The sequence below is a fragment of the Pseudomonas sp. RIT-PI-r genome (assembly GCF_001297015.1).
Taxonomy (GTDB): domain Bacteria; phylum Pseudomonadota; class Gammaproteobacteria; order Pseudomonadales; family Pseudomonadaceae; genus Aquipseudomonas.
The window spans coordinates 1-115,343 of the sequence record NZ_LIGE01000029.1; the positions used below are offsets into that span (position 1 = coordinate 1).

The 115,343-nt window shown below is 60.0% G+C and carries 108 protein-coding genes and 1 pseudogene (1 of these 109 running past the window's edge); 82 read left to right on the forward strand and 27 right to left on the reverse strand.

Annotated features, from left to right (window positions below):
- The 4 genes and pseudogenes from AK821_RS17265 to AK821_RS17280 form a co-directional block, all read right to left on the reverse strand.
- Window positions 1-1,450 (reverse strand): annotated as a pseudogene (locus AK821_RS17265) (hypothetical protein); the annotation flags it as partial.
- 310 nt (window positions 1,451-1,760) lie between these two features.
- A complete protein-coding gene (locus AK821_RS17270) occupies window positions 1,761-3,776 on the reverse strand; it encodes a hypothetical protein (RefSeq protein WP_150647062.1) in 2,016 nt (671 codons plus the stop codon).
- A 217-nt stretch (window positions 3,777-3,993) separates the two neighbouring features.
- Complete coding sequence (locus tag AK821_RS17275; RefSeq protein ID WP_064390799.1) at window positions 3,994-4,389, reverse strand: YbaN family protein; 396 nt, start codon at window positions 4,387-4,389, stop codon at window positions 3,994-3,996.
- A gap of 10 nt (window positions 4,390-4,399) precedes the next feature.
- Window positions 4,400-4,987, reverse strand: a complete 588-nt coding sequence (locus AK821_RS17280; RefSeq protein WP_064390800.1) for a UPF0149 family protein — start codon at window positions 4,985-4,987, stop codon at window positions 4,400-4,402.
- A 375-nt stretch (window positions 4,988-5,362) separates the two neighbouring features.
- Between AK821_RS17280 and recQ the strand changes: the two genes are divergently transcribed.
- From recQ to AK821_RS17295, 3 genes are all read left to right on the forward strand, one after another.
- On the forward strand, window positions 5,363-7,492 hold the full coding sequence (gene recQ, locus AK821_RS17285) for a DNA helicase RecQ (RefSeq protein WP_064390801.1): 2,130 nt from the start codon (window positions 5,363-5,365) through the stop codon (window positions 7,490-7,492).
- A gap of 299 nt (window positions 7,493-7,791) precedes the next feature.
- Complete coding sequence (locus tag AK821_RS17290; RefSeq protein WP_016984207.1) at window positions 7,792-8,226, forward strand: MarR family transcriptional regulator; 435 nt, start codon at window positions 7,792-7,794, stop codon at window positions 8,224-8,226.
- 127 nt (window positions 8,227-8,353) lie between these two features.
- The gene (locus tag AK821_RS17295) at window positions 8,354-10,114 is read left to right on the forward strand and encodes a FimV/HubP family polar landmark protein (protein WP_064390802.1); all 1,761 of its coding nucleotides are present in this window, start codon (window positions 8,354-8,356) and stop codon (window positions 10,112-10,114) included.
- A gap of 123 nt (window positions 10,115-10,237) precedes the next feature.
- Here the strand turns inward: AK821_RS17295 and AK821_RS17300 are convergent, their stop codons facing one another.
- A complete protein-coding gene (locus AK821_RS17300; protein ID WP_064390803.1) occupies window positions 10,238-12,439 on the reverse strand; it encodes a patatin-like phospholipase family protein in 2,202 nt (733 codons plus the stop codon).
- A gap of 71 nt (window positions 12,440-12,510) precedes the next feature.
- Here AK821_RS17300 and AK821_RS17305 point away from each other — a divergent pair, with 71 nt between their 5' ends.
- Window positions 12,511-12,798 carry a SelT/SelW/SelH family protein gene (locus AK821_RS17305; protein WP_064390804.1) on the forward strand — a complete coding sequence of 96 codons (288 nt, stop codon included), beginning with the start codon at window positions 12,511-12,513 and terminating at the stop codon, window positions 12,796-12,798.
- Here AK821_RS17305 and AK821_RS17310 read toward each other — a convergent pair.
- Both AK821_RS17310 and AK821_RS17315 read right to left on the reverse strand, forming a co-directional pair.
- Entirely contained in the window at window positions 12,792-13,685 is an 894-nt protein-coding gene (locus tag AK821_RS17310) for a DMT family transporter (RefSeq protein WP_064390805.1), read from the reverse strand. The two genes, AK821_RS17305 and AK821_RS17310, sit on opposite strands and share 7 nt — an antisense overlap.
- A gap of 282 nt (window positions 13,686-13,967) precedes the next feature.
- Window positions 13,968-14,732 carry an AraC family transcriptional regulator gene (locus AK821_RS17315; protein WP_064390806.1) on the reverse strand — a complete coding sequence of 255 codons (765 nt, stop codon included), beginning with the start codon at window positions 14,730-14,732 and terminating at the stop codon, window positions 13,968-13,970.
- A gap of 133 nt (window positions 14,733-14,865) precedes the next feature.
- Here AK821_RS17315 and AK821_RS17320 point away from each other — a divergent pair, with 133 nt between their 5' ends.
- Window positions 14,866-15,681 (forward strand): UDP-2,3-diacylglucosamine diphosphatase, encoded by an 816-nt coding sequence (locus AK821_RS17320; protein ID WP_064390807.1) that lies wholly within the window; start codon window positions 14,866-14,868, stop codon window positions 15,679-15,681.
- A gap of 116 nt (window positions 15,682-15,797) precedes the next feature.
- On the opposite strand, the gene AK821_RS17325 is transcribed toward AK821_RS17320, so the two are convergent.
- Both AK821_RS17325 and AK821_RS17330 read right to left on the reverse strand, forming a co-directional pair.
- Entirely contained in the window at window positions 15,798-16,388 is a 591-nt protein-coding gene (locus tag AK821_RS17325) for an HD domain-containing protein (RefSeq protein ID WP_064390808.1), read from the reverse strand.
- Window positions 16,389-16,402: 14 nt separating this feature from the next.
- The gene (locus tag AK821_RS17330; RefSeq protein ID WP_064390809.1) at window positions 16,403-16,714 is read right to left on the reverse strand and encodes a DUF962 domain-containing protein; all 312 of its coding nucleotides are present in this window, start codon (window positions 16,712-16,714) and stop codon (window positions 16,403-16,405) included.
- Window positions 16,715-16,878: 164 nt separating this feature from the next.
- Here AK821_RS17330 and AK821_RS17335 point away from each other — a divergent pair, with 164 nt between their 5' ends.
- On the forward strand, window positions 16,879-17,940 hold the full coding sequence (locus AK821_RS17335; protein WP_201783041.1) for an AraC family transcriptional regulator: 1,062 nt from the start codon (window positions 16,879-16,881) through the stop codon (window positions 17,938-17,940).
- Here AK821_RS17335 and AK821_RS17340 read toward each other — a convergent pair.
- On the reverse strand, window positions 17,897-19,351 hold the full coding sequence (locus AK821_RS17340; protein ID WP_064390811.1) for a TrkH family potassium uptake protein: 1,455 nt from the start codon (window positions 19,349-19,351) through the stop codon (window positions 17,897-17,899). The two genes, AK821_RS17335 and AK821_RS17340, sit on opposite strands and share 44 nt — an antisense overlap.
- A gap of 121 nt (window positions 19,352-19,472) precedes the next feature.
- On the opposite strand from AK821_RS17340, the gene AK821_RS17345 reads away from it, so the two are divergent.
- Complete coding sequence (locus AK821_RS17345) at window positions 19,473-20,039, forward strand: nitroreductase family protein (RefSeq protein WP_064390812.1); 567 nt, start codon at window positions 19,473-19,475, stop codon at window positions 20,037-20,039.
- Window positions 20,040-20,281: 242 nt separating this feature from the next.
- On the opposite strand, the gene AK821_RS17350 is transcribed toward AK821_RS17345, so the two are convergent.
- The 6 genes from AK821_RS17350 to AK821_RS17375 all read right to left on the reverse strand — a co-directional run bounded on the left by AK821_RS17350 (window position 20,282) and on the right by AK821_RS17375 (window position 24,588).
- Window positions 20,282-21,622 (reverse strand): sensor histidine kinase, encoded by a 1,341-nt coding sequence (locus AK821_RS17350; RefSeq protein WP_064390813.1) that lies wholly within the window; start codon window positions 21,620-21,622, stop codon window positions 20,282-20,284.
- A 168-nt stretch (window positions 21,623-21,790) separates the two neighbouring features.
- A complete protein-coding gene (locus tag AK821_RS17355; RefSeq protein ID WP_064390814.1) occupies window positions 21,791-22,240 on the reverse strand; it encodes a Spy/CpxP family protein refolding chaperone in 450 nt (149 codons plus the stop codon).
- Between the two features lie 229 nt (window positions 22,241-22,469).
- A complete protein-coding gene (locus AK821_RS17360; RefSeq protein WP_064390815.1) occupies window positions 22,470-23,147 on the reverse strand; it encodes a response regulator transcription factor in 678 nt (225 codons plus the stop codon).
- Window positions 23,148-23,154: 7 nt separating this feature from the next.
- Window positions 23,155-23,565 carry a translation initiation factor 2 gene (locus AK821_RS17365; RefSeq protein ID WP_064390816.1) on the reverse strand — a complete coding sequence of 137 codons (411 nt, stop codon included), beginning with the start codon at window positions 23,563-23,565 and terminating at the stop codon, window positions 23,155-23,157.
- A 122-nt stretch (window positions 23,566-23,687) separates the two neighbouring features.
- Window positions 23,688-23,987, reverse strand: coding sequence for a YciI family protein (locus tag AK821_RS17370; protein WP_007919677.1), 300 nt, complete (start codon window positions 23,985-23,987; stop codon window positions 23,688-23,690).
- Window position 23,988: 1 nt separating this feature from the next.
- The gene (locus AK821_RS17375) at window positions 23,989-24,588 is read right to left on the reverse strand and encodes a septation protein A (protein ID WP_007919675.1); all 600 of its coding nucleotides are present in this window, start codon (window positions 24,586-24,588) and stop codon (window positions 23,989-23,991) included.
- A gap of 87 nt (window positions 24,589-24,675) precedes the next feature.
- On the opposite strand from AK821_RS17375, the gene AK821_RS17380 reads away from it, so the two are divergent.
- The 6 genes from AK821_RS17380 (at window position 24,676) to rluB (ending at window position 29,723) form a co-directional block, all read left to right on the forward strand.
- Window positions 24,676-25,539: a PHP domain-containing protein gene (locus AK821_RS17380; protein WP_064390817.1), complete on the forward strand. Its 864-nt coding sequence runs from the start codon at window positions 24,676-24,678 to the stop codon at window positions 25,537-25,539.
- Between the two features lie 13 nt (window positions 25,540-25,552).
- Window positions 25,553-26,182 carry an L-threonylcarbamoyladenylate synthase gene (locus AK821_RS17385; protein WP_105709141.1) on the forward strand — a complete coding sequence of 210 codons (630 nt, stop codon included), beginning with the start codon at window positions 25,553-25,555 and terminating at the stop codon, window positions 26,180-26,182.
- A gap of 123 nt (window positions 26,183-26,305) precedes the next feature.
- The gene (locus AK821_RS17390; protein WP_172828192.1) at window positions 26,306-27,004 is read left to right on the forward strand and encodes a segregation and condensation protein A; all 699 of its coding nucleotides are present in this window, start codon (window positions 26,306-26,308) and stop codon (window positions 27,002-27,004) included.
- 11 nt (window positions 27,005-27,015) lie between these two features.
- Window positions 27,016-28,011, forward strand: coding sequence for an SMC-Scp complex subunit ScpB (scpB, locus tag AK821_RS17395; protein ID WP_064390819.1), 996 nt, complete (start codon window positions 27,016-27,018; stop codon window positions 28,009-28,011).
- Between the two features lie 145 nt (window positions 28,012-28,156).
- Window positions 28,157-28,348 (forward strand): DUF1289 domain-containing protein, encoded by a 192-nt coding sequence (locus tag AK821_RS17400; RefSeq protein ID WP_064390820.1) that lies wholly within the window; start codon window positions 28,157-28,159, stop codon window positions 28,346-28,348.
- Between the two features lie 154 nt (window positions 28,349-28,502).
- Window positions 28,503-29,723 carry a 23S rRNA pseudouridine(2605) synthase RluB gene (rluB, locus tag AK821_RS17405; protein ID WP_064390821.1) on the forward strand — a complete coding sequence of 407 codons (1,221 nt, stop codon included), beginning with the start codon at window positions 28,503-28,505 and terminating at the stop codon, window positions 29,721-29,723.
- A 193-nt stretch (window positions 29,724-29,916) separates the two neighbouring features.
- Here rluB and AK821_RS17410 read toward each other — a convergent pair whose 3' ends face one another.
- Together AK821_RS17410 and AK821_RS31150 are read right to left on the reverse strand one after the other, a co-directional pair.
- On the reverse strand, window positions 29,917-30,882 hold the full coding sequence (locus AK821_RS17410) for a hypothetical protein (RefSeq protein ID WP_064390822.1): 966 nt from the start codon (window positions 30,880-30,882) through the stop codon (window positions 29,917-29,919).
- Between the two features lie 70 nt (window positions 30,883-30,952).
- Complete coding sequence (locus tag AK821_RS31150; RefSeq protein WP_064390823.1) at window positions 30,953-31,087, reverse strand: hypothetical protein; 135 nt, start codon at window positions 31,085-31,087, stop codon at window positions 30,953-30,955.
- Window positions 31,088-31,979: 892 nt separating this feature from the next.
- Here AK821_RS31150 and AK821_RS17420 point away from each other — a divergent pair.
- Complete coding sequence (locus AK821_RS17420; RefSeq protein ID WP_064390824.1) at window positions 31,980-33,392, forward strand: amino acid permease; 1,413 nt, start codon at window positions 31,980-31,982, stop codon at window positions 33,390-33,392.
- Between the two features lie 227 nt (window positions 33,393-33,619).
- A complete protein-coding gene (gene arfB / locus AK821_RS17425) occupies window positions 33,620-34,033 on the forward strand; it encodes an alternative ribosome rescue aminoacyl-tRNA hydrolase ArfB (RefSeq protein WP_007920134.1) in 414 nt (137 codons plus the stop codon).
- Here the strand turns inward: arfB and AK821_RS17430 are convergent.
- The 6 genes from AK821_RS17430 to phhA all read right to left on the reverse strand — a co-directional run bounded on the left by AK821_RS17430 (window position 34,030) and on the right by phhA (window position 38,429).
- Window positions 34,030-35,217: an MFS transporter gene (locus AK821_RS17430; RefSeq protein ID WP_177330960.1), complete on the reverse strand. Its 1,188-nt coding sequence runs from the start codon at window positions 35,215-35,217 to the stop codon at window positions 34,030-34,032. The genes arfB and AK821_RS17430 overlap by 4 nt on opposite strands.
- Window positions 35,218-35,331: 114 nt before the next feature.
- The gene (locus AK821_RS17435; RefSeq protein ID WP_038364048.1) at window positions 35,332-35,514 is read right to left on the reverse strand and encodes a hypothetical protein; all 183 of its coding nucleotides are present in this window, start codon (window positions 35,512-35,514) and stop codon (window positions 35,332-35,334) included.
- A 71-nt stretch (window positions 35,515-35,585) separates the two neighbouring features.
- Entirely contained in the window at window positions 35,586-35,717 is a 132-nt protein-coding gene (locus tag AK821_RS31155; protein WP_016987951.1) for a hypothetical protein, read from the reverse strand.
- A 301-nt stretch (window positions 35,718-36,018) separates the two neighbouring features.
- A complete protein-coding gene (locus tag AK821_RS17440) occupies window positions 36,019-37,212 on the reverse strand; it encodes an amino acid aminotransferase (protein WP_064390826.1) in 1,194 nt (397 codons plus the stop codon).
- Window positions 37,212-37,568: a 4a-hydroxytetrahydrobiopterin dehydratase gene (locus AK821_RS17445; RefSeq protein WP_003222798.1), complete on the reverse strand. Its 357-nt coding sequence runs from the start codon at window positions 37,566-37,568 to the stop codon at window positions 37,212-37,214. Before AK821_RS17445 ends, AK821_RS17440 begins: the two co-directional genes overlap by 1 nt.
- Before the next feature lie 69 nt (window positions 37,569-37,637).
- Complete coding sequence (gene phhA / locus AK821_RS17450) at window positions 37,638-38,429, reverse strand: phenylalanine 4-monooxygenase (protein WP_064390827.1); 792 nt, start codon at window positions 38,427-38,429, stop codon at window positions 37,638-37,640.
- Between the two features lie 375 nt (window positions 38,430-38,804).
- On the opposite strand from phhA, the gene AK821_RS17455 reads away from it, so the two are divergent.
- The 52 genes from AK821_RS17455 (at window position 38,805) to flhB (ending at window position 97,409) form a co-directional block, all read left to right on the forward strand.
- A complete protein-coding gene (locus AK821_RS17455) occupies window positions 38,805-40,370 on the forward strand; it encodes a sigma-54-dependent transcriptional regulator (RefSeq protein ID WP_064390828.1) in 1,566 nt (521 codons plus the stop codon).
- A gap of 300 nt (window positions 40,371-40,670) precedes the next feature.
- Entirely contained in the window at window positions 40,671-41,411 is a 741-nt protein-coding gene (locus AK821_RS17460; protein ID WP_064390829.1) for a flagellar basal body rod protein FlgF, read from the forward strand.
- Window positions 41,412-41,456: 45 nt separating this feature from the next.
- The gene (gene flgG / locus AK821_RS17465; protein ID WP_003222804.1) at window positions 41,457-42,242 is read left to right on the forward strand and encodes a flagellar basal-body rod protein FlgG; all 786 of its coding nucleotides are present in this window, start codon (window positions 41,457-41,459) and stop codon (window positions 42,240-42,242) included.
- A gap of 52 nt (window positions 42,243-42,294) precedes the next feature.
- Window positions 42,295-42,990, forward strand: coding sequence for a flagellar basal body L-ring protein FlgH (flgH, locus tag AK821_RS17470; protein ID WP_064390830.1), 696 nt, complete (start codon window positions 42,295-42,297; stop codon window positions 42,988-42,990).
- Window positions 42,991-43,017: 27 nt separating this feature from the next.
- Entirely contained in the window at window positions 43,018-44,106 is a 1,089-nt protein-coding gene (locus tag AK821_RS17475) for a flagellar basal body P-ring protein FlgI (RefSeq protein WP_161806659.1), read from the forward strand.
- Between the two features lie 11 nt (window positions 44,107-44,117).
- Window positions 44,118-45,422 (forward strand): flagellar assembly peptidoglycan hydrolase FlgJ, encoded by a 1,305-nt coding sequence (gene flgJ / locus AK821_RS17480; protein ID WP_064390832.1) that lies wholly within the window; start codon window positions 44,118-44,120, stop codon window positions 45,420-45,422.
- A 24-nt stretch (window positions 45,423-45,446) separates the two neighbouring features.
- Window positions 45,447-47,492 (forward strand): flagellar hook-associated protein FlgK, encoded by a 2,046-nt coding sequence (gene flgK / locus AK821_RS17485; RefSeq protein ID WP_064390833.1) that lies wholly within the window; start codon window positions 45,447-45,449, stop codon window positions 47,490-47,492.
- Between the two features lie 13 nt (window positions 47,493-47,505).
- Window positions 47,506-49,074 carry a flagellar hook-associated protein 3 gene (locus AK821_RS17490; RefSeq protein ID WP_064390834.1) on the forward strand — a complete coding sequence of 523 codons (1,569 nt, stop codon included), beginning with the start codon at window positions 47,506-47,508 and terminating at the stop codon, window positions 49,072-49,074.
- Window positions 49,075-49,188: 114 nt separating this feature from the next.
- Window positions 49,189-52,791 carry a glycosyltransferase gene (locus tag AK821_RS17495; RefSeq protein WP_064390835.1) on the forward strand — a complete coding sequence of 1,201 codons (3,603 nt, stop codon included), beginning with the start codon at window positions 49,189-49,191 and terminating at the stop codon, window positions 52,789-52,791.
- Between the two features lie 224 nt (window positions 52,792-53,015).
- Entirely contained in the window at window positions 53,016-56,108 is a 3,093-nt protein-coding gene (locus tag AK821_RS17500) for a beta strand repeat-containing protein (protein ID WP_064390836.1), read from the forward strand.
- A 282-nt stretch (window positions 56,109-56,390) separates the two neighbouring features.
- Window positions 56,391-57,164 (forward strand): glucose-1-phosphate cytidylyltransferase, encoded by a 774-nt coding sequence (gene rfbF / locus AK821_RS17505; protein ID WP_034153269.1) that lies wholly within the window; start codon window positions 56,391-56,393, stop codon window positions 57,162-57,164.
- Window positions 57,146-58,228 (forward strand): CDP-glucose 4,6-dehydratase, encoded by a 1,083-nt coding sequence (gene rfbG / locus AK821_RS17510; protein ID WP_064390837.1) that lies wholly within the window; start codon window positions 57,146-57,148, stop codon window positions 58,226-58,228. Before rfbF ends, rfbG begins: the two co-directional genes overlap by 19 nt.
- Window positions 58,225-58,785: a dTDP-4-dehydrorhamnose 3,5-epimerase family protein gene (locus AK821_RS17515; protein WP_064390838.1), complete on the forward strand. Its 561-nt coding sequence runs from the start codon at window positions 58,225-58,227 to the stop codon at window positions 58,783-58,785. Before rfbG ends, AK821_RS17515 begins: the two co-directional genes overlap by 4 nt.
- Window positions 58,782-60,008 (forward strand): class I SAM-dependent methyltransferase, encoded by a 1,227-nt coding sequence (locus AK821_RS17520; RefSeq protein WP_064390839.1) that lies wholly within the window; start codon window positions 58,782-58,784, stop codon window positions 60,006-60,008. The genes AK821_RS17515 and AK821_RS17520 overlap by 4 nt, the downstream gene beginning before the upstream one ends.
- Window positions 60,005-60,862 carry an NAD-dependent epimerase/dehydratase family protein gene (locus AK821_RS17525; protein ID WP_064390840.1) on the forward strand — a complete coding sequence of 286 codons (858 nt, stop codon included), beginning with the start codon at window positions 60,005-60,007 and terminating at the stop codon, window positions 60,860-60,862. The genes AK821_RS17520 and AK821_RS17525 overlap by 4 nt, the downstream gene beginning before the upstream one ends.
- 64 nt (window positions 60,863-60,926) lie before the next feature.
- On the forward strand, window positions 60,927-61,661 hold the full coding sequence (locus AK821_RS17530; RefSeq protein ID WP_064390841.1) for a cephalosporin hydroxylase family protein: 735 nt from the start codon (window positions 60,927-60,929) through the stop codon (window positions 61,659-61,661).
- A 55-nt stretch (window positions 61,662-61,716) separates the two neighbouring features.
- Entirely contained in the window at window positions 61,717-64,632 is a 2,916-nt protein-coding gene (locus AK821_RS17535; protein ID WP_064390842.1) for a glycosyltransferase family 2 protein, read from the forward strand.
- Between the two features lie 23 nt (window positions 64,633-64,655).
- Window positions 64,656-65,657 carry a UDP-N-acetylglucosamine 4,6-dehydratase (inverting) gene (gene pseB / locus AK821_RS17540; protein WP_064390843.1) on the forward strand — a complete coding sequence of 334 codons (1,002 nt, stop codon included), beginning with the start codon at window positions 64,656-64,658 and terminating at the stop codon, window positions 65,655-65,657.
- Window positions 65,654-66,811: a UDP-4-amino-4,6-dideoxy-N-acetyl-beta-L-altrosamine transaminase gene (gene pseC / locus AK821_RS17545; protein WP_064390844.1), complete on the forward strand. Its 1,158-nt coding sequence runs from the start codon at window positions 65,654-65,656 to the stop codon at window positions 66,809-66,811. Before pseB ends, pseC begins: the two co-directional genes overlap by 4 nt.
- Window positions 66,812-66,842: 31 nt before the next feature.
- Window positions 66,843-67,463, forward strand: a complete 621-nt coding sequence (locus AK821_RS17550) for a pseudaminic acid biosynthesis-associated methylase (RefSeq protein ID WP_064390906.1) — start codon at window positions 66,843-66,845, stop codon at window positions 67,461-67,463.
- The gene (gene pseF, locus AK821_RS17555) at window positions 67,460-68,155 is read left to right on the forward strand and encodes a pseudaminic acid cytidylyltransferase (RefSeq protein ID WP_064390845.1); all 696 of its coding nucleotides are present in this window, start codon (window positions 67,460-67,462) and stop codon (window positions 68,153-68,155) included. The genes AK821_RS17550 and pseF overlap by 4 nt, the downstream gene beginning before the upstream one ends.
- The gene (gene pseG, locus AK821_RS17560; protein ID WP_064390846.1) at window positions 68,152-69,657 is read left to right on the forward strand and encodes a UDP-2,4-diacetamido-2,4,6-trideoxy-beta-L-altropyranose hydrolase; all 1,506 of its coding nucleotides are present in this window, start codon (window positions 68,152-68,154) and stop codon (window positions 69,655-69,657) included. Before pseF ends, pseG begins: the two co-directional genes overlap by 4 nt.
- A complete protein-coding gene (gene pseI, locus AK821_RS17565) occupies window positions 69,650-70,702 on the forward strand; it encodes a pseudaminic acid synthase (RefSeq protein WP_064390847.1) in 1,053 nt (350 codons plus the stop codon). The genes pseG and pseI overlap by 8 nt, the downstream gene beginning before the upstream one ends.
- Window positions 70,703-70,929: 227 nt before the next feature.
- Window positions 70,930-71,856, forward strand: a complete 927-nt coding sequence (locus AK821_RS17570; protein WP_064390848.1) for a ketoacyl-ACP synthase III — start codon at window positions 70,930-70,932, stop codon at window positions 71,854-71,856.
- An 88-nt stretch (window positions 71,857-71,944) separates the two neighbouring features.
- Window positions 71,945-73,234: a motility associated factor glycosyltransferase family protein gene (locus AK821_RS17575; protein ID WP_064390849.1), complete on the forward strand. Its 1,290-nt coding sequence runs from the start codon at window positions 71,945-71,947 to the stop codon at window positions 73,232-73,234.
- Window positions 73,231-73,497, forward strand: a complete 267-nt coding sequence (locus tag AK821_RS17580) for a hypothetical protein (protein WP_064390850.1) — start codon at window positions 73,231-73,233, stop codon at window positions 73,495-73,497. The genes AK821_RS17575 and AK821_RS17580 overlap by 4 nt, the downstream gene beginning before the upstream one ends.
- A 242-nt stretch (window positions 73,498-73,739) precedes the next feature.
- The gene (locus tag AK821_RS17585; protein ID WP_064390851.1) at window positions 73,740-74,591 is read left to right on the forward strand and encodes a flagellin domain-containing protein; all 852 of its coding nucleotides are present in this window, start codon (window positions 73,740-73,742) and stop codon (window positions 74,589-74,591) included.
- 73 nt (window positions 74,592-74,664) lie between these two features.
- Window positions 74,665-75,021 (forward strand): flagellar protein FlaG, encoded by a 357-nt coding sequence (locus tag AK821_RS17590; RefSeq protein WP_064390852.1) that lies wholly within the window; start codon window positions 74,665-74,667, stop codon window positions 75,019-75,021.
- 82 nt (window positions 75,022-75,103) lie between these two features.
- Window positions 75,104-76,561: a flagellar filament capping protein FliD gene (gene fliD, locus AK821_RS17595; protein ID WP_064390853.1), complete on the forward strand. Its 1,458-nt coding sequence runs from the start codon at window positions 75,104-75,106 to the stop codon at window positions 76,559-76,561.
- Between the two features lie 129 nt (window positions 76,562-76,690).
- Window positions 76,691-77,086 (forward strand): flagellar export chaperone FliS, encoded by a 396-nt coding sequence (gene fliS / locus AK821_RS17600; protein ID WP_064390854.1) that lies wholly within the window; start codon window positions 76,691-76,693, stop codon window positions 77,084-77,086.
- 10 nt (window positions 77,087-77,096) lie between these two features.
- A complete protein-coding gene (locus AK821_RS17605) occupies window positions 77,097-77,393 on the forward strand; it encodes a hypothetical protein (RefSeq protein WP_016984299.1) in 297 nt (98 codons plus the stop codon).
- A 172-nt stretch (window positions 77,394-77,565) separates the two neighbouring features.
- Window positions 77,566-79,041: a sigma-54 dependent transcriptional regulator gene (locus AK821_RS17610; protein WP_064390855.1), complete on the forward strand. Its 1,476-nt coding sequence runs from the start codon at window positions 77,566-77,568 to the stop codon at window positions 79,039-79,041.
- A 127-nt stretch (window positions 79,042-79,168) separates the two neighbouring features.
- Window positions 79,169-80,362: a sensor histidine kinase gene (locus AK821_RS17615; RefSeq protein ID WP_161806660.1), complete on the forward strand. Its 1,194-nt coding sequence runs from the start codon at window positions 79,169-79,171 to the stop codon at window positions 80,360-80,362.
- A gap of 5 nt (window positions 80,363-80,367) precedes the next feature.
- Window positions 80,368-81,759, forward strand: a complete 1,392-nt coding sequence (locus tag AK821_RS17620; protein WP_064390857.1) for a sigma-54-dependent transcriptional regulator — start codon at window positions 80,368-80,370, stop codon at window positions 81,757-81,759.
- A gap of 127 nt (window positions 81,760-81,886) precedes the next feature.
- On the forward strand, window positions 81,887-82,216 hold the full coding sequence (gene fliE, locus AK821_RS17625; RefSeq protein ID WP_064390858.1) for a flagellar hook-basal body complex protein FliE: 330 nt from the start codon (window positions 81,887-81,889) through the stop codon (window positions 82,214-82,216).
- 15 nt (window positions 82,217-82,231) lie between these two features.
- Window positions 82,232-84,019: a flagellar basal-body MS-ring/collar protein FliF gene (gene fliF / locus AK821_RS17630; protein WP_064390859.1), complete on the forward strand. Its 1,788-nt coding sequence runs from the start codon at window positions 82,232-82,234 to the stop codon at window positions 84,017-84,019.
- Window positions 84,012-85,031 (forward strand): flagellar motor switch protein FliG, encoded by a 1,020-nt coding sequence (gene fliG / locus AK821_RS17635; RefSeq protein WP_039761172.1) that lies wholly within the window; start codon window positions 84,012-84,014, stop codon window positions 85,029-85,031. The genes fliF and fliG overlap by 8 nt, the downstream gene beginning before the upstream one ends.
- 4 nt (window positions 85,032-85,035) lie before the next feature.
- Window positions 85,036-85,842, forward strand: coding sequence for a flagellar assembly protein FliH (fliH, locus tag AK821_RS17640; RefSeq protein ID WP_064390860.1), 807 nt, complete (start codon window positions 85,036-85,038; stop codon window positions 85,840-85,842).
- The gene (gene fliI / locus AK821_RS17645) at window positions 85,832-87,190 is read left to right on the forward strand and encodes a flagellar protein export ATPase FliI (RefSeq protein ID WP_064390861.1); all 1,359 of its coding nucleotides are present in this window, start codon (window positions 85,832-85,834) and stop codon (window positions 87,188-87,190) included. The genes fliH and fliI overlap by 11 nt, the downstream gene beginning before the upstream one ends.
- A 6-nt stretch (window positions 87,191-87,196) precedes the next feature.
- On the forward strand, window positions 87,197-87,649 hold the full coding sequence (gene fliJ / locus AK821_RS17650) for a flagellar export protein FliJ (RefSeq protein ID WP_064390862.1): 453 nt from the start codon (window positions 87,197-87,199) through the stop codon (window positions 87,647-87,649).
- Between the two features lie 151 nt (window positions 87,650-87,800).
- Window positions 87,801-88,106: an STAS domain-containing protein gene (locus tag AK821_RS17655; protein WP_064390863.1), complete on the forward strand. Its 306-nt coding sequence runs from the start codon at window positions 87,801-87,803 to the stop codon at window positions 88,104-88,106.
- Between the two features lie 5 nt (window positions 88,107-88,111).
- Window positions 88,112-89,815 carry an ATP-binding SpoIIE family protein phosphatase gene (locus AK821_RS17660; protein WP_064390864.1) on the forward strand — a complete coding sequence of 568 codons (1,704 nt, stop codon included), beginning with the start codon at window positions 88,112-88,114 and terminating at the stop codon, window positions 89,813-89,815.
- Between the two features lie 31 nt (window positions 89,816-89,846).
- Entirely contained in the window at window positions 89,847-90,194 is a 348-nt protein-coding gene (locus tag AK821_RS17665) for an Hpt domain-containing protein (protein ID WP_064390865.1), read from the forward strand.
- Between the two features lie 104 nt (window positions 90,195-90,298).
- Complete coding sequence (locus AK821_RS17670; protein ID WP_064390866.1) at window positions 90,299-91,663, forward strand: flagellar hook-length control protein FliK; 1,365 nt, start codon at window positions 90,299-90,301, stop codon at window positions 91,661-91,663.
- Window positions 91,664-92,012: 349 nt separating this feature from the next.
- Complete coding sequence (fliL, locus tag AK821_RS17675) at window positions 92,013-92,516, forward strand: flagellar basal body-associated protein FliL (RefSeq protein WP_064390867.1); 504 nt, start codon at window positions 92,013-92,015, stop codon at window positions 92,514-92,516.
- 9 nt (window positions 92,517-92,525) lie between these two features.
- Window positions 92,526-93,494: a flagellar motor switch protein FliM gene (gene fliM / locus AK821_RS17680; protein WP_007920032.1), complete on the forward strand. Its 969-nt coding sequence runs from the start codon at window positions 92,526-92,528 to the stop codon at window positions 93,492-93,494.
- Between the two features lie 56 nt (window positions 93,495-93,550).
- Window positions 93,551-94,000, forward strand: a complete 450-nt coding sequence (gene fliN / locus AK821_RS17685; protein WP_007920031.1) for a flagellar motor switch protein FliN — start codon at window positions 93,551-93,553, stop codon at window positions 93,998-94,000.
- Window positions 94,001-94,453 carry a flagellar biosynthetic protein FliO gene (fliO, locus tag AK821_RS17690; protein ID WP_064390868.1) on the forward strand — a complete coding sequence of 151 codons (453 nt, stop codon included), beginning with the start codon at window positions 94,001-94,003 and terminating at the stop codon, window positions 94,451-94,453. It abuts the gene before it with no gap.
- A complete protein-coding gene (fliP, locus tag AK821_RS17695) occupies window positions 94,453-95,211 on the forward strand; it encodes a flagellar type III secretion system pore protein FliP (protein WP_007920027.1) in 759 nt (252 codons plus the stop codon). The genes fliO and fliP overlap by 1 nt, the downstream gene beginning before the upstream one ends.
- On the forward strand, window positions 95,208-95,477 hold the full coding sequence (fliQ, locus tag AK821_RS17700) for a flagellar biosynthesis protein FliQ (protein WP_007920026.1): 270 nt from the start codon (window positions 95,208-95,210) through the stop codon (window positions 95,475-95,477). Before fliP ends, fliQ begins: the two co-directional genes overlap by 4 nt.
- A 3-nt stretch (window positions 95,478-95,480) precedes the next feature.
- Window positions 95,481-96,266 (forward strand): flagellar biosynthetic protein FliR, encoded by a 786-nt coding sequence (fliR, locus tag AK821_RS17705; RefSeq protein WP_064390869.1) that lies wholly within the window; start codon window positions 95,481-95,483, stop codon window positions 96,264-96,266.
- 3 nt (window positions 96,267-96,269) lie between these two features.
- Complete coding sequence (flhB, locus tag AK821_RS17710) at window positions 96,270-97,409, forward strand: flagellar biosynthesis protein FlhB (protein ID WP_064390870.1); 1,140 nt, start codon at window positions 96,270-96,272, stop codon at window positions 97,407-97,409.
- Window positions 97,410-97,558: 149 nt separating this feature from the next.
- Here flhB and AK821_RS17715 read toward each other — a convergent pair whose 3' ends face one another.
- Window positions 97,559-97,918: a DUF6124 family protein gene (locus AK821_RS17715; RefSeq protein WP_064390871.1), complete on the reverse strand. Its 360-nt coding sequence runs from the start codon at window positions 97,916-97,918 to the stop codon at window positions 97,559-97,561.
- 639 nt (window positions 97,919-98,557) lie between these two features.
- Here AK821_RS17715 and flhA point away from each other — a divergent pair.
- From flhA to AK821_RS17785, 14 genes are all read left to right on the forward strand, one after another.
- Window positions 98,558-100,687, forward strand: coding sequence for a flagellar biosynthesis protein FlhA (gene flhA / locus AK821_RS17720; RefSeq protein ID WP_064390872.1), 2,130 nt, complete (start codon window positions 98,558-98,560; stop codon window positions 100,685-100,687).
- A gap of 11 nt (window positions 100,688-100,698) precedes the next feature.
- Window positions 100,699-102,039: a flagellar biosynthesis protein FlhF gene (gene flhF, locus AK821_RS17725; protein ID WP_008077677.1), complete on the forward strand. Its 1,341-nt coding sequence runs from the start codon at window positions 100,699-100,701 to the stop codon at window positions 102,037-102,039.
- 116 nt (window positions 102,040-102,155) lie between these two features.
- Window positions 102,156-102,986 (forward strand): flagellar synthesis regulator FleN, encoded by an 831-nt coding sequence (gene fleN, locus AK821_RS17730; RefSeq protein ID WP_003222917.1) that lies wholly within the window; start codon window positions 102,156-102,158, stop codon window positions 102,984-102,986.
- Window positions 102,983-103,723, forward strand: coding sequence for an RNA polymerase sigma factor FliA (gene fliA, locus AK821_RS17735; RefSeq protein WP_007920004.1), 741 nt, complete (start codon window positions 102,983-102,985; stop codon window positions 103,721-103,723). Before fleN ends, fliA begins: the two co-directional genes overlap by 4 nt.
- 166 nt (window positions 103,724-103,889) lie before the next feature.
- Window positions 103,890-104,261 carry a chemotaxis response regulator CheY gene (locus AK821_RS17740; RefSeq protein WP_024012118.1) on the forward strand — a complete coding sequence of 124 codons (372 nt, stop codon included), beginning with the start codon at window positions 103,890-103,892 and terminating at the stop codon, window positions 104,259-104,261.
- 18 nt (window positions 104,262-104,279) lie between these two features.
- Window positions 104,280-105,068, forward strand: coding sequence for a protein phosphatase CheZ (locus tag AK821_RS17745; RefSeq protein WP_007920000.1), 789 nt, complete (start codon window positions 104,280-104,282; stop codon window positions 105,066-105,068).
- Between the two features lie 53 nt (window positions 105,069-105,121).
- Window positions 105,122-107,392, forward strand: coding sequence for a chemotaxis protein CheA (locus AK821_RS17750; protein ID WP_064390873.1), 2,271 nt, complete (start codon window positions 105,122-105,124; stop codon window positions 107,390-107,392).
- 49 nt (window positions 107,393-107,441) lie between these two features.
- Window positions 107,442-108,590, forward strand: a complete 1,149-nt coding sequence (locus AK821_RS17755; RefSeq protein WP_064390874.1) for a protein-glutamate methylesterase/protein-glutamine glutaminase — start codon at window positions 107,442-107,444, stop codon at window positions 108,588-108,590.
- Window positions 108,590-109,330: a flagellar motor protein gene (locus tag AK821_RS17760; RefSeq protein WP_008077689.1), complete on the forward strand. Its 741-nt coding sequence runs from the start codon at window positions 108,590-108,592 to the stop codon at window positions 109,328-109,330. Before AK821_RS17755 ends, AK821_RS17760 begins: the two co-directional genes overlap by 1 nt.
- Before the next feature lie 12 nt (window positions 109,331-109,342).
- A complete protein-coding gene (gene motD / locus AK821_RS17765; RefSeq protein WP_064390875.1) occupies window positions 109,343-110,233 on the forward strand; it encodes a flagellar motor protein MotD in 891 nt (296 codons plus the stop codon).
- Window positions 110,234-110,276: 43 nt separating this feature from the next.
- Window positions 110,277-111,065 carry a ParA family protein gene (locus tag AK821_RS17770; RefSeq protein ID WP_007919990.1) on the forward strand — a complete coding sequence of 263 codons (789 nt, stop codon included), beginning with the start codon at window positions 110,277-110,279 and terminating at the stop codon, window positions 111,063-111,065.
- A 116-nt stretch (window positions 111,066-111,181) separates the two neighbouring features.
- Window positions 111,182-112,141, forward strand: coding sequence for a CheW domain-containing protein (locus AK821_RS17775; RefSeq protein ID WP_064390876.1), 960 nt, complete (start codon window positions 111,182-111,184; stop codon window positions 112,139-112,141).
- A 90-nt stretch (window positions 112,142-112,231) separates the two neighbouring features.
- Window positions 112,232-112,717, forward strand: a complete 486-nt coding sequence (locus tag AK821_RS17780; protein ID WP_007919980.1) for a chemotaxis protein CheW — start codon at window positions 112,232-112,234, stop codon at window positions 112,715-112,717.
- Complete coding sequence (locus AK821_RS17785) at window positions 112,718-113,110, forward strand: DUF2802 domain-containing protein (RefSeq protein WP_008083419.1); 393 nt, start codon at window positions 112,718-112,720, stop codon at window positions 113,108-113,110.
- A 97-nt stretch (window positions 113,111-113,207) separates the two neighbouring features.
- Here AK821_RS17785 and AK821_RS17790 read toward each other — a convergent pair whose 3' ends face one another.
- Both AK821_RS17790 and fliK read right to left on the reverse strand, forming a co-directional pair.
- Window positions 113,208-113,537, reverse strand: coding sequence for an EscU/YscU/HrcU family type III secretion system export apparatus switch protein (locus AK821_RS17790; RefSeq protein WP_064390877.1), 330 nt, complete (start codon window positions 113,535-113,537; stop codon window positions 113,208-113,210).
- A complete protein-coding gene (fliK, locus tag AK821_RS17795) occupies window positions 113,534-115,108 on the reverse strand; it encodes a flagellar hook-length control protein FliK (protein WP_064390878.1) in 1,575 nt (524 codons plus the stop codon). Before fliK ends, AK821_RS17790 begins: the two co-directional genes overlap by 4 nt.
- Window positions 115,109-115,305: 197 nt before the next feature.
- On the opposite strand from fliK, the gene ccmA reads away from it, so the two are divergent.
- A protein-coding gene (ccmA, locus tag AK821_RS17800; protein ID WP_064390879.1) for a cytochrome c biogenesis heme-transporting ATPase CcmA crosses the window boundary here: on the forward strand, window positions 115,306-115,343 show its 5' portion. The gene runs 598 nt beyond the window's last position; only the first 38 of its 636 coding nucleotides appear in the window; it begins with the start codon at window positions 115,306-115,308; the stop codon falls past the right edge of the window.

Genomic DNA, 115,343 nt, shown 5'->3' on the forward strand with positions numbered 1-115,343 from the left:
CCCACAAACCTGTCGTCAGATTAACCGTCGCCTCACCTTTGACGGTGGCGCCATCCTTGATCTGGACTTTCTGACCTTTAGCCCCGGCCCCTGAAAGTTTGACTGTGGTGTCGACGGTCGTACCGCCTTGAGGAATCACCACGCCTTTGGAGTCCAGGGCCTGGGTGATGGTCGGTGCGACCAGTGCCACGGCTCTGATGGTGTAAGTGCGATCCGGAAACACCGTGGCCGTAGCCGCGTTGTTACTCTTGTCCAGCGAAGCCTTGAATTTGATCGTCAGCGTCGAGTCGTTGCCCAGTTCTTTCACGTAACTATTGGCAAAAGTGCGAGGCCAGAAACCCTGGCTGACCCACGTCGCATTGGCGTAACTCGCGCCGCCGCTCCACACCGTCAGGTTATGGGGGCTGCCATCGGCCTTTTTGCCTTCCAGGCTCATCCAGACGTGCTGGCCTACGTCGATCAACGTCCAGAGCAGACCATGAATTGTTGGGTTTTTGGTGCCGAGCGCGATCACATCCAGAACGTTGTTGGCATCGGCGTCGATGATCTTGGGCGTGATCAGAGCACTGGCCGGCAAGGTTTGAATGTTCAGCGTCAATGGCAGTGATGTGGTGGAGACGCCATTGCGCTCAATGGTGTAAGTCACGGTGACGGGTTTGCCCAGGCTGTAGGCGAGTACCGAACGTGGCACCGCGATTTCCAGCCCGGCGCTGACCAGCCGTTGCGGGCTGGTGTAGGAACCCGCTGGCACGGCGGTGGCGCCTGTCCATTGCACGGTCAGCTTGTCGTCAGGCAGCAGCGAACCCTGTGGCACCAGCACGCGAATCTCCGGCTGGGTCGGACTGAAGTTGTTGCCGGTCTGGCCGCGTACGGTCGGGGCGGGTAGTTCGAGCGGGCGGGAAAGGTGAACGTCCAGAGTCTTCACCGTGGAGGTACTGGAGTTACCCAACTGGTCGGTCACCACGAAGTCGAGTTCGATCTTGCCGTCGCCGATTTTTTGGAAGTCAGCGGTGAACAGCGTCACGGTCACCGGTGTCGGTGGGGAAGTGACCTCTCGGGTATACAACTCATTGCCGATCCGAAAGCGGACGAGGCTAAAAGGCTCCAGGGGGGTGAAGGTGAAACCGAACTCCACCCCTTGCGCCGCCTGTTCGGCACTCACGCCGTTGGCAACCACGTCTGGCGGGATCATCAGATCAAGGTTGACCGGCGCGCGCAGGTGATAGAGCACCAACAGATCGCGCGAGGTTTCGACGTTACCGCCGAGGCGGGTCACCTTGTAATACAGGCGATTGACCCCGTGATTCAAATGCCCGTGCGGCACATTCAGTGCGATGCGCTTTTGCTCGTCGCCGGGTTGAACGGTGGCGCTGTCCACCTGCGTAAGCTCGTTGTTTATAAACAGGGCAACCGAATCGAACGCCTCCATGGTCTGGTTGCGACTTTGCATCTCAGACCACGGGTCAACGACACATTGGAGGCCTGTCGGTTTGTCATCGTAGAGCGATCTGGGAACGCCGCCATTGGCGCGCTCGGGCGGTTTGATCGGCGATATCCAGCCTGGAAGGAAAACAGGAAACAGCACAAATGATTCGTTCAAGACCAATGACTGGATATCCACGATGTACTCCTTGGCATGACGGGTACTGCCGAATATGGCATTACCCATCACACACCAGTTCCGCCAAGCTCGCTACTGTCATATATGACAGGTTTTTGAGTATTTAAGTCGAACGGTCGAGGGGGCGTCCTACAACGGGTCAGGTATCGATCAGCTGCACCAGCAGATCGTCCACCTGATAATCGTTGCCGACCCCTGAGCCGACATGGCTGACGATGGCCAGAGTCATCTCGCTGGCGTTGGCGACGAAGTTGCCTGACAAGGTTGTCCAGGCCAGGTCATTGAGGGTGACCGGCCCGGTAATGGCAACGCCCCCGGCACTCAGCGACAGCGACGGTGCAGCATATTCGCCACGGAAGCGGATGCAGTTGACCGTCAACGAATACCGGCCACCGGGCTTCAGATTGGCGAATTGTTTCTGCAACACAACGCCCGCCGAGTTGTTGCTGTAGGTGTAATTTTGCGCCCTGTAGTTGCCTTGTTCGAACACGATGGTCCAGTCATTCGGCAGCGTTGCCGGACCCCGACGCCAGCCATTCCAGTCGTATTGGTCAAAATTTGTCAGGTCGTGTTTCAGCGGCGGCTCGCTGGCCTTGCCGATCCGCAGTGCCAGCAGCGGTGATTGCACTGGCGCACGCCCGGGGTTGGTCACCTTGTAGTGCACCGTCAGAGGATTGCCGGCGAAAGGTACGATGTAACGGCTGCCTGCATCAAAGGTCAGGGGCTGGTTGGGGTCAGTAATTGTGCGCCCGAAAATAAAGAGAAGCGTGACCCCGAGTTCATCGACGACCTGCCAAAACAGCTGCACCAACGCACCGGGTTTCAAGGCCCAGTAATCGGGGATGAACACTTTGGCCATGCTGATGTTGGCAGGCAGTTCGTCTTCCACAACCTGCTCGATCATTGGCGGGCGAAGGGTAAAGGCACCGCCCTGAATGGTGATATGGGTCGGTTTGGACAGTTGCGGCGCGCCAGTGCCTCCTGCGCTGAGGGTGTAGGTCAGTCTCAGGGAACCCCGGATCAGCGCCAGCACGCGCTCATTCTCGATTTCAAAATAAATCACGCTGCTCATCCCGTCCAGGGACCGGGTGTACGTGAACGTGACCGCTTCGCCCGTTTCCGTGAGGCCCTGCAGAGTCAGTTGCAACTGGTCATTCTTTGCATAATTGCTGAGGAAGATCACGACCCGCGCCGGTTCACCAAAGAGCAGGTCATGATTGAGTATGTTGCCCGGTGTCCTTTCGACTGCCGGAGCTGGCAGCAATGTGATTCCCGGTTTGCTTTGCAGGATTAGTGCATCCGACCAGCCGCTCTGATTGTGTACTTTGTCTGTCAACTGATAGCGCACCACCAGCGAATCGCTTGGTGGCAATGTGGCGAGCTGTTCCGGTGTCAGTTCAAAAACGATATCTGCCGTCGCATTGGTGACTTTGAACACCAACGTCAATGTCCCGAAGGCGAGTGTCACCACATCCTCCAGCGCTTGATGCAGGTAGCGTTTGATCGTCACGGTCATGCCGGTATCGATCACGCTCTGGTCAATGATCGTTTCCGAGGCGATGGGCAGCGGCAGGCCCTGGTTGAATGGCTTGCCACCGTCGGTGTCCGGATTGCCCGGCGGAAAACTTTTATAGTACAGCTGATAGGGTATTGAGCTTTCGACGTTACCGCTGATGCGCTCCACAGTGAAAGACAGCGGCTGATTTCCCGGCTGTGGATACCTGGAATTCATGTCACTGGCCGAGATATGGAACGGCACGTCTCGTGCCACACCGTCGGCATCGAGATGTTCGACGGTTACAGGAAATGAGGCCACGGGGGCAGGGTCATCGCCGAGATAGACATCGATATGGTCACCGACAGCCATCTGCAGATAGCTGAGGATGTACACCAGCAAGCCCTGAAGATCGCTGTGTACCATGCTGTAGTTGACCCCCAGCGCACCATCGCTCAGCGGCTTGTAGCCGATGACATACGGCGGTGGTACGGAGAGCAGGCCAATGTCGCCGGACGGCGGTGGAAAGATGACGACCTGTTCTTCTGAAGCGTTGGCGCTGCTGGTTGTCTGGCTCATGAGCAATAACCCATCGTCGGAGAGGCGGATGCCCTGGGGGGCGCACTGATCTCTATCGATTAGAACCGCACTGACCGGCACCGCCTACTGTCAGATCTGACAGGTAAGCGAACGTTTAAGACGAATGGTCAAGCTGAGGCATACCCGGTGGATCCGGTTATGGATTTCCAAACCTGAGCCCGCCCCGTGCAGGAGCTGCCGCAGGCTGCGATTTTTTGATCTTGTCTTTTAACAACAACATCAAAAGATCGCAGCCTGCGGCAGCTCCTACAGGGTGTCTTTTAAAAAGTTGGAGGCATCAGGATTTGCGCAAAGTCTTCTGCCGAAGGATATAGATCGTCACCAACACTGCACTGGTCAACATGAACCCCCGTGCCCACGGCAGAGGCACCAGGTAACACGAAAACAGAATGCTCGCCCACATCAGCCCGATCGCGTAGACCTTGCCCTTGAGCGGAATGCCGTTACCGTCGAGGTAATCGCGGATCCATGGCCCCAGTCGTGGATGTTCGACCAGCCATTGATAGAAACGCGGAGAGCTGCGCGCGAAGCAGGCTGCGGCGAGCAGGAGGAAGGGCGTGGTGGGCAGGACGGGCAGGAAGATCCCGATCACCCCCAATGCCACGCTAAGCCAGCCGATGGCCAGCAGCAAGTAGCGCAACATCAGGGGGCGGTTGCCTATGGGGTTGTCCATAGGCCGGATCTTAGTGGTGACGTGGCTTGAGGATCGCCGGTTTTTCGTCAGGCGCCTGGCACAGCAGGTACAGCGCGGTCAGTGCTTCTGGGATCTGCACGATCATGTCGTCCATCAGGTTGGCGTCCTTGGCAATGTCTTCGAACTCTGGCTGCTCGTCGAACAGGCCCGAACCGACCATGATCGGCAGGAGCATTTCGCTGACTTCATCTTCAGCGGTTTCGAACCAGGCTTCTTCACGCAGGAATACGCCTTCCATGAAACCGATGCACCAGCCGCGCAGTTCGGAGTCGTCCGGCTCTTCGCCCAGATCCAGTTCGCATGGCAGTTCGAATTCTTCATCGGATGCCAGTTGACGGGCGATGTGGGCCTTGAGGCCGATCAGCGTGGCTTCGATTTCTGCGCGCTGGGCGTCATCGGCGTAATGCGGCTCCTCGGCGAACAGGGCGTCGATCCATTCGCGCTCCGGTACGTCTTCGGCGCAGATCGACAGCGCGGTCAGATAACCGTGCGCGGCCACGTAATCCAGCGCCTCGTCATGCAGCTCGTCGGCATCGAGGAAGACTTGCAGGCGGGTCAGTTGCTCAGCGAAGGACATTACGGGGCTACCTTGGGGAATAAACAATGCGTGAATTCTAGGCCTTCTTGCGCGCTCAAGCCAGCCGAACGGCAGATTTGCCCTGATTCACCCACGTCGCTGTAGGAGCTGCCGCAGGCTGCGATCTTTTGATGTGGTTTTTAAAAGATCAAAAGATCGCAGCCTGCGGCAGCTCCTACAGGGGGACGGGGGCGCATTGTGGATTGTATCGACGGGTGTCGCCCTGTGCAGGGGAGGGCTCGGGTATACTGCCGCGTTTTGCGCTCCCTGCACGTATTGCAGCTGTCATGCAATGCGTTCTTACGATTCTGCGGTGCAGCCTTGCCCGTCATGAACCAGCCTTGCAGGGATGTTTTTGTGATTTTTGGAGTTTTTATGCTCGAACAGGCTCAACGCGTCCTCAAGGACATCTTCGGCTACGACAGTTTCCGTGGCCGTCAGGGTGCAATCATTGAGCGCGTGGCCAGCGGCGGGGATGCGCTGGTTTTGATGCCTACCGGTGGCGGCAAGTCGTTGTGCTTTCAGGTCCCGGCGCTGCTGCGCGAAGGCTTGGCGGTGGTGGTGTCGCCGCTCATTGCGTTGATGGACGACCAGGTCGCCACCCTCGAAGAGCTGGGCGTGGCGGCAGCGGCGTTGAACTCCACGCTGAGTGCCGAGCAGCAGCGCGACCTGGCCGCGCGGATCAAGCGTGGCGAAGTGAAGATGTTGTATCTGGCGCCCGAGCGCCTGGTGCAGCCGCGCATGCTGTCGTTCCTGCAGGGCTTGAACATTGCCTTGTTCGCCATCGACGAGGCGCATTGCGTATCGCAATGGGGCCACGATTTCCGTCCGGAATACCTGCAACTGGGCCAGTTGGCCGAGCTGTTCCCGGACGTGCCGCGCATTGCCCTGACCGCCACGGCCGACAAGCGTACCCGCGAAGAAATCGTCACGCGCCTGCACCTGCAGAACGCCGAGCGCTTTCTGTCGAGCTTCGACCGCCCGAACATCTTTTACCGCATCGTGCCCAAGGAGCAGCCGCGCAAGCAATTGCTGGCGTTCCTCGCCGAGCGGCGCAGCGATGCCGGTATCGTTTATTGCCTGTCGCGCAAGAAGGTCGAGGAAGTGGCGACGTTCCTCAGTGAGCAGGGGTTCCCGGCGCTGCCGTATCACGCCGGTCTGCCCAACGAACTGCGTGCCTTCAACCAGAAGCGCTTCCTCAACGAGGAAGGCCTGATCATGGTGGCCACCGTGGCGTTCGGTATGGGCATCGACAAGCCCAACGTGCGCTTCGTCGCGCACCTCGATTTGCCAAAATCCCTCGAAGCGTATTATCAGGAAACCGGGCGCGGCGGCCGTGACGGCCTGCCGGCGGATGCGTGGATGGCCTACGGTCTGCAAGACGTGGTGATGCTCAAGCAGATGCTGCAGAACTCTGAAGGCGACGAGCGGCACAAGCGTCTGGAGCAGCACAAGCTCGACGCGATGCTCTCGCTCTGCGAAGAAACCCGCTGCCGTCGTCAGACGCTGCTGGCGTACTTCGATGAAGACATGCCCGAGCCGTGTGGCCATTGCGACAACTGTGTCGATGGCGTACAGACCTGGGATGCCACCGAGCCTGCACGTCAGGCGTTGTCGGCGATTTTCCGTACCGGCCAGCGGTATGGCGTCGGCCATCTGGTCGATGTGCTGTTGGGCAAGGACAACGAAAAAATCCGCAGTTTCGGCCATCAGCACCTGTCGGTGTGGGGCGTCGGCAAAGCGCTGAGCGAGAGCGAATGGCGCTCGTTGTTCCGCCAGTTGGTGGCGCGAGGGTTGGCTGATGTCGATCACGAAGGTTACGGCGGTCTGCGTCTGAACGACAGTTGCCGGCCATTGCTCAAGGGCGAAGTGAGCCTGGAGCTGCGCCGCGATCTCAAGCCGCAAGTCGCCGCCAAGAGCAACAGCAAGAGTCCGGCCAGCCAACTGGTGCGTGGTGAAGAGCGCGAGCAGTGGGAAGCGCTGCGCGCGCTGCGGCGCAAACTCGCCGAAGAACACGGCGTGCCGCCCTACGTCATCTTCCCCGACTCGACGTTGCTGGAAATGCTCCGCAGCCAGCCGACTTCGCTGGCGGAAATGGCCACGGTCAGCGGCGTCGGTGCCCGCAAGCTTGAGCGCTACGGCGAGGCCTTCCTCGAAGTGCTTGGCGGCGCAGTCGAGGCGCCGAAAGCGGTGGCCGACGTGCGCCATGAACTGATCACACTGGCCCGCGCCGGCATGACGCCACTACAAATTGCCGGTCAGTTGCAGTGCTCGGAAAAGAACGTCTACACGATGCTCGCCGAAGCGATTGGCAAGCAGCAGTTGTCGCTCGAGCAGGCGCTGGACTTGCCTGAAGAACTGATGGGCGAAGTGCAGGACGCGTTCCTCGATGGCGAAGGCGAGTTGCCGTCGGTCGCCGAAGTGGCGGAGCTGTTTGCCGGACGTGTGCCGGAAGGCGTGCTGTATTGCGTGCGGGCTGCATTGCAGTCGGAATTCGAGATGTAATTTGGCCGTACCCTCAGCCCAGCCCTCTCCCAAAGGGAGAGGGGGCCGACCGAGGTGTCTTGCGTCCTGCATCGACCTGAAAGCCCGAGTCGATTATGGATTCAGCGCTGAGCTGTCACGTCGGCGTAATTCCCAAATATCCCCCATTCAGTCCCCTCTCCCTTTGGGAGAGGGCTAGGGTGAGGGGCCTCGAGATGTAACGATTCAGTACAGACCGCCACTTGCCTATAACTGCAGCTCATGCTTAGCTGGCTAATAATTAGAAATTCTTTATTTTTCAGTCTAACCGTGAGTGTTTTATGCCGTTAACCGATCAACACCGCTTTGGCATGCAACTGGCCCAGATGTCCCGTGGCTGGCGTGCCGAACTGGATCGCCGGCTGGCCGGCCTGGGGTTGTCCCAGGCGCGCTGGCTAGTGCTGCTGCATCTGGCGCGTTTCGAAGAGGCGCCGACTCAACGAGAGCTGGCGCAGAGCGTCGGTGTCGAAGGTCCGACCCTCGCACGCTTGCTTGATAGTCTGGAAAGCCAGGGCCTGGTGCAACGCCAGTCCGTGATGGAAGACCGTCGGGCGAAAAAGATCGTTCTCTGCGCGCCGGCCTTGCCGTTGATCGAACAAATCGAAACGATTGCCACGCAACTTCGTCACGAGTTGTTCGAGGGCGTCGACGAGGCGGATTTAAAGGTGTGCATGCGGGTTCACGGGCACATTCTGGGTAATCTGGAAAAATCTTGAGGCACAACCCGCTGCCGTTTTTTTGAGAGATCGCGCTGAGCAGACTATAAGAACTACTGGGCAATATCGTGTTCGTACCGGATGTGCGAACGCATAGAAGTCGGTTTTGCTTATTTAAGGGATGCTCATGCTCGCAAGTCGGTACGTGGTACTGCGCGGCGGCGCCAAATGGCTGCTGGTCGCTGGCGTATTCAGCTATTCGACCTGGTCGATGGCGTTGGGGCTGGGTGATATCACCGTTCATTCAGCCCTTAATCAGCCGCTCAAGGCCGACATCGCTTTGGTGGATGTCGGCGGGCTGACACAAAACGATCTTTCCGTGAGCCTGGCCACGGCCGATGAATTCGGCCAGGCTGGGGTCGAGCGGGTGTTCTTCCTCAACGACCTCAAGTTCACGCCGATCCTGCACGGTAATCGGCAGATGATCCGGGTGACTTCGAGTAAACCGGTCAACGAACCTTATCTGAATTTCCTGGTGCAGCTCAGTCAGCCTAACGGCCACTTGCTGCGCGAATACACTGTACTGATCGACCCACCGGGCTCACCCGGTATTGTGCCGGCCACCGATGAGCCTGACCCACGCCCGCAATCTTCTGAATTTCCCACGGTCGAGCCGGCGATTGCGCCACCGCAAGCAGCTCAGGGCAAGCGCGAAAGTGCACCCGCGGCTGCCACCCCGCCCGCCAACGATGCATTGGCCGAACAATTGGCTGCCAGTGTGCTGCTCAATCAGCAACTGCAAGCGACCCTCGACGAGCAGAAAGCCCGACTGTTGATTCAAGAGACGCAGATCGCCGAAGGCAAGAAGCAGATCGGCGAGCTGCAAACCCGCCTCGCCGAGCTGCAGAAACCTCCGCCAGCGGCTGTCGTAGCACCGCCACCAACGGCCTCTCCCGTTGTTGCCCCTGTCGAAACCACGGACGACGGTCTGAACTGGCCGTTGCTCGGCGGCTTGCTGTTATTGCTGGGAGCCTTGGCGGCCTTGTTCCTGCGTCGTCGGCAACAACAGTTGCACGCGGGCGAACCGCTGCCATTGTCAGCGCAACCCGATGCAGCGGACGTAGACGAACCGGTACCGGCAGCCCACGTCCGGGCTCACAACGCAGCCGACCACCGCGAAGAGCCCGCTGCCGGGGATGTGCTGGAAGCGGTTGGCATTTACCTGGCGTATGGGCGACTTGGTGAAGCGGTTGGCCTGTTGCGTGATGCCTCGCACAAGGAGCCCGAGCGCCGCGACCTTGGGTTGCAATTGCTCGAAGTGTTGGGCCGTCAGGGTGATAACAGCGCCTACGATCAGCAGGAAAATCATCTGCGCGCACAAGGTGTCGATGAACAGCAACTGCACGACACCCGTGCCCGTCATCCGAAACTGGTCAGCGCTGTGCCGTTGGCGCCCGTTGTCGCAGCAGCGCCGACTGCCCCGGTGCAACCGACCCCGGAAGATAATTTCGAGTTGAATCTGGGGGAGTTGTCGATGGCTTCCAGCTGGGATCTGGAGGACAGTCGGCCATCTTCAGCGCAGCCGGCGTCGGGCGAGCCGGGTCCCGGTTCAAGCCTGCAGGTCTTGCCGCAGGAGTTCGATTTGCCTGCACCAGTGGCCAGTGAAGAGTCGGAGCTTGAATGGATTCCCGAGCCTGACGCACAGCCGCTGGATAACGACTTTCTCAATGAGTTCGCTGATTCGGAATCATCGTTGGTGTTGCAACCTCTGGATCTGCAATTGTCCGAACCGGCGGAGCCCACCGGCTCGGTGAAGCTCGAACAGGCCCAGACGTGCATCGACGACGGTGATATCGACAGTGCGATTGCATTGCTCAATGAATTGCTCAAAGAGGCTGATGAGCCGTTGAAGCAAACGGCGCGGACGTTGTTGGCGGGGATTCGTTGATTTCTGATGATTTGTGGCGGACCGGATATCGCCATCGCGAGCAGGCTCACTCCTACAGTTGAAATGTATTCCAAATGTAGGAGTGAGCCTGCTCGCGATAGCAAATGGTCAGTCGATAATGAATCAGAAAGTCTGCCCAAGGTTCAGGTACACCGCCTGCTCATTCGCATCATTCAACCCATAGCTGAAATTCAATGGCCCCAACGGCGTATCGAAACCAATGAATACGCTCGCCGCATTGATGTAGCCGCTGTCGAACTCATTGTCGTTGTTCCATGCCCGACCGCGTTCCAGCGAAGCACCGGCGTACAGCGGGAAATCCAGCGGCAGGTAGGAACGCGGCGTCAGCCTGCGGTAATACACTGCGCGCATCAGGCTGACATTCTGCCCTGAGACCGCATCCTCGCGGAAACCCGACAACTGCCGTGCGCCACCCAACAGGAAGCTCGACGTCACCACGTTGGCATTGTCCAGCGTGCGGCCATAACGACCGCCAAGAATCAGTGTGTCCGGCCCACTGCTCATGGCTTTGTCGAGTTTGAATTCCCACTGCCGGTACCGAGTGTCCGACCCCAGGCTTGGCTCGAATTGCATCAGTGTCAGGCTGATGTCTTTGCCTTCATGGGGGAAGTACACGTTGTCCAGCGAATCGTAGGAGTACTTCAGCGAGTAGAAGCCTTCGGTGAAGCTTTCGCTTGGCAGATCCTGATCGCCAATGCGCACATCAGCCTTGCCCCAGGCCTCACCGACACCAAAGCGCACTTCACCGTTGTTGCCGATCTGTCGACCGAGGTTGAGGCCGAAACCGTAGCGCTCGACGCGGTATTGCGCGACCGGATCGTTATCGAGCACCGAATCGACGTTCTGTGCCTCGAACGATGCATACGGCGCAACGAAGTAGCGCGAGCCGACGTCGAGGGGCTGGTAGAACTCGGTGTACAGCTCTTGTTTGTCGCCGATTTGAGCCCGGGTCAACCATTCCGCGCCGAGGCGGTTGATGCCGTTGATACGGTAACTGGCACCGAGGTTGAAGGCGCTGTCGCCGCGCATGTCGTCCGAGAGGTTGAGGCCCACGCGCAGGTAGTCGGTGCCGCTGCGCTTGCCGCGGGCGCTGATCACCAGGGTGTGATTTTGCCCCTTGTGCACCACGCGGTACTGCACTTGCTCGAAATAGTCGAGGCCGTACAAGGTGCCCATGTCCGAATGCAGACGACCCAGATCCAGCGGCTCGCCGATGTGCTGGCGGATGTAGTAGCGGATCACATCGTCGTCGACCTTCGAGTCGTTCTCGACCTTGATGGCAGTGATGATCGGTGTGCGCTGGCCTGGCGAGCGTGCGGCGTTGAGTTCGGCGTCCTGGGATTCTGTGGGTTTAAGAGTGGCCAGGCGTGCATCAAGGATTCGGGTCGCGCGGTAACCGGCGTCGATCATGTCCTGAGCCTTGCCAAAATCGGTGACGCCATACGCTGCCAGTGCGGGTTGAATTAATACGTCGGTCGGTTTGAGCGCGGCCAGTTGTTCTTCGGAGTTGCTGCGGGTCATCAGGGTGATCGACTGATTCAACACATCGACCACCGTGGTCAATTGCTTGCGGTTGCGCAACGGCGTGCCGATATCGACCACGATGGCGATGTCGACGCCCATCGCCCGTACGACATCGAGCGGGATGTTGTCGGTCATGCCGCCGTCTACCAGCAGCCGGCCATCGAGTTCGACCGGGGCGAACACCGCCGGAATCGACATGCTGGCGCGGATCACCTGGGGCAGATGCCCCTTGCGAAACACCACTTTCTCACCGTTGGCGATGTCGGTGGCGACGGCGCGGAAGGGGATCGGCAGTTTGTCGAAGTCGCGGGTGTCACTGGTGTGGGCCAACAGGCTTTCCAGCAGCAATGCGAGGTTCTGGCCCTGAATCACCCCGAGCGGCAGGCCGAGGCTGCCATCGTCACGGAAGCTGAGTTTTTGCTTCACCAGAAAGTCGCGGTCGTCCTGTTTGCGTCGAAACGGCACGTCTTCACGGGGCGGGGCGTCGGACAGCGCTGCTTGCCAGTCGATGTTCAGCGCGAGTTTTTCCAGCTCGTCGATCTGGTAGCCCGAGGCATATAGGCCACCGACGACGGCACCCATGCTGGTGCCGGCGATCGCATCGATCTTGATGCCTTGCTCTTCCAGGGCCTTGAGCACGCCAATGTGCGCCAGCCCACGAGCAGCGCCGCCGGACAGCACGAGGCCGACCTTGGGGCGCGAAGCTTCGGTGGCTTCGACGCTGGCGTGGACGAGCAGGGGCAGTAAACCAAGCAGCAGGCAGAACAGCAGACGGCGCATTGTGAGTCTCGGGGCAAGCGATAAAGCCGGCTATTATAGCGGCGCCCTCTGTCTCAGGAGTTTCAGCGAACATGACTGTAGAAAAAGCCGAAGTTGTCATCACTTATTGCACCCAATGCCAGTGGCTGTTGCGCGCCGCGTGGCTGGCGCAGGAACTGCTCAGCACGTTTGCCGATGATCTCGGCAAAGTCTCACTGGTGCCGGCTACCGGCGGGGTGTTTCACATTACCTGCGCAGGCGTGCAGATCTGGGAGCGCAAGGCGGACGGCGGCTTTCCCGAGGCCAAGGTGCTGAAGCAACGGGTTCGCGATCAGATCGACCCTGACCGCGACCTCGGCCACAACGATCGCGCTCAGTGAGAGGCGGCCTCGGCGGCGACGGTTTTTTTATCGCTGGCGCCTGACATCCGCGCCGACACCACGATGGCGACAATGATCAGCGCGCCGCCCATCAGCATGCGCAGGGTCGGGTTTTCATTGAACAATAGCCAGGCGACGGTGATGCCGTAAACCGGCTCCATCGCGAACACCACCGCCGCCGTGCGTGCTTTGATCACCGCCAGACTGGCCACGAACAGGCTGTGGGCGACGCCGGTACAGAACACGCCGAGCAGGGCAATCCACAACCAGTCCAGCGCACGGACTTCGCTCAATTGTGGTGCTGCGACCGGCAGCAGACACAGCGCTACCACGACGTTCTGACACAACGCCGCCTGCACCGCCGGAATACGCCCGGAGCTGGCGCGATTGGTCAGCGACAGCAAGGAAAACAGCAACCCCGACAGCACTGACAAGAGCAGACCGATGGTCGCGCCGCTGCCCAGATCGAACGCTGGCGTCACCAGTATCAGGCCGACACTGACCAGCACCACGAGCACGATTTCATTGGCGCGAATACGTTCTCGGAAGATCAGCCCTTCAAGAATCACCGTGAACGCCGGGAAACTGGCAAAACCCAGGGTCGCGATGGCCACGCCGGCGATCTTCACCGAAACGAAAAAACTCACCCAGTGCCCGGCCAGCAACACGCCGCTGAGGGCCAGACGTCGCCAATCCACGGCCTGGAGTTTTTGCCAAGCGCTTTGGCTGGCGAATCGGGCGAAGAAAGCCAGGGCGAGTACGGCGAAGGCGGCACGACCGAAAACGATCACGGCCGGCGAGGCGGCAGCGAGTTTGCCGAACACACCGGTCAGGCCAAACATCAAAGCACCAATGTGCAGGGCGCCGAGGGCAGTACGCGGAGTCATTGCAGTCCTTCTATCGCAAACACAATTCAACTGTTGATCAATCACACGCAGCAGCGTGGGAACGACCATTTACTGTAGGAGCTGCCGAAGGCTGCGATCTTTTGATCTTGCTTTTGATCGTTCCCACGCTCTGCGTGGTAACGCCTCTAGGGACGCTCTGCGTCCAGTGACGCGGAGCGTCACGGGCTGCATTCCCACGCGGAGCGTGGGAACGATCAAAGATCGCAGCCTTCGGCAGCTCCTACATTTAAGCGTGTAGAGGTCAGTAAGTCTGTCGGCAGACTATCGTCTTTTGTCGCGGGAATCGCGCCGAAGCTGGCCGGGTGAGGCGCCGAACTCACGCAGGACGGCGGCCGAGAAAGCACTCTGCGAGTTGTAACCGACGCGGCTGGCAATTTCACCCATGGGCAAAACCGTATCGCGCAGCAGTTGCACCGCCAGATGCAAGCGCCGACTGCGCAGGTAATCCATCGGCGTCTGCCCGCATTCGGCCATGAACCGAGCATGCAGACGCGCGCTGGATAACCCGGCAACGCGCGCCAGATCGGCGACTTGCAGCGGATAAGCGGCGTGTTGCTCGATGTGCGCATCCAGCGCGGCATAGGGCAGGCGGCGAGTAGCGAGTTCAGCAGGTTGCGCATGATTGAGGCTGGCCAGCAGCAACACCGCGCCTTGCTGCGCGATCAGCGGATCGCTGACTGGGCTGTTCGCCAACCAGTTGACCAATTGGCTCTGCCCGGAATCCAGCGACAAACGCGCAGGCTGATCGAGCAAACGGCGGCTGGCCTCGGCATGTTCACCCAACGAATCCACCAGCCATTGCCCGTCAGGAATATCCATCACCAGGCAACGACTGCCATCGGGACTGCCGCACGCGTGATGCGCACCCGAAGGGATGACCACGAAACTTTGCTGGCGCACCTGGCTGCCACAGCCTTCGACCTCGAAGTCCAGCGCGCCGGACAGCCCGAACACCAACTGGGCGTGCTCGTGGCTGTGGACGATCAGGTCGCGGGTGTACTGACGCAGGGTAAGGATCGGGCGCATGAACAGATCTCCGGGCAGGCCTGCAGTCTACACCGAGCGGCACGGGCTGCGCTGTCACAGGACTGACTCACGCTTGTCATGGTCGATTCACCGGGCAAGCGCACTCTGGCGAAAACATCGCAGAGGGTTGCCCATGACCAGCGCCGAGCTCGCCAGACCCAGCCGCAAACAACGGGTGCGAACCCTGTGGATTTCCGACGTGCACCTGGGCACGCGCGATTGCCAGGCCGAACACTTGTCGCAGTTTCTCAAAGGCTACCATGCCGACAAAGTCTACCTGGTAGGCGACATCATCGATGGCTGGAAACTGCGCGGTGGCATGTACTGGCCGCAGGCGCATACCAATGTGATTCGCCGCTTGCTGACCATGAGCAAGCGCGGCACCGAGGTGATTTACGTTACCGGCAATCACGACGAGTTTTTACGCCGTTATTCGAAGCTGATCCTCGGCAACATCCAATTGGTCGACGAAGCGATACACGTCACGGCAGACGGCCGGCATTTGCTGGTGATTCATGGCGATCAGTTCGATGTGATCACCCGTTATCACCGCTGGCTGGCCTTCCTCGGCGATTCGGCCTACGAGTTCACCCTGACCCTCAATCGCTGGCTCAACCATTGGCGTGCGCGCTATGGCTACGGTTACTGGTCGCTGTCGGCGTACCTCAAACACAAGGTGAAAACCGCGGTGAGTTTCATCAGCGACTTTGAAGAAGCCATTGCCCATGAGTGCGTTAAGCGCGAGTTGCATGGCGTGGTCTGTGGGCACATTCACCACGCCGAGATCCGCAAGGTGGGGGAGGTGGATTACCTCAATTGCGGCGATTGGGTGGAATCGTGCACGGCGCTGATCGAGCATTGGGATGGCACGATCGAGTTGTATCGGCTGGCGGATGCTCAGGCCCGGGAGGCGGAGCTGAAGGCCGCCAAAGTCGCCGAACTTGCCTAGTTCTTCGGTGATTGAGAGAGCCTCATCGCGAGCAGGCTCACTCCTACAGGGGTACGCATTTCAACTGTAGGAGTGAGCCTGCTCGCGATGAACCGCGCAGCGGTTCCCGAAGATAATCACGCTGGTGAGTGTTCAGCCATCGCGGCCTTGTAAATCGAGTTCTTCGGCTGTGCAAACAACCGCTCCATCATCGGCTCGAAAAAGCTCAACGGCAGTGTGTCGTACTCCGGATCAAACGCCGCCGCATCGTATTTGGCGCAAAATTCGGCGGTCGCCTGAAACTGCGGATGCTCTTTGAATTGCTCGCGCAGGTGCCGATCCATACCCAAGTGATGAAAGAAGTAGTAGCCCTGAAACACCCCGTGCTTCTCGACCATCCACAGATTTTCGGCGCTGACGAACGGCTTGAGAATCGCCGCGGCGATGTCCGGGTGGTTGTACGAACCCAAGGTGTCGCCAATGTCGTGCAGCAGCGCGCAGACCACGTATTCCTCGTCACGGCCATCGCGCCAGGCACGGGTCGCGGTTTGCAGCGAGTGGGTCAGGCGATCCACCGGAAAACCGCCGAAATCGCCTTCGAGCAATTTCAGGTGAGTCATGATCCGTGAGGGCAACTGTTTGGCGTAGGCACTGAAGTCAGCGGCGATGATCGCCCAGTCTTCCTGCGTGCCGTCCTTCATATGGGTGAAGCGGGCATTGGCATTCATTGGCTGACCCTCATTCAGAACGCAACGCGACCAAGGATCATGTCGCGGTACATGACAAAGTCACCGAGCAGGCTGTACAGCGGATGCTGAAAAGTCGCCGGTCGGTTCTTCTCGAAAAAGAAATGCCCGACCCAGGCAAAGCTGTAGCCAGCCAATGGCACCGCCAATAGAAGCAGCCAGGCGCCTTTGGCGATGGTCATCGCGAGAATGAAAATAACCAGCGTCGTGCCGATGAAGTGCAGACGCCGGCAGGTGCTGTTGTTGTGTTCGCTGAGGTAATACGGATAGAACTCAGCGAAGCTGTTGAATTGCTTGATGTTTTCCACGACCGCGTTCTCTGTGGTTATTGTTCTGGCGACGAGTTGTTCTGCGGGTAGCTTATTTGAGTCTAGAGTGATCATTGGCGTGGGCCAGTGACAATCGGCGCCACTTTAGTATCCTTCGCAAATCAGGCCGTAACATGCGGCCCATCATGTAAAAGAATAACGCCATGAGCGAACGAACGACTTCTGCAAGCTGGGCGATGGGGATTGTCAAAGCATTGGAGATGGACGGCCTGGATTGCCGGGTACTGTTCAAGCAACTGGGGCTCGATTACACGGCTCTGGATGATCCGGATGCACGTTTCCCGCAAGATTCCATGACCCGACTCTGGCAGCGGGCGGTCGAGTTGTCCGGCAACCCGGCGATCGGCCTGAATATGGGCAAAGTGGTGCGACCGGCGTCGTTTCACGTCGCCGGCTACGCATTGATGTCGAGCAATACCCTGGCCGAAGGCTTCCAGCGACTGGTGCGCTATCAGCGGATCATCGCTGAAAGTGCCGACCTGAGCTTCCGTCTGCTGGAAGAAGGTTACGCGCTGATTCTGACCGTGCACGGCGACCATTTGCCGCCGACCCGGCAAAGTGCCGAAGCCTCGCTGGCCTGTGCGTTGGGTCTGTGCGGTTGGCTGACCGGGCGCACGCTGCATCCGGTCAAAGTGCTGGTGCAGGGTGATCAGCCGGAGAATCTGGAACCCTACAAACAAGCCTTCCACGCGCCGTTGGTGTTCAACGCGCCGTACGATGCGCTGATCTTCGAACGCGCTGACATGGAGGCGCCGCTGCCCACCGCCAACGAGGCGATGGCGCTGTTGCACGACCGCTTTGCCGGGGAGTATCTGGCACGATTTTCCGAAAGCCGCGTGACCCACAAAGCGCGACAGGTGCTGTGCCGGTTGCTGCCTCAAGGTGAGCCAAAGCGCGATACCGTGGCGCAGACCCTGCATTTGTCGCAGCGTACTTTGCAGCGCCGCTTGCAGGAGGAGGGCACGAGTTTTCAGCAGTTGCTCGATGACACTCGTCGCGAACTGGCCGAGCAATATCTGGCGCAGCCAAGCATGACCTTGCTGGAAATCGCCTACCTGTTGGGTTTTGCCGACCCGAGCAACTTCTTTCGCGCGTTCCGCCGCTGGTTCGACACCACGCCCGGCGATTACCGGACGCGGTTGTTGCAGGCACCGAACGCGATCAGTGACGCCAGAAGGCCGGAATACACAGCACAAACACCGTAATGATCTCCAGTCGGCCGAGCAGCATGCCGAATGACAGGATCCATTTGGCCGCATCCGGCAGGGTGGCGAAGTTACCCGCCGGGCCGATGGTTTCGCCAAGGCCCGGGCCGACGCCGGACACGGTACTGGCGGCACCGGTCAGGGCGGTCATCCAGTCGACGCCGAGCAGCGACAGCAGCAGGGCGATTACGCAGATGGTGATGGCGAAGAAGAACGAAAAAGTCAGAATCGAACGGACGATCTCTTCGTCGAGGCGGTGACCGTTGTACTTTTGCTTGATCACCGCGCGTGGGTGAATCAGCTGATTAAGGTTGGCCTTGAGCAGGATATAGGCGACCTGGAAACGGAAAATCTTGATTCCGCCCGCCGTCGAACCGGAACAGCCGCCGACAAAGCCCAGATAGAAGAACAGCATCAGCGAGAAGTTGCCCCACAGGCTGTAGTCGCCAAGGGCGAAGCCTGTGGTGGTGACCACCGATGTCACGTTCAGTGCCACGTGGCGCAGCGCATCGAGCCAATGCAGGTTGGTCGTCCACCAATACCAGGTGCCGAGCACCAGCCAGGTCACCAGCAACATGCCGAGCAAACCCTGCACCTGCTGATCCTTGATCAGCGCCTTGCGGTTGCCGCGCAACGTCGCCACGTACAGGGTGAACGGCAGGCTGCCGAGGATCATGATAACCACCGCAACCCAGTGCACTGCCGGTTGCGTCCACTTGGCCAGCGACTGGTCGGAGGTCGAGAAGCCACCGGTGGAAATCGCCGACATCGCGTGGTTGATCGCATCGAACGGACTCATCCCGGCCCACCAGAACGCCAGGCTGCCGAGGATGGTGATGCCGACATAAGCCGCTACGATCAGCCGCGCCACCATGTGCGAGCGCGGCATGACCTTTTCCGAGCGGTCCGAGGACTCGGTCTGGAACAGGCGCATGCCGCCGATACGCAGCAGCGGCAGAATCGCTACCGCCATACCGATAAAGCCGATGCCGCCGATCCAGTGCAGCAGCGAGCGCCACATCAGAATGCCCGGGGACATATTGTCCAGATGATTGAGCACAGTCGAGCCAGTCGCGGTGATGCCGGACATGCTTTCGAAAAACGAGTCGGTGTAACTGATGTGCTGCGTCAGCAGAAACGGCAGCGCGGCAAAGATACACACCACCAGCCAACTGCTGACGGTCAGCAGGTACATGTCGCGCGGGCGCAGATGAATGTGTTCGGGGCGGCCGGGAATCACCAGCGCGAGGCCGGCGACGAAGGTGATCATGCTCGCCCAGAGGAACGACGGCAGGTCGCTGGTGCGCTCGAAAATCACCAGGGTGGCCATCGGTACGACCATGGCCACAGCCAGGGTGATCAGGAAGATGCCGATGATGAAACCAATGATCCGTAAGGTCGGCAACGCCATGAAGTCCGCTCGGGCTGATGTGGGAAGGGCGCCATTCTACCCGTGGGGCAGGGCATGTAAACCGGCATCCTGTTGGCAGATACAGCTAGAATAGCCGCACATATTTTTCAGGAGGTGGCCGATGCAGGCTCTCGACGCGTTGCTCAACCGTGTTTCCGTTCCACGTCTGGTCGAACCGGCCCCCACTGCCGAGCAGCGCGAAGCCCTGTTTGGTGCCGCATTGCGTGCACCGGATCACGGGCATTTGCAGCCGTATCGTTTCTTGACGGTCGAAGGCGCGGCACGTGAGCAGATGGGCGAGTTGCTGGCTCAGGCTGCACAGATGCAGGAAGGCGAAGTCACCGAAGCGATGATCGACAAGGCCCGCAACGGCCCGCTGCGTGCACCGCTGGTAGTTGTAGTGATTGCCAAATTGCAGGAGCACGTCAAGTATCCGAAGGCCGAGCAGTTGCTGGCTGCAGGCTGTGCGGCGCACGGGATTTTGCTGGCGGCGTATGCGCAAGGGATTGGTGCGGTGTGGCGCACGGGGGATTTGGCTTATTCGCAGCACGTAGCCAAAGGTTTGGGGCTGGCGGAGGGCGAAGAGGTGATTGCGTTCCTTTACCTCGGCACACCGCAGAAGGAACCGCGTGTGGCGGAGAAGGTTGAGCTGGCTGAGTTTGTTAGTGCCTGGCCCGCCATCGCCTGAAGATCAAAAGCCCCTCACCCTAACCCTCTCCCGGGGGGAGAGGGGACTGATTGGGGGATGCTGTAGAGGTACGCCGACCTGAACGCTCTTCGCTGAATCCAGAATCGACGCGGATTACGGTTCTGTCGAATCCATAATCAACTCGGTGTTTCAGGTCGATGTCTGACGCAAGACACCTCGTTCGGCTCCCTCTCCCTCTGGGAGAGGGCTGGGGTGAGGGGCTTTTCTGGGGCGGGCGGCTCTTAGGGTTGCACCACCGCACCCGGCACCAATGGCAATTCCAGACTGGCAATAAACCCACCCTGCGGATGATTGGCCAGCGTCAAACTCCCACCATGGCGCTCCGCCGCCCGCCGGGCAATTGCCAGGCCCAGGCCATGTCCCGCCGCCGTCTGCCCCGGCGCCCGGTAAAACGGCTCGCCCAACTGACTCAGATGTTCGGCTAGCACGCCCGGCCCGTGGTCACGCACACTGACGATGATTTTTTCACCCTGACGTGAGGCTTGCATCTCGATCGCCTGATCTTGCGGGTTGAAGCGCTGGGCATTGCGCAGCAGATTATCGACCGCACGCTCGATCATGGTCGGCCAGCCCTTCAGGTGCAGTTGCGGATCGGCATCGAGACGCACCGTCTGCTCGGGCGATCCAAGTTGTGCATCTTTCTGCAACGTGCCCAGCAACGTATTCAGATCCACTTCTTCAGCACTGGCATTGTCAGCATCGACCCGTGCCAGCACCAGAATTTCACTGATCAACGCTTCCAGCCGATCACACTCGCGGGTCAGTCGTGGCCAAAGTTTTTCCCGTTCTTCAGGGTTGGCCCGTTCGGCCAGCGCCAAGGCAATGCGCAGCCGCGCCAACGGTGAGCGCAGTTCATGGGAGACGTCGCGCAGCAACTGACGTTGGCTGCCGATCAGGCTTTGCAGACGCGCGCCCATGCGGTTGAAGTCAGTGGCCAGCACGCCAAATTCATCGCGACGATTGGCCAGTTTCGCCAGGCTGTTCTGCTGATAAGTGGTCTGCCCCAGATCATGCACGGCGCCGCGCAAACGGCTGAGCGGGCGGGTGATCGAGAAGGTCACGAGCAAACTGAACAGGGTCAGTACCACCAGTGCGATGCCCAGCGCACTCAACGGCCAGAGCAGGCTTTCGCGGTGCCAGGCGTCGAGTTCAGGGTGGGGGATGCGGTAGATGAACAGGTAGGTGTCGCCGGTTTTTTCACTGGTGAACTCGTCGGTCAGGCGTCGCCATGGCAGACGGCGGTCATCGTTGTTCTGTCGTGCTTCGAAGGCCGCCGCGCGCCGGGGGAAAGTGCCGCGCACCACCGGATCGCCGCTTTCGTTGAGCACTTGAACGTCGATGTGATATTGGCGTTTGCGCTGTTCGAGGATGTCCTGCGCGGCTTCCTCGCCCTGGGCTTCGTAGGTTTGTGTCCACTCGCCGGCGAGGGTGTTGAGGCCGGGATGACGGCTGAGGATCCACGCGTCCTGATTGAGCATGTGCCCGAGCAGAATCGACAGCCCTGCCACCAGAGCGATGGCCAGCCAGAAGCTCGCGAGAATACGCCAGAACAGTGAACGCACAGAAAATCCTCAAAACAAACACAAATCCCTGCAGGAGCTGCCGAAGGCTGCGATCTTTTGACTTTGTTTTTTCAGATCAAGATCAAAAGATCGCAGCCTTCGGCAGCTCCTACAGGTTCCGGGTTGCAAAAGACCCGACGGGTTAACCGTCGGGTCCGGGTCAGAACATTATTGCGCTTTTTGCGCCTGTTGCGCTTTCCACGCTTTGAACTCGGCCCATTCGGCGCGGCGTTCAGCCTGTTTCTTCTGGATCTCGTCGAATTTCTTCTGTTGATCCGGTTTCAACACGGCGCGGACATCGGATTCGGCTTTCTTGTGGTTGGCCGCCATCTCGTCCTTCATGGCTTTCTGGTCAGCCGGCGAGAGTTTTTCCAGGTATTTGTCGACCACTTGCTTACGCTCGTGCATCTGCTCGCCCATGATCTTGCGGATCTGCTCGCGCTGCTCGCGGGAGAGGTCGAGTTGGCTGTACGGGCCTTTGCCGTGCATGCCGTGCATCTGACCGCCGTGGCGTGGGCCGTCGAGCGGGCCACCCATCGGGCCGCCGTCTTGCGGCATCGCCATGGCGACGGTTGGCAGAGCGGCAGCGAACATCAGAGCGATAAGAGTCTTGCGCATGGTGTATCTCCTTGTCTCGTTCCCGGTACGTTCCGGATGAGTTCAGATTACGGAGATCAAGGTCAGCGGCGGTCAGCGCTACGTAAAGCTTGGGTAAAGACGCTTCGCGTCCGACCTGACAAACACACTTTGTAGGAGTGAGCCCGCTCGCGATAGCGGTGTATCTGGCAAGAACATGTCGACTGACACACTGCTATCGCGAGCAGGCTCACTCCTACAAGTGGGAGGTTCAGAGGCTGTAGTAGTAACCCCGGCTGCGCAGGGCGACGATGCGCGGGCGGCCGTCGGAGTGGGGGCCGATCTTTTTGCGCAGGTTGCTGACGTGCATGTCGAGGCTGCGGTCGTACAGGGTCAGCTTGCGACCGAGGGCGAGCTGCGCCAGTTCCTGTTTGTCCAGCGGCTCGCCGGGTTGCTTGAGCAGCGCTTCGAGCAGGCGACTTTCGGAAACGGTCAGGGTCAGCTCTTTCTCGTCGATGCTGACCACGCCGCGCACCGGGCTGAAACTCAGGTCGCCCAGCTCAAGCTGAGTCGACACGGCAGCCGGATGACTGCGCCGCAATACGGCACGCAGGCGCGCGGTCAGTTCACGCGGGTCGCACGGTTTGGCCAGGTAATCATCGGCGCCCAGTTCCAGGCCGAGGATACGGTCCAGCGGCTCGCCACGGGCCGAGAGCATCAGAACCGGCAGATCAGCGTGATCGTTGCGCAGTTGCTTGAGCAGTTCCAGACCGCTGCCGTCAGGCAGCATCACGTCCAGCACCACCGCTGCCGGGGCGGTTTCAGCCAAAGCCTTGCGGGCACTCTGGCCATCGTGGCAGGCACGGACCTGAAAGCCTTCCTGGCTCAGCCAGCTACTCAGGAGTTCGCACAACTCCTGGTCATCATCAATCAATAACAGCTCGCTCATGACTCACTCAATTTAGCCATTGCCGACGTTTTCGGCTTGCTCCACTGGCAAAGATACCGCAGAGCAGCGCCAATAGCGCTACTCCTGCTCCCGTGACGAACCACTGCTGCTGGTCGGTCAACAGACGCGGCACCGGGCTGGCCTGGGCTTCCTTGAGTTGCAGCTTGAGGCGCTGGTTCTCTTGGCGCAGCCGGGCGAGCTGGGCGCTTTCGCGGGTGTTGTCGGCAGTTTGCAGTTGTTTGCTCAATTCTTCCCGTTGCTGCTCGCTGGCCTTGAGGCGCTGCTGCAGTTCGGTGATCTGGCTGCCGGCACTCAGCGACAATGGCGTGGAGCTGCCGCCTTCGGTGGATTCCTCACCATGGGCGGGCGTCATCATCGACAACGAGACCAACATCAGACACAACGGACCCTTGCGCATCGCTACACCTGCTTCCAAATGGATATTGGGCAGGTTGTCGGCAGGCAAACGAGAATAATGAGCGATTGAGAACGCGATGAACCGACAAGGTTCATCGCGTGGGAGAGACTTGCGCAGGAAAGTTACGGCAGGACTTGCTTGAACGGCTTGACGACGACGTTGGCGTAGACGCCAGCGGCGATGTACGGATCGGCGTCAGCCCACGCCTGCGCAGCGCTCAGGGAGTCGAATTCGGCGACGATCAGGCTGCCGGTGAAACCCGCTGCGCCCGGATCATTGCTGTCGACGGCCGGATGCGGGCCGGCCAATACGATGCGGCCTTCGCCCTTGAGCGCTTGCAGGCGTTCCAGATGCGCAGGACGCGCGGCCAGGCGTGCTTCCAGCGAGTTGGCGACGTCGGTGGCAATGATGGCGTAGAGCATGTCAGTCCTCGGTTTTTGGTGTTGTTGTGGTATCGGCATCGTGCAGGTGGCGCGACAGGTAAATGCCCTGTGCGACCAGGAACACCAGGGTCATGCCCAGGCTGCCGAACACCTTGAAATCCACCCAGTAACTCTGGAAGGTAAAGGCGACGAACAGGTTGGCAGCCCCGCAGAACAGGAAAAAGGCGATCCAGGCGATGTTCAGACGGGTCCAGACCGGATCCGGCAGGGTCAGCGCGTGACCCATGATGCGTTTGATCAGCAGGCGGTCACCAATGAAGTGGCTGCCGATGAAAGCAACGGCGAACAGCCAGTTGACCACCGGCGCTTTCCATTTCAGGAAGGTCTCGCTATGGAAGGCGAGCGTCAGGCTGCCGAACACCAGACAGGCGATCAGGGTCAGCCATTGGCTCTTTTCCAGCTTGCGCTGTTTGATGAACAACGCGCCATACACCACCAGGGAACTGATGATCAGCATCGCCGTGGCGCTGTAAATACCGCCTACAGTCACTTCATGGCCAGCGATGTCGACAACCCGTGGATCAAGTTTGTAAACGATGAAGAACAGCAGAAGCGGGATGAAATCGATGAATTGTTTCACAGTGAGAGCCAGAAGCTGGATGTGGCGGCATAATAACAAACATATGGGCGCGCGATAGCGCCAGCTGATTTGAGGTTACAACTCTCCGTGAATGTAGATTTGCACTGCCATAGCACGGCCTCCGATGGCGCCCTGGCGCCTGCGGTTCTGGTTGCGCGTGCGTTCGAGAACGGCGTGCGAGTCCTGTCGTTGACTGACCACGACACCCTCGAAGGCTTGGCCGAAGCGCGCACGGCCGCCAATGAACTGGGGATGCAACTGGTCAACGGTGTCGAATTGTCCTGTACCTGGGGCGGCGCGACCATTCATGTGCTGGGCTACGGTTTCGACGTCAACGCCGCGCCGTTGGTCGAGGCCATCGCCAAATTGCACGATGGCCGCTGGCTGCGGTCGGAAGAAATAAGCCGCAAGCTCGCCCTCAAGGGCATGCCCGGTGCCCTTGAAGGTGCCCGGCAGGTGCAGCAGGAACTGGGCGACAGCGGCAACGCCCCGGCCCGTCCGCATTTCGCTGACTGGATGGTGCGTGAAGGGTTTGTAAAGGATCGCGCCGAGGCATTTCGCAAATGGCTCGGCGCCGGCAAGCTCGGTGACGTCAAATTGCATTGGCCGACGCTGGAAGACACCGTCGGTACGTTGCGCGCCGCCAATGCCTGGGTCAGCCTGGCGCATCCGTGGCACTACGATTTCACTCGCAGCAAGCGCCGAAAGCTGATTGCCGACTATATTCAAGCAGGCGGGCATGCAATCGAGGTGGTCAATGGCCATCAGCCTGCGGAACAGGTCGGCAGCCTGGCAATCCTTGCCCGTGAGTTCGGTCTGCTGGTCAGCGCCGGCAGTGACTTCCATGGCCCTGGCGGCTGGTCCGAGATCGGCCAGTACCGGCCGGTTCCCGAGGACCTTCCACCCCTGTGGTGTCGGTTCAAACATGACACAGTTATTGCCGCCGTCTGAACAGGTAGAAAATGTGAGTCAATTTTTCCAGATACATCCGGAAAACCCGCAAGCGCGCCTGATCAAACAGGCGGTCGAGATCATCCGCAAAGGTGGGGTGGTGGTGTATCCCACGGACTCTTCCTATGCGATCGGTTGCCAGATCGGCGACAAGACCGCCATTGAGCGCGTGCGCCGTTTGCGCCAGCTCGATGACAAACACAACTTCGCGCTGATCTGCAGTGACCTGTCGCAACTGGGTAACTACGCCAAGATCGACACCGGTACCTTTCGTATTCTCAAAGCCCATCTGCCGGGGCCTTACACCTTCATCCTCAATGCCACCCGCGAAGTGCCCCGGCTGTTGCTGCATCCGAAGAAACGCACCATCGGCCTGCGCGTACCGAGCCAGCCGATCGCGCTGGCACTGCTGGCCGAACTTGGCGAGCCGCTGATGAGCGTGACCCTGATCATGCCTGGCGATGAAGACCCGTTGAGCGATCCCCACGAAATGCGCCAATTGCTTGAACACCAGGTGGACCTGATCATCGATGGCGGTTTCGGTGGTATCAAAGCTTCCACCGTGATCGACCTGACCGGCGATGACCCGGAAGTCGTGCGCGTCGGTTGCGGCGATCCGACGCCGTTCATGGTCGAGGCCTGAATGTCCGCAGTGGAAACCGTAGTCGATCCCCAGGCCGGCGCCCAGCAGGAGCTGCCGTTTGCCATGGTCTATGGTCAGGCGGTCATGGAAATGCCGCTGGACCTGTACATCCCGCCGGATGCCCTGGAAGTCTTTCTTGAAGCTTTCGAAGGCCCGCTCGACCTGCTGCTGTACCTGATCCGCAAACAGAACATCAACATCCTCGACATCCCTGTGGCGGAAATCACCCGCCAGTACATGGGCTATGTCGAGTTGATGCAGTCGGTGCGTCTGGAACTAGCCGCCGAGTACCTGGTGATGGCCGCGATGCTCGCCGAGATCAAATCGCGCATGCTGCTGCCGCGTGCTGAAACCGTCGAAGACGAAGAAGATGACCCGCGCGCCGAACTGATCCGCCGCTTGCAGGAATACGAGCGCTTCAAGGCCGCCGCTGAAGGCATCGACGGCTTGAGCCGGGTGGGTCGCGACGTGATCGTGCCCAAGCTCGACGCCCCGGAAGCCCGGGCGCGCAAGCTGTTGCCGGACGTGGCGCTGGAAGAGATTTTGATGTGCATGGCCGAAGTGCTGCGCCGTGGCGATATGTTTGAAAGCCACCAGGTCAGCCGTGAGGCATTGTCCACCCGCGAGCGCATGAGCGATGTGCTGGAACGGCTCAAGGGCGGCGGTTTTGTGCCGTTCGTCGAGCTGTTCACCGCCGAAGAGGGCAGGCTGGGTGTGGTAGTGACCTTTATGGCGATCCTTGAACTGGTCAAGGAATCCTTGGTCGAGCTGGTGCAGAATGAGCCGTTCGCCGCGATCCACGTGCGAGCCCGAGCCGAATAACGAGTCGAAACATGAACCTGACTGAACCCCGCGAGCTGGCGCCCCTGCTTGAAGCCTTTCTGTTGGCCTCGGGAAAGCCGCAATCCCTTGAGCGCCTGTTTGAACTGTTTGAAGAAGGCGAGCGGCCTGAGCCTGCGGTCTTCAAGAAAGCCCTGACGCTGCTGGGCAAGTCCTGCGAGGGCCGCGCGTTCGAGCTCAAGGAAGTCTCGTCGGGCTACCGTTTGCAGATTCGCGAGAAGTTTTCGCCGTGGGTCGGCCGACTCTGGGAGGAGCGCCCGCAGCGCTATTCCCGTGCTTTGCTGGAAACCATTGCGTTGATCGCCTATCGCCAGCCGATCACCCGTGGCGAGATCGAAGACGTGCGCGGCGTGGCGGTGAACAGCAACATCGTCAAGACCTTGCTGGAGCGCGAGTGGATTCGTGTTGTTGGTTATCGTGATGTGCCGGGCAAACCGGCAATGTTTGCGACTACCAAGATGTTTCTCGATCACTTCAACCTGAAAAACCTCGAAGACCTGCCGCCATTGGCCGAACTGCGTGAAATGGAAACCGACCCTGTCCTCGATTTCGACGACGCACCGGTGCCGCAGAGTTTGCAGGAGTTGGCCGACGCCAGCGCCGAGCCCGAGGAGGAGAAAGAGGAAACCAGTTTCCATACGCTGTTGCTGGAACTGGACAGCATGGAGGAGGGGATCAAGACCGACTTCGACGATTTGCTGCGCGATGCGGCGGATGGTGAGGCACCGACGGTTGAAGCAGAAGTTGAGTCTGAGCCTGAGCCTGAGCCACAGATCGCCGAGCCAACCATCGAAGTTGAACTCGAAGCTGTGCCCGAAGCCGAACCGGAAGAGGACATTCTCGGCGTCGCTGAGGCCCGCGAGAAATTGTTGGCCGCCGTCGCTGCCCTCGAACAACCCACGCCCGAACCCGAGCTAAGCGAAGAAGAAGCCGAAGCCCGCGCCCTGGCCGAAGCGATCGAAGCCGAACGCCGCGAGTTCGAAGACTGATCCGATTCCAAGGACACCGCGAACCCCCTGTAGGAGTGAGCCTGCTCGCGATTGCGGTGTATCTGCCAAGAAGATGTCGACTGACACACCGCAATCGCGAGCAGGCTCACTCCTACAAAGGATTTGTGTTTTTCCGGAGAAGGCGATGAGTTCCACCAAAGACCCCTGCATCAGCGTCTGCAAATTCACCGACGACATCTGCCTCGGCTGCGGCCGCAGCAAGCGTGAAATCAAGGCCTGGAAGAAACTCGACAAGGACGACAAGCGCACCGTACTGGCCGAAGCCGCGCTGCGCCTGATCAAACTCGGCAGCGCCGGTCGGCGGAAAAAGAAATAACTGTCGATCGATCAGCTAGTCTCTGATGCGCGACGGCGCACATCCGCGTATGATTCGCGACCCTTCGCCGATCCCTTCGGCCGAGAACCCAGATTTCAATGCTTCAGGCGCCCAATTCAGAGCGCTTGAACAGACCACACCGGGAGGTGCCCAGATGAGTGACATCAATCAGAAAGACGACCAGGAAATCGGCCCAGCAGGCGAAAAACTGCAGAAAGTCCTCGCCCGTATCGGCGTCGGCTCGCGCCGTGACGTGGAATCCTGGATCAGCCAGGGCCGGATCAAGGTCAATGGCAAAGACGCCACCCTCGGCCTGCGCGTCGACATGCACGACGCCATCACCATTGATGGCAAGGTGATCAAGCGCGAAGAGGCGGCCGAATCGGTACGCCGCGTGATCATGTACAACAAACCCGATGGCGAGATCTGCACCCGTGACGACCCGGAAGGCCGTCCGACCGTGTTCGACAAGCTGCCGCGTCCGAAAGAAGGCCGCTGGATCAACATCGGTCGTCTCGACATCAACACCACTGGTCTGCTGATGTTCACCACCGACGGTGAGCTGGCCAACCGCCTGATGCACCCGTCCTACGAGATGGACCGTGAGTACGCCGTGCGTGTACGCGGTGAAGTCGACGACGAAATGATCGAGCGTCTGAAAGCGGGCGTGGTGCTGGAAGACGGCCCGGCCAAGTTCACCGACATCAAGCAGGCGCCGGGTGGCGAAGGCTTCAACCACTGGTACCACTGCGTGGTGATGGAAGGTCGTAACCGTGAGGTTCGTCGCCTGTGGGAATCGCAAGGTCTGGTGGTCAGCCGTCTGAAGCGCGTGCGTTTCGGTCCGGTGTTCCTCAATTCCGACCTGCCGATGGGCCGCTGGCGCGAAATGAGCCAGTACGAAGTCGACATTCTCAGTGCTGAAGTCGGCCTGACGCCGGTGGCGATGCCGCAACTCAACGCCAAGAGCAAAGACAAGCTTGAGCGTATGCAGCGCAAATCGTCGCGCCCAATGGGCAAGACCGAGCGCGTACGCACGCTGCGTCCAGCCGCTGGCGCGCCGACCGGCCCACGTCCTAGCCGCGAGCCGCAGATCGAAGGCGAGCGTCCAGGTCGCAAGCCGGTTGCCCGCGACGGCGAGCGCGCTCCGCGTCCGGCCAACGGTCGCACTGAACGTGGCGAGCGTGGCGCTCCTGCCGGTCGCGGCACGCCAGTGGCGGATCGTCCAGCAGACACCACCAACAAGCGCCCGGCCAAGCCTGCGCCGAAGCGTCCGGGGATCAAGCTGGCTGATGGCGACAAGCCGTCGGGCAAGCGTCGCGGCGCACCGGCAGGGTCTGGTCAGCGTCCGGGGTTTGGTCGCAAGAAGCCTGAGTGATCGGGTTTAGCGCCGAATGAAAAAACGCCAACCGCAGGGTTGGCGTTTTTTTTCGTCTGGCGCACACCGATCGTTCCAACGCTCTGCGTGGGAATGCCTCAACGGACGCTCCGCGTTCGGCTCTAGAGGGACGCGGAGCGTCCCGGGCTGCATTCCCACGCGGAGCGTGGGAACGATCAGGCAAAGCTTAAAGTCAGAACACAAATCGCCCATCAAACACCGGCTTGTCATCCAGCGCCAAAACGCCGCCCGAGAAGATCAGGTCGAGGTGATGACTGCCCTTGGCCCCGCCACCCAATCCCAGATGCAAGCCACAATGCCGCTCCTCAAACCCGGCATTGCGCGCATACAAATCCTTCACGCCTTCATTGGTGCCAATGCCCAATTCCTCGATGCGCCGATTCGACGGATTGGCATCCAGATACTTGTTGAAATCATGCTCCAGCCCCGGCACATCAGTGGCGATGCGGCTGATGGTCGAATTCTCGATCCACAGTTCCAGCGGCGATTCCAGCACGCCGTATTTGCGCGCAAACGGGATGGTGCTGAGGAACGTGCCCTTGAATTTCACATGGCCGTTTATGGCCTCGCTGTGCGTGGCGATTTCACCCGGCGCGAGGTCGAAGTTGCCGACACCGTTGATGTCGGTCCATTTCTTGATGCTGCTCAGCGGCGTTTCAAACCATGAGCCGTCATCGTCCTTGAAACTCAGCGTGGTCGCATGGGACATGCGCTGGATCAAATGGCTGTTCAGCCCGGCAATCCGCTGCGGCGTGACGCTGAAGGTGTCGTAGAAATACTCGCCGTAATCCTTGAACAGCAGCGACTTCTTCCAGTTTTCCGCCATCACGCCTTGCAGCGCACGGACAAACTCCGGGCCTTCTGGGCGCGGGTTGGGCAGGGTGGAAGAGTCGTAGAAGAAAATGTACAGATCGCTGTCGGTGATTGCCGAAGTCAGCGTCGCGGTGCTGTCGAGGTCCAGGCGCCGGGCGCTGAACGTGAAGCGTGGATGATCGCCAGCCTGTTCGGCGATGGCGCCGGTCAGCGCTGCGTAATCAGCCGTATGGCCGAGCAGTACCTTTGCCGAGTCGAGGCCGGCAAGGGCTGGGTGATGTTCGAGGTAGTAAAGGAAATGCGAGATCGCGCGGGGCTTATCCATGAGTCCTCCCTGACTGACCGTGAAGAAAGCGGCAGGCACGACCGGCCGGATCGTGCCTGCCCGGGATGTCTTACAGAGGCCACATCGCCGTGCCGAACGGAACCACCGCGTCGGCTTGCATCATTTCCACAGCCGCCTCGTGGGTCGGTGCTTCAAACCATTCGTCCAGTTGCAGTTCGGTGTCCAAGTCTTTTTCCAGTTGCATGGTCGATCTCCTAGATGACTTTCACGGTTGTGACTGGCCGGTCGAGGTGGCCGGCGAGACGTGAAGAACCTAGTTCAAGGTTTTTTGTAATGCAAAAAATTATTTATTTAAAATTTAAATAGACTTTTTGTTCTGTTTTTAGGCTGCGTTTTTCTTATTTAAAAACAAAAAACTAGCGACCAATTTCATTAGCAAGCTTGCTACCGTCAATTTGCAGACGTCCTACAGAAATCTCTGAAGAGGAAATTATTCGTTACGTAGCGTAAAGAAATATTTACGAAAACCGCGGTAAAACCCAGTGAATCAACCTCGGTGCGGGCGCTGTAAGGAAAAGCTGCCGAAGCCTTGCCTGCCGGGCGCCCTGCGAGGCTCTGGCGCGCTTGTTTCAAAGGCATTTGCAGGGTGTGATGCGCCCCATGCCTGTCGTGCAGGTGCATAACAAGAAGGAGGCGCAATGAACGCCGTGACTGATTTCCACTTCTCTCCGTGGGACGGTTTTTTCCTCGTCCGCGTCGATGGCTTGCAAAGGCCTGACTCAATTTTTGCAGCCGCCCGAGGTTCTCGTGGCGGACACACGCAATCCCGGCAACCGCCACGCTGATCCAGCGAGGTCTGGCAGCAGGGGGTTAGCGGTGTACAATGCGCCGCGTTTTAACTGTGACCCTCTGCGTAATCGCGCAAATCTCAAGGCTAACCGCCTTGTTCACTCCGTGGCGCCACAAGCGTTTCGGGTTCGATTTCGTCACAGATAAAAACAAACAGGTGACGCATGACCGTTGTAAATGAGCTGAACTCCTGGTGCCTGCGCTGGGGTTTGATCGGGGCTGCCTGAAATCGCAACCTTGCAGCAACGTCTACTGAACATCATCAAACCTTGCGTGAGACCTTTTTCATGAGTGGACAACCCTCGCAATCAGGTACGCTTAAACGCGGCCTGAAAAATCGCCACATTCAACTGATCGCCCTCGGTGGCGCGATCGGTACCGGATTGTTCCTCGGCTCGGCCGGGGTGCTCAAATCTGCCGGCCCGTCGATGATCCTCGGCTATGCCATCTGCGGCTTCATCGCCTTCATGATCATGCGCCAGTTGGGCGAAATGATCGTCGAAGAGCCGGTGGCCGGTTCCTTCAGCCATTTCGCGCACAAGTACTGGGGTGGCTTCGCCGGCTTCCTGTCGGGCTGGAACTGCTGGATCCTGTACATCCTGGTGGGCATGTCGGAGCTGACCGCGGTCGGCAAGTACATTCACTACTGGGCGCCGGACATTCCGACCTGGGCTTCTGCGGCAGCCTTCTTCGTGCTGATCAATGCGATCAACCTGGCCAACGTCAAAGTCTTCGGTGAAGCCGAATTCTGGTTCGCGATCATCAAGGTCGTGGCGATTGTCGGCATGATTGCGCTGGGCAGCTACCTGCTGGTCAGCGGCAACGGCGGCCCGCAAGCTTCGGTAACCAACCTGTGGTCCCATGGCGGGTTCTTCCCCAACGGCGTCAGCGGTCTGGTGATGGCCATGGCGATCATCATGTTCTCCTTCGGTGGTCTGGAAATGCTCGGTTTCACCGCAGCGGAAGCCGACAAGCCAAAAACCGTGATCCCGAAAGCGATCAACCAGGTGATCTACCGGATCCTGATTTTCTACATCGGTGCACTGGTGATCCTGCTGTCGCTGACCCCATGGGACAGCCTGCTGGAAACCCTCAATGCGTCCGGTGATTCCTACAGCGGCAGCCCGTTCGTACAAGTGTTCTCGATGCTCGGCAGCAACACCGCCGCGCACATCCTCAACTTCGTGGTACTGACTGCGGCATTGTCGGTGTACAACAGCGGCACCTACTGCAACAGCCGCATGCTACTGGGCATGGCCGAGCAGGGCGATGCGCCGAAAGGTCTGGCGAAGATCGACAAGCGCGGCGTGCCGGTGCGTTCGATTCTGGCTTCGGCGGCGGTGACCGTGATTGCCGTGTTGCTGAACTACCTGATCCCGCACAGTGCGCTGGAACTGCTGATGTCGCTGGTGGTTGCGACGTTGGTGATCAACTGGGCGATGATCAGCTTCTCGCACTTCAAGTTCCGTCAACACATGAACAAAACGAAGCAGACGCCGCTGTTCAAGGCCCTGTGGTACCCGTACGGCAACTATGTCTGTCTGGCGTTCGTGGTGTTCATCCTTGGCGTGATGCTGTTGATCCCGGGGATTCAGATCTCGGTGTACGCGATTCCGGTGTGGGTCGTGTTCATGTGGGTTTGCTACGTGATCAAGAACAAGCGCAGTGCGCAAGCTGCGGTGCCTGCGACCGCCAAATAATCGCGCGCGCAGAAACAACAAACCCGGCCAAGTGCCGGGTTTGTCATTTTCAGGATTCACACAAAACCCCTGTAGGAGTGAGCCTGCTCGCGATAGCAGTGTGTCAGGTACAAATTCGTCTACTGATACACCGCTATCGCGAGCAGGCTCACTCCTACAGGGGATCTTCGTCAGGCCTCGCATCGGTTTCGCGGTATCCTGCACGCTCTGAATACGGACGCTTCTCCATGCTGGTGATTTCCAACAATGTGCATCTGCCGGATGCCGAGATCGAATTGACCGCCATCCGCGCGCAAGGCGCCGGCGGGCAGAACGTCAACAAGGTCTCCAGCGCCATGCACCTGCGCTTCGACATCCCGGCCTCGTCCTTGCCCGAGTTCTACAAGGAACGGCTGCTGGCGCTGCGCGACAGTCGCATCACCAGCGACGGCGTGTTGATCATCAAAGCGCAGCAATATCGTACGCAGGAGGCCAACCGCGCCGATGCGCTGGAACGACTGGTCGAGCTGATCCTCAGCGCCACCAAAGTCGAAAAGAAACGTCGCCCGACCAAACCGACCCTCGGCTCCAAGAAGCGTCGGCTTGAATCGAAGACCAAGCGCGGCAGCATCAAGGCCGGGCGCGGCAAGGTGGATTTCTAGTCCTCGCGATACTTGGTGGTGTGCTTGTACAGATACACGCTTAACGCCAGTCCGCTCAACGCGGCGAGGGCGGCGAAGAGGAAGATCGAGGCAAAGCCGAATCCTGCGGCAATCGCCCCGGCCAGTGGGCCGGTGATCCCCAGCGACAAATCGATGAACAGTGAATAAGCGCCGACCGCCGCGCCACGGCTGGATGCCGGTACCAGGTTCACCGCCTCTACGCCCAGCGCCGGGAACACCAGCGAGAAGCCGAAACCACTCAACGCCGCACCGGCCAATGCCCAGTGCGCGTCCGGTGCCAGCCACAACAGCAGCAAGCCGAGGGTTTCCACCGACAGGCAGGCAATCGCCACGCGGAAGCCACCGAGGCGATTGATCAAGTTGCCAAACAGCAGGCGCGCGCCAATGAAGCTGGCGCCGAACAGGCTCAGGCACAGCACCGCGTTTTCCCAATGCTGCGTCGCGTAATACAGGGTGATGAACGTGGCGATGGTGCCGAAACCGATCGAGCCCAGCGCCAGGCCGCACCCGTGGGGAAACACTTTGCCGAGCACATGCATGAACGGCAGGCGCTCGCCGGCGACAATCGGTGCCGGTGTTTTCGGCCAGGCCAGCAGCAGCCCCAGCGCGGCGAGCAAGATGATGCTGACGCCCATGCTCCACAAACCCAACTGGCCGACCAGCCACACGCCGAACGGCGCGCCGACCGCCAGTGCGCCGTAACTGGCAATGCCGTTCCAGGAAATCACCTTGGCCGTGTTTGCCGCGCCCACGCGGCCAATGCCCCAGCCAATCGAGCCTGAGCCCACCAGGCTTTCGGCGCTGCCCAATACCAGTCGACCGATCAACAGGCTGATCAGGCTGAGTGTCGGCAGGTTCGGTGTCCACGCCGAAATCAGCATGAACACGCCGCTCAAACCACAACCGGCGAGGCCAATCATCACGGCGCGTTTGCTGCCCTGGTTGTCGATGATCTTGCCGGCATACGGGCGGCTGAGCAGGGTGGCGAGGTATTGCACGCTGATCACCAGGCCGGCGATCACCGCGCCGAAACCGAGATCGCTATGGACATAGCCGGGCAGCACCGCCAGCGGAATGCCGATGTTGAGGTAACCGATAAAGGTGAAGAGGACGATGGAAACGACTTGCAGCGTAACCGCCAGGGGGCGCTGGGGCTCGGACATTGAGGACGACATGGGTAACGATCCACGGGAACGGCAGATTAGATAGGCTGCTTATGATACCGGCGCGGAGCACTCTGGGGCGGGAAAAGTAAAACTATTTACCCGGTGGTCGCTTCAGGACTTGGCCGGGGCAACCAGTTGCGTGGTGACCAGCGCCGCCAGGGCATTTTCTTCGCTGCCAAATCGAGCGAGCAGGGCGGCTTGTTTCTCGGGAGAGAGCCGGTTCCAGATGTCGATCATTTTCTCGGTGGCGCCGATCAGTACGGCGGCTTGGCTTTCAGAGAATTCGTCGGTCATGGCGGGCTCGAAGTTTCAGGCAGTGTGGAAAGCGCATGTTAGCGCTTTCCACACGGTCTGTACGACGGGTCTTACTCTTCGTTGTCGGCCGGACGGCTCTCAACGGCTTCTTTCGGCTCGGGCTGCCCCGCGCCGGCTTGTTGCGTGGTCGTCTGCTCAGGTACGTGCAGGCTTGGGAAGGGGAGATTAGGAATCTCGTGCATGGTTGCGCTCCTCGCTAAGTCTGTTGATAGATCTGGTCGATCCGCGCTTTTGGAAAGCCTGCGCAGGATACAGCAGGAAAAATGACAATCAGACTTTTAATTCAAAATAATGCGACAGATGGCCGCAGGGGAGGCCCAGAGGAGAGATTGATCGCTCCAACGCTCTGCGTGGGAATGCCTCAATGGACGCTCTGCGTCCGCTGTTGGGACGCAGAGCGTCCCGGGCTGCATTCCCACGCGGAGCGTGGGAACGATCAACTGTAGGAGCAGCCTTCGGCAGCTCCTACAGGTTATTGCGGTGTTATTGGCTGACGTCAGCGATAGCCTGAGCCAGCAGCGCAAGGCGGGTGGCATCGATACCGGCGACGTTCGCCCGGCCCGAGCTGACCATGTACACGCTGTGATGCTCGCGCAGTTGTTTGACTTGCTCCGGCGACAGGCCGGTGTAGGAGAACATGCCGCGCTGCACGCCAATGTGCGCAAAACGCTCACGCAAACCGTGTGGCTCCAGCGCTTCGACCAGGCCGCTGCGCAGTTGCGCAATGCGCAAACGCATGGCTTCCACTTCATCGGCCCAGCGCGCTTTCAGCTCCGGGTCGGCGAGGATGGTCGCGACTACAGCAGCACCGTGATCCGGTGGCGTCGACCACAGGTTACGGGCGATGTTGGCCAGTTGGCTGCGGATGTCGATGAGCTTGTCGGCGCTTTTCGCGCAGACGATCAGTGCCCCGGTGCGGTCGCGATAGAGGCCGAAATTCTTCGAGCAGGAGCTGGTGATCAGCAGCTCGGGAACTTCGGCGGCGAACAACCGGGTCGACCACGCATCCTGTTCCAGACCGTCGCCAAAACCCTGGTAGGCAAAGTCAATCAGCGGCAGCAGATTGCGACTGTGCACTACGTCGAGCACGCGCCGCCAGTCGTCATGGTTCAAGTCGAAACCGGTCGGGTTGTGGCAGCACGCGTGCAGCAGCACCACATCGCCTTTGGGCACTTCATTGAGCACGGCGAGCATGGCTTCGACGTCGAGACGGTTGTCACTGCCCACGTATGGGTAGTGGCTGACCTTGACCCCGGCTGCGGCGAAGATGGTTTCGTGGATCGGCCAGGTCGGGTTGCTCAGCCATACGCCTTTGCCCGGCAGGCACTGGGCGATGAAGTCAGCGGCCAGACGCAGGGCACCGGTGCCGCCCGGGGTCTGCGTGGCGCCGGCACGTTGTTCGGCGATCAGCTTCGAGTCAGCGCCGAGCACCAACTCATTGATGACTTTGCCAAACAGCGGGTTGCCGTGGCCACCGATGTAGGTTTTGGTGTCCTGGCTTTCGACCAGGCGCGCTTCGGCGATTTTCACCGCCTCCGGGATCGGCGTCAGGCCTTGGGCATCCTTGTAGACGCCAACGCCCAGGTCGAATTTGCGCGGGTTGCTGTCCTGCGCATACGCCTCCATCAAACCGAGGATCGGGTCGCCGGGGACCCGGCCGATGGCGTCGAAGTGCATTACTTGCGTCCTTCTGCGGTCTTGGCCACTTCGTCAGTGCGCGCGGCCATGATGAAGTCGTTGCGGTGCAGGCCTTTGATCGAGTGGCTCCACCAGGTCACGGTGACTTTGCCCCACTCGGTCAGCAGGCCCGGATGATGACCTTCGGCCTCGGAGATTTCGCCGACGGCGTTGGTGAACGCCAGTGCGTGCTTGAAGTTCTTGAACAGGAAAACTTTCTCCAGCTGCATGATGCTGTCGCGAACTTCGATGTTCCAGTCAGGGATCTGCTTGATCAGGATCGGCAGTTCTTCGTCGCTGACTTGTGGCGCATCGGCGCGGCAGGCTTCGCAGTGGGCTTGGTTCAATGTGGACATGGTCTGTTCCTGAATTCGATTCTTGTTGGAAATTACTATCTTTGCACGCAAGTCGCGAGCGGGTTCTGCTCAGGCCGCTTTCGGCTTGGGCGGAAATTTCGGCGCGTGCAGACCCAGCTGCATGCCTTGTCTGACCATGGCCATAATGTCTTCATGAGCCACGTCGAACAGGCGCTTGAGGTTCGGCAGGACAAAGTACAGCGGTTGCAGGATGTCGATGCGGTATGGCGTGCGCATTGCTTCGAGCGGGTCGAAGACTTGATGCTCAGGCTCGTCCGACAGCGAATAAACGGTTTCTTTTGGCGAAGACAGAATGCCGCCACCATAGATGCGTTTGCCTTGCGGGGTGTCGACCAGGCCGAACTCGATGGTCATCCAGTACAGGCGCGCCAGATAGACGCGTTCTTCTTTGGTCGCCTGCAGGCCGAGCTTGCCGTAGGTGTGGGTGAATTCGGCGAACCACGGGTTGGTCAGCAGCGGGCAGTGGCCAAAGATCTCGTGGAAAATGTCCGGCTCTTGCAGATAGTCCAGTTCTTCGCGGGTACGGATAAAAGTCGCGACGGGAAACTGCTTGCTGGCGAGCAATTCAAAAAATGTCTGGAACGGAATCAGCGCCGGGACACGGGCGACCTGCCAACCGGTGGTCTCGCCGAGCACCTTGTTGATCTCGCCGAGTTGCGGAATGCGGTCGTGGGGCAGACCGAGTTTTTCGATACCGTCCAGGTACTCCTGGCAGGCACGCCCTTCGATCACTTTCAACTGGCGGGTGATCAGCGTGTTCCACACCGCGTGTTCTTCGGCGGGGTAGTCGATAAAACCTTGCGCATCGGGCTCGCGGGCCACGTATTGCGTCTGCTTCATACTGCTCTCCTGCTAGGGGAATTCGTTCTTGTTATGTCCAGCGATGGATTCAGAATTACCTGAGAGTGGGGTGGTATGCAGTAGGTGGTTACGGGCTAGCGTAGGAAAAATCGGTGGATTTCGTAAACTATTCGTTACGCTTTAGGCGTTATCGCGCATTTACAGTGATTCGCAGGTTTGAAAAGGCCAGCGACTGTCACATAATCTTGACAATTATCTGCGCGCCGCCACAGAAAAGTCCGGCGCCGTTCTCCTGTAGGAGTGAGCCTGCTCGCGATAGCGGAGTATCAGTCAGCATCAATATCAACTGACCCAAAGCCATCGCGAGCAGGCTCACTCCTACAAGGTTCTTCATCGTTAATTCGGGCGATTTATATGCGCATCAAAGTCCACTGCCAGAACCGCATCGGCATCCTGCGCGACATCCTCAATCTGCTTGTGGAATACGGGATCAACGTCGCGCGCGGCGAGGTCGGTGGCGAGCACGGCAATGCGATCTATCTGCACTGCCCGAACCTGATCAACATTCAGTTCCAGGCTCTGCGGCCGAAGTTCGAGGCAATCGCCGGGGTGTTCGGCGTCAAGCGGGTAGGGCTGATGCCGAGCGAACGTCGGCACATGGAGCTGAACGCCTTGCTCGGCGCGCTGGAGTTTCCGGTGTTGTCGATCGACATGGGCGGCTCGATCGTCGCGGCCAACCGTGCGGCGGCGCAGTTGCTTGGCGTGCGGGTCGATGAAGTGCCCGGGATCCCGCTGTCGCGCTACGCCGAAGATTTCGATTTGCCGGAACTGGTGCGCGCCAACAAGTCGCGGATCAACGGCATGCGCGTCAAGGTCCGGGGCGACATCTTTCTCGCCGACATCGCGCCACTGCAATCGGAACACGACGACAGTGAGGCCATGGCCGGCGCCGTGCTGACCCTGCACCGCGCGGATCGCGTCGGTGAGCGCATCTACAACGTGCGCAAGCAGGAGTTGCGCGGCTTCGACAGTATTTTCCAGAGCTCGAAAGTCATGGCCGCCGTCGTGCGTGAAGCGCGTCGAATGGCGCCGCTCGACGCGCCGCTATTGATAGAAGGGGAAACCGGCACCGGCAAGGAATTGCTGGCGCGGGCCTGTCACCTCGCCAGTCCACGCGGGCAATCGCCATTGATGGCGCTCAATTGCGCAGGGCTGCCGGAATCAATGGCTGAAACCGAACTGTTCGGCTACGGCCCTGGCGCGTTTGAAGGTGCGCGTGCCGAAGGCAAGCTCGGGCTGCTGGAGTTGACCGCCGGCGGCACGTTGTTCCTGGATGGTGTCGGTGAAATGAGCCCGCGTTTGCAGGTGAAATTACTGCGCTTTCTGCAGGACGGTTGCTTCCGTCGAGTCGGCAGTGATGAAGAGGTTTATCTGGATGTGCGGGTTATCTGCGCGACCCAGGTGGATTTGTCCGAGCTATGTGCACGCGGCGAGTTTCGCCAGGATTTGTATCACCGCTTGAACGTGCTGTCCCTGCACATTCCACCACTGCGCGAGTGCCTCGACGGTTTGACGCCGTTGGTCGAGCACTTCCTCGATCAGGCCAGTCGGCAGATCGGATGTTCGCTGCCGAAACTGGCGCCGGCGGCGATGGACCGGCTCAGTCATTACCACTGGCCGGGCAACGTGCGGCAACTGGAAAACGTGTTGTTCCAGGCGGTTTCGCTGTGTGATGGCGGCACTGTGAAGGCCGAGCACATTCGTCTGCCGGATTACGGTGTGCGTCAGCCGCTTGGCGATTTCTCGCTGGAGGGCGGGCTGGACGAGATTGTCGGGCGTTTCGAGAAAGCGGTGCTGGAGCGCTTGTATTCCGAGCATCCGAGCAGTCGACAGTTGGGCAAGCGGCTGGGGGTTTCACACACCACCATTGCCAACAAGCTGCGTGAATACGAAGTCGGCAAAGATCCGGGCAGCACGTGATCGTTCCCACGCTCTGCGTGGGAATGCAGCCCGGGACGCCCTGCGTCCCAAAGCGGACGCAGAGCGTCCATTGAGGCATTCCCACGCGGAGCGTGGGAACGATCATTCGAGGGGATTGCCGCCAAGCGGCATAACACCGCCGGTTTTTCGACTTCGATACATTTCAAATTCCCCTTCGTTATCCCTCAAGTCCTTTGTTTACCGGGTCTCGCGCCGCCAGAAAAAAGTTGGTCTGCAAATTGCTTATGGCTCAGCAGTACAGCGGTGGGCGGCAAACGTCCGGCATGCAGAGGAAAGAGTGTGGACAAGTACCTTTATGTGGCAATGACCGGCGCCAGCCAGAACGCACTGGCGCAAAAGGCGCATGCCAACAACCTGGCGAACATCTCCACCAACGGTTTTCAGAAGGACCTGGAACAGGCCCGTTCGATGCCGGTGTTTGGTGACAGCTTTCCGGCGCGTGCGTTTGCCATGAGCGAGCGTCCGGCCACTGATTTCTCTCCGGGCTCCCTGGTGGAAACCGGGCGTGACCTCGACGTCGCCGTAACCGGCAACGGCTTCATTGCCGTACAGAACCCCAATGGCGGTGAAAGCTACGTGCGCACCGGCAGCCTCAATATCGATGCCCTCGGCGTATTGCGCGCCGGTAACGGCATGGCCGTGATGGGCAATGGCGGACCGATTGCCGTGCCACCCGAGCAGCAGGTCGAAGTCGGCGAAGACGGCACCATCAGTATTCGTGCGATGGGCGAAGGCCCGCGCGTCATGGCGGAAGTCGACCGGATCAAACTGGTCAATCCGGACATCAAGAACATGAACAAGGGCCTCGACGGCTCGATTTACACCAAGGACGGCCAGCCTGCGCCGGCCGATGCCAACGTCAAACTGGTGTCGGGATTCCTCGAGTCGAGCAACGTCAACGCCGTGGAAGAAATGACCTCGGTGCTGGCGCTGGCCAAGCAGTTCGAGTTGCACATCAAGATGATGAACACCGCCAAAGACGACGACCAGGCCATGGCTCGGGTCTTGCAGATCAGCTAATTATCAGAACGTCGCGCCGTAAAACAGGCGCACGAGGAGAATTGAATGCTTCCGGCTCTATGGGTTGCCAAAACCGGTCTGTCCGCCCAGGACACCAACCTGACCACCATTTCCAACAACCTGGCGAACGTGTCGACCACGGGCTTCAAACGTGACCGCGCCGAGTTCCAGGACCTGCTGTATCAGATCAAGCGTCAGCCAGGTGCTCAGTCGACCCAGGACAGCGAATTGCCGTCGGGTCTGCAACTGGGTACCGGTGTGCGCATTGTCGGCACGCAGAAAAACTTCACCGCCGGCAGCTTGCAAACCACCGAGCAGCCGCTGGACATGGCCATCGACGGTCGCGGTTTCTTCCAGATCCTGCAGCCGGACGGCACCACGTCTTACACCCGCGACGGTACCTTCCACCTCGACTCCAATGGCCAGATCGTCAACGCCAGCGGTTTCGCGCTGGAGCCTGCGATCGTCATTCCGAACAACGCGCAGAGCTTCACCGTCGGCACTGACGGCACCGTGTCCATCACGGTTCCGGGCAACCCTGCCGCGCAGGTGATCGGCAACCTGCAAACCGCCGACTTCATCAACCCGGCCGGTCTGCAAGCGGTTGGCAACAACCTGTTCCTGGAAACCGCCGCTTCCGGCGCGCCGCAAATCGGCACGCCGGGCCTGAACGGTTTCGGCACCACGCTGCAGAACACCCTGGAAGGTTCCAACGTCAGCACCGTTGAAGAGATGGTCAACATGATCACCACTCAGCGCGCTTACGAGATGAACTCCAAGGTGATCTCCACCGCCGACCAGATGCTCTCGTTCGTAACGCAGAATCTGTAATCAAGTCTATGAGGCAGCCATGAGGCTGCCTGCAACACCGTGAGGTAGGGTCATGAAACGCTTTGTATCTGTTCTGGCATTGGGTGGGGTCGTCTCGCTCGCGGGCTGCGTCGCACCGACGCCCAAGCCCAATGACCCTTACTACGCACCGGTGTTGCCGCGCACGCCGTTGCCGGCTGCCGCCAACAATGGCTCGATCTATCAGGCCGGGTTCGAGCAGAACCTGTACAGCGACCGCAAGGCCTTCCGGGTCGGTGACATCATCACCATCACCCTGAACGAGCGCACCCAGGCGAGCAAGAACGCCAACTCGCAGATGGACAAGAACAGCGACAACAAGATCGGCCTGACGTCGTTGTTCGGTTCCAGTCTGACGACGAACAACCCGATCGGCAGCAACGACCTGAGCCTGAACGCCGGCTACAGCGCCGACCGTTCGACCAAGGGCGACGCCAAGTCGGGGCAGAGCAACAGCCTGACCGGTTCGATCACCGTGACCGTCGCTGACGTGTTGCCCAACGGCATCATCGCCGTGCGCGGCGAGAAGTGGCTAACGCTGAACACCGGTGACGAACTGGTTCGCATCGCCGGCCTGGTGCGCGCCGATGACATCGCCACCGACAACACCGTGTCGTCGACCCGGGTTGCCGATGCGCGCATCACCTATTCCGGTACCGGTGCGTTTGCCGATACGAGTCAGCCAGGCTGGTTCGACCGTTTCTTCCTCAGCCCGCTGTTCCCTTTCTAGGTGGCTACGTTGAACTTCAAGAGCCTCATGCTCGCTGCGGCGCTGATGTCCGCAGCCTTTGGTGCACACGCCGAGCGGCTGAAAGACATCGCCAGCATTTCCGGCGTGCGTTCCAACCAGTTGATCGGTTACGGCCTGGTCGTCGGGCTTAACGGTACCGGTGACCAGACCACGCAAACCCCGTTCACCCTGCAGACCTTCAACAACATGCTCTCGCAGTTCGGCATCAAAGTGCCGCCGGGCTCGGGCAACGTGCAGTTGAAGAACGTCGCGGCGGTGTCGATCAGTGCCGACTTGCCGGCGTTTGCCAAACCGGGTCAGCAGGTCGATATCACTGTTTCCTCGATCGGTAACTCCAAGAGCCTGCGCGGCGGCACCTTGTTGCTGACCCCGCTCAAGGGTATCGACGGCAACGTCTACGCCATCGCTCAGGGTAACCTGGTGGTTGGCGGTTTCGATGCTGAAGGTCGCGACGGTTCGAAGATCACCGTCAACGTTCCGTCGGCCGGTCGCATCCCTGGCGGTGCGTCGGTGGAGCGTTCGGTGCCGAGCGGTTTCAACCAGGGCAACAGCCTGACGCTGAACCTCAACCGCTCCGACTTCACCACCGCCAAGCGCATCGTCGACAAGATCAACGACATGCTCGGCCCTGGCGTCGCACAAGCGATCGACGGCGGTTCGATCCGTGTCACCGCGCCGCTCGATCCAAGCCAGCGCGTCGACTATCTGTCGATCCTCGAAAACCTTGAGGTCGATCCGGGTCAGGCGGTGGCGAAAGTCATCATCAACTCGCGTACCGGTACCATCGTCATCGGCCAGAACGTCAAGGTTTCGCCGGCCGCCGTGACCCACGGCAGCCTGACCGTGACCATCACTGAAGACCCGATTGTCAGCCAGCCGGGCCCGTTGTCCAATGGCCAGACGGCTGTGGTGCCTCGCTCGCGCGTCAATGCCGAACAGGAAGCCAAGCCGATGTTCAAATTCGGTCCGGGCACCACCCTTGACGAGATCGTGCGTGCGGTGAACCAGGTCGGCGCGGCGCCAGGTGACTTGATGGCGATCCTCGAAGCTCTGAAGCAGGCCGGCGCGTTGCAAGCCGACCTGATCGTGATCTGAGGACGGCAATCATGGATATGCGTAAAGGCAGTCTGGTCAGCAACGCCGATTCGGGTTCGTACTCCGACCTCAATCGCCTGAATCAGCTCAAGGTCGGCGACAAGAACAGCGACGGCAACATGCGCAAGGTTGCGCAGGAATTCGAGTCGTTGTTCATCGGCGAAATGCTCAAGTCGATGCGTTCGGCGACCGAGACCCTGGGTCAGGATAATCCGCTCAACACTCCGGCGGCCAAGCAATATCAGGAAATGGCTGACCAGCAAATGGCCGTTTCCATGGCCCGCGAGGGCGGTGGTATCGGCCTCGCTGACGTGCTGATGCGCCAGATGTCGAAGAACAAACCGATGGCCCCGGGTGAAGCCGCCGCTGCGTCCGCCGCCAAGCAAGAAGAAGCCAGGGCGAAAGCCGCTGCCGTGGCCACGCCGATTGCCGCCGGCACCACCGCCACCAACGGTCCGTTGTCGCGGGTCAATGGCGAACGTCCGCTGTGGGCATCGCGTTCCGGGCGGGTGTCGAACACCGCCGATGTTTCCCACAGCAATGACATGGCGATGATCAACAAGCGTCGCCTGGCCTTGCCGCCGAAACTGGCTGATCGTCTGCTCGCCGGTCTGGTGCCGTCGGCCGCGACGAACGCCACGCCTGCGCCGAATACCTTGTGGCCGCGCGCCACGAGCGCTGTCGCCACCGGCTCTGGGCCGTTGTACAACGGCGACTGGCTGGCCCGCGCCGAAAGCGAAAAAGCTGGCGGCGGACAGATGCAGATTTATGGCCGCGCCAGGGCGCAAATTCCGCTGGCGCCGGCGAAGAAGGCCTTCAGTTCTGCCGACGAATTCGTCAACACCATGTTGCCGATGGCCAAGGAAGCCGCCGACCGTATCGGCGTCGATCCGCGTTACCTGGTGGCGCAGGCGGCACTGGAAACCGGCTGGGGCAAGTCGGTCATGCGCGCCCAGGATGGCAGTAGCAGCCACAACCTGTTCGGCATCAAGGCAAGCAGCAACTGGAAGGGCGATTCGGCCCGGGCGATCACCAGCGAGTTCCGTGACGGGCAGATGGTCAAGGAGACGGCCGAGTTCCGTTCCTACGCCTCGTACAAGGACAGTTTCCACGATCTGGTGACTTTGCTGCAGAGCAATAATCGCTATCAAGATGTCGTGAAGTCTGCCGATAACCCAGAACAGTTTGTACGCGAGTTGCAAAAGGCCGGTTACGCCACCGACCCGAACTACGCGACAAAGATTTCGCAGATAGCCAAGCAGATGAACAGTTTCCAAAACTACGCTGCGGCGGGTGTATCCACCACGCCTTTATAAGGCACAAGGTATAAGGTCTGAACCATGAGTTTGCTCAATATCGGGATGTCGGGACTGTCGGCCAGCCAGTCCTCTTTGGCTACGACAGGCAACAACATTGCCAACGTCGACACCGCCGGTTATTCGCGTCAGCAAACCGTGCAGGGCACCAAGTCCTCGCAGCAGTTCGGTAACGTCTTCATCGGCACGGGCACCACCCTGGCCGACGTGCGCCGGGTCTACAACTCGTACCTGGAAAGCCAGTTGCACACGGCGACTTCGCTCGACAGCGAGTCGGCCTCGTTTCTGGCCCAGGCCACACCGCTGGATTCGATGCTGTCGGACACCAACACCGGCCTGACCGGCGTGCTGCAAAAATTCTTCACCTCGATGCAGGGTGTTTCGACCTCGGCGACCGACGACACCTCCCGTCAGTCGGTGCTGACTGGCGCGCAGGCCCTGACCAATCGCTTCAATACCCTCGCCAAGCAGCTCAACGACCAGAACACCAGCATCAACGGCAGCCTCGGCGACATGGCGGCTCAGGTGAACAAGCTGGCCAGCTCGATTGCCACTCTGAACCAGAAGATCGGTGAGATTTCCACCAGCGGCGGCGCGCCGAACGACCTGCTCGACAGCCGTAACGAAGCCGTACGCCAATTGTCCGAGCTGACCGGTGCGCAGGTCGTCGAGCGCGGCACCAGCTTCGACATCTACGTCGGCAGCGGTCAGCCGCTGGTGATCGGCAACACTACCAACACCTTGAGCACCGTGCCGCTCAAAGACGATCCGTCGCGCATGGGCATTCAGATGGATCGCGGCTCGAGCACCCTCGACATCACTTCGGTGATGAGTGGTGGCGAAATGGGCGGTCTGCTGACGTATCGCAAGGAAGTTCTCGACCCTTCGCTCAACGAGCTGGGTCGTGTTGCACTGGTGGTGGCTGATCAGATCAACAGCCAGCAAGCACAAGGCATCGACAAGAACGGTGACTTCGGCGCGGCGCTGTTCAACAACATCAACAGTGCTGCACTGGTCAGCCAGCGCAGCATCGCGGCGTCGGGCAACAGCACAGGTTCGGGCAACCTTGACGTTACCATCAAGGATACCGGCAAGCTGACCACCAGCGATTATCAGGTCACGTTCACCAGCGCCACCGACTACACCGTCAAGCGTTCCGACGGCACCGATCTGGGCGCGTTCAGCACCACGACCACGCCACCTCCGGTGATCGACGGCTTTAGCCTGTCGCTCAATGGCGGTGGGTTGAGCGCCGGTGACAGCTTCAAGGTGACGCCGACCCGCAACGCGGCGGCAAGCATCCAGACTGTTCTCAGCGATCCGAAGAAAATCGCGGCGGCCGGTCCATTGACCGGTGTTGCCAGTGCTGCCGGCCTGGGTACTTACACTCAGCCGACGCTCAGCGACTCCATCAATATCTACAACCCGACCGCCCAGGCAGACATGCAGGCGGCGCTGAAGAATTCGACGCCAGTCAAACTGGTGTTCGGTGATGCCAGTGGGGGCAGCCAGTCGTACAAACTGGTGGATACCAAGGGTGCCACCATCAGCAGCGGCACCATCGTTCCCGGCCAGGCGAACACACTGAACCTCAAAGTCGGCATCGTCGATGCCAGTGGCAACCCGGTGATGGACACCTCTGTCACGCCCAACGTGCAGAAGACTTTCACCGTGCAGACCACGGTCGGCGGCACGCCGAAGTCCGGCGAAACCTTCACCATGAATCTCACCGGTGCGGCGTCTTCGGACAACCGCAACGCGCAGGCACTGGTCGGCCTGCAAACCAAGCAGACTGTCGATACCGGTTCGGCGAGCAAGGGCATCAGCCTGACCGACGCCTATAACAAGCTGGTCACCAACGTCGGTACCAAGACTGCTCAAGGCAAGTCCGACAGCGCTGCGACCTCGGCGATTCTCGATAACGCCAAAGGTGCCCGCGACTCGTTGTCCGGGGTCAACCTGGATGAAGAGACCGGCAACCTGGTCAAATACCAGCAGTACTACACAGCGTCTTCGCAGATCATCAAAGCTGCGCAGGAAACTTTCGCCACGCTGATCAACAGCCTTTAAGGAGTCGTAATTCATGCGCATTTCCACCGCCCAGTATTACGGAACGCAAGCTTCGGACTATCAGCGTAACTTCAACAAGGCCGTTGCCACCGCCAGTGAGGCGAGCAGCCTGACGCGCATCAACACCGCTTCCGACGATCCGGTCGGCGCCGGTCGTCTGCTGCAACTGGGTCAGCAGGCGGCGATGCTTGATCAGTACAAGACCAACGTCAACACCACCAAAAGTGCATTGACCGTGCAGGAGTCCACGCTGGACTCCATCACCACGGCGCTGGCACGCGCCAAGGAAATTTCTCTGGCGGCCAACAACGGCACGATCACCGACAAGGACCGCCAGGCTTTCGCCTCGGAACTGGGCGAGATCCAGAAGCAAGTGCTGGGCCTGATGAACTCCAAGGATGCCGACGGCAACTACCTGTTCTCCGGTTCGAAAACCAGCACTGCCCCGTATTCGCAAAACAGCGACGGCACTTATACCTACAACGGTGACCAGACCACCATCAACCTGGGCATCGGCGATGGCCTGTCGGTTGGTACCAACACCACCGGTTGGGATGCTTTCCAGCAAACCATCAACACTGCCCGCACCAACGTCACCCGCACCGCTCCGGCGGTGGATGACGGTCGTGTCGTGCTGTCCAACGGTACGATCGGCACTGAAGCCACCTACAACGCCAAGTTCACCGCTGGGCAGCCGTATACCGTGAGTTTCGTCAGCAGCACGCAGATGCAGATCACTGACGCCCTGGGTAACGACGTGACCGCTGAGGCCAGCAAGAACGGCGTGATCAGCAACACCAGTGGCGCCAACCAGAGCTTCAGCTTCCGTGGCGTCGACATGCAGCTGAACCTCAACCTGAAGGCCGGAGACACCAACCCGGACGCAGTCATTGCCGGGCACAGTTTTCAGCTGGCAGTGACCCCGGACACGTTCACCACCTCGCGTAGCCCGGGCAACACTTCGACAGCGGTGATCAGCGGTTCCAGCATCACCGACCAGGCTGCCTACACCGCAGCATTCCCGCAGGGCGGCGCGGTTCTCAAATTCACCAGCGCCACGGCGTTCGACCTGTACGCGGCGCCGGTCACTGCGGACAGCAAGCCGGTGTCTTCGGGCACTGTGGCGGGCGGTAACGCGACCGCAGCCGGTGTGACGTTTGCCTTGGGTAACACCCCGGCAGCCGGCGATCAGTTTTCGATCCAGCCGAATGACCATCAGACCCAGAACGTGCTCGACACCCTCGGTCAGATGATTACCGCGCTGAACACACCGATCGATGGCGATCCGGTCGCCAAGCAAAAGCTGCAGGGCGCCATGGAAGCCGGTATCGGCAACATCGACGCCGCAGCCAACCAGATTGGCACCGCAGTCACTTCGATCGGTGCCCGTGGTCAGTCGCTGGATATGCAAGCTGTCACCAACGACAGCCTGAGCACCGCTAACACCACGACGCAGGGTTCGATCCGCGATTCCGATCCGGCCGAAGTCATGACCCGCCTGACCTTGCAGCAGACCATGTTGCAGGCTGCGCAATTGGCGTTCAGCAAGATCAGCCAGCTGGGTCTGTTCAACAAGATCTGACGATAACGGGCGCGCAAGCGCCCGGAACTTCGGCTCTTGAGTTTTTAATGTCTTTTTTCGCGGTTTCAGAGGGCTCGCAATTCCGGGCGGGTTCCCGCCGCTTGCGAGTCCGCCGTGAATTCACTTCCCCTTGTCAGCCTTGTCATTCCTGCCTTCAATCCGCGCTTCTTCGAGCGGGCATTGCGCAGCGCCGTCAGTCAGGGTTACGGCAATCTTGAAATCATTGTGTGCGATGACAGTCGTGGCGATGAAATCCAGACCATTGTCGCGGCATTGGCTGAGCAGGGCGGGGTGGCGGTGCGTTACGTGCGCAATCCGCAGACCTTGGGGATGGTTGGCAATCTGCAGGCCTGCCTGGATCAGGCGCAGGGCGAATTCATCAAGTTTCTGTGCGACGACGATCAGCTGTTCGCCAGCTGCATCGAGCGTCAGGCCGACGTGCTCGCTCATCATGACGAAGTCAATCTGGTGCTGGCCCAGCGTCTGTTCTGGGACGCCGACGACATGGTCCTGCCTTCACGGCTGGAAAACACACCCCTGTCACCGATCAGTGGCTTGTTCAAGGGTGATGACCTGCTGGCCCTCTTCGAAACGTTCCCGTCGAACCTCCTCGGTGGTTTCAGTAACGCAATGTTCCGTCGCACTGACGTTGTCGAGTTACTGCCGGCGCTGACTCAGCCGGACCACTGTTTTGTCGCGAGCCTCGATTTCGCCTTGTTCGTGTGTTTGCTGCGACGCGGCAACGCGGTGATCTCCAATCATGTGCTGAGTGTCGAGCGTCTGTACCCGGATCGCCTGAGTGGCCAGCAAGCCATGAAGGATGCTTTGCTCGTCGAGCGGCAATGGCTGCTGCAAATGCTCAAGGCGCGCAGCGGAGAGTCGGCGCCTGCGAAAGGATGGGCGCGTTATGTGCCATTGCCCAACGCGGATGAGTCGCCCCGGGTCTGGACAGAGCTGCCGCTGAGCCGAACGCTCGGTACCAAACAGAGCGCCCAGATCTGGCAGGTTGGCGCTGACAGCCAGAGTTTTTCCGAGCTCTATGCGCAATGGCTGGCGTGCCGCAGGCTCAGCGACGTCCAGAGCAGATTGCTGCCGGACACTCTGGCGGGCTGGCCGTCCACGCCGCGAATCGTGCCCATCGTGATGGATGAGCAGGGCAGTCCGGCGGCGCTGGAACGTACGCTGGAAAGCCTCGCCGCGCAGGTCTATCCACCCGAGTTGACACTGGTACTGTCCAGGGATTGCACTGAGCCGGTACTGGATGGGCGTGTGTTCCATTTGCCGTTGCAGGACGATTACCTGCAACAGATCAATCAGCTGCTGCCGCAGCTGGAAGGCGCTGACTGGTTTTATCTGCTGCGCGGCGGTGATCGCCTGGTGCCCCCAGCCTTGCTGATGATGGCCGAGCGCATCGCCTTCAACAGCGCCATGCACTGCCTGTACAGCGATGAAGGCAGCTTGCGTTCGGGGGAGTCGGCGGAGCCGGCATTTAAGCCTGATTTCAACCTGGATCTGATGCGCACCTATCCGTATGTCGGCCGCGCGCTGGCGTTCCAGCGCGAGACCTTTCTGGCGCTCGGCGGCTTTGATTCGACGTTCACCGAGCTCGCGCCCCACGACATGCTCTGGCGTATGGTTGAGGATCAAGGCACGCAGGTGGTGGGGCATCTGGCCGAGATTGCCATCGAATCGTCCTTCGACCTGGCCCAATGGTTGTCGCTGCCCGCCGTGACGCACAACAACGAACGATTGCTGTCGACGCATCTTGATCGCCTGGGAATCGCCCACGATCTGCGTCGTGGCAGTGTCGAGTTGCTCAATCGGGTCGATTACCGGCATGCGCAGCGGCCGTTGGTCTCGATCATTATTTCGACTCGCGACCAGATTGCGGCCTTGCAACGCTGCGTCGAGAGCCTGCTGGAAAAAACCACGTACAGCGAGTACGAGTTGTTGCTGGTCGACAACGCCAGCGAGACTGCCGAGGCACGTGCCTGGCTGGACGGCATGGCGCAACTGGGCAGCGAGCGCGTGCGCGTGCTGACCTACCCGCAGCAGGGTAACGTCGCCGCATTGCGCAACTTTGCCGTGGCTCAGGCGAGGGGCGAATACGTCCTGCTGCTCAATCCCTACACCGTGATCACTCAGGGTGACTGGCTCGACGAGTTGCTCAATCACGCCCAGCGCCCGGAAGTCGGCATCGTCGGTGCCAAGATCTTCAACCCCGATGGCTATGTGTTGCATGCAGGTCTGGTGCTGGGTATGCAGGGGCCGGCCGGTCTGCCGTTTTATGGTCAGGCGATGCAGTCATCCGGCTACATGTTCCGCCTGCAGGTGGTTCAGGACCTCAGTGCCGTCGGTGCCGATTGCCTGATGGTGCGCAAGTCGGTATTCGATGCGGTTGACGGTCTGGATGAGCAGAGTCTGCCGCGCATGCTGCATGAAGTGGACCTGGCGCTACGCGTGGCCGGCCAGGGGTATCTCGTGGTGTGGACGCCTTATGCGGTGCTGGCGCTTGGCGCGCAGCCGGTCGAGGCGGTCATCAATGAAGAAGGCGTGTCGCACAATCAGCAGGAAGAAACGTTCTTCAAGCGCTGGATGCCGGTCATTGCCCGCGACCCTGCCTACAATCCCAATCTGTCGTTGCACAAGCACACGGGTTCGAGCTTCACCCTCGAGCCGGGCCTGCGCACCGGGTGGAGTCCGTTCAGCAATAGCACCCTGCCGAAGATTCTCGGGTTGCCGCTCAACGCTTCCGCGATCGGGCACTATCGTGTCACTCAACCGCTGATCGAACTCGAAGCGGCAGGCCGGGTGCAGGGGCAGATTCGCTATAGCGTAAACCTGCCGCCGATTGTTGAAATCGAGCGTCTGGCGCCTGATGTGATCGTTCTGCAAGGTCGTTATACCGTGTCATCGGTCAACGAAATGCCGGTGCTGTGCAACTACTTCAACGCCCGCAGCATCTATGAGCTCGACGATTACGTCATCGATGTTCCGCATCGCAATGCGCATATTCGCAATATGCCCGACAAGTATGAAATGGAGCGCATTGTTCGCCGTGCGATCGGCATGTGCGACCGTGTCGTGGTCTCGACTCAGCCATTGGCCAATGCCTTGTCGGACATGCATCAAGACATCCGCGTGGTGCCGAACATGTTGGCCAAAGAATTCTGGAGCAACCTGCGCGGCCAGCGCCGGACCTCGAAAAAACCGCGCGTCGGCTGGGGTGGCGGCACCAGTCACCATGGTGACCTGGCGGTGATCGCAGATGTCGTGCGCGAATTGGCAGATGAAGTCGACTGGGTGTTTTTCGGCATGTGCCCGGACGATCTGCGTCCTTACATGCATGAGTTCCACGGCGTGATCGGCCTCGACGCCTACCCGGCAAAACTGGCCAGCCTCAATCTGGATCTTGCTTTGGCGCCGCTGGAATTCCATATTTTCAACGACTGCAAAAGTAACCTGCGTCTGCTGGAGTACGGTGCCTGCGGTTACCCGGTGATCTGCACCGACACTGAGGCCTACCGCGGCTACCTGCCGTGCACGCGAGTCAAGACCAACACCACGCAAGAATGGCTGCAGGCAATCCGCATGCATCTGGCCGATCCGGACGCCAGCTACCGCATGGGCGACGAGTTGCGTGAAGTCGTGCTGCGCGACTACGTGTTGCGCGGCGATAACCTGCGTTACTGGGAGCAGGGCTGGCTGGCGGATTGATCGATCAGCTCCGGCTACCTAAAAAACAGGCGACTTTTTCAGTCGCCTGTTTTTTTTGCGTCGTGTATTCGTCTTTGTATCAATCCCAATACATTTTTCGCAGCGGCTCAAGTTGCGATCCTTTCCTGTCGATATCAACACATTCGTAGTTTTTTATTGTTCGCCGCGATGACGTGATCGCCACGCGAACCGGTACCGGTTCACAACAAGGCAAGGAAGAAACAATGGCTGTTATTAACGGGACAAACGGCGCGGATACGCTGACGGGTACCAGTGGTGATGACGAGATCAACGCCTTGGGTGGCAATGATGTGATCAAGGGCAGCGGCGGTGCGGACAAGATCGATGGTGGCTCTGGTGTTGATACGGTTGATTATTCGAACTCGAACGCCGGCGTAAATGTTGAGGTTCGCTTCGGTACGGGAGCAGTTGGCAAGGGTGGGGATGCCGAAGGTGATCTTCTGACCGGCATCGAGAACGTGATCGGCTCGGCGTTCAACGACGTCCTGACGTCGGGTCCTGATCACACCGCCACGGCCATTCGCCTGGAAGGTGGCGCGGGCGATGATATCTACTACATCAACACCGGCGTTACGCCGACCATCGTCGAGCAAGCCGGTGGCGGCAACGATGAGGTGCGTGTAACAACAATCAATCCAAGTGGCACGCGGCTGGCGGAGAACGTCGAGCGTCTGACCTATATCGGCGACAAAGCCTTTATCGGTTACGGCAACGACAGCGACAACGTCATCACCGGCGGTTCGGGTAATGACACGCTGTACGGTGGCGCGGGCGCCGACCAGTTCATCGGTGGTGCTGGCATCGACACCGTGGGTTACACCGACAGCAAGTCGACTGCTGTCACGATCAATCTGAAAACCGGTGTGCATACCGGGATCGCGGCAGGCGACACCTACACCGATATCGAAGTGATCAAAGGCTCAAACTTCAACGATATGTTTGTCGGCGACGGCCGTGGCATGGCGTTCGATGGCGGCGGCGGTGTCGATACGGTTGATTATTCAACCTCCAGCGCCGGGGTCAATGTGGAAGTTCGCTTCGGCACTGGCGCGGTCGGCAAGGGCGGGGATGCCGAGGGCACCACCCTGACCGGCATCGAGAACGTGATCGGCTCGGCGTTCAACGACGTCCTGACGTCGGGCCCTGATCACACCGCCACAGCCATTCGCCTGGAAGGCGGGGCGGGCGATGACATCTACTACATCAACACCGGCGTTACGCCGACCATCGTCGAGCAGGCTGGTGGCGGTAACGATGAGGTGCGTGTAACAACAATCAATCCAAGTGGCACGCGGCTGGCGGTGAACGTCGAGCGTCTGACCTATATCGGCGACAAAGCCTTTATCGGTTACGGCAATGACAGCGACAACGTCATCACCGGTGGTTCGGGCAACGACACGCTGTACGGTGGCGCGGGGGCCGACCAGTTCATCGGTGGTGCTGGCATCGACACCGTGGGTTACACCGACAGCAAAACGACTGCTGTCACGATCAATCTGAAAACCGGTGTGCATACCGGGATCGCGGCAGGCGACACCTACACCGATATCGAAGTGATCAAAGGCTCAAACTTCAACGATATGTTTGTCGGCGACGGTCGTGGCATGGCGTTCGATGGCGGTGGCGGTGTCGATACGGTTGATTATTCGACCTCCAGCGCCGGGGTCAATGTGGAAGTTCGCTTCGGCACTGGCGCGGTCGGCAAGGGCGGGGATGCCGAGGGCAGTACCTTGACCGGCATCGAGAACGTGATCGGCTCGGCGTTCAACGACGTCCTGACTTCTGGCCCTGATCACACCGCCACGGCCATTCGCCTGGAAGGCGGGGCGGGCGATGATATCTACTACATCAACACCGGCGTTACGCCAACCATCGTCGAGCAGGCCGGTGGCGGTAACGATGAGGTGCGTGTAACAACAATCAATCCAAGTGGCACGCGGCTGGCGGTGAACGTCGAGCGTCTGACCTATATCGGCGACAAAGCCTTTATCGGTTACGGCAACGACAGCGACAACGTCATCACCGGCGGTTCGGGCAACGACACGCTGTACGGTGGCGCGGGTGCCGACCAGTTCATCGGTGGAGCCGGTTATGACACTGTCAGTTATAGCGACAGCACGGCGGCGATGGTCATCAACCTGAAAACCAATGTCTATTCCGGTATCGGTGCCGGGGACACCTTTACCGGTATCGAAGCGGTCAAGGGTTCGGGGCTCGACGATATCTTCTACGGTGGCGCCGCCGCTATGGGCGTTGACGGTGGCACCGGTCAGGACCTGATCAGTTACGAGTTTTCGGACGCTGCGATCACCCTCGACCTGATCAGCAATGTCAACTCTGGAGAAGCCGCGAGCGACACTTTCGCCAGCATCGAACTCTTTCAGGGCAGCCACTTCGATGACACGTTGTCAGGTTCCCGACTCGCTGATGTTTTCATCGGAGGTTTGGGTGCGGATGTAATCGATGGTCGCGAGGGACAAGATACGGCGATGTACATCACCAGCACTAGCGGGGTGACCATCAACCTGTTGACCAATATCAACGAGGGTGGCGATGCGCAAGGCGATGTATTGCGCAATATCGAGCGTGTCGTGGGCAGTCACCTCAATGACAGCCTGACCGGCGATGCTGGCATCAACTACCTGGAAGGTGGATTGGGGGATGACATCATCTTCGGTGGTGACGGCAACGATTACCTCTACGGCGGACTGGTTTCCTCGATCGGGCCGTTCTCCCTCGACGGGCAGGTCAACGGGCCGCAGGCCGACACAATATATGGCGGCAAAGGCAACGACACCATTTTCACGGCAAGCAATGATGTAGGAAGCCGCGTGTATGGCGAGGCCGGTGGCGATGTCATCACCGTGGTTCACGGCATGGCAGACGGTGGCGAGGATGGTGACCTGCTGACCGGTACAGGCTTGGGCTTTGCATTGTTTGGCGGTGCGGGGAACGATCAACTGGTGTTGAAGTCCAGCGGTTTTGCCAACGGTGGCGAGGATAACGACCTTTACACAATCGGCACCCCGGGTCTTGTGACCATCCAGGATGACGGCGCGAGCCGCGAGGACAAACTGGTGCTGTCGTATATCAGCAGTTCCCAACTGTTGATTGATCGTGTCGGTGATGATCTGTATCTGCATCGCTCGAGTTTCGCACCGGGCACGACGCCGCAGGAAGGTGTGCAGCTCAAGGGCTGGTTCGCAGGCTTCGATACCATTGAGCAAATTCAAACGGCGAACGGGCAAATCATCAACCTGCCAGCCAATAGCGATGCGTTTGCCATGTTTGGTTGACCGCTGAATCGAGCACTGTCGATCCTGCAACGGGATTGAAGGTGCAGGCATGGAGGGCGAACCTGATAATTATCATCGGGTTTGCCCTTTTTTTTACCTTGCAGCCCGGTCTTCACGGGACTCATGGAGCTGGCGCGTTTCCTGCAAGTCCCCCGTAAATCGCCATAAAACGAGCGCTCGCGGTCATCCCACCGGCGCCCGAAGCGGCAAAAGGTTGAGGCAGACGGCCCGCAAAGCTCAAGAAAGCATTGCGCAGCCCGGTGACGAACAAGAGGGGAGACGATGAAGGCAGTAATTTTGGCGGGTGGCCTCGGCACGCGCATCAGTGAAGAGTCGCACCTCAAGCCCAAGCCGATGATCGAGATCGGTGGCAAGCCAATTCTCTGGCACATCATGAAGCAGTATTCCGCTCACGGAATCCACGACTTCGTGATCTGCCTGGGCTACAAGGGTTATGCGATCAAAGACTTCTTCGCCAACTACTTCCTGCACACCTCCGACGTCACCTTCAACATGCGCGAAAACCGCATGGACGTGCACCAGAATTACAGCGAGCCGTGGAGCGTCACGCTCATCGACACAGGCGAGGAAACCATGACCGGTGGCCGCCTGTTGCGTGCCGGCCGTTACCTCAAGGATGAAGAGGCGTTCTGCTTCACCTACGGCGATGGTGTTTCCGATCTGAACATTCGTCAGTTGGTCGATTACCACAAGGCTCATGGCCGCCTCGCGACCGTGACGGCGGTGCAACCGCCAGGGCGCTACGGTGCGCTGGAGCGTCAGGGCGATCAGGTTCTCGGCTTCACCGAAAAACCCCGTGGTGATGGTGGCTGGATCAATGGTGGCTTCTTCGTGCTGTCGCCGAAAGTGCTGCCGTACATTGCTGGCGATGAAACCACCTGGGAAGCCGAGCCATTGGCCCGTCTGGCTCAGGATGAGCAGCTCAAGGCTTTCGAACACGATGGCTTCTGGCAGCCCATGGACACCCTGCGCGACAAGAACCATCTCGAAGCGCTGTGGCAGAGCGGGGAGGCCCCATGGAAGCAATGGGCCTGAGTGCGGATTTCTGGCGCGGCAAACGCGTTCTCGTCACCGGACACACCGGTTTCAAAGGCAGTTGGCTGACCCTGTGGCTGCAAAGCCTCGGCGCGCAAGTCAGCGGCTTTGCCCTGGAGCCGTCGACCGAACCAAGCCTGTTCGAACTGGCGCGGGTACACGAAGGCATCAACGACCAGCGCGGCGATCTGCGTGACCTCGGTGCCTTGCTGGAAATCATCGCCGACATCGAGCCGGAGATTGTTTTGCATCTGGCCGCGCAGCCATTGGTTCGCGAAGGCTATCGCGATCCGCTGGGTACTTACTCCAGCAACGTCATGGGCACGCTGAACCTGCTCGAAGCCATTCGTCAGGTCGGTTGCGTGCGCGCCTGTGTGCTGGTGACCACCGACAAGGTCTACGCCAACAAGGAATGGCTGTGGCCGTACCGTGAAGACGAAGCCCTTGGTGGCCATGATCCTTACAGCAGCAGCAAGGCTTGCTGTGAGTTGCTTGCGCAGTCTTATGCCGCGTCGTTTTTTCCGGCCGACAAGTACGCCGAACACGGTCTGGCCCTGGCCACGGCGCGTGCCGGTAATGTTCTGGGCGGCGGTGACTTCGCACCCGAGCGACTGATTCCCGACGTGCTCAAAGCGTGGAGCGCCGACGAACCGGTGACCCTGCGTTACCCGCAAGCCGTGCGCCCGTGGCAGCACGCGCTGGAACCGCTGGCCGGTTACCTGCAACTGGCCGCCGGTCTCTACGAACAAGGCCCGGAATTCGCCGGGGCGTGGAACTTCGGCCCGGGTGAGGCGGACATGTGCAGCGTTGGCGAAGTGGTCGAATTGCTTGCCAGCCGCTGGCCGCAGGCGCGCGGACTACGCATCGAAAAAAGCGAACTGCACGAGGCCGGCCTGCTGCGTCTGGACAGCAGCCGCGCACGCCAGCTGCTGGGCTGGCAACCACGCTGGACCTTGCAGGCATGCCTGACCCAGACCCTCGACTGGCACCTGGCGTGGCAGAACGGCGATGACATGCGCACCGTCACCCTCGGCCAACTGAACCTGTACCGAGGCGCGCTGTGAGCGAGTTTTCCTTGCAGGCGTTGCCGCTGGCCGGCCTGTTCAGCGTCCGGCACAAACGCTTCGAAGACCAGCGCGGGCACTTTGCCCGGCTGTTCTGCGAAGGCAGCCTGAGTGCGTTCGGCAGCGAATTCCATATCCGCCAGATCAACCATTCCTGCACCCGCGAGAAGGGCAGTGTGCGCGGTCTGCATTATCAGAATGGCAACGCCCCGGAAGCCAAGCTGATCACCTGCCTGCGCGGTGAAGTGTGGGACGTGGCGGTGGATCTGCGCCCCGACTCGGAAACGTTTTTGCACTGGCACGCCGAGCATCTGAAGGCCGGCGACGGTCGCAGCCTGCTGATTCCGGCCGGGTTCGCCCACGGTTTCCAGACCCTCACCGAGGACGCCGAACTGCTTTACCTGCACAGCGCCGATTACGCGCCGGAGCACGAGGGCGGTCTGTCGGTCAATGATCCACGGCTGGCGATTGCCTGGCCGTTGCCTGTCAATAATTTGTCAGCGCGTGATTCCAGCCATCCCGCGCTCGATCAACACTTTGCTGGAGTGCGTCTATGAACTGCCGTGGGTGCGCCGCACCGCTGAGCCTGCCGCTGATTGATCTTGGCACCTCGCCACCGTCCAACGCCTATGTGCACGCCGATCGTCTTGAACAGGCTGAGCAGTGGGTGCCGCTGAAGGTCGCGGTGTGTCAGCAATGCTGGCTGGTGCAGACCGAGGATTACACCAGCGCCGACAGCCTGTTCGACGCCGAGTACGCCTACTTCAGTTCGTTCTCCAGCACCTGGCTGGCCCATGCCGAGCGCTATGTCGGCGAGATGGTCGAGCGCTTCGGCCTGAGCGCCGATAGCCGCGTGGTGGAAGTCGCCGCCAATGATGGTTACCTGCTGCAATATGTGGCCGGTCGCGGCATCCCCTGCCTCGGTGTTGAACCGACGCGCAGCACCGCGCAAGCGGCTCGTGAAAAAGGCCTGGAAATTCGCGAACTGTTCTTCGGTCGTGGGACTGCCGCGCAGTTGCAAGCCGAAGGCTGGGGCGCTGATTTGATGGCGGCCAACAACGTGCTCGCGCATGTGCCGGACATCAACGATTTCCTCGGCGGTTTCGCAACGCTGCTCAAGCCGACCGGCGTGGCCACCTTCGAATTCCCGCAACTGTTGACGCTGATGGCCGGCGCGCAGTTCGACACGCTCTATCACGAGCACTATTCCTACCTGTCTTTGACCGCCGTGCAGACCCTGTGCGAGCGCAATGGCCTGGAAGTCTTCGACGTCAGCCAACTGACCACCCACGGCGGTTCGTTGCGGGTGTTCGTGCAGCGCAAGGATGGCCAGCGCCGCGCGGTTCAACCGGCAGTGCAACAGCAGTTGCAAGCCGAGCTGGATGCCGGGGTAAAAACCGCCGAGTACTACGCGACCCTCGCGCCTGCCGCTGAACGTATCAAGCATGAACTGCTGCGCTTTCTGCTGCAGGCCAAGGCCGACGGCAAACGTGTGGTCGGTTACGGCGCGGCCGCCAAGGGCAACACCTTGCTCAACTACGCCGGGGTCAAACCGGACCTGCTGGCCTGGGTGGCGGATGCCAACCCGCACAAGCAGGGCAAGTTCCTGCCGGGCAGTCGCATCCCGATCGTTGCGCCAGCGCAGATCGATCTCGAAAAACCCGACTACGTGCTGGTGCTGCCGTGGAACCTGCTGCATGAAGTCAGTCAGCAACTGGCGCAGGTGCGTCAGTGGGACGGGCGCTTCGTGATCGCCGTGCCTGAGTTGAAAGTGCTGTGAAGGTTCTGGTCACCGGAGCCACGGGCTTTGTCGGCCGGCATCTGGTTGCCGCATTGCTGGCACGTGGCTGCGAAGTCCGCGCCGTGGCGCGTAACGCGCAAACGGCGCAAGGCATGCCGTGGATCAACGACGTCGAGTTTGTGAGCGCGGATATTCACGCGCCCGATCTGGATGTCGCTGCGCTGGTAGAAGGCATCGATGCGCTGGCGCATCTGGCGTGGCCGGGCTTGCCGAACTACCGGGCGCTGTTTCATTTCGAGCACAACCTGATGGCTGATTACCGCTTTATCAAAAGCGCGGTCGAGGCGGGCGTGCAGCAGGTGCTGGTCACCGGCACCTGCTTCGAATACGGCATGCAAAGCGGCCCGCTCAGCGAAAGCAGCGAGCCACAGCCGAGCAATCCTTACGGTCTGGCCAAACACACACTGCACCTGTTTTTGCAGAATCTGCAGCAGCAACAGCCGTTCACCTTGCAGTGGGCGCGCCTGTTTTATCTGCATGGTGAAGGGCAGAACCCCAACAGTCTGTTGGCGGCACTGGACCGGGCCGTCGATGCCGGTGAGCCGTCGTTCAACATGTCGGCCGGCGAGCAGCTACGCGATTTTCTACCGATTGAAAACGCCGCCGATTATCTCGTTGCGATTGTGCAACAACGCGATTTCAACGGTGTGATCAATTGCGCCAGTGGCCAACCGGTATCGGTACGGGCACTGGTCGAACAACGTCTGCGCGAGCGCAGTGCTTCGATCGATTTAAACCTGGGGCACTACCCCTACCCGACACACGAACCCCTGGCGTTCTGGGCCGTGGTCGACCGATTGCAACAGTTACTCGAGGCGCAACGCATCAGCTGATGCACCTCCAGTGGATGCCCTTTGGCAGCGCAACTATCAAATGACTTTTCAGTGAGACCGGACAATGAGCGATAACGTAATCAAAGCCTTCGAGGCGGAGTGCCAGGCCGAAGTGACTGCCCAGGGCCAGGACAAGGACCTGAAGGCGCTGGCCCAGGAGTTCTACAACCAGTCGGCCAAGCACAAGTACACCTATCACTTTTCGTGGATGGGCCGTCCGATCATCCAGTTGCCGCAAGACATGATGGCGATGCAGGAACTGATCTGGCGGATCAAGCCGGACCTGGTGATCGAATGCGGTATCGCCCACGGCGGTTCGATCATCTACTACGCCTCGCTGCTCGAATTGCAGGGCCACGGCGAAGTGCTGGGCATCGATCGCGATATTCGTGCGCACAACCGCGAAGCCATCGAAAGCCACCCGATGATCAAACGCATCAGCATGATCGAAGGCTCGAGCCTCGATCCGGCGGTGGTCGAGCAGGTGCGTCAGGCGGCGGCCGGCAAGAAAGTCATCGTCGTACTCGATTCCAACCACACCCACGAGCATGTACTCGAAGAGTTGCGTTTCTACGCACCGCTGGTGTCGGTCGACAGCTATTGCGTGGTCATGGACACCGTGGTCGAAGACATGCCGGCCGATGCCTTCCCGGATCGTCCGTGGGGCCCGGGTGACAACCCGAAAACCGCCGTGTGGGCGTACCTCAAAGAGAACGACGATTTCGAGATTGATCAGGCGATGCAAGACAAGCTGCTGATCACCGTCGCGTCGGACGGTTATCTGCGCCGGGTTCGTTAATCAGTTCCATTATCAAAGCGTTTTTCGGGCGGTTTCGCCGGTCGTGGGAGAAGTTATGCAAGGCAAGTCTGTTTCTGAACAAAAGCTGCCATTGAGCGAGTTGCTGACGGTGGTACTGATCACCCACAACCGCCCGGCGTTTCTGCGTCGAGCGCTGCAGTATTACAGCAGCCTGCCTTGCAAGGTTCTGGTGCTGGACTCGTCTCCCGAGCGCCCGGAAGGTGATTTTTCGGCGGTCGACTATCAGCACCTGCCGCAATTTGCCTATTGGGGCATGCAGGCCAAACTGACCTATGGCGTTGCGCAACTGACCACGCCTTATATGGTATTCGCCGCCGACGACGACTTCATCCTGCACGAATCGCTGGCCGAGTCGGTCAACTTCCTCGAAGCCAACCGCGACTATGGTCTGTGCCACGGCTACTGCCTGATGTACCTGGCGCTGGCCGGCAGCGTCAGCTACTACCGCCGCGACAAGAAGATCTGCGAAGACTACGCCTCAGAGCGCGCCGAGGATCGAGTCCTCGATTTCATGCATCAGTATGTGCCGCCGTTCTATGGCGTCTGCCGCACCTCGATCATTCAGGACTGGTACGCGGCATTGCCGCCGGGCACCAGTTTCGAATGGCAGGAGATCGGCCACACCTATTACCTGCTGGCGAACGCCAAGGCGCGGATCCTGCCGATCCCGTATGTCGTGCGTGAGATCAATGTCGGTTTCTCCGACCACAACACCGAGGTGTATCACGCGCTGTCGTACACCGACTCCAAGTCGGTGGCCGAGCGCGAAGCCTTCGCCGAATTCCTCGCCTCGTTGCCGACCGCTATCAAGGATCTCGATCAGGCGCAGCGCAAGGCGTTTGCCCTGGAAAGTTTCGCGGCCATGACCGACAGCCTGGTCACAGGGCGGGCGTTGACGGCCGAGTTGATTTTCGAGTCGACCTGGAACCACCTGACCAAAGCCCCTGAGCGCAAATTCGGGCCACGGCAATACGTCGAGATGCCGTTCTACAACCAGCGCTTCTTTGACTTGCTGGCCCAGTTCGAGTTTCTGCTGCACGCGATGCCGGCCGGTCGTATCCAACTGGAAAAGCTCGAAGGCATCTGGACCCGCCAGGAGTACCTGTTGCAGTCGCGCAATAACGATACGGCGGAAAGTGTCCTCGACCGTTTGTGGCAGGCCCACGACAGCAACGTGTTCAACCGTCGCGTGGTCAAGCGTCTGGCCGAGCAACTGCAGATCCTCGGCGAGGACGATCAGGCGCAGGAAATGGCTGAGTGGGCGACGCGTCTTGACGTCGTGTCAAATGTCGAACACTACCCGGTCTTCAACAAAATGCGCTCAGGCCGTTTGCTCGACTGGATGGCTGCCCGCAAGCCGGACGCCGAACAAGCCGGGTTGATTGCCGCGCATCTGGCGGCGAACAATGGCGGACCACAATTCGGCATTTTCCTGCTGGATCTGGACAACGACATCGACAAGCTGCAAGTTACCCTCGACAGCCTCGTCGAAGGGCACAGCAAAGCCTTCAAAATCGTGGTCTTCACCACGGACGAGCCACAGAGTGCGACCACTGCACAGAATACCTTGCACTTTGTCCGGGTCACGCCGGGCAACTTCATCGACAAACTCAACCAGAGCGCCGCGCAGTCTCCGTGCGACTGGTTGCTGCTGGCCAACGCGGGCGATGAATTCACCGCCGGTGGCCTGTTGCGTGCTGGCCTGGAATTGATGTCCGCCAAGGATCTGCGCGCGGTGGCCACCGATGAAATCCAGCGCACTGAAGATGGCGCGCTGGTGGATGTATTCCGTCCGGGTTTCAACCTTGATTTGCTGCAAAGCGTGCCATCGCTGATGGCGCGCCATTGGCTGATTCGACGCGACGTTTTCCTTGAAGCGGGCGGTTATCAGGCCGATTTCAGCAAGGCGCTGGAGTTTGACCTGTTGTTGCGCCTGATTGAGCAGGGTGGTCTCGGCGGTCTGGCGCACCTCGATGAGCCGCTGCTGATTACCCAGGCCGCTGCAGTGCAAGAGAATGCCCACGAGCGCCTGGCGTTGCTGCGTCATTTGGGCAATCGCGGCTACAAGGCCAAGGTCACTTCGTCGCTGCCAGGCACTTGGCAGGTCGATTATCGTCATACCGAACTGCCAATGGTGTCGATCATTGTGCCGGCCAGTGATGACCTGCCAGCGCTGCGCCGTTGCGTGGAGGGCGTGCTGCTCAGAACCCGCTACAGCCGTTATGAATTACTGGTGGCGGCCAACCCGAATCAGTCGGCGGCGGTCAACGACTGGCTGGGTCAGTTGCGCAATCCCCGCGTCAATGTCTTGCGTGCCGATCAGGCGCTCGGTGAAGTGGCGTTGTATAACGCCGCCAGCGAACAGGCGCGGGGTGACTATCTGGTGCTCCTGGCCGCTGACAGCGAAGTCGTCAACCCGAACTGGATCGACTCGTTGCTCAACCAGGCCCAGCGTCCGGAAGTGGGCATCGTCGGCGCCAAACTGGTCGACCGCGATGGCAAGATTTCCCAGGCCGGCTTGATTCTAGGCCTGAACGATGGGGTGGGTTCGGCGTTCATCGGCGAAAAACATGCGGCCGAGGGCTACATGCAGCGTTTGGCCGTCGAGCAGAATTACTCGGCTGTGTCCAAGGTCTGCCTGATGGTGCGCAAAGAGCTGTTCAACGCTCTCGGTGGGCTGGACGAAGTGACCTTCGCTGACGGTTTCAGCGATATCGATCTGTGCCTCAAGGCAAGTCAGAACGGTTTCCTCACTGTGTGGACGCCGTCGGTGCAGGTGCTGCATACCGGCGCGTTGCCAGAGGCTCCCCAAACACTGGCGGCACTGCGTGAGAAATGGCCTGATGCGTTCGCGCAGGATCCGGCTTACAACGCCAACCTGGCCCTGACCGGCAAAGGTTTTACCTTGGGCGAAAACAGCTCGATCAATTGGGCTCAGTTGCTCGCCTAAGCGTGCCGGACAGGAATCAACCTATGTTCAACGGTAAATCGATTTTCATCTCTGGCGGCACCGGTTCGTTCGGGCGCAAATTCATCGCCCGACTGCTTGAGCAATACCAGCCCAAACGCGTGGTGGTGTTCTCCCGTGACGAGTTGAAACAGTACGAAATGCAGCAGACGTTCAACGCGCCGTGCATGCGTTATTTCATTGGTGACGTGCGTGATGCTGACCGTCTGCGTCAGGCCATGCGCGGCATCGACTACGTGGTGCATGCCGCGGCGTTGAAGCAAGTGCCGGCGGCGGAATACAACCCGACCGAATGCATTCGCACCAACGTCAATGGCGCGGAGAACATCATCGCGGCCGCCATCGACAACGGCGTGAAGAAGGTCGTCGCGCTGTCCACCGACAAGGCGGCCAGCCCGATCAACCTGTACGGCGCGACCAAGTTGCTTTCGGACAAGTTGTTCGTCGCGGCCAACAATATTGCCGGCGAGCAGGAAACCCGTTTTGCCGTGGTGCGCTACGGTAATGTGGCCGGCTCGCGCGGTTCCGTGGTGCCGTTTTTCAGCAAGCTGATCGCCGATGGCGCGCAGCAGTTGCCGATCACCGACGAGCGCATGACCCGATTCTGGATCACCCTCGATCATGGCGTGCAGTTCGTCCTCGACAGCTTCGCGCGCATGCACGGTGGCGAAGTGTTCGTGCCGAAGATTCCGTCGATCCGCATCGTCGATCTGGCGCGTGGCATGGCGGAGCATCTGCCGCACAAGAATGTCGGTATTCGTCCGGGTGAAAAACTCCATGAGTTGATGGTGCCGCTGGACGATGCGCGGATGACCCTTGAGTTCGAGGATCACTACACCATTCAGCCGTCGATCCGCTTCACCAGCGTCGATGTCGATTTTGCCGTCGACAAGCTCGGCGAGCAGGGGCGTGCCGTGAGCGAAGATTTCGAGTATCGCTCCGACACCAATCCGCATTTCCTCTCGGTCGGGCAGATCGCCGATCTGCACGCGAAGCTTTCGGCATGATTCCCTATGGTCGGCAGAGTCTCGATCAGGCGGACATCGACGCCGTGGTCGAGGTGCTGCAATCGGACTGGCTGACCCAAGGGCCGGGCATCGAGCGTTTCGAGCAGGCGATGGCCGAGCGTTGCCAAGCCGATTTCGCTGTGGCGGTGTGCAATGCCACGGCAGCGCTGCACATTGCTTGCCTGGCCGCAGGGCTGGGGCCGGGTGATCGTTTGTGGACCACGCCGAACACCTTTCTCGCTTCCGCCAATTGCGGACGCTATTGCGGTGCCGAGGTAGATTTCGTCGACATCGATGCGCTGACCTGGAACCTCGATGCGTTCGCCCTCGAAGCGAAGCTCGATCAGGCCGAGCGTGACGGCACGTTGCCGAAAGTTCTGGTGGCGGTGGCGTTCTCCGGACAGAGCTGCGACATGCGCAAGATTGCCACGCTTGCCGAGCGCTACAACTTCACGGTGATCGAGGATGCCTCGCACGCCGTGGGCGCAAGCTATGCCGGGCGTCCGGTCGGCTGTGGCCAATTCGCAGCCATGACGGTGTTCAGTTTTCATCCGGTGAAGATCATCACCAGCGCCGAAGGCGGCATGGTGCTGACCAACCGCCCGGAACTGGCCGAGCGTCTGCAACGTCTGCGCAGCCATGGCATGACTCGTGATCCGCTGCAGATGAGCGAACCCAGCCACGGTCCGTGGTACTACCAGCAGATCGAGTTGGGTTTCAATTACCGCATCACCGATCTGCAAGCTGCGCTGGGTTTGTCGCAACTGGGCAAACTCGACGACTTTATCGCCCGTCGTCGTGAACTGGCGGCGCGTTATGATCGCTTGTTGGCGTACTTGCCGGTGACGCTACCGAGCCTTCAGCCAGAGGCTGAATCTGCCTGGCATCTGTATGTGATTCGTTTGCAGACCGAGCGCATCAGCCTCAGCCATCGTCAGGTGTTCGAAGGCTTGCGCGCCGCCGGTGTTGGCGTGAATCTGCATTACATCCCGGTGCACTTGCAGCCTTACTATCAAGCGCTGGGTTTTGCCGAGGGCGACTTCCCCGAGGCCGAGCGTTACTACGCCGAGGCGATCAGCCTGCCGCTGTTTCCGTTGTTGAGCGATGAACAGCAGGATTACGTGGTCGAGCAATTGCGTCGGCTGACCGAATAATGGCCGCTGAGGCAATGGACGAGTAATGGCAATGCGTCATTTGAGTGAGCAGGAAAAATTCTGGCAGGGCGACTTCGGTAACCAGTACGTCGAGCGCAATGTCGGCCAGCCGCTGGTGGCGGCGAATCTGGCATTGTTTGCCAAAGCGCTGAGCCGCGCCGGGCGCATCGCCAGCCTGGTCGAACTGGGCACCAACGCCGGCAACAATTTGCAGGCGCTGCATCAGTTGCTGCCGCGCTGTGAGCTGTTCGGCGTCGAGATCAATGACAGCGCCTGTGCTCAGGCCCAGGCGTTGGACATTGCCCATATCTGGCATGGCTCGCTGTTCGATTTTCCGCGCGAGCGCTGCTACGACCTGACCCTGAGCAAAGGCGTGCTGATTCACTTGGCCCCGGAGCTGTTGCCGACCGCTTATGCGCAGTTGTACGAGTTGAGCCAGCGCTACATCCTGATTGCCGAGTATTACAATCCGGCCCCGGTGGAAGTCTCCTATCGCGGTAACAGTGGCAAGCTGTTCAAGCGCGATTTCGCTGGCGAGATGCTTGATCGCTATGCTGATCTGCAATTGCTCGATTACGGCTTTGTCTATCACCGTGACCCGCAATTCCCGGCGGACGATGTCACCTGGTTCCTGCTGGAAAAACGTCCTTGAGCAAGGTTGCAATCATCCCGGCCCGTGGCGGCAGCAAACGCATCCCGCGCAAGAATCTCTTGCCGTTCGATGGCGTGCCGATGATTGTCCGTTCGATCCGCACCGCGCTGGAATCAGGCTTGTTCGATCAGGTCGTGGTCAGCACCGACGATGCCGAGATTGCCGATGTGGCACGCACGCAGGGTGCGCAGGTGCCGTTCCTGCGCCCGGAGGAACTGGCCGATGATTTCACCGGCACGGCGGCAGTGATCGTGCATGCCTTGCAGCAGTTGCCGGCGTTCGATTATGCCTGCTGTGTGTACGCCACGGCGCCGCTGTTGCAGGCGCATTATCTGCGCCAGGGAATCGAGTTGCTGGAGCAGCATCCCGACAAGTCTTTTGCGTTTTCCGTGTGCAGCTTCGGGTTTCCGGTGCAGCGTGCGCTGACGCTGGACGGGCAGGGCGCCTTGAAGGCGTTGTACCCGGAATTTCGCCATACCCGCTCGCAGGATCTGCCCGAAGCGTTTCAGGATGCCGGTCAGTTTTACTGGGGCCGCAGTGAGGCCTGGTTGCGTGGTGAGGCGGTCTATTCGCCGGCCAGTCTGCCGGTGGTTCTGCCCCGGCACCTGGTGCAGGACATCGACACGCCTGAGGACTGGAAGCGCGCCGAATACTTGTATGCCGCGCTCAAGGCTGGCGGAGAGCTGCAATGAGAGTGCTGATTCGCGCGGACGCCTCGCCGACCATCGGCAGTGGTCATATCGCCCGCTGCCTGACGCTGGCGCGCGTGTTGCGCGGGCAGGGCAGCCACGTCGCGTTTGCCTGTCGGCAATTGCCGGGGCATCGGCTCGATATGCTGAGCGGCGAAGGGTTTGAGACCTTTGCGCTGCCCGATCTCTACCCCGCTGAAGACCCGCAGCAAGCCATCGAATCGATGCTGCCGTGGCAGGCCGATATCGACGCACTGGGTCTGCTGCTGGGCGGCCATGCCGAGTTCGACTGGATCATCGTCGATCATTACGGCCTCGATCATCACTGGCAAACCGCTGCACGCCGCTGGGCGCATCGCATCGCGGCGGTGGATGATCTGGCGACCCGACGCTACAGCGTTGATCTTTTGCTCAATCAGAACTTGTCCGGACTCAGCGAAAACTACTCACCTCTGCTGCCTGAAGGTTGCCGCACGTTGCTCGGCCCGCGCTACGCCATGCTGCGCGAAGAGTTCAATTGCCCGGCCATCGAGATCAAACCCACAGCTCGCCGGGTACTGGTGAATTTCGGCGGCTTCGATGCGGCGATGCAGACTCATCACGCGATGCTCGCCCTCGCTGAATTCAGCGAGTTGCAGGTGGATTTCGTTGCTGGCGCCGACAACCCGGCGTGGGCGCAGATGCAGGCATTGGCCGAGACGCGGCCGAACTGGCGCCTGCACAGTTTTGTCAGTGATTTCCATCAACGCATGACTGAGGCGGACCTGTTTATCGGCGCCGGCGGCGGCACCAGTTGGGAGCGCGCGGCGCTGGGTTTGCCAACGATCTGCATTGCGGTGTCGAACAACCAGCAGAACAACGGTGAAGTGATGGCGGCGGCGGGGGCGCATGTGTTCATGGGCGCCCGCGAGCAGGTCAGTGTCGAGCAGTTGCGTGACGCTGTCGGTTTTGTTGTGGGCAACCATTTTCTGCGCCAGAGCCTGGCCGAGCGTTCGCGGCGACTGGTCGATGGTCGCGGCGCCGAGCGCGTCGCGGCAGCGCTGGCGGGCGCGGTGCTCAAGCTGCGCCCGGCGACGCTGGACGATGCGCAGTTGCTGTTCGAGGGACGTAATGCCCAAGCCGTGCAGCGCTGGTCGCCGGAGACTGGCGCGATCGATTGGACGCAACACCTCAACTGGCTGACGGCAGCTTTGCGTAATCCGCAGCGATTGCTGTTGATCGCCGAGGCGGACGACGGCGCCGTCGGGGTGTTGCGTTATGACTTGCGTGGTTTTGAAGCCGAAGTATCGTTCTACCTGTTGCAAGGACGTTTCGGCCTCGGCTGGGGCAGGGCGCTGTTGACCCGTGGCCAAACGTTTGTCGCCGCACACTGGCCGCAACTGACGGTCATCAGCGCCCGTGTCATGCCGGACAATCTGCCCTCACTGAATGTGTTTCGTGACGCCGGGTTTACCCAGAGTGCCTGTGCGTTCACCCGTGTTTTGAAGGATCACCCGCATGACTAGTTTCAAGATCGGCGACCGCTCGATCGGCGCCGATGCGCCGCCCTTCATCATTGCCGAGATGAGCGGCAACCATAACCAGTCGCTGGACGTGGCCCTGCAAATTGTCGAAGCGGCGGCCAAGGCCGGTGCGCATGCCTTGAAGCTGCAAACCTATACCGCCGAGACGATGACCCTGGATCTGGCCGAAGGTGAGTTCTTCATCAAGGATCCAGGCAGTCTGTGGGCAGGCACTTCTTTGTATGCCCTGTACGAAAAGGCCCATACGCCGTGGGAATGGCACGCACCGATTTTTGCCCGCGCCAGGGAATTGGGCATGCTGGCATTCTCGACGCCGTTCGATGAGACGGCGGTGGACTTTCTCGAAAGCCTCGACGTGCCGGCCTACAAGATCGCCAGTTTCGAAAACACCGATCTGCCGCTGATTCGCCGCGTGGCCGCTACCGGCAAGCCGCTGATCATCTCTACGGGCATGGCCAGTATCGCCGAGCTGGATGAAACCGTGCGCGCCGCGCGTGAAGCCGGCTGCAAGGATCTGGTGCTGCTCAAATGCACCAGCACTTACCCGGCAACTCCGCTCAACAGCAACGTGCGCACGATTCCCCATCTGCGTGAGTTGTTCGGTTGCGAGGTGGGGCTGTCCGACCACTCGATGGGCGTGGGCGTGTCGGTGGCGGCGGTGGCGCTTGGTGCGACGGTAGTGGAAAAACACTTCACCCTCGACCGTTCGGCGGGTGGCGTCGATGCGAGTTTCTCGCTGGAACCGGCAGAAATGGCCAGTCTGGTGGTGGAAACCGAACGTGCCTGGCAGGCCTTGGGTCAAGTGCGTTACGGCGCCACCGAAGCCGAACTGAAATCGGTGGTGTATCGCCGCTCGCTGTACATTACCGCCGACATGGCCGCCGGTGACACCTTTACCGGGGACAATCTGCGGGCGATTCGCCCCGGTCTCGGTCTGCCGCCCAAACACACCGACGCCGTCCTCGGCCGCCGCGCACGTGCGCCGATCAAGCGCGGCACGCCGCTGGACTGGTCGCTGGTCGAATAAGCCGATCTGCACCGAATCGGCAAAATAGCGTGACCTGCGAGTCATAACGCGCATCTTCACTGTATTGTATTGATCGGGGAGATGGCGCCTGGCTCGTTTTCGATTCCAGTGATAGCCCTTTGCGCTCCCCGTGGCTGCCCGTTGTGGCGGCCGTTTTCTGTTTGTCGGCGCCCCTCGAAATCCTTGCGAGCGGTGGTCTTGGGCTGTTTTTTTATTGGGAAGCCGTAATGATTGGCATAAAAAGCATTGCGAGCTACGTTCCTGTAGCCGGCGTGGACAATTACGCACAAGGTGCAAAATTCGAAAAGGATGAAGAGTTCATCATTGGCAAGATTGGTTCGGCGTTTCTGCCACGCAAAGACGCTGAACAGGAAACTTCCGATCTGTGCGTGGAAGCGGCCAATGCGCTGTTTGCCAGCAACCCTGAGCTGAAGCGTGAATCGATTGACGCGTTGATCGTCGTCACTCAGAACGGTGACGAAGAAGGCCTGCCGCACACCGCTGCGATCGTGCAGGACAAACTCGGTTTGCCGACCAATGTCGCGGCGTTCGACATCTCCCTGGGCTGCTCCGGTTACGTCTACGGCATCTACGCGATCAAGGGCTTCATGGAAGCCGCCGGCCTGAAGAACGGCCTGCTGATCACCGCTGACCCGTATTCGAAAATCGTCGACCCGGAAGACCGCAACACCACCATGCTGTTCGGCGATGCCGCGACCGCCACGTGGATGGGCGAAGATCCAGTCTGGGCGCTGGGCAAGGCCAAGTTCGGCACTGACGGCTCCGGTGCACCGCACTTGAAAGTCACCGATGGCGTGTTCTTCATGAACGGTCGTCAGGTGTTCAACTTTGCCCTGCTCAAAGTCCCGGCACACTTGCACGAACTGCTCGATGATTCCGGTCTGAAAGCCGATGACATCGATGCCTTCTGCATTCACCAGGGCAGTGCGGCGATTGTCGATGCCGTGGCGCGGCGTTTCGAAGGCGAGCCGGAGAAGTTCATCAAAGACATGGTCGAGACCGGCAACACCGTGTCGTCGAGCATTCCGTTGCTGCTGGAAAAGCACGTCATCGATTCCGATTGGCAGCGTATTGCGCTCAGCGGTTTTGGCGTTGGTTTGTCGTGGGGCTCGGCGATCATCTATCGTCCTTGAACCGAAGCAAAAACGGCGGATACAAAAATAGCGTTCAAGGTTAACCTTGAGCGCTATTTTTTTGCCTGAACGGGGAGCGCGAGGCGCCATGAGCGAGTTTTTTCAAGCCAATGCCGAGGTGTTGCAGCGGCGCTGGCCGGCGCTGTTCGAGCGACTGCAGGCAGAAGACAGTGCGGCCGTTGCGGCGCAATTGGTCGAGGGACTTGGCTCGACGCTGAGCATCAACGGCATTCAGCTCACCAGTCGTCACGATCGCCTTCATGAAGCGCAGACTCAGGCCGCCAGCCTGCCCGACAAGCCGCAGTTGCACGTCTATGGCACCGCTCTTGGGGATTTGCCCGTTGTGCTGCTGGAGCGCGAAGGGCTGCAACGGTTGTACGTGCACATCCTCAACGGCGCGTTGTTCGCGCTGGTGCTGCAACTGCTTGATCAGCGCCAGTGGCTGGAAGATCCGCGTACCGAACTGTTCTACGCCGGCGATCTGTCGGACATTTGCTCACCGTTTTTTGCGCTGCCTGCCGAAATGCTGCTGGCCGATGACTTCAGCGCGAAGATCCGTGATCGGCTGGTCAATGAAGTCCATCTGAGTTTCAACAATCGCGAATTCGATGCGCAGTCTCCGTTCATACAGCAGCGCTTGCAGGACTGCTTACCGGTGCTGCTCGGCGATGACGATGTCGCGCAATTGTTTGGCATGTGCACCGAGCGCGAGATCTATGTGATCGGCACCGGCCCGACGCTTGAAGGGCATTTTCAGGCACTGGCGGCCATCCAGGCTCAGGCACAGCCTCCGCTGTTCATCTGCGTCGACACCGCTTATCGGCCATTGCGTGAACACGGCATCGTGCCGGATCTGGTGGTGACCATTGATCAGCGCATCAGCTTTCGACATTTGCCGTTCGAAGCGTCCGACGATATCCCGCTGGTGTATTTGCCAATGAGTGACCCCGAGGTGTTGCGCGCCTGGAAGGGCAAGCGCTACGGCGGCTACTCGGCCAGTCCGGTGTATGCGCAATTGCGTGAGCAGTATCCGCGCGGGGAACTGCATGTGGGTGGCAGCGTGATTCATCCGGCGGTGGATCTGGCGGTAAAACTGGGCGGCACGCGCATTACCTTGTTCGGCGCGGACTTCGCCTTCCCGATGAACAAGACCCACGCCGGCTGGAATGATGGCGAGCTGGGTCCGGGTGTGAGTCAGGCGCGGCATTGGGTGCGCGACGGGCATGGCCAGCGTGTCAGTACCCAACTCAACTTTCGCGGATATCTGTGTGTGCTGGAACGTTACATCGCTGCGCATCCGCACGTTCAGTTCTTCAATAGCAGCCGGGCGGGCGCGCTGATCGCCGGAGCGCAGTTCAATCAGGAGTTCGTGCAATGACGGCGATGCAAGCGTGTATCGGTGAATGCCGTCAGTGCGCAGTTCTGTTTCGGCTGGGGCGGGATGTCGAGGCTGCGTTGAGCATGGTCGATGTCTTCGAGGGAGCGCAGCAGTGGCTGCTGTCCGCGCCTGCGGATGCCCAGCAGATGTGGACCCAGGTGCTCACGCAAATGCTCGATTGCCAGGAGCGCCAGGACTGGTTGGGACTGGCTGACTATATGGAGTATGAACTGGTCGAATTGCTGCAAAGCGTTCCGGCCTGAGCAGGCCGACAGCGCTGGCCCGCAGGTTTGCGCGGCAGTCGGTTTTATGGCGTCATTTTTTCGCGGGCGATGGGTGGCTAAGTCATTGTTTTCGCGGGGGTGGCAGGGTGATGGCAAATTTTTTTCAAAAAGCCCTCAAGCAACCTGCAATCCCGACGATAACTATTACGAAGGTTCTCTAGGCCATACCCGGCGGTTGCCAGGGCCGGAAGCCGCAGTACCCAACCAACGAGGAATTCGTCATGGCTTTAACAGTAAACACCAACACCACATCGTTGAACGTTCAGAAAAACCTGAACCGCGCTTCCGACGCTCTGTCGACTTCGATGCAGCGCCTGTCTTCCGGCCTGAAAATCAACAGCGCTAAAGACGACGCCGCTGGCCTGCAGATCTCCACCCGTATGCAATCGCAAATCCGCGGTGGCAACCAGGCTATCCAGAACGCCAACGACGGTATCTCCGTTGCTCAGACCGCTGAAGGCGCTCTGCAAGCTACTACCGACATCCTGCAGCGTATGCGTGAACTGGCTGTTAAAGCACGTACCGGCACCAACGGCACTGCTGACCAGAAAGCGACCAACAAAGAATTCGCCGACATGTCGGACGAAATCACCCGTATCGCAGCTTCCACCAACCTGAACGGCAAAAACCTGCTGGACGGTTCGGCTGGTACTGTGACTCTGCAAGTTGGCGCAAACACCGGTACTGCTAACCACATCGACCTGGTACTGAGCTCCAAGTTCGACGCCGTCAACCTGTCCGTAGACAAAGGTACTCTGGCTCTGACCGGTACTGACGCTGCTACCGCTGGTAGCAACATCGACAACGCTATCACTGCAATCGACGCTGCTATCGCTGCGATCGGTGATACCCGTGCCAGCCTGGGTGCTTCGCAAAACCGTCTGACCAGCACCATCTCCAACCTGCAGAACATCGTTGAGAACACCACCGCTGCACAGGGTCGTGTACAAGACACCGACTTCGCCGCGGAAACTGCTAACCTGACCAAGCAGCAAACTCTGCAGCAGGCTTCGACCTCCGTTCTGGCTCAAGCCAACCAACTGCCTTCCGCTGTACTGAAGCTGCTTCAGTAATTTCGGATCGAGTTTGGGCGGGGGAGTGCGCTTGTCGTGCTCTCTCGCCCTTTTACGTTAGGAGGTGATGAGCATGGACATGAGCGTCAAGCTTAACCAGTCTTATCCGGCTCCCAAGCCAGTCACGCCGGTTGCTGACAAACCGTCAGAAACGCCCAAAGTTGCCAAGACTGAAGCGCCGGTCGCTGCCAAGAGTCAGGTTACGGACGACGCCAAGTTGAAACTGGCGGTGCAGGAGATCGAGAAATTCGTACAATCGATCAAGCGCAATCTGGAGTTCTCGATCGACGAGCATTCCGGGAAGGTCATCGTCAAGGTGATCGCAAGCGAGACGGGTGAGGTCGTTCGACAGATTCCCTCCGCAGAAGCCCTCAAGCTGGCAGACAGTCTGGCCAATGCGAGTCACGTGTTGTTCGACGCCAAAGTCTGATAGCTGGCATGAATAATGTTTGTCCATTCTCAGGGCGCGTGTAACGGTCAAAAGAATGGCAACAATCTGAAGGGAGATGCACATGGCAAGTCCAATTCTACCGGGTTCCGGACTGGGTTCCGGCCTGGACATCGGTGCGATCGTCACTGCGCTGGTCAACGCCGACAAGGCGCCAAAGCAGACGCAGATCGATACCGCGACCAAAGCCAACACGCTGAAGATTTCCGGCATCGGTTCGCTGAAGAGCGCATTGACCGCGTTCCAGACGGCAATGACCAATCTGGGCAGCAAGACCAATCCTGCATTTGCCGGCTTCACCGCGACTTCCAGCAACACCAACCTGACCGCGATTTCCGACAGTACTGCGGTTTCGGGCAATTACAACGTTGTTGTCAGTCAGTTGGCCACGGGTTCGAAAATCGCCAGCGCCTCTTTCGCCGGCGGTGCCGCCAGTGCCATTCCGAGTGGTACCCTGAAAATCAGTCAGAATGGCACTGATTACAATGTCGATATCCCGGCCAATGCCACGTTGCAGACCACTCGCGACGCCATCAACAAGGCTCAGGGCGCCAACGGCATTTCTGCCAACATCGTGACCGACAGTACCGGTGCTTCGCGCCTGGTAATCAGTTCGAGCAAGACCGGCGAAGGCTCTGACCTCAAAGTCAGCGGTATTGCCGGTCTGGAAATCGATGGTACCCAGGAGATGGGCGCGAGTCCGGCTGCAGGCGCTTCAGGCGCCGTCAACGGCGTTGCGAAAAACGCCAAGCTGACCATCGACGGCCTTGAGGTCACCAGCAAAAGCAACACGGTGAGCGGCGCAATCAGTGGCTTGACCCTGAATTTGACGACGGTCAGTGAGGGCACGCCGCCGAGCAAGCCTACGGCTGTCACCGTGGATGCCAACACCAAAGGTCTGCAGACTTCGATTCAGTCGTTCGTCGACGCTTACAACACCTTGAAGACCACCATCGATACGCTGTCCAAGGCGACGCCGGATGCCGATGGCAAGTTGACCGTGCAAGCGGCATTCACCGGCGACGCGATGCCGCGCACGCTGATTGCTGACGTGCGTGCCGAGTTGACCAACACGGGGGCTGGCGGTCCGTTGGCGGTGCTGTCGCAGTTGGGTGTAATGACCGACCGCAACACCGGTAACCTGACGTTTGATACCAGCGCTTTCACCAAAACCATGGCCCAGCCAGGCATGACCGGTCAGGTTCAACAGTTGTTCACCGGTACCGACGACACCAATGGTCTGTTGGCGCGCATGAGCAAAGCAGTGGACCCGTATCTCAAGCCAGCTACAGGTGATATTACCGGCAGTGGTTTGCTTGATCAGCGCATGGCTATTCTTACCAAGAACACCAAAAGCCTGACCGAGCAGCAATTGGCGCTGGATTTGCGTGTCGCCAACCTGACCAAGACGTTGACTGCCAAGTACAACGCCATGGACTTGCTGGTAGGGCAGATGAAGGCGACGGCGAGCAGCATTACCTCGTTCTTCACCTCGCTGAACGCTCAGCAGTCCGCGAAGTAACAGACGTGCACGACAAAAACCCGGCTACGCTTTATCGGCGTGCGCCGGGTTTTTGTCTTTTGATCTAAAGTTCTCTGATTCGTTGGCGATACACTGGATATACGAGTCATTGTGGCAATGAGGTAGAACATGAATCCGATGTTAGCCCTTCGGCAATACCAGAAAGTCGGCGCACACGCACAGACGTCCGAAGCGAGCCCGCACCGTCTGGTGCAAATGTTGATGGAAGGCGGTCTGGAGCGCATTGCTCAGGCCAAGGGCGCCATTGAGCGCAAGGATGTTCCTGCCAAGTGCACGGCCATCAGCAAGGCCGTTGGCATCATTGGTGGCTTGTGTGAAGGCCTGGATCTGGAAAACAGCGCCGATTCGGTAGGTGAGCTCAATCAGCTCTACATTTACATGATGAAGCGACTGGCCGAAGCCAACGTCAAGAGCGACCCGAAGATTCTCGACGAGATTGCCGGCCTGCTGCGCACTGTGAAGGAAGGCTGGGACGGCATTGCTCCGCCGGGCCCCCAGTTTTAAGGAGAGCACCATGAGTCTTGTATTGCAGCGAATTGCCGATACCCGTGAAGCGTTGGTCACTGCCTTGGCCGAGCGCAATTGGGAAGCTATTGGTGAGCTGGATCTGGCTTGCCGTTCCTGCATGGAAGACGTCATGGCTGAAGCTGCACTGGATGAAGTCGCGTTGCGCGATAATCTTGAAGAGTTGCTCCATGTCTACAAGGAGCTTCTTGAGGTGGCCATGGGTGAGCGGCAGGCGATAGCCAACGAGATGTCGCAGATCACCCAAGCGCAGAAGGCGGCAAAGGTTTACCATCTGTTTGGTTAATTAACCTCCAGTTAATCCAGACATGTGCGCCATAAATTTGACTGTGCACGGTTTTTTGACTTAACTAGTGGCTGTTTTCAGATTTCAGGCGTCTACAGGCACATGGTGTCCTGCAAGCGTGTCGCTTGCCCCATTTTTCGGGCATTGAGTTGACTAGGGAAGTTGCTATTGCATGTGGCGTGAAACCAAAATTCTGCTAATCGATGACGATAGCGTCCGCCGCCGCGACCTGGCGGTGATTCTAAATTTTCTCGGTGAAGAAAATTTACCCTGCGGCAGCCATGACTGGCAGCAGGCAGTCGGCTCTTTGTCGTCTAGTCGTGAGGTCATTTGCGTACTGATCGGGACGGTTAATGCTCCTGGCGCGCTTTTGGGCTTGCTAAAGACACTCTCAACCTGGGATGAGTTCCTTCCGGTTTTGTTGATGGGCGATAATTCTTCCGTTGACTTGCCTGATGACCAGCGTCGCCGAGTGCTTTCGACCCTCGAAATGCCGCCCAGCTACAGCAAATTGCTCGATTCGCTGCACCGCGCCCAGGTCTATCGCGAGATGTATGACCAGGCCCGCGAGCGCGGTCGTCATCGCGAACCCAATCTGTTCCGCAGCCTCGTCGGCACCAGCCGGGCGATCCAGCACGTACGCCAGATGATGCAGCAGGTCGCCGACACCGACGCCAGCGTGCTGATCCTTGGCGAGTCAGGCACGGGCAAGGAAGTGGTTGCGCGTAACCTGCATTACCACTCCAAGCGCCGCGACGCGCCGTTCGTGCCGGTCAACTGCGGGGCGATCCCGGCAGAGCTGCTCGAAAGCGAGTTGTTCGGCCACGAGAAGGGCGCCTTCACTGGCGCGATCACCAGCCGTGCCGGGCGTTTCGAGCTGGCCAACGGCGGGACGCTGTTCCTCGACGAAATCGGCGACATGCCGCTGCCGATGCAGGTCAAGCTGCTGCGCGTGCTGCAGGAACGCACCTTCGAGCGCGTGGGCAGCAACAAGACCCAGAGCGTCGACGTGCGCATCATCGCCGCAACGCACAAGAATCTCGAAAGCATGATCGAGATCGGCACCTTCCGCGAAGACCTCTACTATCGCCTGAACGTGTTCCCGATCGAGATGGCCCCGCTGCGTGAGCGTGTCGAAGACATCCCGTTGCTGATGAACGAACTGATCTCGCGCATGGAGCACGAGAAGCGTGGTTCGATCCGCTTCAACTCGGCGGCGATCATGTCGCTGTGCCGTCATGGCTGGCCGGGCAACGTCCGCGAACTGGCCAACCTGGTCGAGCGCATGGCGATCATGCACCCGTACGGGGTGATCGGTGTGGTCGAGCTGCCGAAGAAATTCCGCTACGTCGATGACGAAGACGAGCAAATGGTCGACAGCCTGCGCAGCGATCTGGAAGAGCGCGTGGCCATCAACGGCCATACGCCGGACTTCACCGCCAATGCCATGCTGCCGCCGGAAGGCCTGGATCTGAAGGACTACCTCGGTGGTCTGGAGCAGGGCCTGATTCAGCAGGCGCTGGACGATGCCAATGGCATTGTGGCGCGTGCCGCAGAGCGTCTGCGTATTCGCCGTACCACGCTGGTCGAGAAGATGCGCAAGTACGGCATGAGCCGGCGCGATGGAGATGAACAGGCGGATGATTGACGCCTGTTTTTCAACTGCTTCATTTATAAGCGGTTTTTTTTAGGCACGGGTATTGCTACAGCCCTCGCAACGTTCCGTTTAACTGACGGTCAGCCAAGCGAGAAGCACAATGCCCCAAGCCGCCCAGATGTCTTCTGCCTCCAGTCCCGAGGGGCAACCGTCCTCCGTAGAACAGGCAAGCCGACAGGGTCTTGAGCAGGCCTTCGAGCTGTTCAATCAGATGTCCAGCCAGTTGACTGATTCCTACAGCATGCTCGAGGCGCGGGTGACCGAGCTCAAAGGTGAGCTGGCGGTGGTCAGTGCCCAGCGCATGCAGGAACTGGCGGAAAAAGAACGCCTGGCCAACCGTCTGCAAAACCTCCTCGATCTATTGCCCGGTGGCGTCATCGTGATTGACGGCCACGGCATGGTGCGCGAAGCCAATCCGGCTGCCATTGAGCTGCTTGGCCTGCCACTGGAAGGCGAACTGTGGCGCCAGGTGATTGCGCGCTGCTTCGCCCCGCGTGAAGACGATGGTCATGAAATCTCCCTGAAAAACGGTCGGCGCCTGTCGATTGCGACCCGCTCGCTGGACGCCGAACCGGGTCAGTTGGTGCTGCTCAACGACCTGACAGAAACCCGTCATCTGCAAGATCAATTGGCACGGCATGAACGCCTGTCATCGCTAGGGCGCATGGTCGCCTCGCTCGCTCATCAGATCCGCACACCGCTGTCCGCCGCACTGCTGTACGCCAGTCATTTGACTGAGCAGGAGTTGCCGGTGGCCACGCAGCAGCGTTTCGCCGGGCGCCTGAAAGAGCGCCTGCATGAGCTCGAACACCAGGTGCGCGACATGCTGGTATTCGCTCGCGGTGAATTGCCGCTGACCGATCGCCTGACTCCCGGCGCCTTGATGCAGGCCCTGCAAGCGGCGGCGCTGACCCATGTGCAGGATCTGCCAATCCGCTGGCAGTGCGACAGTCATGTCGGAGAGTTGCTGTGCAACCGCGACACCCTGGTCGGCGCGTTGTTGAACCTGATCGAAAACGCGATTCAGGCCAGCGCCGGCGATGTACGGCTGAAAGTGCACTGCTATACCCGCGACAACGCCTTGCGCATCAGCGTCAGCGACAGTGGCAGCGGCATCGAGCCCGCTGTTCTGGCACGGCTCGGCGAACCATTTTTCACCACCAAAGTGACCGGTACTGGCCTGGGCCTGACGGTGGTCAAGGCGGTGGCCCGGGCGCATCAGGGAGAATTGCAGCTACGTTCGCGGGTCGGGCGTGGCACGTGTGCGCAGGTCATCCTGCCGCTGTTTTCCGTTGTACAGGGAGCTGAGTAAAGGTCATGGGCATCAAGGTTTTGCTGGTCGAGGATGACCGTTCTTTGCGCGAGGCGCTGGCCGATACGCTGTTGCTGGCCGGCCATGATTACCATGCGGTCGGTTGCGCTGAAGACGCGTTGACGGCGGTGGCGCGAGAGGCGTTCAGTCTGGTGGTCAGCGACGTCAACATGCCCGGCATGGATGGTCATCAACTGCTCGCGTTGTTGCGGGCCCGCCAGCCGCAATTGCCGGTGTTGTTGATGACCGCCCATGGCGCCGTCGAACGCGCGGTCGATGCCATGCGCCAAGGCGCGGCGGATTATCTGGTCAAACCGTTTGAGCCCAAAGCGCTGCTGGATCTGGTGGCGCGCCATGCGTTGGGCAATATGGGCGCAAGCGAAAGCGAAGGTCCGATTGCCGTCGAGCCGGCCAGTGCACAGCTTCTCGAATTGGCGGCGCGAGTCGCACGCAGCGATTCCACCGTGTTGATCTCTGGTGAGTCGGGTACCGGTAAAGAAGTGCTGGCGCGCTACATTCACCAGCAATCCCATCGCGCCAATCAACCGTTCATTGCCATCAACTGCGCCGCGATCCCGGACAACATGCTTGAAGCAACATTGTTCGGTCATGAGAAGGGTTCATTCACCGGCGCCATCGCCGCGCAGGCAGGCAAGTTCGAACAGGCCGACGGCGGCACGCTTCTGCTCGACGAAATTTCCGAAATGCCCCTCGGCCTGCAGGCCAAGCTTTTGCGTGTGTTGCAAGAGCGTGAGGTGGAACGCGTCGGCGCGCGCAAGCCGATCACCCTCGATATCCGTGTGGTTGCGACAACCAACCGCGACTTGGCGGGCGAAGTGGCGGCGGGGCGTTTTCGTGAGGATCTGTTCTACCGTCTGTCGGTTTTCCCCCTGGCCTGGCGTCCACTTCGCGAGCGCACTGCCGATATCTTGCCGCTGGCTGAGCGCTTGTTGGCCAAACACGTCAATAGAATGAAGCATGCCGCGGCGAAACTTTCGCCTGAGGCGCAAGCGTGCCTGACCGCTTACCCGTGGCCAGGCAACGTTCGTGAGCTGGATAACGCGATTCAGCGCGCGCTGATTCTGCAGCAGGGCGGTTTGATCCAGCCGCAGGATTTCTGTCTCGCCGGTGCCGTGACGTTCGCCGCGTTGCCGGTCGCAGCGCCCGCGCAAACCGTGGTTCGTGAAGTGGAAATCGACGTGGATTCCGCCGGGGCATTGGGCGATGACCTGCGCCGCCGGGAGTTTCAGATGATCATCGACACCCTGCGCACCGAGCGTGGCCGACGCAAAGAAGCGGCGGAAAAACTCGGCATCAGCCCGCGAACCCTGCGCTACAAACTCGCGCAAATGCGCGATGCGGGGATGGACGTCGAAGGTTATCTGTTCGCCACTTGATCCGTGGCGTCATGCATTGCAAACGCTTTTCTGAAGGGGTGCCCGTGAGCTGGCACCCTTGTTGCTAATACCTGTGTACCCGCCGAGTGAGTGTCAAAAAATTGCGGGCCGCCCAAGAGAGTAGACCATGAGCCAAGGTATTGAATTTAATCGGTTGATGATGGACATGCAGGCCATGAAAGTGGATGCCATGTCTGCGCCGAAATCGACGACCGCTGTCCCTGAGCTGGGAGGCAGCAGCTTTTCCGACATGCTCGGTCAGGCGATCAACAAAGTCAGCGATACCCAGACCGCGTCGACTCAGTTGGCCAACGCCTTTGAAGTGGGCAAAAGCGGTGTCGATCTGACCGACGTGATGATCGCTTCGCAGAAAGCCAGCGTGTCGTTCCAGGCTCTGACCCAGGTGCGCAACAAACTGGTTCAGGCTTATCAAGACATCATGCAGATGCCGGTATAAGGACGAGATTGAGTCATGGCAGAAGCAGTCGCCGATAATGTTCCGGCCAAGGCCTCCCCGATAGACGGCAAACCGCCGTTGTTCGGCTTGTCCTTCCTGGAAAACCTCTCCGAGATGACCATGCTGCGTCAGGTAGGCCTGTTGGTCGGCCTGGCTGCGAGCGTGGCGATTGGCTTTGCCGTGGTGCTGTGGTCGCAGCAGCCGGATTACCGTCCGTTGTACGGCAGCCTTGCCGGCATGGACGCCAAGCAGGTCATGGATACCCTGGCCTCCGCCGACATCCCTTACACCGTCGAACCGAACTCCGGCGCCTTGCTGGTCAAGGCCGATGATCTGTCCCGTGCGCGCCTCAAGCTCGCAGCCGCTGGTGTCACTCCCAGCGATGGCAACATCGGTTTTGAAATCCTCGACAAGGAACAGGGTCTGGGCACCAGCCAGTTCATGGAAGCGACCCGTTATCGTCGCGGCCTCGAAGGTGAACTGGCGCGGACCATTTCCAGCCTGAACAACGTCAAGGGTGCCCGCGTGCACCTGGCGATTCCGAAGAGCTCGGTGTTTGTCCGTGACGAACGCAAGCCAAGCGCTTCGGTGCTGGTTGAGCTGTACAGCGGCCGTTCGCTGGAGCCGGGTCAGGTCGTTGCGATCATCAATCTGGTGGCGACTTCCGTTCCCGAGTTGAGCAAATCGCAGATCACCGTCGTCGACCAGAAGGGCAACCTGCTCTCTGATCAGGCGGAAAACTCTGAAATGACCATGGCCGGCAAGCAATTCGATTACAGCCGCCGCATGGAAAGCATGCTCACTCAGCGCGTGCACAACATTCTGCAACCGGTACTGGGCAACGATCGCTACAAGGCTGAAGTCTCGGCCGATGTCGATTTCAGTGCCGTCGAATCCACCGCCGAGCAGTTCAACCCGGATCAACCGGCGTTGCGCAGCGAGCAGTCGGTCAACGAACAACGCACCGCCAGCAATGGCCCGCAAGGAGTGCCGGGTGCCCTGAGCAACCAGCCACCGGCGCCGGCCTCTGCGCCGCAAACCACCGGTGGCGCAGCCGCGCCGGCCAGCATGGTGCAGCCAGGTCAGCCATTGGTTGACGCCAACGGTCAGCAGATCATGGACCCGGCCACCGGCCAGCCAATGCTCGCGCCGTACCCGGCCGACAAGCGTCAACAATCGACCAAGAACTTCGAGCTCGACCGTTCTATCAGCCACACCAAGCAGCAGCAGGGTCGCCTGAATCGTCTGTCGGTGTCGGTTGTGGTCGACGATCAGGTCAAGATCAACGCGGCCAACGGTGAAACCACCCGTGCGCCGTGGAGCGCCGACGAATTGGCGCGCTTTACCCGTCTGGTGCAGGACGCCGTCGGTTTCGACGCCAGCCGTGGCGACAGCGTCAGCGTGATCAACATGCCGTTCTCCGCCGAGCGCGGTGAAGTGATTGCCGATATTCCGTTCTACTCCCAGCCATGGTTCTGGGACATCGTCAAACAAGTGCTGGGTGTGTTGTTCATCCTGGTGCTGGTGTTTGGTGTGCTGCGTCCGGTGCTCAACAACATTACCGGCGGCGGCAAAGGCAAGGAGCTGGCCGGTCTTGGCAGCGACGTGGAACTCGGCGGGATGGGCGGCCTGGACGGCGAACTTTCCAACGACCGCGTGAGCCTCGGTGGTCCGCAGAGCATTCTGTTGCCGAGCCCGAGCGAGGGTTATGACGCGCAACTGAATGCAATCAAGAGCCTTGTGGCCGAGGATCCGGGTCGTGTGGCTCAGGTCGTGAAAGAGTGGATTAACGCAGATGAGTGATAACCGAGCCGCAGCCGTCAAACTGACCAAGGTCGACAAAGCCGCGATTCTGCTGCTGTCCCTGGGTTCGACCGATGCTGCACAAGTGTTGCGCCACATGGGCCCGAAAGAGGTTCAGCGCGTCGGCGTAGCCATGGCGCAGATGGGCAACGTCCATCGCGAACAGGTCGAGCAGGTCATGAGCGAGTTCGTCGACATCGTCGGCGATCAGACCAGCCTCGGCGTTGGTTCCGACGACTACGTGCGCAAAATGCTCACCCAGGCCCTGGGTGAAGACAAGGCCAACGGCCTGATCGACCGCATCCTGCTCGGTGGCAACACCAGTGGCCTCGACAGCCTGAAATGGATGGAGCCGCGCGCGGTTGCCGACGTGATCCGTTACGAGCACCCGCAGATTCAAGCGATCGTGGTCGCGTACCTCGACCCGGATCAGGCCGGTGAAGTACTCGGCAATTTCGACCACAAAGTGCGTCTGGACATCATCCTGCGCGTGTCGTCGTTGAACACCGTGCAGCCAGCGGCACTGAAAGAGCTGAACCAGATTCTCGAGAAGCAGTTCTCCGGCAACTCGAATGCCTCGCGCACCACCCTGGGTGGCATCAAGCGCGCGGCGGACATCATGAACTTCCTCGACAGCTCGATCGAAGGCCAGCTCATGGACTCGATCCGCGAAGTCGACGAAGACCTGTCCGGTCAGATCGAAGACCTCATGTTCGTGTTCAACAACCTCGCCGATGTCGACGACCGTGGCATTCAGGCGTTGCTGCGCGAAGTGTCTTCCGACGTGCTGGTGCTGGCCCTCAAGGGTTCGGACGAGGGCGTCAAAGAGAAGATCTTCAAGAACATGTCCAAACGTGCTGCCGAACTGTTGCGCGACGACCTCGAGGCCAAAGGCCCGGTGCGTGTCAGCGACGTCGAAACCGCACAGAAAGAAATCCTCACCATTGCCCGTCGTATGGCCGAAGCCGGCGAAATCGTACTCGGCGGCAAAGGTGGCGAGGAAATGATCTAAGCCCATGGACAAGCACGACGACGATGTGACGGATCTGATCCGTGCCCGCGATGTCCGTGGTTTCGAATCCTGGGCCATGCCCAGCTTCGACCTGCCGAAGCCGGAACCCGAGCCTGAACCGGAGCCCGAACCGCCGGAAATGGAAGAAGTGCCGCTGGAAGAAGTCCAGCCACTGACTCTGGAAGAACTCGAAAGCATCCGTCAGGAGGCTTACAACGAGGGCTTCGGCATCGGCGAAAAGGAAGGTTTTCACAGTGCCACGCTCAAGGTGCGTCAAGAAGCCGAGGTGGCGCTCACCGCCAAACTCGCCAGCCTTGAGCAGTTGATGGCGAATCTGTTCGAGCCCATCGCCGAGCAAGACACGCAGATCGAAAAGTCGTTGGTCGACCTCGTGCAACACATCACCAAACAAGTGATCAAGCGCGAACTGGCCATCGATTCCAGCCAGATCGAACACGTCATGCGCGATGCGCTCAAGCTGTTGCCGCTGGGCGTCGACAACGTGCGCCTGTACGTCAATCCGCAGGACTTCGAGCAAGCCAAGGCTTTGCGCGAACGTCATGAGGAAACCTGGCGCATTGTCGAAGATGAATCGCTGTTGCCGGGTGGTTGCCGGGTTGAAACCGAGCACAGCCGCATCGATGCCAGCATCGAAACCCGCGTGGCCCAGGTCATGGCAAAATTGTTCGATCAGTTGCACGAGCAAGCCTTGCACCCGGCCGAGGCGGATCTGACTCTGGATATCCCCGAAGACGTGAAACCGGCGGCCACGTCTGAAGAGCCGCTCGCGGACGAACCCGATGCGCCTTGAACGCACCAGTTTCGCCAAGCGCCTGAGCAGTTATGCCGAGGCGGTTGAAATTGCCGGCGCGCCGATTCTTGAAGGTCGCCTGCTGCGCATGGTCGGCCTCACCCTCGAAGCCGAAGGCCTGCGCGCTGCCATGGGCACACGTTGTCTGGTGATCAATGACGACAGCTATCACCCCTCGCAGGAGGAAGCGGAAGTCATGGGGTTTTCCGGCAGCAAAGTCTTTCTGATGCCGGTCGGCAGTGTCGCCGGTATCGCCCCCGGCGCCCGCGTGGTGCCACTGGCCGATACCGGTCGGTTGCCGATGGGCATGAGCATGCTCGGTCGCGTGCTCGACGGCGCCGGTCGTGCGCTGGACGGCAAGGGCGGCATGAAGGCCGAAGACTGGGTGCCGATGGACGGCCCCACGATCAACCCGCTCAACCGTGACCCGATCAGCGAGCCGCTGGACGTCGGTATCCGTTGCATCAACGGTTTGCTGACGGTCGGTCGTGGCCAGCGTCTGGGCCTGTTCGCCGGTACCGGTGTCGGTAAGTCGGTGTTGCTGGGCATGATGACCCGCTTCACCGAAGCCGACATTATCGTCGTTGGCCTGATCGGTGAACGGGGTCGCGAAGTCAAGGAATTCATCGAGCACAGCCTCGGTGAAGAAGGCCTCAAACGTTCCGTGGTGGTTGCCTCGCCGGCGGATGACGCGCCGTTGATGCGTTTGCGCGCGGCGATGTACTGCACGCGCATCGCCGAGTATTTCCGCGACAAGGGCAAGAACGTCCTGTTGCTGATGGACTCGCTGACCCGTTTCGCTCAGGCCCAGCGGGAAATCGCCCTGGCCATCGGCGAGCCGCCAGCGACCAAGGGTTATCCGCCGTCGGTATTCGCCAAGCTGCCGAAACTGGTGGAGCGCGCCGGTAATGCGGAGAAGGGCGGTGGTTCGATCACCGCGTTCTATACCGTGTTGTCCGAGGGCGATGACCAGCAGGACCCGATTGCCGACTCGGCGCGAGGCGTACTCGACGGCCACATCGTGCTGTCCCGGCGTCTGGCCGAGGAAGGGCACTATCCGGCCATCGACATCGAAGCGTCGATCAGCCGGGTGATGCCGGCGGTGGTTTCGCCGGAGCACATGCAGCGTGCGCAGTATTTCAAACAACTGTGGTCGCGTTATCAGCAGAGTCGTGACCTGATCAGTGTCGGCGCCTATGTGGCCGGCGGCGACCGTGAAACCGACGTGGCGATTTCCCTGCAACCGCAGTTAGTCCGCTATCAGCGTCAGGGCCTCAACGACAAAATCAACATGGGCGAAAGTCAGGCCTATCTCGAAACGCTGTTCGCACCTGCGGCGGGCGGTTAACCGCTCATGGCCGCCGTCAGTCGAGCCGCGCGTCTGGCGCCGGTGGTGGACATGGCTGAAAAAGCCGAGAAAACCGCTGTGCAGCGGCTGGGTTACTTTCAGGGGCAAGTGAAGGTCGCAGAAAGCAAGCTGGCCGACCTCAATGCCTTTCGTCTGGACTACTCCGAGCAATGGATCGTGCGCGGCGCCACCGGCGTGACCGGCCAATGGTTGCTGGGTTTTCAGGGCTTTCTGGCGCAGCTCGACACCGCCGTCGATCAGCAACGGCAGAGCCTGAACTGGCACCAGAAGAATCTGGACAACGCGCGTGAGGCCTGGCAACAGGCATTCGCCAAAGTCGAAGGCCTGCGCAAACTGGTGCAGCGCTACCGTGAAGAGGCGCAACGCCTCGAAGACAAGCGCGAGCAGAAGCTGCTTGATGAACTGTCGCAGCGATTGCCCCGACAGAATCCGTTCTGAAACAAAAATCAAAAGATCGCAGCCTTCGGCAGGGGATCGGTGTAGGAGCTGCCGAAGGCTGCGATCTTTTGATCTGGCTTCCTGACCTTGCCCCAACCCTGTCCAGATGCTAAACCTTGTACACGTTCGTCAATGACAAGGAAGCCAGTCAATGTCAGTCGTTGCAGAAGTATCTCCGGATGGTCAAAAACTGACGATTTCGGTCAAGGGGCGGTTCGATTTCGGGCGCCATCAGGAATTTCGCGAGTCTTATGAGCGGCTCGACAGGAAACCAGAATCCATTGTGGTCGATCTGAAAGAAGCCACCTACCTCGACAGCTCGGCACTGGGCATGTTGCTCCTGCTGCGCGATCACGCCGGCGGCGATAACTCGGACGTGCGAGTCGTCAACAGCAGCTCCGACGTGAAAAAGATCCTCGCCATCTCCAATTTCGACAAACTCTTCGACATCAGTTGACGGCCATGCAGGTGCAAGAGCCGCTGACGATCCTGATCGCCGAAGACAGCGCCGCCGATCGCTTATTGCTGTCGACCATCGTTCGTCGCCAGGGCCACGAAGTCCTGACGGCGGCCAACGGTGCCGAAGCGCTCGATCTGTTTCGCCAACAGCGACCCGATCTGGTGCTGATGGACGCGATGATGCCGGTGATGGACGGCTTCGAGGCCGCGCGGCAGATCAAGGCGCTGGCGGGCGAGACGCTGGTGCCGATCATCTTCCTCACCTCGCTCACTGAAAGCGAAGCGCTGGTGCGTTGTCTGGATGCCGGCGGCGACGACTTTCTGGCGAAGCCCTACAACCAAGTGATCCTTGCCGCCAAAATCAAGGCGATGGACCGCTTGCGCCGGTTACAGGCGACCGTGCTGCAGCAGCGCGATCTGATTGCCAAACACCACGATTACCTGCTCAACGAACAGCGCGTGGCCAAAGCGGTGTTCGACAAGGTTGCGCACTCCGGCTGCCTCAGTGCACCGAACATCCGTTATCTGCAATCGCCTTACGCGCTGTTCAACGGTGACTTGTTGCTGGCGGCGTACACCCCGGCCGGCGACATGCATGTGCTGCTCGGCGACTTCACCGGCCATGGGTTGCCGGCTGCGGTCGGCGCGATGCCGTTGGCCGAAGTGTTCTACGGCATGACCGCCAAGGGCTACGGCCTCGCCGAAACCCTGCGCGAGATGAACGCCAAGCTCAAGCGCATCCTGCCGGTGGACATGTTCTGCTGCGCGACGCTGCTGTGCCTGAGTTCTCAACGGCGCTCGGTCGAAGTGTGGAATGGCGGCATGCCCGACGGCTATCTGCACCGGATCGCCACGGGCGAGCGCGTGCCGTTGGCCGCGCGGCATCTGCCGTTGGGAGTGCTCAGCCCCCAAGCGTTCGACGATTGCACTGAAGTTCATCCGATGGCAGTCGGTGACCGGGTTTTCCTGTTGTCCGACGGGGTGATCGACACCAGCGATGCCAGTGATCAATTGTTCGGCGTCGAGCGCTTGCAGCAGGTGTTCGCCGCCAACCGCGAGCCGGATCGCTTGTTCGAGGACATCGAGCAGGCACTGCGGGATTTTCGCGGCGAGGCGCGCGATGACGTCAGCATGGTCGAGGTCAGCCTGTTGGAGCCGGCGCAGGTCAAGCCCTCGGCACCGGTGTATTCCGACAGCGGCCAGTCGTGCCCGCTGGACTGGTCGGTAAGCTTCGAGTTTTGCGGCGCCACGCTCAAACGTTTCAATCCGTTGCCGTACCTGCTGCAGTTGCTGCTTGAGGTGCATGGATTGCGGGCGCAGAGTGGTGCTTTGTACAGCGTGCTGGCGGAGTTGTATTCCAATGCGCTCGAGCACGGCGTGCTCGGGCTGGATTCCAGTCTCAAGCGCGATGCGGCGGGTTTCGCTCGCTACTATCAGCAGCGCAACGATCGGCTGGAGGCGTTGCAGGACGGTTTCGTGCGCGTGCATTTGCAGGTGCAGCCGCAGGGCGACGGCGGTCGTCTGGTGATTCGGGTGGACGACAGTGGTAAGGGCTTCGATGTGGCGCGGGTGATGGATCGACCGCTGGACGGTGTCCGTTTGTCGGGACGTGGTGTCAGCCTGGTCCGGCAATTGGGGCGCAACGCCAGTTGGTCGGACGAAGGTCGTAGTGCCCGCGTGGAGTTTTCCTGGGAGGTTCAGGCATAATCCGCGCAATTCTTGATCAAGGAGTGAACAAGTGGCTGACACACATATTGATCGCGAGGCGCTCAGCGTACTGCGCGAAGTCATGGAGGAGGGTTATCCGGAGCTTCTGGATACCTTTCTGGCGGATTCCGAAAGTCGCTTGGGCGAGTTGCAAAAGACCTCTGATGCCAAGGTGTTGTCGGAAGTTGCCCATAGTTTCAAGGGCAGCGCCAGCAACATGGGCGCTGTCCGTTTGGCGGCACTCTGCCAGGAACTCGAATCGGACGCCAAAGACAAGAGTCCGGCGGAAATAGTCAAACTGGTCGCTGAGATCAGTGGCGAATTTGCTGAAGTTCGCCCGGTTTACGAAAGCGAAAAACGTCCCGCTCACACCCACTGATCCCGCCGTCCGGCGCTTTTCTCAAGCGCCGGACAAAACTGGCCCGGCACTTGCAGATATCTCCGCAACTGTACCTACGATCCCAGTGCAGCGGAGACCGTTTCATGCCTGCGACCCCCAACATCCTTCTTCAAAACGCCGCTCAGGCCAAGGCGCAAGCCGCTTCTGCCAAAACGTCGGCGATGGCCGTAGACACCGGGGATAAAGCCTCAAGCTTCGCGAAAGTGTTCGCCGATCAGGGGTCGAGCAAGCCTGTTGCAGCCGCTGACAATTCGCCCAAGTCGCCGCGCGACAAGGGCGCTGACAACAGCGGTAAAAAGGACGTTGGCCAGGATCCATCTGCCGCTGCGCAACCGGCGGTTGCCGATAGCGGCAACGACTTGCCAGCCGATAAAACCGCCGCGAGCGATGACACCACCGCCAGCAGCGACGACAGCACGGACACTTCTCAGCCGGCAGTGGTTGATGCCGCACCCGTTGACCCGACACTCGATCCGGCATTGGCAATCGCTGTGCAGCCGGTGACCACGCCGCCCGTGGTGCCGACCCCGGTTGCCGCCGCCCAGCCTGAAACTGACCCCCCTGCGCTCGCCGCATTGCCGAGCGTGGTCAAAGACCCGGCGCCTGCCACTGACAGTGATTTCGATCCTTCGGCGGACCCCCTCGACTCGCTGCCAGTGGTGCGTATGGCGATGGAGCAGGGCGGGCATATTTCCGCTGCCAGCCAGGCGCAACCGAAAGCCTCGCCGGCTCAGGCTCAGGCCGACGGTGAGCTGACGGCGGCGCAGAATTTTGCGGCCGGCATGGCCGGTATGCTCGACGTGCAAGCCGACAAGGACAGCACCAGTCAGGGCGGTGACAAGGCTTTCAGTGGTTTGATCGATGACGGTCTCAAAGACCTCAAGACTGCGACCAGCGATACCCGTGTCGATGACTTCGCCAACCGTCTGGCGGCACTGACTCAGGCCGCGACACCGAAGACCGCCAACGCGGTACCGGTGAATCAACCAATTGCCATGCATCAGAGCGGCTGGACCGAAGAAGTGGTCAACCGCGTCATGTATCTGTCGAGCGCCAATCTGAAGGCGGCGGACATTCAATTGCAGCCGGCCGAACTCGGGCGTCTGGATATCCGCGTGAACATGGTGCCGGATCAGCAGACACAGGTGACCTTCATGAGCGCGCATCCAAGTGTGCGCGAAGCACTTGACGGCCAGATGCATCGCCTGCGTGACATGTTCAACCAGCAGGGCATGGGCCAGGTTGACGTCAATGTCTCCGACCAGAGCCGTGGCTGGCAGGGCCAGCAAGGCCAGGAGCAGGCGCAGCAGGGCCAGAGTGGCCGCACCAGCGCGGCCGGCGGTCGCCTCGATTCGGCGGATGAAGAATTGGCGCCTGCCGCCATTGCTGAAGCCGCTGCTCAAACCACCAGCGTGATCGGCAGCAGCGCGGTCGACTATTACGCCTGATCAAATCAAGAGCCTCTCACCCTAGCCCTCTCCCAGAGGGAGAGGGGACTGATCGGGGGGTGCTCGGGACGTGCGCCGACCGGTTACTTCTGCTGTGAATCCACAATCGACTCGGTCTTTCAGGTCGATGTCTCACTACTTCTGCTGTAAATCCATAATCGACTCAGTCTTTGAGGTCGATGTTTGACGTCTGACACCTCGGTCGGCCCCCTCTCCCTCCGGGAGAGGGCTGGGGTGAGGGTGCCTTTGACTTTAGCGTTGTCTCCACCATCACTGACACTTCTGGCATAACACTTGCTCTTGCCTTGCCGTGCGACTGTGAAAACCCGATTAGTGACGGATTATTGGCATGGCGAAGAGCGAAACAGCAGCAGTGAAAGACCCCGCAACCAAAGGCAAACTCAAGCTGATCATTGTGATCGTGCTGGCATTGCTATTGGCCATTGGTGCATCCGTGGGGGCGACCTGGTTCTTCATGCACAGTGCCCAGAGCAAGCCTGCCGAGGCCGCCGATGCAGCGCCCGTCGGCAAGCAACCGGCGATTTTCGAGCCGATGGCGCCGGCGTTTGTCGCCAACTACAACCAGAACGGTCGTCAGCGCTACATGCAGGTGAGCCTCACCATGCTGGCGCGTAACCAGGCCGATCTGGACGCGCTCAAAGTGCACATGCCGGTGATCCGCAACAACCTGGTAATGCTCTTCTCCGGTCAGGATTTCGCCACACTGGCGACCCCGGTCGGCCAGGAGATGTTGCGCCAGAAGGCCACAGCCAGCGTCCAGGAAGTGGCGCAGAAAGAGCTGGGCAAAGTGGTGATCGAACAGTTGCTTTTCACTAATTTCGTACTGCAGTAGGAACACGACATGGCCGTGCAGGATCTGCTGTCCCAGGATGAAATCGACGCGCTGTTGCATGGCGTCGACGATGGTCTGGTACAGACCGATAACGCTGCCGAACCCGGCAGTGTCAAAAGCTACGACCTGACCAGCCAGGATCGCATCGTCCGTGGACGCATGCCGACTCTGGAAATGATCAACGAGCGTTTTGCCCGTTACACCCGCATCAGCATGTTCAACATGCTGCGCCGCTCGGCGGACGTTGCCGTCGGTGGCGTACAGGTGATGAAGTTCGGCGAATACGTGCACTCGCTGTACGTACCGACCAGCCTCAATCTGGTCAAGATCAAGCCGTTGCGCGGCACCGCGCTGTTCATCCTTGACGCCAAACTGGTGTTCAAACTGGTGGACAACTTCTTCGGTGGCGACGGCCGTCACGCCAAGATCGAAGGGCGTGAATTCACCCCGACCGAACTGCGCGTGGTGCGCATGGTGCTGGAACAGGCTTTCGTCGATTTGAAAGAAGCCTGGCAGGCAATCATGGAAGTCAATTTCGAGTACATCAACTCGGAAGTGAACCCGGCCATGGCCAACATCGTCGGCCCGAGCGAAGCGATTGTGGTGTCGACCTTCCACATCGAACTCGATGGCGGTGGCGGCGACCTGCACGTGACCATGCCGTACTCGATGATCGAGCCGGTGCGTGAAATGCTCGATGCCGGTTTCCAGTCCGACCTCGACGATCAGGACGAGCGCTGGGTCAACGCCCTGCGTCAGGACGTGCTCGATGTCGACGTGCCGATCGGCGCCACCGTCGCTCGCCGCCAGTTGAAGTTGCGCGACATCCTGCACATGCAACCGGGGGATGTGATCCCGGTCGAGATGCCGGACGAAATGATCATGCGCGCCAACGGCGTGCCGGCCTTCAAGGTCAAGATGGGCTCGCACAAAGGCAATCTCGCGTTGCAAGTGATCGAGCCGATCGAGCGTCGCTGAAGCGGCGCCACACCCCTTTTTGCATTAACTGAATTGTTGCCCGCCGAGGACACATGATGAACGACGATATGAACGCCCAGGACGACCAGGCACTGGCTGACGAATGGGCTGCGGCCCTGGAAGAAACCGGTGATGGTCAAGCTGACATCGACGCACTGCTGGCGGCCGACGCGGCCAGCGGCTCGCGTCTGCCGATGGAAGAGTTCGGCAGCGTGCCGAAAAATAACGATCCAGTGACGCTGGATGGTCCGAACCTGGACGTCATCCTCGACATCCCGGTATCGATCTCGATGGAAGTGGGCAGCACTGACATCAACATCCGCAACCTGCTGCAACTCAACCAGGGTTCGGTGATCGAGCTCGATCGTCTGGCTGGTGAGCCACTGGACGTGCTGGTCAATGGCACGCTGATCGCGCACGGCGAAGTGGTTGTGGTCAACGAGAAGTTCGGCATCCGCCTGACTGACGTGATCAGCCCAAGCGAACGCATCAAGAAGCTGCGCTGAGTGAAAAGGTTTCTCTGGGCTCTGTTGGCCTTGCCGCTGAGCGTGCTGGCTGCTGAGCCGTCGACAGCCACGACAGTGCCTGCCGCTACCGCGCCGATGGTGACCAGCGGCGTGGCCGGGCAATTGACGCAACTGGTGTTCGGCCTGCTGCTGGTGCTGGGGGTGATTTTTTTCCTCGCCTGGCTGTTGCGTCGCGTGCAGCAGGCGGGTCCTGCCGGCAAGGGGCAGGTGATCGAGCTGATCGGATCGCGTGCACTGAGTCCGCGTGACCGCTTGCTGCTGGTCCAGGTCGGCAACGAGCAGATCCTGCTCGGGCTCAGCCCCGGCACCATCACCGCGCTGCATGTGCTCAAGGAACCGGTCGACGTGCCTGCGACCAGTGAAAAAGCGACCCCGGAATTTGCCCAGCAGCTGCTGAAGATTCTCGGCAAGGATCAGAAGGATACGAAGTAATGGGTGCGTTACGCATCGTCTTGACGCTGGCCCTGTTGCTGGCCGCGCCACTGGCGTTCGCCGCCGATCCGTTGTCGATCCCGGCGATCACGCTGGGCACCAACGCCGATGGCGCGCAGGAGTATTCGGTCAGTCTGCAGATCCTGCTGATCATGACCGCGCTGAGCTTTATCCCGGCGGCGGTCATCCTGATGACCAGTTTCACCCGGATCATCATCGTCTTCTCGATCCTGCGTCAGGCCCTCGGTCTGCAACAGACGCCGTCGAACCAGATCCTCACCGGCATGGCGCTGTTCCTGACGCTGTTCATCATGGCGCCGGTATTCGACCGGGTGAACAACGATGCGCTGCAACCGTACCTGGCGGAAAAACTCACCGCTCAGCAAGCGGTGGAAAAGGCTCAGGTGCCGATCAAGGACTTCATGCTCGCGCAGACCCGCACCAGCGACCTTGAGCTGTTCATGCGCCTGTCCAAGCGCACCGACATCGCCACGCCGGATCAGGCACCGTTGACCATTCTTGTACCGGCCTTTGTCACGTCTGAGCTTAAAACCGCGTTCCAGATCGGCTTCATGATCTTCATTCCGTTCCTGATCATCGACCTCGTTGTGGCCAGTGTGCTGATGGCGATGGGTATGATGATGCTGTCGCCGCTGATCATCTCGCTGCCGTTCAAGATCATGCTGTTCGTGCTGGTTGATGGTTGGGCGCTGATCATCGGCACCCTGGCCAGCAGTTTCGGGGGTGTCTCGCCATGACGCCGGAAGTCGCGGTCGATATCTTTCGTGAAGCGCTGTGGCTGACCACGTTGATGGTCGCGATCCTGGTGGTGCCGAGCCTGTTGGTTGGCCTGCTGGTGGCGATGTTCCAGGCCGCGACGCAGATCAACGAACAGACTCTGAGCTTCCTGCCGCGTCTGCTGGTGATGCTGGTGACGCTGATCGTCGCCGGTCCGTGGATCGTGCAGACGTTCATGGAATACATCATCCAGTTGTACAAAAACATTCCGATGGTCATCGGCTAAGCCATGCAATCGCTGCTTCAGCTGACCGACACCCAGATCAGTACCTGGGTGGCCTCGTTCATGTTGCCGCTGTTTCGCGTCGCATCGATGCTGATGGTCATGCCGGTGTTCGGCACCACGCTGGTGTCGCGGCGGATACGCCTGTATTTCGCCGTGGCGATCACCGTGTGCATTGCCCCGGGCCTGCCGCCCATGCCGGCGGTCAGCCCTCTGGATCTGAGCGGTTTGCTGCTGATTGCCGAACAGATTCTGGTGGGTGCCGTGCTGGGGTTTTCCCTGCAACTGTTCTTCCAGGCGTTCGCCGTGGCCGGGCAGATTGTCGCGATCCAGATGGGCATGGGCTTCGCCTCGATGGTCGACCCGGCCAACGGCGTCTCGGTGGCGGTGATCGGACAGTTCTTCACCATGCTCGTGACCCTGTTGTTTCTGTCGATGAACGGCCATCTGGTGGTCTTCGAAGTCCTCACCGAAAGTTTCACCACGCTGCCGGTCGGTGGCGGATTAATGACGGCGCAGTACTGGGAATTGGCCGGTAAGCTCGGGTGGGTGCTGGGCGCAGCGTTGTTGCTGGTGTTGCCGGCTGTCACCGCGTTGCTGGTGGTCAACATCGCATTTGGCGTGATGACCCGTGCAGCGCCGCAATTGAACATTTTCTCCATCGGTTTCCCACTGACCCTGGTGCTCGGGCTGTTCATCGTCTGGGTGGGGCTGGCGGACATTCTCAATCAGTATCAGCCGCTGGCCACCGAGGCCTTGCAGTTGTTACGCGAACTGGCACGGGCGCGCTGAGTCATGGCTGAGAGCGAAAGCGGTCAGGACAAAACAGAAGACCCCACGGAGAAACGTAAAAAGGACTCCAGGGAAAAGGGTGAGATCGCCCGCTCCAAAGAACTCAACACCCTTGCCGTGATGATGGCTGGCGCCGGCGCACTGCTGGTGTTCGGCGGTATGCTGGCCGAAGACCTGATGGAACTGATGCGCATGAACTTCACGCTGTCGCGTGAGGTGATCATGGATCAGGGTTCCATGGGCGCATTTTTGTTGAAGTCGGGTCAGATGGCGTTGTTGGCCATCCAGCCGTTCATGATCACGTTATTGCTGGCGGCATTGATCGGGCCGATTTCTCTGGGTGGCTGGTTGTTTGCGGCCGGCTCCATGGCACCCAAGTTCAGCCGGATGAACCCGGCGGCAGGCTTGAAGCGAATGTTTTCGTTCAAGGCTGTGGTCGAACTGCTCAAGGCACTGGCCAAGTTTCTGGTCACTTTGGGTGTGGCACTGGTGGTGCTGATGTCGGATGTCGATGACTTGATGCGGATCGCTCATGAGCCGCTTGAAATGGCGATCATTCACAGCGTTACATTGGTTGGCTGGAGCACTTTGTGGCTCGCCTGCGGCCTGATCATCATCGCCGCCGTCGACGTGCCGGTGCAGCTCTGGGAGGCGCACAAGAAACTGCTGATGACCAAGCAGGAAGTGCGCGACGAGCACAAGGATCAGGAAGGTCGCCCAGAGGTTAAACAGCGCATCCGCCAGACCCAGCGCGAAATGTCCCAGCGCCGGATGATGGCGGCGATTCCCGACGCCGACGTGGTCATCACCAACCCGACGCACTACGCTGTCGCGCTCAAGTACGATTCCGAAAAGGGCGGCGCGCCCATACTGTTGGCCAAGGGCAGCGACTTCCTCGCCCTGAAAATCCGCGAAATCGCCGTGGCCAACAACGTCATGCTCCTTGAATCGCCGGGGCTGGCGCGGTCGATTTACTACTCCACCGAGCTGGATCAGGAAATTCCTGGTGGCCTCTACCTGGCGGTTGCCCAGGTGCTGGCCTACGTCTACCAGATCCGCCAGTACCGTGCGGGCAAGGGCAAACGCCCGGATCCGCTCAAGGATGATTTGCCGATCCCGCCGGACCTGCGCCGCGATTCCTGATTTCTCCCCTCATACCTTTTGTCTCTGATCGTTCCCACGCTCTGCGTGGGAATGCAGCTCGGGGCGCTCCGCGTCCCTTTCCCAGAGCCGAACGCGGAGCGTCCGTTGAGGCATTCCCACGCAGAGCGTGGGAACGATCTGTGACCGAACTAATTCGGCAACTGCAGATTATCCAGCGCCCGATTCACCGCCAGCTCCCCGAGCATGATCAATTGCGCGATACCCAGCAGCGTCCTGCGCTGCGATGCCGGTATGAGATTGGCGAAGTCGTTGGCGATGGTTCTGGCGCAAGCGAGGGTTTCGCAGGCGTCGGCCAGCAGCTCCTCGTTTTTGAAGTCTGCGGTTACGGCATACATCGAGCGGGTTCTGCGTGGCGGCGGCGTGGCGCCGGGTGGGCAGAGGTAGTGGTCGAGGGCGCGGTCGGCGGCTTCGTGGAGTTTTTTCGAATCGAGGGATTCGTAGGGGGAGGTGGGGTCGGTTTCGGGCGGGTTGGGTGTTGGTTTGATCATGGTGAAGCTCCTTTGAGGTGGAGCCGCTACAACCTGTCGCTAAACAGGAGGGGTGGCGGCTGTACGCAGGTTAGCGAACCGGTCAAAGGCACCCGGCAGACCCGAAGGTCTCCCGCATACAGCCACCATGACGAAATCGCGAAAATACAGATCCGCAACGAAGCCTGGAACGCCGATGCACCTTTGACTTGAGTTCGAGTCGCTAAACCCGATCGCTGATTCGTCAGCGACCGACCCACAATAGAACCCGACCCCAAAGCGCACAAGCCGGCGGATTCTGGCTTGGCTGTAGGCAAAGGCGCAAGGATTTGTAGCCTCAAAGGCGTGTCTGGAGGTGTCTTTTAAACGCCAGAGTTTAAGAAGCGCATTGCGCTGACTGCACTGGCGCCTTCGCGAGCAAGCTCGCTCCCACATTTGGAATGCGGTCCCGCTGTAGGAGTGAGCCTGCTCGCGATGGGGCTTTTTCAGTCGATGGATTCGAACCAGACAGACCGCTATCGCGAGCAGGCTCACTCCTGCATGAGTCATGTTTTCTCTCCCGATTTCACTCCCCGGCAAAAGTTGGAAAGCTTCTTGCAGTACCCGCCGTGAGCCCGCTCTGGGCGTCAAAAGTTTGCTTTAAAGGAACGGGGAAAACCGGTGGATCGCTCTCAGTTATTCAACACTGCTCGCACGAATGTTGCCGACCTCAGTCGAGGCAATCTGGGCGTGCCGTTGTTGCTGCTGGTTATGTTGGCAATGATGATGTTGCCGATTCCGCCGTTCCTGCTCGACGTGTTTTTCACCTTCAACATTGCCCTGTCGATCGTCGTGCTGCTGGTCTGCGTGTACGCACTGCGGCCGCTGGATTTCGCCGTGTTTCCGACCATTCTGCTGGTCGCGACCTTGCTGCGGCTGGCGTTGAACGTAGCGTCGACGCGCGTTGTGATGCTCCACGGTCAGGACGGCCACGCCGCAGCCGGTAAGGTGATCCAGGCCTTCGGCGAGGTGGTGATCGGCGGTAACTACGTGGTTGGTATCGTGGTGTTTGCGATCCTGATGATCATCAACTTTGTCGTGGTCACCAAGGGTGCCGGGCGGATTTCCGAGGTGAGCGCGCGTTTCACCCTCGATGCAATGCCCGGCAAACAAATGGCGATCGACGCCGACCTCAACGCCGGCCTGATCGATCAGAATCAGGCGAAGATGCGCCGTCAGGAAGTTGCCCAAGAGGCCGAGTTCTACGGTTCGATGGACGGTGCCAGCAAGTTCGTCCGTGGTGACGCCATCGCCGGCCTGCTGATTCTGTTCATCAACCTCATCGGCGGTATGGCCGTCGGTATCTTTCAGCACAACATGAGCTTCGGTGATGCCGGCAAGGTTTACGCTTTGCTGACCATCGGTGACGGTTTAGTGGCGCAATTGCCATCACTGTTGTTATCTACAGCTGCGGCAATCATGGTGACCCGTGCTTCCGGTTCGGAAGACATGGGCAAGCAGATCAATCGCCAGATGTTCGCCTCGCCAAAAGCGCTGGCGGTGGCTGCCGGCCTGATGGCGGTCATGGGTCTGGTGCCGGGCATGCCGCACTTCTCGTTCCTGAGCATGGCCGCGCTGGCCGCCGGTGGCGCCTACCTGTTCTGGAAGAAGCAGAACGTCGCCAAAGTGGTCGCGCTGGAAGAGGTCAAGCGTCAGCAGGAACTGCTGCCGTCGCCGGCCCGCGCCATGGAAACCAAGGAGCTGGGCTGGGATGACGTGACGCCGATCGACATGATCGGGCTGGAGGTCGGTTATCGCCTGATCCCGTTGGTGGATCGCAACCAGGGCGGGCAATTGCTGGCGCGGATCAAGGGCGTGCGCAAGAAGCTCTCGCAGGATCTGGGCTTCCTGATGCCGACCGTGCACATCCGCGACAACCTCGATCTGGCGCCAAGCGCCTATCGCCTGACCCTGATGGGGGTGATCCTCGCCGAAGCCGAGATCTACCCGGATCGCGAACTGGCGATCAACCCGGGCCAGGTCTACGGCACGCTCAACGGTATCAACGCCAAAGATCCGGCTTTCGGTCTGGAAGCGGTGTGGATCGAAATCAGCCAGCGCGCCCAGGCACAATCCCTCGGTTACACGGTGGTTGACGCCAGCACCGTGGTTGCCACGCACTTGAACCAGATTCTGTACAAGCACTCCAGTGAGCTGATCGGCCACGAGGAAGTGCAGCAACTCATGCAATTGCTGGCCAAAAGCTCGCCGAAACTGGCAGAAGAGCTGGTGCCGGGCGTGGTCACGTTGTCGCAGTTGCTCAAAGTGCTGCAAGCGTTGCTCGCTGAACACGTGCCGGTGCGCGACATCCGCAGCATCGCCGAAGCCATCGCCAACAACGCCGCCAAGAGTCAAGATACTGCCGCGTTGGTGGCTGCGGTGCGGGTCGGCGTATCGCGCGCCATCGTCCAAAGCATTGTAGGCACTGAGTCGGAGCTGCCTGTGATCACCTTGGAGCCAAGGTTGGAACAAATATTGCTCAATAGTCTGCAGAAGGCAGGACAAGGCTCGGAAGAGGGCGTTCTGCTGGAGCCAAGCATGGCCGAGAAGCTGCAGCGTTCGCTCATCGAAGCGGCGCAGCGTCAGGAAATGCAAGGTCAGCCGGTTATCCTGTTGGTAGCAGGTCCGGTTCGCGCGATGCTTTCGCGCTTCGGCCGCCTCGCAGTCCCTGGATTGCATGTGCTGGCCTACCAGGAAATACCGGACAACAAGCAAGTGACCATCGTTGCGACAGTAGGGCCCAACGGCTGAGGTAGTGGTTTATGCAAGTTAAGCGTTTCTTTGCCGCCGATATGCGTCAGGCCATGAAGCTGGTTCGTGATGAGCTGGGCGCTGATGCCGCCATCATTGGCAATCGCCGCATTGCCGGCGGTGTCGAGCTGACGGCGGCACTGGATTACAAACTGTCGGCGCTGGCGCCACGGGTTCCGAACATGGAACTCGAAGACGAGCTGCGCAAGACCCAGTCGCGCATCGTCACCGCCCAGGCCGAGTTGAGCCTGCGTGGCGAAGCCGACGGCAATAGCAATCGCCAGATCTTTGCCGGGCTGCCGTTGACGGCTGGCCTGCCACTGACCGCTGCCGAACCGCTGAGCGAACCGACCTACGCCGCTCCGGCGCGCCCGGCGCCTGCGCCTGCGCAGTCCTCCGGCGGCGTGGATCCGCGTGCACTGGATTCGATGCGCTTTGAATTGAACAGCCTGCGCGAGCTGATGGAAGTTCAGCTCGGCACCCTGGCCTGGAATCAGCTGCAAGGCAGCCGTCCGGCGCAAGCCAACCTGTATCGCCGTCTGCAACGTATCGGTCTGTCCGGGCCGTTGTCGCGCGATCTGCTGGCGATGATCACCGATATCGAAGAGCCGCGTCAGGCCTGGCGCATGTTGCTTGCGCACCTGGCGCGGATGATTGCCGTACCGGAAGTCGAGCCGCTGGAAGAGGGCGGTGTGATTGCGATGGTCGGCCCTGCCGGCATGGGCAAGACCACCACGCTGGCCAAACTGGCTGCGCGTTATGTGCTCAAGTACGGCGCGCAGAATGTCGCGCTGGTGAGCATGGACAGCTTCCGTATTGGCGCGCAGGAACAACTGAAGACGCTGGGCCGTATTCTCAATGTGCCGGTGACTCACGTCGATCCGGGCCAGTCGCTGGTGCAGGCACTGGATCCACTGCTGCGCAAGCGCGTGGTATTGATCGATACTGCCGGCCTGCAAGCCAGCGATCCAGCCCTGCGCATGCAGCTGGAAAGTCTGGCTGGGCGTGGCATCCGTTCAAAAAATTATCTCGTGCTGGCAACCACCAGCCAGAAACAGGTTCTAACGGCCGCTTATCACAGTTACAAGCGTTGTGGGCTAGCTGGCTGCATCCTGACTAAACTGGATGAAACAGCAAGCCTGGGCGAAGTGTTGAGCCTGGCGATCAGTCATGAATTGCCGGTCGCGTACCTGACCGATGGCCCACGGATTCCGGATGATTTGCATCTGCCGCGCCGTCATCAACTGGTCAGCCGCGCCGTCAGCGTGCAAATGCAGGAAGAACCCAGCGAAGAAGCCATGGCTGACATGTTCGCTGATATCTATCACAGCCCGACCAAGCAGGTAGGCTGAGGTATTCATGAACAGTTTTTGTACCTACATCGATGGTCTGCCATGCATTGTTCCGGTTGTGAACGCGCAGCCAGTAATGTGGCCTCCGTCTATGCAAGACAAGGTAAAGAAATAACATGGGCAGCATGCATCCCGTACAGGTGATCGCGGTGACCGGCGGCAAAGGTGGCGTCGGCAAGACTAACGTGTCAGTGAACTTGTCCCTGGCGCTGGCAGAGCTTGGCCGTCGGGTCATGCTGCTGGACGCCGACCTGGGACTGGCGAACGTCGACGTTTTGTTGGGTCTGACCCCTAAACGCACGCTGGCTGACGTCATCGAAGGCCGCTGCGAGCTACGCGACGTCCTGTTGCAAGGCCCCGGCGGCATTCGCATCGTCCCGGCCGCGTCCGGCACGCAGAGCATGGTCCACCTGAGCCCGGCGCAACATGCCGGTCTGATTCAGGCGTTCAGCGACATCGGCGACAATCTCGACGTACTGGTGATCGACACCGCTGCGGGTATTGGTGACTCGGTAGTCAGTTTCGTGCGCGCAGCGCAGGAAGTGTTGCTGGTGGTCTGCGACGAGCCGACTTCGATCACGGACGCCTACGCGCTGATCAAGTTGCTCAACCGCGACTACGGCATGAACCGCTTCCGCGTGCTCGCCAACATGGCGCAGAGCCCGCAGGAAGGGCGCAACCTGTTCGCCAAGTTGACCAAGGTCACGGATCGTTTCCTCGACGTCGCTCTACAATACGTCGGCGCCGTGCCTTACGACGAAAGCGTACGCAAAGCGGTGCAGAAGCAGCGTGCAGTCTACGAAGCCTTCCCGCGCTCCAAGTGCGCGCTGGCGTTCAAGGCCATTGCACAGAAGGTCGACACCTGGCCGCTGCCCGCCAACCCGCGCGGCCACCTTGAATTTTTCGTCGAGCGTCTCGTGCAGCAAACGGCAGGGCCCGTGTTATGACCGCTAGCGGTATGAATTACTACAAGAAGTCGGCACGCGACGCTCAGTACGAGCTGATCGAGCGTTACGCGCCACTGGTCAAACGCATTGCCTATCACTTGCTGGCGCGGTTGCCGGCGAGTGTGCAGGTCGAAGACCTGATCCAGGCCGGGATGATCGGCCTGCTCGAAGTCTCGACCAAGTATGACGCCAGCAAAGGCGCCAGTTTCGAAACGTACGCGGGCATTCGAATCCGCGGCGCGATGCTCGACGAAGTGCGCAAAGGGGACTGGGCGCCACGCTCGGTTCACCGCAATACCCGTATGGTCAGTGACGCAATTCGCTCAATTGAAGCTAAAACCGGCCGTGACGCTAAAGATCACGAGGTTGCAGCCGAACTCCAATTGAGTCTCGACGATTACTACGGGATTTTGAATGACACCTTGGGCAGCCGCCTGTTCAGTTTCGACGACCTGTTGCAGGACGGCGAACACGAAGGGCTGCACGAGGATGGCGCCAGTGCTCATCTTGAGCCGTCGCGCGATCTGGAGGATGAACGCTTCCAGGCAGCGCTGGCGGACGCGATTGCCAATTTGCCGGAGCGTGAGCGACTGGTGTTGGCGCTGTACTACGACGAAGAGCTGAACCTCAAGGAAATCGGTGAAGTCCTTGGCGTCAGTGAATCGCGGGTCAGCCAGTTACACAGCCAGTGCGCGGCCCGTTTGCGGGGGCGTTTGGGGGAGTGGCGAGCGCGCTGAAGGCAGTGTGGGGACACTGCGAACGAGGCTGGTGCGGTGATGAACGGCACCGGTCTTGCTCTGTTGTGCTCCAGACAGTCTTTGAGTGCTGCGCCGATTGATTGAAGTGGCGCGTCCAGGTGCTGGGCGCGTTTAAGACTGCTTGGAGGTCGAATTGAACAAAGACATGAAAATCCTCATCGTTGATGACTTCTCAACGATGCGGCGGATCATCAAGAACCTGCTGCGTGATCTTGGGTTCACCAACACCGTCGAGGCCGACGATGGCACTACCGCCATCCCGGTGCTCAACAGCGGAAGCATCGACTTTCTGGTAACGGACTGGAACATGCCGGGCATGACCGGTATCGACCTTCTGCGTCACGTGCGTGCCGATGAAAAGCTCAAGCACCTGCCGGTACTGATGGTGACGGCTGAAGCCAAGCGCGAGCAGATCATCGAAGCCGCTCAGGCCGGTGTGAACGGCTACGTAGTCAAACCTTTCACGGCTCAGGCGTTGAAAGACAAAATCGAGAAGATTTTCGAACGCATCGGCTGATGAACGCGCGGGGGAGCTATGGAGCATAACGAATCTTCACAGGGCGATTTCGAGTCGACCCTGAAAAAACACGCGGTCGAACTGGTCGAGAGCCTTGAAAAAGGCAGGTTCGGCGACGCTGTGCAACTGATCCATGAGCTCAATCAGACCCGTGACCGTGGCCTGTACCAGGAAGTGGGCAAGCTCACACGTGAACTGCACAGTGCGATCGTCAACTTCCAGATCGATCCGAACATGCCGCAGGCCGAGGAAGTGTCGCAAATCACCGACGCCACCGAACGCCTGGGCTATGTGGTCAAGCTGACAGAAGCCGCGGCCAACCGCACCATGGATCTGGTGGAAAGCGCCACGCCGGTGGTCAACAGTCTGGCTGATGAAGCCCAGACCTTGAGTGCCGATTGGGGTCGCTTCATGCGTCGTGAAGTCGGAGCTGAAGAGTTCCGCGAACTGGCGCGCCGGGTCGACGGTTTTCTGTCACGCAGCAGCACGGACAACCGTGCGGTGTCGAGCAATCTCAACGACATCCTGCTGGCCCAGGATTACCAGGACCTGACCGGTCAGGTGATCAAGCGTGTGACCCAATTGGTCACCGAAGTCGAAAGCAATTTGCTCAAACTTGTCCTCATGGCCAGTCAGGTTGACCGCTTTGCGGGCATTGAACATGACCGTGCCGCGATGCTTGCAGAAAAAGATCCACAAAAACATCTCTCGCAGGGTGAAGGTCCGCAGATTCATGCCGATAAACGAGAAGACGTTGTGTCCGGTCAGGACGATGTGGACGATTTGTTATCCAGCCTTGGATTCTAGAGTTTTGGAATTTGGGTTTTTTGGGTTTTTAGACCTGTAGGAGCACCCCATTAATGAGCTTCGGCGCCGATGAAGAGATCCTTCAGGATTTCCTGGTTGAGGCCGGCGAGATTCTTGAGCAACTGTCCGAACAACTGGTCGAGCTGGAAAGCCGTCCGGATGACGCAGATCTGCTCAACGCAATTTTTCGCGGTTTCCACACTGTAAAAGGGGGCGCCGGCTTCCTTCAGCTCAATGAGCTGGTGGAGTGCTGTCACATCGCCGAAAACGTGTTCGACATCCTGCGTAAGGGTGAGCGTCGCGTTGATGCAGAACTGATGGACGTTGTCCTCGAAGCACTGGACGCGGTGAACAGCATGTTCAGCGAAGTCCGCGAGCGTGCGCCGATCACTGCTGCCACCCCGGAACTGCTGGCCGCCCTGGCGCGCCTGGCCGAACCGCAATCGGCAGACGCTGCTCCGGCTTCGCCGGTGGCCGAGATGATCGAAGAACTGGTCGTCGAAGGCGACGCGTCGGGCGACATCACCGATAACGAATTCGAACAGCTGCTGGATTCGCTGAACGCCGTCAAGGCCGAAGCCGAAGCCCCGGCCGCTGCTGCACCTGCGCAAACGGCCAATGAAGCCGCGAGCGATGAAATCACCGATGCCGAGTTCGAGTCGTTGCTCGATCAGTTGCACGGCAAGGGCCAGTTCGCCGTGGACGCGGTTGCGCCAGTTGCAGCAGTCCCTGCGGCACCGGCCAAGGGCGACAGCTCCGACATCACCGACGACGAATTCGAAGCCTTGCTCGATCAGTTGCACGGCAAGGGCAACTTTGCCGTGGATGCGCTGGAGTCGGCGATTGCCTCGGCACCTGCGCCAGCCGCACCGGCTGCGGCGGCGGCCGGCAGCGATCTGATCAGCGATCACGAGTTCGAATCGCTGCTCGACGAATTGCACGGCAAAGGCAAGTTCACCGAAGTCGGCACCGCCGCTGCTGGCAGTGCTTCGACCGTCGCCACGCCTGCTGCCAAGGCGCCGGCCGCAGCGCCAGCGCCCAAGCCTGTTGCCAAGCCTGAACCGAAAGCCGAAGCGCCAAAACCGGCTGCCGCTGCTGCACCGGCTCCGGCCCGTGCGCCGGCGACACCGCCAGCGGAAAAACCGGCGAGCGAAGCCGAAACCACCGTGCGCGTCGACACCGCACGTCTCGACGAAATCATGAACATGGTCGGCGAACTGGTACTGGTGCGTAACCGTCTGGTGCGCCTGGGCCTGAACAGCGGCGATGAAGCCATGCAAAAGGCCGTGTCGAACCTCGACGTGGTCACGGCTGACTTGCAGACCGCCGTCATGAAGACGCGGATGCAGCCGATCAAGAAGGTCTTCGGGCGCTTCCCGCGTCTGGTTCGAGATCTGGCGCGTCAGCTGAAGAAAGAGATCAACCTGGAACTGGTGGGTGAAGAAACCGACCTCGACAAAAACCTTGTCGAGGCCCTGGCCGACCCGCTGGTCCACTTGGTGCGCAACGCCGTCGACCACGGCATCGAGTCGCCGGAAGAACGCGAAGCGTCGGGCAAGGCCCGTGGCGGTCGCGTGGTGCTGGCGGCCGAGCAGGAAGGCGACCACATCCTGCTGTCGATTTCCGATGACGGCAAAGGCATGGACCCGAACGTCCTGCGCGCCATCGCGGTAAAACGCGGTGTGATGGACAAAGACGCGGCCGATCGCTTGAGCGATACCGAGTGCTACAACCTGATTTTCGCCCCGGGTTTCTCGACCAAGACCGAGATCTCCGATGTGTCCGGCCGTGGTGTCGGCATGGACGTGGTGAAGACCAAGATTTCCCAGCTCAACGGTTCGATCAACATCTACTCGACCAAGGGCCAGGGCTCGAAGATCGTCATCAAGGTGCCGCTGACCCTCGCGATCATGCCAACCCTGATGGTCATGCTCGGCAATCAGGCGTTTGCGTTCCCGTTGGTCAACGTCAACGAAATCTTCCACCTCGACCTGTCGACCACCAACGTCGTCGACGGTCAGGAAGTGGTGATCGTGCGGGACAAGGCGCTGCCATTGTTCTACCTCAAGCGCTGGCTGGTCAGCTCCGCCGCTCACGAAGAGCAGCGTGAAGGCCACGTGGTGATCCTTTCGGTGGGCACGCAGCGGATCGGCTTCGTCGTCGATCAACTGGTCGGCCAGGAAGAAGTGGTCATCAAGCCATTGGGCAAAATGCTGCAGGGCACTCCGGGCATGTCCGGCGCCACCATTACCGGTGACGGCCGCATCGCGCTGATTCTCGATGTTCCAAGCATGCTCAAGCGTTACGCCGCACGGCGTATTTGAATCCGGGGCGGCGGGGCGATCACGTCCCGCTGCACCTAATGGAGTGTTTATGGCAGTCAAAGTCCTGGTGGTGGACGATTCGGGTTTTTTCCGCCGCCGCGTCTCGGAAATTCTTTCTGCGGATCCGAGCATTCAGGTGGGCGGCACCGCAACCAACGGTAAAGAGGCGATCGATCAGGCGCTGGCACTCAAGCCGGACGTGATCACCATGGACTACGAGATGCCGATGATGGACGGCATCACGGCGGTGCGGCACATCATGCAGCGCTGCCCGACCCCGGTGTTGATGTTCTCCTCGCTGACGCACGAAGGCGCCCGGGTCACCCTCGATGCGCTGGACGCCGGCGCGGTGGATTTCCTGCCAAAGAATTTCGAAGACATCTCGCGCAATCCCGAGAAGGTCAAGCAACTGCTGTGCGAGAAGGTCCATAGCATCTCGCGCAGTAATCGTCGTTTCAGTGCTTACAGCGCGCCGGCTCCAGTGGCTGCGCCAGCACCGACGCCTGCTCCGGCGCCGTCGAGTTTCGGCAGCCACGGCAGCAGTCACAGCACCAGCGCGCCGGCACGTCCGGCTCCAGCGCCGGCACCGACTCGCGCCCCGGCCGCCAGCGCTTCGTCGCCCGCGCCGAAACGCAAAGCCTACAAACTGGTTGCCATTGGTACGTCGACGGGCGGCCCGGTTGCGCTGCAACGCGTGTTGACGCAGTTGCCAGCGAACTTCCCCGCGCCGATCGTGCTGATCCAGCACATGCCGGCGGCGTTCACCAAGGCTTTTGCCGAACGTCTCGACAAGCTCTGCCGCATCAGCGTCAAGGAAGCCGAGGATGGCGACATCCTGCGTCCGGGCCTGGCGCTGTTGGCACCGGGTGGCAAGCAAATGATGATCGACGGCCGTGGCGCGGTGAAGATTCTGCCGGGTGACGAGCGTTTGAATTACAAGCCGTGCGTGGACATCACCTTCGGTTCCGCAGCCAAGTCCTACGGCGACAAAGTTCTGGCGGTGGTGTTGACCGGCATGGGCGCCGATGGCCGTGAAGGCGCGCGCCTGCTCAAGCAGGGTGGCAGCTCGATCTGGGCGCAGGATGAGGCCAGTTGCGTGATCTACGGCATGCCGATGGCTATCGTCAAAGCTGACCTCGCCGACGCGGTGTACAGCCTCGACGACATCGGCAAGCACATTGTCGAGGCGTGTATCTGATGGATGTTTTAAGCCTTATCGGGATCATCATGGCGTTCGTCGCCATCATCGGTGGTAACTACCTTGAGGGTGGTCACCTCGGTGCGCTGGCCAACGGCCCGGCGGCATTGATCGTACTGGGCGGCACCATCGGTGCCGCACTGCTGCAATCGCCGATGAGCGCGTTCAAACGCGCCATGCAGATTCTGGCGTGGATCTTCTTCCCGCCGCGTGTGGACTTGGCCGGCGGCATTGATCGCGTGGTCAACTGGAGCCTCACTGCGCGCAAGGAAGGCCTACTCGGTCTGGAAGGCGTGGCGGATGCCGAACCTGACAACTACTCGCGCAAAGGCCTGCAACTGCTGGTCGACGGCGCTGAGCCGGAAGCGATCCGCAGCATCCTTGAAGTGGATTTCTACACCCAGGAAGCGCGCGACATTGAAGCGGCGAAAGTCTTCGAAAGCATGGGCGGTTACGCGCCGACCATCGGCATCATCGGTGCGGTGATGGGCCTGATCCACGTGATGGGCAATCTTGCTGATCCGACCCAGTTGGGCAGCGGCATTGCTGTGGCTTTTGTCGCGACCATCTATGGCGTGGCCAGTGCCAACCTGATCCTGCTGCCGGTGGCAGCCAAATTGAAGTCAATCGCGTTGCGGCAGTCGCGTTATCGCGAAATGTTGTTGGAAGGCATTTTGTCGATCGCCGAAGGTGAAAACCCTCGCTCCATTGAGTTGAAGCTGCAAGGCTTCATGGATTAAGGGAATAACCTCATGGCTCGTCGCAGGCATCAGGAAGAACACGTCAATCACGAGCGCTGGCTGGTGTCCTACGCGGATTTCATCACGTTGCTGTTCGCGTTCTTCGTAGTCATGTACTCGATTTCGTCGATCAACGAAGGCAAGTACAAAGAGATTTCCGAAGCGCTGGTCGGCGTCTTCAAAGACTCCGATCGCGCGCTCAAACCGATCCAGATCGGCGACGAACGACCGAAAACCGTGACCCCGGCCAAGCCACTGGTCAAGGACGCCGAGCAGATCGACGCCGGTATCGCCGGCGCCAGCGATCCGCTGAAAAGCATCGCCGATGACATCAGCGCCGCGTTCGGTGACCTGATCAGCTCCAACCAGATGACTGTGCGTGGCAACGAGCTGTGGGTCGAGATCGAACTCAACTCCAGCCTGTTGTTCGGCAGCGGCGATGCCATGCCGAGCGACATCGCCTTCAACATCATCGACAAGGTGGCGGCGATTCTGAAACCGTTCGACAACCCGATCCACGTTGAAGGCTTCACCGACGATCAGCCAATCCGCACCGCGCAGTACCCGACCAACTGGGAGCTGTCTTCGGCGCGCTCGGCGAGCATCGTGCGCATGCTGGCGATGCAGGGTGTGAACCCTGGCCGATTGGCATCGGTGGGTTACGGCGAGTTTCAACCGGTGGCCAACAACGCTACCGCTGAAGGCCGGGGGAAAAACCGCCGGGTGGTTCTGGTGGTCTCGCGAAACCTCGATGTGCGCCGCAGCCTCACGGGCACCGGAACCGCCAATGCGCAACCGGACGCTGCGTTGAAGCGTGCTGGCACACAAACTGCACCGACCCCGGTCAAGACGCCGGGACGCGAGAGTGCCGTCAATTCTCCGTCACCCGCATTAACACGCTGAGCTATGTCTCGGTCGAGCATATCGGCCGGGAGGAACGAACTGAATGAGAGTCTGGGCAGTCGCCAATCAAAAGGGTGGTGTCGGTAAAACCACATCTTCCATCGCTTTAGCCGGATTGCTGGCCGAGGCGGGCAAGCGCGTGGTTGTGGTCGATCTCGACCCCCACGGCTCGATGACCAGCTATTTCGGCTACGATCCCGACAGCCTGGAACACAGCAACTACGACCTGTTTCTGCACAAGGGCAGCGTGCCGCAAGGCCTGCCGGGGCAGTTGCTGTTGTCGACCAGCGACGAGCGAATTTCCCTGCTGCCATCGAGCACCGCACTGGCAACCCTTGAGCGTCAGTCGCCGGGGCAGAGTGGCTTGGGTCTGGTGATCGCCAAGAGTCTGGCGCAACTGTGGCAGGACTTCGATTACGCGGTGATCGACAGCCCGCCGTTGCTCGGCGTGCTGATGGTCAATGCGCTTGCGGCGAGCCAGCAGCTGGTGATCCCGGTGCAGACCGAACACCTGGCCGTCAAAGGTCTGGAGCGCATGGTCAACACCCTGGCGATGATCAACCGCTCGCGCAAACAGGCGCTGCCGTTCAGCATCGTGCCGACCCTGTTCGATCGCCGTACACAGGCATCGATGCATACCTTGCGCGTGCTGCGGGACAAATTCCCCGAGGAGATCTGGCAGGGTTACATCCCGGTCGATACTCGTCTGCGCGACGCCAGCCGGGCCGGTGTCACGCCTTCGCAATTCGACGGCAAGAGCCGTGGCGTGCTGGCGTATCGCGCGCTGCTCAAGCACCTGTTGGCGCAACAACTTGTTCCGCAGGTGGCTTGAATGACGTTGAACCTTGTAGGAGCTGCCGCAGGCTGCGATCTTTTGATCTTGCTTTGTGGCGTTCCTGAAAAGATCAAAAGATCGCAGCCTGCGGCAGCTCCTACCTGGGGTTGCGTATGAATCGGCCGCTCAAGTTGACGTCGAAGCCGCAATTGGCGTTGCAGTCTTATCTGGATAATTTGCTGCAGGAAATTCCTGAGGAGCTGCCGCCGGTCATTGAGGCGCAGCCTGAAGTTGTCGAAAGCACTGAGGCGCTGGACGAGTTCCAGGCAGCGGTGCTGGAAGAGCAGGCGCGTGATGCGCAGAAAGCCGCCAAGCCTGTTGCGCCGGTTGTTGCGCCTGCCGCCGCACCGGTTGCCAAGGCACCGGTTACATTGATTGAAGAAGCCGAGCCGGTTCGCGCGTCCGTTTCGACTTTGGCGCCGCTGCTGCAAACCCAACTGCTGAAAACTGCGCCGGAACCGGCCGTGGTCGAGCCCGCTCCAGCTCCGGTTGCGCCCGCGCCGATCGAGCAGACGCTGGTCCCGCCGCTGGTCGAAGTGCATCTGCCGCCGAACAACACGCCGCCACCGGTGGAAACCGATGGTCGCCCGGCCTGGGCCTCTGAAGCCTTCGAATGCCTGCTGTTCGACGTCGCCGGCCTGACGCTGGCGGTGCCGCTGGTGTGCCTCGGCTCGATCTATTCGCTGGCCGGCCACGAGCTGACGCCGCTGTTCGGTCAGCCGGAATGGTTCCTCGGGATCCTGCCGAGCCAGGCCGGCAATCTGAAAGTCTTGGACACCGCGCGCTGGGTCATGCCGGATCGCTATCGCGATGACTTCCGTCAGGGCTTGCAGTACGTGATTTCGGTACAAGGTTACGAGTGGGGGCTGGCGGTGCATCAGGTCAGCCGCTCGTTGCGCCTGGACCCGAATGAAATCAAAGGGAGAAGTCACAGGGGTCAGCGGCCATGGCTCGCCGGCACCGTGATTGAGCACATGTGTGCATTGCTTGACGTTTCCGCACTGGCCGAGTTGATCGCCAGCGGTGGGGCAAAGCACCTCGGCGGCCACAAGCCGCTACATAAACCGACATAGCAGCCGACATAACAATCAGGCGACGGCATTGTTGAATGCCGCCACACAGAACACACACCGCCCAGCGCGGTTTTTTCGAGGGGTCAGGGTATGAGTAGTCAGGCGACGAATGCAAAAGGTTCTGAAGATCCGATCCTGCAATGGGTTACCTTCAAACTGGATAACGAAACCTACGGCATCAACGTGATGCGCGTGCAGGAAGTGCTGCGCTACACCGAGATCGCTCCGGTGCCGGGCGCGCCAAGCTATGTGCTGGGCATCATCAACCTGCGCGGTAACGTGGTCACCGTGATCGACACCCGCCAGCGCTTCGGCCTGAACAGCGGCGAGATCAGTGACAACACCCGTATCGTCATCATCGAAGCCGACAAGCAAGTCGTTGGCATCATGGTCGACAGCGTGGCCGAAGTGGTTTACCTGCGTCAGTCGGAAATCGAGACCGCGCCGAACGTCGGTAACGAAGAGTCGGCCAAGTTCATCCAGGGCGTGTGCAACAAGAACAACGAGTTGCTGATCCTGGTCGAGCTGGACAAGATGATGAGCGAAGAAGAATGGTCGGACCTGGAGAATATCTGATTGATTCTCGAAGTTGCGGTCATTGTCCTGTTCCTATTCTGGGCAGGCACACTGGCAATGTTTGTGTCGTACATCAAGGCGCAAAAAGTGATTGCCGCACAACAGGCTCAGGGCGATGCGCTGCGTGATCAGCGCATCAAGGACCTGGCCAAACGTGTTGACGATTACCAGAACGGTAATGTGCGCATGGGCGAAGCGCTGCACGAGTTGCGTGCGGTGGTGAGCCCGTTGCCGGACAAGATCGTTCAGCTGGAACAGCGCGATCCATCGAGCCTGTCATTCGCCCAGGCGGCGAAACTGGTGGGCATGGGTGCGAGCGTTGATGAGCTGACTCAGTCGTGTGGGTTGACCCAGGCTGAGGCGGAGTTGATGCGCAAGCTTCACAAGAACTAGCAGCAAGATCAAAAGATCGCAGCCTTCGGCAGCTCCTACATTGGAATGCGTTTTCCTGTAGGAGCTGCCGAAGGCTGCGATCTTTTGCTTTCAGGGCTTAATAATCATCCCCACGCTCGGTGACGTCCTTCTCGACCATCGGCGCATTCGGGTCCTGCCCCTCAGGGAATTTGCCATTCAGATTCCACGCAAACGCGATGATCTCGGCGATCGTCCGGTACAGCTCCTCGGGAATGCTGTCGCCCAGTTCCATCCGCGCCAACAAGCGCACCAACTCGGCGTTCTCATAGATCGGCACTTCGCAATCGCGAGCAATGCGCAAAATTTCTTCGGCCAGTTCTTCGTCACCCTTGGCAGTGAGCGTCGGCGCGTGGTTGCCGTCATATTTGAGGGCGATGGCCTGGCGTGGGGCAGTGGAATCGTTCATGCGGTTTCGTCGACCCAGCGATGTTCGAGACGGGTTTGGTTGCCTTGCGGCGGGGGGCCGAGATGGCAGTCGATGGCGCCGGCGTTCAACCCGCGATCAAGCAGGCGCTGGCGCAGGGCGAACAGGTTGTTTTCGATCAGGTCAGCGGTGTACGGCCGTTCGGCCCCCAGTTGGCTCGACAGGCTGCCAGCGATCAACTGCGCCTGAATCTGCATCGGCCCGAGCGGCTCCATGTCGAATGCGAGGTCTACACGCCACAGTTGCTGTTTCGGCTCGCGCTCATCGCGACGCTCGTTCGGTTGCGGTTCGCGCTCCGGCGCTTCTTCACGCTGGGACTTGACCTGCAGCGGCACGATGTCTTGCAGGTTGCGCATGGGGATTTCCAGTTGCCAGGTGCTGAGCAGGCGTCCGTCGTCGGTGACGCCGGTCTGTTCCAGGCTCGACAGCTGATGGCTCTGCAGGCGCGAAACCGCAGCGGCGGCCAGTCGCAGCAATTGTTCCAGATCGCCTTCGCCGTCCAGACTTTGCAGCAAGCGCTCGGGCAGGGGGAAGCTGCTTGGTACGGGTTTCGCGCTGACCTGACCGAGCATGCCGAGGGCGTTGCGGACGAAACTCGGCAGCGCTGGCGCCAGGGTGTTGGCGGCGATGATCGCGTTGAAACTGGTGCTGCTCGGCAGGCCCGGGGTCAGTTGCGCGATCAGCTTGAGCAGATCGGCTTTCATGTCCGGGGCCAGCGTCGGGGTTTGTCCGGTCAGCAGTTTGGCTTCGAGGAACGCGCCGCTGTTGGCCAGCGCCAGTGCGACGCCTTTGGCGGTGCTCAGTTGTTGCACGTCCGGGAGGCTGGCAAGGAGTTTGTCGACCACCGCGCGTAAATCCTGCGATGTCTGATCGGTATCGCTCGGCAGATTCTGCAAAGCATTCAGCAACCCTGTCAGGGATGCCTGACGACTTTGCTGGCCGAGCAGTTGCTGACTGACGGCCAGTTGTTCCTGGCGGCTGCTCATGGGCAGGAATTTCAGGGTTTGTGTATCTTCGACCAATGCCGACAGCAGGGTGCCAATGCGCAGCGGCTGCGGGCTGTCGATGGTCAGCGTGCTGCCGCTCTGTGCGGTGTTGAGCAGACTGACCAATGAGCGAAACACTGCTGCTTGCCCCGGCGTCTGTGGCAGCGCCTGCGAGGTCAGCACTTTGCCTTGCAGCAGCGTGCCGACCGGCAATTGCGCGGTGTCGATGCGGGTGAGGGCGGCGACGCTGCTGGCAATCGCTTGCTGCACGGTAATCGCCAGGTTGCCCGCCGAGGGCTGAGTGATCGCCAGACTGGTGCCTTGCGGCAACGGCAGGTTGCTGGTCGCTTGCACGGTGGTCTGGCGGCCGCCGTCGACAGTCACCTTGAGCAATAACTGAAAGGTCTGATCCGCCTGTTTGAGCGACAACACCTCAGCCTTGGCGCTTTGCCCGGCGCCGATCAAGCCCTCGACCGGTGTCAGCAGCTTGAGCAGTTCACCCACCTGCGGGCGAACCGTCGCCGGGGTGGTGGGCGGGAGCGGGAGGATGTTCATTTCGCCTGTCATACGCGGACACAACCTGAGGAAAATGCACTCTTGAGAGTAAGGCACGCCATGTATAATGCCGCCCGTCTTGCGCTTCGAATAAAAAACATAGCAATTGTTTGACCCAGCTCTCTGGATCGAGCCGTCAATGCATTTATGCTGCACCTCTTTAACGGCCGCGCCAGAGCCGACTTGAACCGTATAAGGCCCGTGATCCCTTGACCAGTCCTGTCCTGCAAACCGTTGCCCTCGCGTG

Coding starts and splice junctions, on each gene's coding strand:
- AK821_RS17275 (WP_064390799.1), bottom strand. CDS start 4,389: ATGGACAACCCCATAGGCAACCGCCCCCTGATGTTGCGCTACTTGCTG.
- AK821_RS17280 (WP_064390800.1), bottom strand. CDS start 4,987: ATGTCCTTCGCTGAGCAACTGACCCGCCTGCAAGTCTTCCTCGATGCC.
- recQ (WP_064390801.1), top strand. CDS start 5,363: ATGCTCGAACAGGCTCAACGCGTCCTCAAGGACATCTTCGGCTACGAC.
- AK821_RS17290 (WP_016984207.1), top strand. CDS start 7,792: ATGCCGTTAACCGATCAACACCGCTTTGGCATGCAACTGGCCCAGATG.
- AK821_RS17295 (WP_064390802.1), top strand. CDS start 8,354: ATGCTCGCAAGTCGGTACGTGGTACTGCGCGGCGGCGCCAAATGGCTG.
- AK821_RS17300 (WP_064390803.1), bottom strand. CDS start 12,439: ATGCGCCGTCTGCTGTTCTGCCTGCTGCTTGGTTTACTGCCCCTGCTC.
- AK821_RS17305 (WP_064390804.1), top strand. CDS start 12,511: ATGACTGTAGAAAAAGCCGAAGTTGTCATCACTTATTGCACCCAATGC.
- AK821_RS17310 (WP_064390805.1), bottom strand. CDS start 13,685: ATGACTCCGCGTACTGCCCTCGGCGCCCTGCACATTGGTGCTTTGATG.
- AK821_RS17315 (WP_064390806.1), bottom strand. CDS start 14,732: ATGCGCCCGATCCTTACCCTGCGTCAGTACACCCGCGACCTGATCGTC.
- AK821_RS17320 (WP_064390807.1), top strand. CDS start 14,866: ATGACCAGCGCCGAGCTCGCCAGACCCAGCCGCAAACAACGGGTGCGA.
- AK821_RS17325 (WP_064390808.1), bottom strand. CDS start 16,388: ATGAATGCCAATGCCCGCTTCACCCATATGAAGGACGGCACGCAGGAA.
- AK821_RS17335 (WP_201783041.1), top strand. CDS start 16,879: ATGAGCGAACGAACGACTTCTGCAAGCTGGGCGATGGGGATTGTCAAA.
- AK821_RS17340 (WP_064390811.1), bottom strand. CDS start 19,351: ATGGCGTTGCCGACCTTACGGATCATTGGTTTCATCATCGGCATCTTC.
- AK821_RS17345 (WP_064390812.1), top strand. CDS start 19,473: ATGCAGGCTCTCGACGCGTTGCTCAACCGTGTTTCCGTTCCACGTCTG.
- AK821_RS17355 (WP_064390814.1), bottom strand. CDS start 22,240: ATGCGCAAGACTCTTATCGCTCTGATGTTCGCTGCCGCTCTGCCAACC.
- AK821_RS17360 (WP_064390815.1), bottom strand. CDS start 23,147: ATGAGCGAGCTGTTATTGATTGATGATGACCAGGAGTTGTGCGAACTC.
- AK821_RS17365 (WP_064390816.1), bottom strand. CDS start 23,565: ATGCGCAAGGGTCCGTTGTGTCTGATGTTGGTCTCGTTGTCGATGATG.
- AK821_RS17370 (WP_007919677.1), bottom strand. CDS start 23,987: ATGCTCTACGCCATCATTGCCACCGACGTCGCCAACTCGCTGGAAGCA.
- scpB (WP_064390819.1), top strand. CDS start 27,016: ATGAACCTGACTGAACCCCGCGAGCTGGCGCCCCTGCTTGAAGCCTTT.
- AK821_RS17400 (WP_064390820.1), top strand. CDS start 28,157: ATGAGTTCCACCAAAGACCCCTGCATCAGCGTCTGCAAATTCACCGAC.
- rluB (WP_064390821.1), top strand. CDS start 28,503: ATGAGTGACATCAATCAGAAAGACGACCAGGAAATCGGCCCAGCAGGC.
- AK821_RS17410 (WP_064390822.1), bottom strand. CDS start 30,882: ATGGATAAGCCCCGCGCGATCTCGCATTTCCTTTACTACCTCGAACAT.
- AK821_RS31150 (WP_064390823.1), bottom strand. CDS start 31,087: ATGCAACTGGAAAAAGACTTGGACACCGAACTGCAACTGGACGAATGG.
- AK821_RS17420 (WP_064390824.1), top strand. CDS start 31,980: ATGAGTGGACAACCCTCGCAATCAGGTACGCTTAAACGCGGCCTGAAA.
- arfB (WP_007920134.1), top strand. CDS start 33,620: ATGCTGGTGATTTCCAACAATGTGCATCTGCCGGATGCCGAGATCGAA.
- AK821_RS17430 (WP_177330960.1), bottom strand. CDS start 35,217: ATGTCCGAGCCCCAGCGCCCCCTGGCGGTTACGCTGCAAGTCGTTTCC.
- AK821_RS17435 (WP_038364048.1), bottom strand. CDS start 35,514: ATGACCGACGAATTCTCTGAAAGCCAAGCCGCCGTACTGATCGGCGCC.
- AK821_RS31155 (WP_016987951.1), bottom strand. CDS start 35,717: ATGCACGAGATTCCTAATCTCCCCTTCCCAAGCCTGCACGTACCTGAG.
- AK821_RS17440 (WP_064390826.1), bottom strand. CDS start 37,212: ATGCACTTCGACGCCATCGGCCGGGTCCCCGGCGACCCGATCCTCGGT.
- AK821_RS17445 (WP_003222798.1), bottom strand. CDS start 37,568: ATGTCCACATTGAACCAAGCCCACTGCGAAGCCTGCCGCGCCGATGCG.
- phhA (WP_064390827.1), bottom strand. CDS start 38,429: ATGAAGCAGACGCAATACGTGGCCCGCGAGCCCGATGCGCAAGGTTTT.
- AK821_RS17455 (WP_064390828.1), top strand. CDS start 38,805: ATGCGCATCAAAGTCCACTGCCAGAACCGCATCGGCATCCTGCGCGAC.
- flgG (WP_003222804.1), top strand. CDS start 41,457: ATGCTTCCGGCTCTATGGGTTGCCAAAACCGGTCTGTCCGCCCAGGAC.
- flgH (WP_064390830.1), top strand. CDS start 42,295: ATGAAACGCTTTGTATCTGTTCTGGCATTGGGTGGGGTCGTCTCGCTC.
- AK821_RS17475 (WP_161806659.1), top strand. CDS start 43,018: ATGCTCGCTGCGGCGCTGATGTCCGCAGCCTTTGGTGCACACGCCGAG.
- flgJ (WP_064390832.1), top strand. CDS start 44,118: ATGGATATGCGTAAAGGCAGTCTGGTCAGCAACGCCGATTCGGGTTCG.
- flgK (WP_064390833.1), top strand. CDS start 45,447: ATGAGTTTGCTCAATATCGGGATGTCGGGACTGTCGGCCAGCCAGTCC.
- AK821_RS17490 (WP_064390834.1), top strand. CDS start 47,506: ATGCGCATTTCCACCGCCCAGTATTACGGAACGCAAGCTTCGGACTAT.
- AK821_RS17500 (WP_064390836.1), top strand. CDS start 53,016: ATGGCTGTTATTAACGGGACAAACGGCGCGGATACGCTGACGGGTACC.
- rfbF (WP_034153269.1), top strand. CDS start 56,391: ATGAAGGCAGTAATTTTGGCGGGTGGCCTCGGCACGCGCATCAGTGAA.
- rfbG (WP_064390837.1), top strand. CDS start 57,146: ATGGAAGCAATGGGCCTGAGTGCGGATTTCTGGCGCGGCAAACGCGTT.
- AK821_RS17520 (WP_064390839.1), top strand. CDS start 58,782: ATGAACTGCCGTGGGTGCGCCGCACCGCTGAGCCTGCCGCTGATTGAT.
- AK821_RS17530 (WP_064390841.1), top strand. CDS start 60,927: ATGAGCGATAACGTAATCAAAGCCTTCGAGGCGGAGTGCCAGGCCGAA.
- AK821_RS17535 (WP_064390842.1), top strand. CDS start 61,717: ATGCAAGGCAAGTCTGTTTCTGAACAAAAGCTGCCATTGAGCGAGTTG.
- pseB (WP_064390843.1), top strand. CDS start 64,656: ATGTTCAACGGTAAATCGATTTTCATCTCTGGCGGCACCGGTTCGTTC.
- pseC (WP_064390844.1), top strand. CDS start 65,654: ATGATTCCCTATGGTCGGCAGAGTCTCGATCAGGCGGACATCGACGCC.
- AK821_RS17550 (WP_064390906.1), top strand. CDS start 66,843: ATGCGTCATTTGAGTGAGCAGGAAAAATTCTGGCAGGGCGACTTCGGT.
- pseG (WP_064390846.1), top strand. CDS start 68,152: ATGAGAGTGCTGATTCGCGCGGACGCCTCGCCGACCATCGGCAGTGGT.
- pseI (WP_064390847.1), top strand. CDS start 69,650: ATGACTAGTTTCAAGATCGGCGACCGCTCGATCGGCGCCGATGCGCCG.
- AK821_RS17570 (WP_064390848.1), top strand. CDS start 70,930: ATGATTGGCATAAAAAGCATTGCGAGCTACGTTCCTGTAGCCGGCGTG.
- AK821_RS17575 (WP_064390849.1), top strand. CDS start 71,945: ATGAGCGAGTTTTTTCAAGCCAATGCCGAGGTGTTGCAGCGGCGCTGG.
- AK821_RS17580 (WP_064390850.1), top strand. CDS start 73,231: ATGACGGCGATGCAAGCGTGTATCGGTGAATGCCGTCAGTGCGCAGTT.
- AK821_RS17585 (WP_064390851.1), top strand. CDS start 73,740: ATGGCTTTAACAGTAAACACCAACACCACATCGTTGAACGTTCAGAAA.
- AK821_RS17590 (WP_064390852.1), top strand. CDS start 74,665: ATGGACATGAGCGTCAAGCTTAACCAGTCTTATCCGGCTCCCAAGCCA.
- fliD (WP_064390853.1), top strand. CDS start 75,104: ATGGCAAGTCCAATTCTACCGGGTTCCGGACTGGGTTCCGGCCTGGAC.
- fliS (WP_064390854.1), top strand. CDS start 76,691: ATGAATCCGATGTTAGCCCTTCGGCAATACCAGAAAGTCGGCGCACAC.
- AK821_RS17605 (WP_016984299.1), top strand. CDS start 77,097: ATGAGTCTTGTATTGCAGCGAATTGCCGATACCCGTGAAGCGTTGGTC.
- AK821_RS17610 (WP_064390855.1), top strand. CDS start 77,566: ATGTGGCGTGAAACCAAAATTCTGCTAATCGATGACGATAGCGTCCGC.
- AK821_RS17615 (WP_161806660.1), top strand. CDS start 79,169: ATGTCTTCTGCCTCCAGTCCCGAGGGGCAACCGTCCTCCGTAGAACAG.
- AK821_RS17620 (WP_064390857.1), top strand. CDS start 80,368: ATGGGCATCAAGGTTTTGCTGGTCGAGGATGACCGTTCTTTGCGCGAG.
- fliE (WP_064390858.1), top strand. CDS start 81,887: ATGAGCCAAGGTATTGAATTTAATCGGTTGATGATGGACATGCAGGCC.
- fliF (WP_064390859.1), top strand. CDS start 82,232: ATGGCAGAAGCAGTCGCCGATAATGTTCCGGCCAAGGCCTCCCCGATA.
- fliG (WP_039761172.1), top strand. CDS start 84,012: ATGAGTGATAACCGAGCCGCAGCCGTCAAACTGACCAAGGTCGACAAA.
- fliH (WP_064390860.1), top strand. CDS start 85,036: ATGGACAAGCACGACGACGATGTGACGGATCTGATCCGTGCCCGCGAT.
- fliI (WP_064390861.1), top strand. CDS start 85,832: ATGCGCCTTGAACGCACCAGTTTCGCCAAGCGCCTGAGCAGTTATGCC.
- fliJ (WP_064390862.1), top strand. CDS start 87,197: ATGGCCGCCGTCAGTCGAGCCGCGCGTCTGGCGCCGGTGGTGGACATG.
- AK821_RS17655 (WP_064390863.1), top strand. CDS start 87,801: ATGTCAGTCGTTGCAGAAGTATCTCCGGATGGTCAAAAACTGACGATT.
- AK821_RS17660 (WP_064390864.1), top strand. CDS start 88,112: ATGCAGGTGCAAGAGCCGCTGACGATCCTGATCGCCGAAGACAGCGCC.
- AK821_RS17670 (WP_064390866.1), top strand. CDS start 90,299: ATGCCTGCGACCCCCAACATCCTTCTTCAAAACGCCGCTCAGGCCAAG.
- fliL (WP_064390867.1), top strand. CDS start 92,013: ATGGCGAAGAGCGAAACAGCAGCAGTGAAAGACCCCGCAACCAAAGGC.
- fliM (WP_007920032.1), top strand. CDS start 92,526: ATGGCCGTGCAGGATCTGCTGTCCCAGGATGAAATCGACGCGCTGTTG.
- fliN (WP_007920031.1), top strand. CDS start 93,551: ATGAACGACGATATGAACGCCCAGGACGACCAGGCACTGGCTGACGAA.
- fliP (WP_007920027.1), top strand. CDS start 94,453: ATGGGTGCGTTACGCATCGTCTTGACGCTGGCCCTGTTGCTGGCCGCG.
- fliQ (WP_007920026.1), top strand. CDS start 95,208: ATGACGCCGGAAGTCGCGGTCGATATCTTTCGTGAAGCGCTGTGGCTG.
- fliR (WP_064390869.1), top strand. CDS start 95,481: ATGCAATCGCTGCTTCAGCTGACCGACACCCAGATCAGTACCTGGGTG.
- flhB (WP_064390870.1), top strand. CDS start 96,270: ATGGCTGAGAGCGAAAGCGGTCAGGACAAAACAGAAGACCCCACGGAG.
- AK821_RS17715 (WP_064390871.1), bottom strand. CDS start 97,918: ATGATCAAACCAACACCCAACCCGCCCGAAACCGACCCCACCTCCCCC.
- flhF (WP_008077677.1), top strand. CDS start 100,699: ATGCAAGTTAAGCGTTTCTTTGCCGCCGATATGCGTCAGGCCATGAAG.
- fleN (WP_003222917.1), top strand. CDS start 102,156: ATGGGCAGCATGCATCCCGTACAGGTGATCGCGGTGACCGGCGGCAAA.
- fliA (WP_007920004.1), top strand. CDS start 102,983: ATGACCGCTAGCGGTATGAATTACTACAAGAAGTCGGCACGCGACGCT.
- AK821_RS17740 (WP_024012118.1), top strand. CDS start 103,890: ATGAAAATCCTCATCGTTGATGACTTCTCAACGATGCGGCGGATCATC.
- AK821_RS17745 (WP_007920000.1), top strand. CDS start 104,280: ATGGAGCATAACGAATCTTCACAGGGCGATTTCGAGTCGACCCTGAAA.
- AK821_RS17750 (WP_064390873.1), top strand. CDS start 105,122: ATGAGCTTCGGCGCCGATGAAGAGATCCTTCAGGATTTCCTGGTTGAG.
- AK821_RS17755 (WP_064390874.1), top strand. CDS start 107,442: ATGGCAGTCAAAGTCCTGGTGGTGGACGATTCGGGTTTTTTCCGCCGC.
- AK821_RS17760 (WP_008077689.1), top strand. CDS start 108,590: ATGGATGTTTTAAGCCTTATCGGGATCATCATGGCGTTCGTCGCCATC.
- motD (WP_064390875.1), top strand. CDS start 109,343: ATGGCTCGTCGCAGGCATCAGGAAGAACACGTCAATCACGAGCGCTGG.
- AK821_RS17770 (WP_007919990.1), top strand. CDS start 110,277: ATGAGAGTCTGGGCAGTCGCCAATCAAAAGGGTGGTGTCGGTAAAACC.
- AK821_RS17775 (WP_064390876.1), top strand. CDS start 111,182: ATGAATCGGCCGCTCAAGTTGACGTCGAAGCCGCAATTGGCGTTGCAG.
- AK821_RS17780 (WP_007919980.1), top strand. CDS start 112,232: ATGAGTAGTCAGGCGACGAATGCAAAAGGTTCTGAAGATCCGATCCTG.
- AK821_RS17790 (WP_064390877.1), bottom strand. CDS start 113,537: ATGAACGATTCCACTGCCCCACGCCAGGCCATCGCCCTCAAATATGAC.
- fliK (WP_064390878.1), bottom strand. CDS start 115,108: ATGACAGGCGAAATGAACATCCTCCCGCTCCCGCCCACCACCCCGGCG.